107 protein-coding genes, 1 rRNA gene and 1 pseudogene (1 of these 109 running past the window's edge) are annotated in these 109,406 nt (G+C 69.3%); 54 read left to right on the plus strand and 55 right to left on the minus strand.

The window, feature by feature from the left end:
* Positions 1-63, minus strand: a 16S ribosomal RNA gene (locus AC1RRS_RS03700); the annotation flags it as partial.
* A 1,006-nt stretch (positions 64-1,069) separates the two neighbouring features.
* Here AC1RRS_RS03700 and AC1RRS_RS03705 point away from each other — a divergent pair.
* Both AC1RRS_RS03705 and AC1RRS_RS03710 read left to right on the plus strand, forming a co-directional pair.
* A complete protein-coding gene (locus AC1RRS_RS03705; RefSeq protein WP_492854005.1) occupies positions 1,070-1,492 on the plus strand; it encodes an Hsp20 family protein in 423 nt (140 codons plus the stop codon).
* An 80-nt stretch (positions 1,493-1,572) separates the two neighbouring features.
* Entirely contained in the window at positions 1,573-1,839 is a 267-nt protein-coding gene (locus AC1RRS_RS03710; protein ID WP_110122192.1) for a DUF1150 family protein, read from the plus strand.
* Positions 1,840-1,925: 86 nt separating this feature from the next.
* Here AC1RRS_RS03710 and AC1RRS_RS03715 read toward each other — a convergent pair whose 3' ends face one another.
* Positions 1,926-2,717, minus strand: coding sequence for a SapC family protein (locus AC1RRS_RS03715; RefSeq protein WP_487291191.1), 792 nt, complete (start codon positions 2,715-2,717; stop codon positions 1,926-1,928).
* A gap of 168 nt (positions 2,718-2,885) precedes the next feature.
* Positions 2,886-4,961: a TonB-dependent receptor gene (locus AC1RRS_RS03720; RefSeq protein WP_492854006.1), complete on the minus strand. Its 2,076-nt coding sequence runs from the start codon at positions 4,959-4,961 to the stop codon at positions 2,886-2,888.
* Between the two features lie 142 nt (positions 4,962-5,103).
* Here AC1RRS_RS03720 and AC1RRS_RS03725 point away from each other — a divergent pair, with 142 nt between their 5' ends.
* From AC1RRS_RS03725 to AC1RRS_RS03735, 3 genes are all read left to right on the plus strand, one after another.
* Positions 5,104-5,937, plus strand: a complete 834-nt coding sequence (locus tag AC1RRS_RS03725; protein ID WP_492854007.1) for an acid phosphatase — start codon at positions 5,104-5,106, stop codon at positions 5,935-5,937.
* Positions 5,938-6,034: 97 nt separating this feature from the next.
* Positions 6,035-6,484 (plus strand): hypothetical protein, encoded by a 450-nt coding sequence (locus AC1RRS_RS03730; RefSeq protein WP_492854008.1) that lies wholly within the window; start codon positions 6,035-6,037, stop codon positions 6,482-6,484.
* A 5-nt stretch (positions 6,485-6,489) separates the two neighbouring features.
* Complete coding sequence (locus AC1RRS_RS03735) at positions 6,490-6,885, plus strand: hypothetical protein (RefSeq protein ID WP_492854009.1); 396 nt, start codon at positions 6,490-6,492, stop codon at positions 6,883-6,885.
* Here AC1RRS_RS03735 and AC1RRS_RS03740 read toward each other — a convergent pair.
* Positions 6,882-7,547, minus strand: coding sequence for a DUF6624 domain-containing protein (locus AC1RRS_RS03740; protein ID WP_492854010.1), 666 nt, complete (start codon positions 7,545-7,547; stop codon positions 6,882-6,884). The genes AC1RRS_RS03735 and AC1RRS_RS03740 overlap by 4 nt on opposite strands.
* Positions 7,548-7,652: 105 nt before the next feature.
* Here AC1RRS_RS03740 and AC1RRS_RS03745 point away from each other — a divergent pair, with 105 nt between their 5' ends.
* Positions 7,653-8,192 carry a hypothetical protein gene (locus AC1RRS_RS03745; RefSeq protein ID WP_492854011.1) on the plus strand — a complete coding sequence of 180 codons (540 nt, stop codon included), beginning with the start codon at positions 7,653-7,655 and terminating at the stop codon, positions 8,190-8,192.
* 60 nt (positions 8,193-8,252) lie between these two features.
* Here the strand turns inward: AC1RRS_RS03745 and AC1RRS_RS03750 are convergent, their stop codons facing one another.
* The 3 genes from AC1RRS_RS03750 to AC1RRS_RS03760 form a co-directional block, all read right to left on the minus strand.
* Positions 8,253-9,479 carry an argininosuccinate synthase gene (locus AC1RRS_RS03750; protein ID WP_492854012.1) on the minus strand — a complete coding sequence of 409 codons (1,227 nt, stop codon included), beginning with the start codon at positions 9,477-9,479 and terminating at the stop codon, positions 8,253-8,255.
* A gap of 275 nt (positions 9,480-9,754) precedes the next feature.
* The gene (locus AC1RRS_RS03755) at positions 9,755-10,117 is read right to left on the minus strand and encodes a hypothetical protein (protein WP_492854013.1); all 363 of its coding nucleotides are present in this window, start codon (positions 10,115-10,117) and stop codon (positions 9,755-9,757) included.
* Between the two features lie 30 nt (positions 10,118-10,147).
* On the minus strand, positions 10,148-12,142 hold the full coding sequence (locus AC1RRS_RS03760) for a potassium transporter Kup (protein ID WP_110122201.1): 1,995 nt from the start codon (positions 12,140-12,142) through the stop codon (positions 10,148-10,150).
* Between the two features lie 175 nt (positions 12,143-12,317).
* Here AC1RRS_RS03760 and AC1RRS_RS03765 point away from each other — a divergent pair, with 175 nt between their 5' ends.
* The 3 genes from AC1RRS_RS03765 to AC1RRS_RS03775 all read left to right on the plus strand — a co-directional run bounded on the left by AC1RRS_RS03765 (position 12,318) and on the right by AC1RRS_RS03775 (position 14,490).
* Positions 12,318-12,767 carry an Rrf2 family transcriptional regulator gene (locus AC1RRS_RS03765; RefSeq protein WP_110133029.1) on the plus strand — a complete coding sequence of 150 codons (450 nt, stop codon included), beginning with the start codon at positions 12,318-12,320 and terminating at the stop codon, positions 12,765-12,767.
* Positions 12,768-12,925: 158 nt separating this feature from the next.
* Positions 12,926-13,534 (plus strand): flavodoxin family protein, encoded by a 609-nt coding sequence (locus tag AC1RRS_RS03770; RefSeq protein WP_492854014.1) that lies wholly within the window; start codon positions 12,926-12,928, stop codon positions 13,532-13,534.
* Positions 13,535-13,689: 155 nt separating this feature from the next.
* Entirely contained in the window at positions 13,690-14,490 is an 801-nt protein-coding gene (locus tag AC1RRS_RS03775) for an SDR family NAD(P)-dependent oxidoreductase (protein ID WP_492854015.1), read from the plus strand.
* Between the two features lie 200 nt (positions 14,491-14,690).
* Here AC1RRS_RS03775 and AC1RRS_RS03780 read toward each other — a convergent pair whose 3' ends face one another.
* Entirely contained in the window at positions 14,691-15,389 is a 699-nt protein-coding gene (locus tag AC1RRS_RS03780; RefSeq protein WP_492854016.1) for a MarC family protein, read from the minus strand.
* A gap of 87 nt (positions 15,390-15,476) precedes the next feature.
* Here AC1RRS_RS03780 and pyrF point away from each other — a divergent pair, with 87 nt between their 5' ends.
* Positions 15,477-16,166: an orotidine-5'-phosphate decarboxylase gene (gene pyrF, locus AC1RRS_RS03785; protein ID WP_492854017.1), complete on the plus strand. Its 690-nt coding sequence runs from the start codon at positions 15,477-15,479 to the stop codon at positions 16,164-16,166.
* A 173-nt stretch (positions 16,167-16,339) separates the two neighbouring features.
* Here pyrF and ald read toward each other — a convergent pair whose 3' ends face one another.
* Positions 16,340-17,452 (minus strand): alanine dehydrogenase, encoded by a 1,113-nt coding sequence (ald, locus tag AC1RRS_RS03790; protein ID WP_110133028.1) that lies wholly within the window; start codon positions 17,450-17,452, stop codon positions 16,340-16,342.
* A gap of 120 nt (positions 17,453-17,572) precedes the next feature.
* On the opposite strand from ald, the gene AC1RRS_RS03795 reads away from it, so the two are divergent.
* The 4 genes from AC1RRS_RS03795 (at position 17,573) to pbpC (ending at position 26,364) form a co-directional block, all read left to right on the plus strand.
* Entirely contained in the window at positions 17,573-18,046 is a 474-nt protein-coding gene (locus tag AC1RRS_RS03795) for an Lrp/AsnC family transcriptional regulator (protein WP_110122207.1), read from the plus strand.
* Positions 18,047-18,127: 81 nt separating this feature from the next.
* Entirely contained in the window at positions 18,128-18,997 is an 870-nt protein-coding gene (locus AC1RRS_RS03800) for a carbonic anhydrase (protein WP_492854018.1), read from the plus strand.
* Positions 18,998-19,160: 163 nt separating this feature from the next.
* The gene (locus tag AC1RRS_RS03805) at positions 19,161-24,188 is read left to right on the plus strand and encodes an alpha-2-macroglobulin family protein (RefSeq protein ID WP_492854019.1); all 5,028 of its coding nucleotides are present in this window, start codon (positions 19,161-19,163) and stop codon (positions 24,186-24,188) included.
* Positions 24,189-24,312: 124 nt separating this feature from the next.
* The gene (pbpC, locus tag AC1RRS_RS03810) at positions 24,313-26,364 is read left to right on the plus strand and encodes a penicillin-binding protein 1C (protein ID WP_492854450.1); all 2,052 of its coding nucleotides are present in this window, start codon (positions 24,313-24,315) and stop codon (positions 26,362-26,364) included.
* Here the strand turns inward: pbpC and AC1RRS_RS03815 are convergent.
* The 4 genes from AC1RRS_RS03815 to AC1RRS_RS03830 all read right to left on the minus strand — a co-directional run bounded on the left by AC1RRS_RS03815 (position 26,361) and on the right by AC1RRS_RS03830 (position 29,154).
* Positions 26,361-26,987 carry a DedA family protein gene (locus AC1RRS_RS03815; RefSeq protein WP_492854020.1) on the minus strand — a complete coding sequence of 209 codons (627 nt, stop codon included), beginning with the start codon at positions 26,985-26,987 and terminating at the stop codon, positions 26,361-26,363. The two genes, pbpC and AC1RRS_RS03815, sit on opposite strands and share 4 nt — an antisense overlap.
* 203 nt (positions 26,988-27,190) lie before the next feature.
* A complete protein-coding gene (locus tag AC1RRS_RS03820; protein WP_487291222.1) occupies positions 27,191-27,820 on the minus strand; it encodes a carbonic anhydrase in 630 nt (209 codons plus the stop codon).
* Entirely contained in the window at positions 27,813-28,457 is a 645-nt protein-coding gene (gene maiA / locus AC1RRS_RS03825; RefSeq protein ID WP_492854021.1) for a maleylacetoacetate isomerase, read from the minus strand. Before maiA ends, AC1RRS_RS03820 begins: the two co-directional genes overlap by 8 nt.
* 16 nt (positions 28,458-28,473) lie before the next feature.
* A complete protein-coding gene (locus AC1RRS_RS03830; protein ID WP_492854022.1) occupies positions 28,474-29,154 on the minus strand; it encodes a fumarylacetoacetate hydrolase family protein in 681 nt (226 codons plus the stop codon).
* 176 nt (positions 29,155-29,330) lie between these two features.
* Here AC1RRS_RS03830 and AC1RRS_RS03835 point away from each other — a divergent pair, with 176 nt between their 5' ends.
* A complete protein-coding gene (locus AC1RRS_RS03835; RefSeq protein ID WP_492854023.1) occupies positions 29,331-30,209 on the plus strand; it encodes an ABC transporter ATP-binding protein in 879 nt (292 codons plus the stop codon).
* 13 nt (positions 30,210-30,222) lie between these two features.
* Positions 30,223-33,822 carry an ABC transporter permease/M1 family aminopeptidase gene (locus AC1RRS_RS03840; protein ID WP_492854024.1) on the plus strand — a complete coding sequence of 1,200 codons (3,600 nt, stop codon included), beginning with the start codon at positions 30,223-30,225 and terminating at the stop codon, positions 33,820-33,822.
* Between the two features lie 66 nt (positions 33,823-33,888).
* Here AC1RRS_RS03840 and AC1RRS_RS03845 read toward each other — a convergent pair whose 3' ends face one another.
* Positions 33,889-34,482 carry a DUF4142 domain-containing protein gene (locus tag AC1RRS_RS03845; protein ID WP_110120004.1) on the minus strand — a complete coding sequence of 198 codons (594 nt, stop codon included), beginning with the start codon at positions 34,480-34,482 and terminating at the stop codon, positions 33,889-33,891.
* Between the two features lie 116 nt (positions 34,483-34,598).
* On the opposite strand from AC1RRS_RS03845, the gene AC1RRS_RS03850 reads away from it, so the two are divergent.
* A complete protein-coding gene (locus AC1RRS_RS03850; RefSeq protein WP_492854025.1) occupies positions 34,599-35,795 on the plus strand; it encodes a CaiB/BaiF CoA transferase family protein in 1,197 nt (398 codons plus the stop codon).
* A 58-nt stretch (positions 35,796-35,853) separates the two neighbouring features.
* Here the strand turns inward: AC1RRS_RS03850 and AC1RRS_RS03855 are convergent, their stop codons facing one another.
* Complete coding sequence (locus AC1RRS_RS03855) at positions 35,854-36,906, minus strand: aldo/keto reductase (protein WP_492854026.1); 1,053 nt, start codon at positions 36,904-36,906, stop codon at positions 35,854-35,856.
* A gap of 150 nt (positions 36,907-37,056) precedes the next feature.
* Here AC1RRS_RS03855 and AC1RRS_RS03860 point away from each other — a divergent pair, with 150 nt between their 5' ends.
* Positions 37,057-37,803 (plus strand): Bax inhibitor-1/YccA family protein, encoded by a 747-nt coding sequence (locus AC1RRS_RS03860; RefSeq protein ID WP_487291233.1) that lies wholly within the window; start codon positions 37,057-37,059, stop codon positions 37,801-37,803.
* A 93-nt stretch (positions 37,804-37,896) separates the two neighbouring features.
* Here the strand turns inward: AC1RRS_RS03860 and AC1RRS_RS03865 are convergent, their stop codons facing one another.
* The gene (locus AC1RRS_RS03865) at positions 37,897-38,226 is read right to left on the minus strand and encodes a DUF2794 domain-containing protein (protein ID WP_492854027.1); all 330 of its coding nucleotides are present in this window, start codon (positions 38,224-38,226) and stop codon (positions 37,897-37,899) included.
* 746 nt (positions 38,227-38,972) lie between these two features.
* Between AC1RRS_RS03865 and AC1RRS_RS03870 the strand changes: the two genes are divergently transcribed.
* On the plus strand, positions 38,973-39,635 hold the full coding sequence (locus AC1RRS_RS03870; protein ID WP_492854028.1) for a hypothetical protein: 663 nt from the start codon (positions 38,973-38,975) through the stop codon (positions 39,633-39,635).
* Between the two features lie 6 nt (positions 39,636-39,641).
* Here AC1RRS_RS03870 and AC1RRS_RS03875 read toward each other — a convergent pair whose 3' ends face one another.
* Complete coding sequence (locus AC1RRS_RS03875) at positions 39,642-40,349, minus strand: DUF1223 domain-containing protein (protein ID WP_110119998.1); 708 nt, start codon at positions 40,347-40,349, stop codon at positions 39,642-39,644.
* A gap of 181 nt (positions 40,350-40,530) precedes the next feature.
* On the minus strand, positions 40,531-43,218 hold the full coding sequence (gene acnA / locus AC1RRS_RS03880; RefSeq protein ID WP_492854029.1) for an aconitate hydratase AcnA: 2,688 nt from the start codon (positions 43,216-43,218) through the stop codon (positions 40,531-40,533).
* Positions 43,219-43,399: 181 nt separating this feature from the next.
* Here acnA and ccmA point away from each other — a divergent pair, with 181 nt between their 5' ends.
* From ccmA to AC1RRS_RS03895, 3 genes are all read left to right on the plus strand, one after another.
* Positions 43,400-44,017: a heme ABC exporter ATP-binding protein CcmA gene (gene ccmA, locus AC1RRS_RS03885; RefSeq protein WP_492854030.1), complete on the plus strand. Its 618-nt coding sequence runs from the start codon at positions 43,400-43,402 to the stop codon at positions 44,015-44,017.
* Entirely contained in the window at positions 44,014-44,679 is a 666-nt protein-coding gene (gene ccmB, locus AC1RRS_RS03890) for a heme exporter protein CcmB (RefSeq protein ID WP_492854031.1), read from the plus strand. Before ccmA ends, ccmB begins: the two co-directional genes overlap by 4 nt.
* Positions 44,680-44,777: 98 nt before the next feature.
* Entirely contained in the window at positions 44,778-46,085 is a 1,308-nt protein-coding gene (locus AC1RRS_RS03895) for a ComEC/Rec2 family competence protein (protein ID WP_492854032.1), read from the plus strand.
* A 6-nt stretch (positions 46,086-46,091) separates the two neighbouring features.
* On the opposite strand, the gene AC1RRS_RS03900 is transcribed toward AC1RRS_RS03895, so the two are convergent.
* Complete coding sequence (locus tag AC1RRS_RS03900; protein WP_492854033.1) at positions 46,092-46,634, minus strand: surface-adhesin E family protein; 543 nt, start codon at positions 46,632-46,634, stop codon at positions 46,092-46,094.
* 107 nt (positions 46,635-46,741) lie between these two features.
* Here AC1RRS_RS03900 and AC1RRS_RS03905 point away from each other — a divergent pair, with 107 nt between their 5' ends.
* Both AC1RRS_RS03905 and AC1RRS_RS03910 read left to right on the plus strand, forming a co-directional pair.
* The gene (locus tag AC1RRS_RS03905; RefSeq protein WP_492854034.1) at positions 46,742-47,233 is read left to right on the plus strand and encodes a hypothetical protein; all 492 of its coding nucleotides are present in this window, start codon (positions 46,742-46,744) and stop codon (positions 47,231-47,233) included.
* A gap of 13 nt (positions 47,234-47,246) precedes the next feature.
* Complete coding sequence (locus tag AC1RRS_RS03910; protein WP_492854035.1) at positions 47,247-47,699, plus strand: putative signal transducing protein; 453 nt, start codon at positions 47,247-47,249, stop codon at positions 47,697-47,699.
* Here AC1RRS_RS03910 and AC1RRS_RS03915 read toward each other — a convergent pair.
* Entirely contained in the window at positions 47,696-48,589 is an 894-nt protein-coding gene (locus tag AC1RRS_RS03915; protein ID WP_492854036.1) for a DMT family transporter, read from the minus strand. The two genes, AC1RRS_RS03910 and AC1RRS_RS03915, sit on opposite strands and share 4 nt — an antisense overlap.
* Before the next feature lie 277 nt (positions 48,590-48,866).
* Between AC1RRS_RS03915 and AC1RRS_RS03920 the strand changes: the two genes are divergently transcribed.
* The 5 genes from AC1RRS_RS03920 (at position 48,867) to AC1RRS_RS03940 (ending at position 51,366) form a co-directional block, all read left to right on the plus strand.
* Positions 48,867-49,514, plus strand: a complete 648-nt coding sequence (locus tag AC1RRS_RS03920) for a Spy/CpxP family protein refolding chaperone (RefSeq protein ID WP_492854037.1) — start codon at positions 48,867-48,869, stop codon at positions 49,512-49,514.
* 49 nt (positions 49,515-49,563) lie between these two features.
* Positions 49,564-50,310, plus strand: coding sequence for a heme ABC transporter permease CcmC (gene ccmC / locus AC1RRS_RS03925; protein WP_492854038.1), 747 nt, complete (start codon positions 49,564-49,566; stop codon positions 50,308-50,310).
* A gap of 4 nt (positions 50,311-50,314) precedes the next feature.
* Positions 50,315-50,494, plus strand: coding sequence for a heme exporter protein CcmD (ccmD, locus tag AC1RRS_RS03930; RefSeq protein ID WP_492854039.1), 180 nt, complete (start codon positions 50,315-50,317; stop codon positions 50,492-50,494).
* Positions 50,491-51,003, plus strand: a complete 513-nt coding sequence (locus AC1RRS_RS03935; RefSeq protein WP_492854040.1) for a DsbE family thiol:disulfide interchange protein — start codon at positions 50,491-50,493, stop codon at positions 51,001-51,003. The genes ccmD and AC1RRS_RS03935 overlap by 4 nt, the downstream gene beginning before the upstream one ends.
* A 78-nt stretch (positions 51,004-51,081) precedes the next feature.
* Complete coding sequence (locus AC1RRS_RS03940) at positions 51,082-51,366, plus strand: hypothetical protein (RefSeq protein WP_110121154.1); 285 nt, start codon at positions 51,082-51,084, stop codon at positions 51,364-51,366.
* 138 nt (positions 51,367-51,504) lie between these two features.
* On the opposite strand, the gene AC1RRS_RS03945 is transcribed toward AC1RRS_RS03940, so the two are convergent.
* The 3 genes from AC1RRS_RS03945 to ftsY form a co-directional block, all read right to left on the minus strand.
* Positions 51,505-52,074, minus strand: coding sequence for a MarR family winged helix-turn-helix transcriptional regulator (locus AC1RRS_RS03945; protein ID WP_487291260.1), 570 nt, complete (start codon positions 52,072-52,074; stop codon positions 51,505-51,507).
* Positions 52,075-52,167: 93 nt separating this feature from the next.
* Complete coding sequence (locus tag AC1RRS_RS03950; protein ID WP_492854041.1) at positions 52,168-52,800, minus strand: inner membrane-spanning protein YciB; 633 nt, start codon at positions 52,798-52,800, stop codon at positions 52,168-52,170.
* A 4-nt stretch (positions 52,801-52,804) separates the two neighbouring features.
* Positions 52,805-53,746: a signal recognition particle-docking protein FtsY gene (ftsY, locus tag AC1RRS_RS03955; RefSeq protein ID WP_492854042.1), complete on the minus strand. Its 942-nt coding sequence runs from the start codon at positions 53,744-53,746 to the stop codon at positions 52,805-52,807.
* 115 nt (positions 53,747-53,861) lie between these two features.
* Between ftsY and AC1RRS_RS03960 the strand changes: the two genes are divergently transcribed.
* Entirely contained in the window at positions 53,862-54,488 is a 627-nt protein-coding gene (locus tag AC1RRS_RS03960; RefSeq protein ID WP_492854043.1) for a trimeric intracellular cation channel family protein, read from the plus strand.
* Here the strand turns inward: AC1RRS_RS03960 and AC1RRS_RS03965 are convergent.
* Positions 54,463-54,615, minus strand: a pseudogene (locus tag AC1RRS_RS03965) (hypothetical protein); the annotation flags it as partial. The gene AC1RRS_RS03960 and the pseudogene AC1RRS_RS03965 overlap by 26 nt on opposite strands.
* 29 nt (positions 54,616-54,644) lie before the next feature.
* A complete protein-coding gene (locus tag AC1RRS_RS03970; protein ID WP_492854044.1) occupies positions 54,645-55,079 on the minus strand; it encodes a GFA family protein in 435 nt (144 codons plus the stop codon).
* A gap of 178 nt (positions 55,080-55,257) precedes the next feature.
* Here AC1RRS_RS03970 and AC1RRS_RS03975 point away from each other — a divergent pair, with 178 nt between their 5' ends.
* Positions 55,258-55,659, plus strand: a complete 402-nt coding sequence (locus AC1RRS_RS03975) for a thermonuclease family protein (RefSeq protein WP_492854045.1) — start codon at positions 55,258-55,260, stop codon at positions 55,657-55,659.
* A 2-nt stretch (positions 55,660-55,661) separates the two neighbouring features.
* Here the strand turns inward: AC1RRS_RS03975 and AC1RRS_RS03980 are convergent, their stop codons facing one another.
* From AC1RRS_RS03980 to dapF, 4 genes are all read right to left on the minus strand, one after another.
* The gene (locus AC1RRS_RS03980) at positions 55,662-56,543 is read right to left on the minus strand and encodes an endonuclease/exonuclease/phosphatase family protein (RefSeq protein ID WP_492854046.1); all 882 of its coding nucleotides are present in this window, start codon (positions 56,541-56,543) and stop codon (positions 55,662-55,664) included.
* Between the two features lie 98 nt (positions 56,544-56,641).
* Positions 56,642-57,973: a tRNA (N(6)-L-threonylcarbamoyladenosine(37)-C(2))-methylthiotransferase MtaB gene (gene mtaB / locus AC1RRS_RS03985; RefSeq protein ID WP_492854047.1), complete on the minus strand. Its 1,332-nt coding sequence runs from the start codon at positions 57,971-57,973 to the stop codon at positions 56,642-56,644.
* Positions 57,970-58,800, minus strand: coding sequence for an SDR family NAD(P)-dependent oxidoreductase (locus AC1RRS_RS03990; RefSeq protein ID WP_492854048.1), 831 nt, complete (start codon positions 58,798-58,800; stop codon positions 57,970-57,972). Before AC1RRS_RS03990 ends, mtaB begins: the two co-directional genes overlap by 4 nt.
* Positions 58,797-59,651 (minus strand): diaminopimelate epimerase, encoded by an 855-nt coding sequence (gene dapF, locus AC1RRS_RS03995; RefSeq protein ID WP_492854049.1) that lies wholly within the window; start codon positions 59,649-59,651, stop codon positions 58,797-58,799. The genes AC1RRS_RS03990 and dapF overlap by 4 nt, the downstream gene beginning before the upstream one ends.
* Before the next feature lie 161 nt (positions 59,652-59,812).
* On the opposite strand from dapF, the gene AC1RRS_RS04000 reads away from it, so the two are divergent.
* The 5 genes from AC1RRS_RS04000 (at position 59,813) to AC1RRS_RS04020 (ending at position 67,081) form a co-directional block, all read left to right on the plus strand.
* On the plus strand, positions 59,813-60,622 hold the full coding sequence (locus AC1RRS_RS04000) for a hypothetical protein (RefSeq protein WP_492854050.1): 810 nt from the start codon (positions 59,813-59,815) through the stop codon (positions 60,620-60,622).
* A 13-nt stretch (positions 60,623-60,635) separates the two neighbouring features.
* Positions 60,636-61,418 (plus strand): potassium channel family protein, encoded by a 783-nt coding sequence (locus AC1RRS_RS04005; RefSeq protein ID WP_492854051.1) that lies wholly within the window; start codon positions 60,636-60,638, stop codon positions 61,416-61,418.
* Positions 61,419-61,585: 167 nt separating this feature from the next.
* The gene (locus AC1RRS_RS04010; RefSeq protein WP_492854052.1) at positions 61,586-63,757 is read left to right on the plus strand and encodes a prolyl oligopeptidase family serine peptidase; all 2,172 of its coding nucleotides are present in this window, start codon (positions 61,586-61,588) and stop codon (positions 63,755-63,757) included.
* Entirely contained in the window at positions 63,758-65,902 is a 2,145-nt protein-coding gene (locus AC1RRS_RS04015; RefSeq protein ID WP_492854053.1) for a prolyl oligopeptidase family serine peptidase, read from the plus strand.
* Positions 65,903-65,995: 93 nt separating this feature from the next.
* Positions 65,996-67,081 carry a GNAT family N-acetyltransferase gene (locus AC1RRS_RS04020; RefSeq protein ID WP_492854054.1) on the plus strand — a complete coding sequence of 362 codons (1,086 nt, stop codon included), beginning with the start codon at positions 65,996-65,998 and terminating at the stop codon, positions 67,079-67,081.
* Between the two features lie 189 nt (positions 67,082-67,270).
* Here AC1RRS_RS04020 and AC1RRS_RS04025 read toward each other — a convergent pair whose 3' ends face one another.
* A complete protein-coding gene (locus AC1RRS_RS04025) occupies positions 67,271-67,804 on the minus strand; it encodes an SRPBCC family protein (RefSeq protein WP_492854055.1) in 534 nt (177 codons plus the stop codon).
* Positions 67,805-67,871: 67 nt separating this feature from the next.
* Positions 67,872-68,723 (minus strand): glutamate racemase, encoded by an 852-nt coding sequence (locus AC1RRS_RS04030; protein ID WP_110121170.1) that lies wholly within the window; start codon positions 68,721-68,723, stop codon positions 67,872-67,874.
* A gap of 156 nt (positions 68,724-68,879) precedes the next feature.
* Between AC1RRS_RS04030 and AC1RRS_RS04035 the strand changes: the two genes are divergently transcribed.
* Complete coding sequence (locus tag AC1RRS_RS04035) at positions 68,880-71,006, plus strand: M3 family metallopeptidase (RefSeq protein ID WP_492854056.1); 2,127 nt, start codon at positions 68,880-68,882, stop codon at positions 71,004-71,006.
* 233 nt (positions 71,007-71,239) lie between these two features.
* On the opposite strand, the gene AC1RRS_RS04040 is transcribed toward AC1RRS_RS04035, so the two are convergent.
* Positions 71,240-73,036 carry a methyl-accepting chemotaxis protein gene (locus tag AC1RRS_RS04040; protein WP_487291290.1) on the minus strand — a complete coding sequence of 599 codons (1,797 nt, stop codon included), beginning with the start codon at positions 73,034-73,036 and terminating at the stop codon, positions 71,240-71,242.
* Between the two features lie 383 nt (positions 73,037-73,419).
* On the opposite strand from AC1RRS_RS04040, the gene AC1RRS_RS04045 reads away from it, so the two are divergent.
* Positions 73,420-73,530: a hypothetical protein gene (locus AC1RRS_RS04045; RefSeq protein ID WP_233245315.1), complete on the plus strand. Its 111-nt coding sequence runs from the start codon at positions 73,420-73,422 to the stop codon at positions 73,528-73,530.
* A 36-nt stretch (positions 73,531-73,566) separates the two neighbouring features.
* Here AC1RRS_RS04045 and dut read toward each other — a convergent pair whose 3' ends face one another.
* Positions 73,567-74,028, minus strand: coding sequence for a dUTP diphosphatase (gene dut, locus AC1RRS_RS04050; RefSeq protein WP_487291294.1), 462 nt, complete (start codon positions 74,026-74,028; stop codon positions 73,567-73,569).
* A complete protein-coding gene (gene coaBC, locus AC1RRS_RS04055) occupies positions 74,025-75,236 on the minus strand; it encodes a bifunctional phosphopantothenoylcysteine decarboxylase/phosphopantothenate--cysteine ligase CoaBC (protein WP_492854451.1) in 1,212 nt (403 codons plus the stop codon). The genes dut and coaBC overlap by 4 nt, the downstream gene beginning before the upstream one ends.
* A 174-nt stretch (positions 75,237-75,410) precedes the next feature.
* Here coaBC and AC1RRS_RS04060 point away from each other — a divergent pair, with 174 nt between their 5' ends.
* The 3 genes from AC1RRS_RS04060 to AC1RRS_RS04070 all read left to right on the plus strand — a co-directional run bounded on the left by AC1RRS_RS04060 (position 75,411) and on the right by AC1RRS_RS04070 (position 77,569).
* Positions 75,411-75,995, plus strand: a complete 585-nt coding sequence (locus AC1RRS_RS04060) for a hypothetical protein (RefSeq protein ID WP_492854057.1) — start codon at positions 75,411-75,413, stop codon at positions 75,993-75,995.
* Positions 75,996-76,031: 36 nt separating this feature from the next.
* Positions 76,032-76,376, plus strand: a complete 345-nt coding sequence (locus AC1RRS_RS04065) for a DUF5076 domain-containing protein (protein WP_492854058.1) — start codon at positions 76,032-76,034, stop codon at positions 76,374-76,376.
* A 164-nt stretch (positions 76,377-76,540) separates the two neighbouring features.
* A complete protein-coding gene (locus AC1RRS_RS04070; protein ID WP_492854059.1) occupies positions 76,541-77,569 on the plus strand; it encodes a proline iminopeptidase-family hydrolase in 1,029 nt (342 codons plus the stop codon).
* A gap of 141 nt (positions 77,570-77,710) precedes the next feature.
* Here AC1RRS_RS04070 and AC1RRS_RS04075 read toward each other — a convergent pair whose 3' ends face one another.
* Together AC1RRS_RS04075 and AC1RRS_RS04080 are read right to left on the minus strand one after the other, a co-directional pair.
* Positions 77,711-78,811, minus strand: a complete 1,101-nt coding sequence (locus tag AC1RRS_RS04075; protein ID WP_492854060.1) for a hypothetical protein — start codon at positions 78,809-78,811, stop codon at positions 77,711-77,713.
* Between the two features lie 11 nt (positions 78,812-78,822).
* Positions 78,823-79,701, minus strand: a complete 879-nt coding sequence (locus AC1RRS_RS04080; RefSeq protein ID WP_492854061.1) for an HpcH/HpaI aldolase/citrate lyase family protein — start codon at positions 79,699-79,701, stop codon at positions 78,823-78,825.
* A 146-nt stretch (positions 79,702-79,847) separates the two neighbouring features.
* Between AC1RRS_RS04080 and AC1RRS_RS04085 the strand changes: the two genes are divergently transcribed.
* Positions 79,848-80,243, plus strand: a complete 396-nt coding sequence (locus AC1RRS_RS04085; protein ID WP_487291304.1) for a DUF2237 family protein — start codon at positions 79,848-79,850, stop codon at positions 80,241-80,243.
* Between the two features lie 34 nt (positions 80,244-80,277).
* Positions 80,278-81,651, plus strand: a complete 1,374-nt coding sequence (locus AC1RRS_RS04090) for a sensor histidine kinase (protein ID WP_492854062.1) — start codon at positions 80,278-80,280, stop codon at positions 81,649-81,651.
* A 12-nt stretch (positions 81,652-81,663) separates the two neighbouring features.
* On the opposite strand, the gene AC1RRS_RS04095 is transcribed toward AC1RRS_RS04090, so the two are convergent.
* Entirely contained in the window at positions 81,664-82,647 is a 984-nt protein-coding gene (locus tag AC1RRS_RS04095) for an aldo/keto reductase (RefSeq protein WP_492854063.1), read from the minus strand.
* Between the two features lie 72 nt (positions 82,648-82,719).
* On the opposite strand from AC1RRS_RS04095, the gene AC1RRS_RS04100 reads away from it, so the two are divergent.
* A complete protein-coding gene (locus tag AC1RRS_RS04100) occupies positions 82,720-83,169 on the plus strand; it encodes a MerR family transcriptional regulator (RefSeq protein WP_492854064.1) in 450 nt (149 codons plus the stop codon).
* Here the strand turns inward: AC1RRS_RS04100 and AC1RRS_RS04105 are convergent.
* The 5 genes from AC1RRS_RS04105 to thpR form a co-directional block, all read right to left on the minus strand.
* Positions 83,103-84,137 (minus strand): NAD-dependent epimerase/dehydratase family protein, encoded by a 1,035-nt coding sequence (locus AC1RRS_RS04105; protein WP_492854065.1) that lies wholly within the window; start codon positions 84,135-84,137, stop codon positions 83,103-83,105. The genes AC1RRS_RS04100 and AC1RRS_RS04105 overlap by 67 nt on opposite strands.
* A 28-nt stretch (positions 84,138-84,165) precedes the next feature.
* Positions 84,166-84,744, minus strand: a complete 579-nt coding sequence (locus tag AC1RRS_RS04110) for a TetR family transcriptional regulator (RefSeq protein WP_492854066.1) — start codon at positions 84,742-84,744, stop codon at positions 84,166-84,168.
* Between the two features lie 94 nt (positions 84,745-84,838).
* Positions 84,839-86,233, minus strand: a complete 1,395-nt coding sequence (locus tag AC1RRS_RS04115) for an FAD-containing oxidoreductase (protein WP_492854067.1) — start codon at positions 86,231-86,233, stop codon at positions 84,839-84,841.
* Positions 86,233-86,697 (minus strand): DUF4126 family protein, encoded by a 465-nt coding sequence (locus AC1RRS_RS04120; RefSeq protein ID WP_492854068.1) that lies wholly within the window; start codon positions 86,695-86,697, stop codon positions 86,233-86,235. The genes AC1RRS_RS04115 and AC1RRS_RS04120 overlap by 1 nt, the downstream gene beginning before the upstream one ends.
* A 273-nt stretch (positions 86,698-86,970) precedes the next feature.
* Positions 86,971-87,510, minus strand: coding sequence for an RNA 2',3'-cyclic phosphodiesterase (gene thpR, locus AC1RRS_RS04125; RefSeq protein ID WP_487291318.1), 540 nt, complete (start codon positions 87,508-87,510; stop codon positions 86,971-86,973).
* 127 nt (positions 87,511-87,637) lie between these two features.
* Here thpR and AC1RRS_RS04130 point away from each other — a divergent pair, with 127 nt between their 5' ends.
* Genes AC1RRS_RS04130 through AC1RRS_RS04140 form a run of 3 tightly spaced genes read left to right on the plus strand, consistent with a single transcriptional unit; the run spans position 87,638 to position 90,153 of the window.
* Positions 87,638-88,432, plus strand: coding sequence for an alpha/beta hydrolase (locus AC1RRS_RS04130; RefSeq protein WP_492854069.1), 795 nt, complete (start codon positions 87,638-87,640; stop codon positions 88,430-88,432).
* 51 nt (positions 88,433-88,483) lie between these two features.
* On the plus strand, positions 88,484-88,990 hold the full coding sequence (locus AC1RRS_RS04135) for a MarR family winged helix-turn-helix transcriptional regulator (RefSeq protein ID WP_492854070.1): 507 nt from the start codon (positions 88,484-88,486) through the stop codon (positions 88,988-88,990).
* Between the two features lie 50 nt (positions 88,991-89,040).
* Positions 89,041-90,153 carry a dipeptidase gene (locus tag AC1RRS_RS04140; protein WP_492854071.1) on the plus strand — a complete coding sequence of 371 codons (1,113 nt, stop codon included), beginning with the start codon at positions 89,041-89,043 and terminating at the stop codon, positions 90,151-90,153.
* A gap of 5 nt (positions 90,154-90,158) precedes the next feature.
* Here the strand turns inward: AC1RRS_RS04140 and rimM are convergent, their stop codons facing one another.
* The 3 genes from rimM to ffh form a co-directional block, all read right to left on the minus strand.
* Positions 90,159-90,731: a ribosome maturation factor RimM gene (gene rimM, locus AC1RRS_RS04145; RefSeq protein ID WP_492854072.1), complete on the minus strand. Its 573-nt coding sequence runs from the start codon at positions 90,729-90,731 to the stop codon at positions 90,159-90,161.
* Positions 90,732-90,899: 168 nt separating this feature from the next.
* Positions 90,900-91,415: a 30S ribosomal protein S16 gene (gene rpsP, locus AC1RRS_RS04150; RefSeq protein ID WP_110121190.1), complete on the minus strand. Its 516-nt coding sequence runs from the start codon at positions 91,413-91,415 to the stop codon at positions 90,900-90,902.
* A 24-nt stretch (positions 91,416-91,439) separates the two neighbouring features.
* The gene (gene ffh / locus AC1RRS_RS04155) at positions 91,440-92,963 is read right to left on the minus strand and encodes a signal recognition particle protein (protein ID WP_110121191.1); all 1,524 of its coding nucleotides are present in this window, start codon (positions 92,961-92,963) and stop codon (positions 91,440-91,442) included.
* A 372-nt stretch (positions 92,964-93,335) separates the two neighbouring features.
* Here ffh and AC1RRS_RS04160 point away from each other — a divergent pair, with 372 nt between their 5' ends.
* Positions 93,336-94,133 (plus strand): MipA/OmpV family protein, encoded by a 798-nt coding sequence (locus AC1RRS_RS04160; protein WP_492854073.1) that lies wholly within the window; start codon positions 93,336-93,338, stop codon positions 94,131-94,133.
* Positions 94,134-94,291: 158 nt separating this feature from the next.
* Here the strand turns inward: AC1RRS_RS04160 and AC1RRS_RS04165 are convergent, their stop codons facing one another.
* Positions 94,292-94,684 (minus strand): VOC family protein, encoded by a 393-nt coding sequence (locus AC1RRS_RS04165; RefSeq protein ID WP_492854074.1) that lies wholly within the window; start codon positions 94,682-94,684, stop codon positions 94,292-94,294.
* Between the two features lie 23 nt (positions 94,685-94,707).
* A complete protein-coding gene (locus tag AC1RRS_RS04170) occupies positions 94,708-95,697 on the minus strand; it encodes a TraB/GumN family protein (RefSeq protein WP_492854075.1) in 990 nt (329 codons plus the stop codon).
* 142 nt (positions 95,698-95,839) lie between these two features.
* Here AC1RRS_RS04170 and AC1RRS_RS04175 point away from each other — a divergent pair, with 142 nt between their 5' ends.
* The 4 genes from AC1RRS_RS04175 to AC1RRS_RS04190 all read left to right on the plus strand — a co-directional run bounded on the left by AC1RRS_RS04175 (position 95,840) and on the right by AC1RRS_RS04190 (position 101,287).
* A complete protein-coding gene (locus AC1RRS_RS04175) occupies positions 95,840-97,651 on the plus strand; it encodes a DUF885 domain-containing protein (protein ID WP_492854076.1) in 1,812 nt (603 codons plus the stop codon).
* Between the two features lie 307 nt (positions 97,652-97,958).
* The gene (locus AC1RRS_RS04180; RefSeq protein WP_492854077.1) at positions 97,959-99,074 is read left to right on the plus strand and encodes an HlyD family secretion protein; all 1,116 of its coding nucleotides are present in this window, start codon (positions 97,959-97,961) and stop codon (positions 99,072-99,074) included.
* A gap of 12 nt (positions 99,075-99,086) precedes the next feature.
* On the plus strand, positions 99,087-100,679 hold the full coding sequence (locus AC1RRS_RS04185; protein ID WP_492854078.1) for a DHA2 family efflux MFS transporter permease subunit: 1,593 nt from the start codon (positions 99,087-99,089) through the stop codon (positions 100,677-100,679).
* Positions 100,679-101,287 carry a TetR/AcrR family transcriptional regulator gene (locus AC1RRS_RS04190; RefSeq protein ID WP_487291338.1) on the plus strand — a complete coding sequence of 203 codons (609 nt, stop codon included), beginning with the start codon at positions 100,679-100,681 and terminating at the stop codon, positions 101,285-101,287. Before AC1RRS_RS04185 ends, AC1RRS_RS04190 begins: the two co-directional genes overlap by 1 nt.
* On the opposite strand, the gene AC1RRS_RS04195 is transcribed toward AC1RRS_RS04190, so the two are convergent.
* From AC1RRS_RS04195 to AC1RRS_RS04230, 8 genes are all read right to left on the minus strand, one after another.
* On the minus strand, positions 101,288-101,605 hold the full coding sequence (locus AC1RRS_RS04195; protein WP_492854079.1) for a type II toxin-antitoxin system RelE/ParE family toxin: 318 nt from the start codon (positions 101,603-101,605) through the stop codon (positions 101,288-101,290).
* Positions 101,602-101,835, minus strand: coding sequence for a ribbon-helix-helix domain-containing protein (locus AC1RRS_RS04200; RefSeq protein WP_492854080.1), 234 nt, complete (start codon positions 101,833-101,835; stop codon positions 101,602-101,604). The genes AC1RRS_RS04195 and AC1RRS_RS04200 overlap by 4 nt, the downstream gene beginning before the upstream one ends.
* A gap of 86 nt (positions 101,836-101,921) precedes the next feature.
* Entirely contained in the window at positions 101,922-102,737 is an 816-nt protein-coding gene (locus AC1RRS_RS04205) for an enoyl-ACP reductase FabI (RefSeq protein ID WP_492854081.1), read from the minus strand.
* Between the two features lie 65 nt (positions 102,738-102,802).
* Positions 102,803-103,726 carry a phytanoyl-CoA dioxygenase family protein gene (locus AC1RRS_RS04210; RefSeq protein ID WP_492854082.1) on the minus strand — a complete coding sequence of 308 codons (924 nt, stop codon included), beginning with the start codon at positions 103,724-103,726 and terminating at the stop codon, positions 102,803-102,805.
* Positions 103,727-103,754: 28 nt separating this feature from the next.
* Positions 103,755-104,633: a hypothetical protein gene (locus AC1RRS_RS04215; protein WP_492854083.1), complete on the minus strand. Its 879-nt coding sequence runs from the start codon at positions 104,631-104,633 to the stop codon at positions 103,755-103,757.
* Between the two features lie 76 nt (positions 104,634-104,709).
* Complete coding sequence (gene fabB / locus AC1RRS_RS04220; RefSeq protein WP_492854084.1) at positions 104,710-105,924, minus strand: beta-ketoacyl-ACP synthase I; 1,215 nt, start codon at positions 105,922-105,924, stop codon at positions 104,710-104,712.
* 68 nt (positions 105,925-105,992) lie between these two features.
* Positions 105,993-106,508, minus strand: a complete 516-nt coding sequence (fabA, locus tag AC1RRS_RS04225) for a 3-hydroxyacyl-[acyl-carrier-protein] dehydratase FabA (RefSeq protein ID WP_110119995.1) — start codon at positions 106,506-106,508, stop codon at positions 105,993-105,995.
* A 107-nt stretch (positions 106,509-106,615) separates the two neighbouring features.
* Positions 106,616-107,161 (minus strand): SH3 domain-containing protein, encoded by a 546-nt coding sequence (locus tag AC1RRS_RS04230; protein WP_487291346.1) that lies wholly within the window; start codon positions 107,159-107,161, stop codon positions 106,616-106,618.
* Positions 107,162-107,233: 72 nt separating this feature from the next.
* On the opposite strand from AC1RRS_RS04230, the gene AC1RRS_RS04235 reads away from it, so the two are divergent.
* Both AC1RRS_RS04235 and AC1RRS_RS04240 read left to right on the plus strand, forming a co-directional pair.
* Positions 107,234-108,220 carry a 2-hydroxyacid dehydrogenase gene (locus AC1RRS_RS04235; protein ID WP_487291348.1) on the plus strand — a complete coding sequence of 329 codons (987 nt, stop codon included), beginning with the start codon at positions 107,234-107,236 and terminating at the stop codon, positions 108,218-108,220.
* 83 nt (positions 108,221-108,303) lie between these two features.
* Positions 108,304-109,406, plus strand: partial view of an alpha/beta hydrolase family protein gene (locus AC1RRS_RS04240; RefSeq protein WP_492854085.1) — the 5' portion only. It continues 904 nt past the right edge of the window; 1,103 of the gene's 2,007 nt are visible here — the first part of the coding sequence; its start codon is at positions 108,304-108,306; the stop codon falls past the right edge of the window.

A 109,406-nucleotide genomic window follows, 5' to 3' on the forward strand; every position in this document is an offset into this window, starting at 1 on the left:
GACTTGCATGTGTTAGGCCTGCCGCCAGCGTTCGCTCTGAGCCAGGATCAAACTCTCAGGTTGAGTTGACATTGACTCCAGCTATTTGACCGAGGGGAAAACCTCAGTCGCGTATCTGGTTTGCATAGTTTCTTGACGAGTTCCCATCACACAATGACCAGCTCCTAAGAACCAGCCACCGTATAAATGGTGTCTTCAAGAGACCGCATTCGTCAGCGTCTATTGCGTCACCCCTAAGGGTGACCGCCAGAGCGCCGCCGCCTGCGTTTCTCTTTCCAAATCAACAATGTCAAAGACCCGAACACACCTTCCGGTGAGCCCATCGTTTAGCGCCCGATGTCGGCGGAGGCGGCTATCTATCCAACCTCGAATTCCGTGTCAAATCGTTTTTTTCAAAACTTTCTGACCCAGTGCCGAGCCAGGGAAGAACCCCGGACCGGCGAGTTGGCAGCTTCTAAAGAAACCACCAAACCCTGTCAAGCAATTCTTTCCAAGAAAGTCTTGCCCGACTTCTTCGCTTCAACTTCCGAATTCTTGCGAACTCTTCCATCTCCGCGACTGGGTGGGCGCTTCTAGTGAAGCAATCCTGCCCAGTCAACCAACTCTTTTCATCATCTTCCGAAGAACCGAAGCTCCCCAGAAAGCAACAAAAGCGCTCCCTCCCGAAGACCAAAAGGTCGTCGGCAATCCAGCTGCCCGAGTCGATTGAGGCCGCGGAACTTAGCGATGAGATCCGACCGAAGCAAGGGCCTTTCGGCCTCGTTTCGAGCGTCTTCGTCAGCGCCGTTCCGAGCGAGGGGCGCATATAGGCGCGTGACGAAAGGATGACAAGCGCGAATCCGCACGCCCCTTCCAGGACCCGCGCAAGACCTGGGGATGACGCCACGCGGGGCCGCGCCGGGCGGTCTTCACGCCCCCTCTATAGAGAGCCCAATGGAGAGCCAGGCCGGCCCCGCGACTTGAACCGCCGCCGCCCCATCGCCACTTCCTGGAGACGTTGCGGAATCGGGGCGCCGCTCCAGGGCCCCGGAACTCCGCGAACGAAGTCGCTTGAAGCGAAGGACTTCGCATGACCCGGACGATCCTGTTCGACAGCCCCTTTCTCCTGGGCTTCGAACACACCCGAGATTTGATCGAGCGCGCCGCCAAGGCCGCCGGCGAGAGCTATCCGCCCTATAATGTCGAGCAGACCGACGACGGGGTGCGCATCACCCTGGCCGTGGCCGGTTTCTCGCCCGACCAGTTGCAGGTCACCGTCGAGGGCGGCCAGCTGGTCGTCGCCGGCCGTCGCGACGGCGACGGCAAGGGCGAGATCGACCGCGCCTACCTGCACCGGGGAATCGCCGCCCGCGGCTTCCTGCGCACCTTCGTGCTGGCGGAAGGCATGGAGGTCTCGGCCGCCACCCTCGAGCACGGCCTGCTGCACGTCGACGTCGCCCGCCCGCCGCCCGAACGGCTGGTCAAGAAAATCCCCATCCGCTCGCAGGGCTGAGGCCCTTCGCAATCGCCCTTCCGAAGCTCGGCTGAACCGCGGGGCCTTCGGGGCGTTCCACTATCGAAGGAGGTGGTCACATGACGCCCAATTCGCACACGCCGTTCTTCTCGACCGAGGCCTTCGCCGCGCTGGGCGCGCCGGACCTCGTCTATGTGCGCCCGATCAAGGCGGCCGAAATCCTCGCCGACGCCCCCGAGGGCGTCGAGGACTTCGATCTGGCCCCCGACCAGACGCTCTATGCGGTGTGCCGGGCCGACGGGGCCCGCCTGGCGGTGCTGACCGACCGCGACGCGGCCGTGGCGGCCGCCCTGGCCCACGAACTGGCGCCGGTCTCGGTGCACTAGACCTTCAGACCGGAAGACGGCCCAAACGAAAAGGGCGGCGGATCCTGCGATCCGCCGCCCTTCTTCTTTTTATGCGACTACCGACCTCAGTTGAGGTTGGCGGCCGGCGCCTGCTGCTGGCGGAACATGGTGATGGCGATCAGGCGATCCCAACCGACCAGCGACACCAGGTGCGCGTAGATCTGGGCCAGGGCGCCCGTCGACTGCAGTTCCTTCAGCTTCTCGATCGGCAGAGCGTTCAGCTTGTCTTCCGAGACGCCGTAGTACTCGGCCACGACCTGCGGCTCGGCCGGCTGGCCGTCGGCGCCTTGCGGGGTGAAGGTGGCCTTCTTCAGTTCGAAGAGGTCGTTGTCCTTCAGCAGCTGCACGAACGAGTCGGTGCGGCGGCGCTCGACTTCGAAGTCGTCGCAGAACTTGATGCAGTTCTGGGTGTATTCGGTCGGCTCGCCCTTGGCGTCGAACAGCGGGGTCTCGCCGCCTTCGGCCAGCAGGTTCGAACCGCGGTCGATGCAGACGATCATCCGGCCCTGGGCGTCGTCATTGGCCAGCACGAACGGATAGCGGCGGACATAGGCCGGGATGTAGACGCCGACTTCGGTCGAGCCGTCGGCGTGGATGAACAGGTTCTCGCCCTGGTTCAGGCCCATCACGGCCAGCGGAACGCGCTCGTCGCCGGCGAAGATGATCGGATAGGACAGGCCCGCGGGGCCGAATTCCGTGACCGTCAGCGGCACGGCGGTGCCGGCGGCGGCGAAGCCGTAGGGCTTGTCCCGGTGGACCAGGCCCAGCGCGCCATGCTGCTCGCGGTTCAGCGGCTCGGGCGTCGAGTAGAAGAGAACGTTGCCGGTGATGCCGCCGGCGGACTGGGTCGTTTCCATAAGAAGCTCTACAGAAGGGCTAAGAAGAACGGACGCTCTATCGCTTAGGCGGCCTTTGGTGGTCAGCGCTTCTAGCCGATCTGCGATATCCCGGCAATCGACACCTCCGGAGAGGGAATCTCCGTCCCGACCCTCGCCTGGCGAGCGAAGGCCGGGACCCAGGCCGGCCTAGAACTTCCAGGCGATCCCGGTACGGATCGAACGGCCCGGCGACGGGGCGATGTCCTTCAGGAACGAGGCGTGCTCGCGCACCTCCTCGTCGGTCAGGTTGCGGCCTTCGAGGAACAGGCGCAGCGGCTCGTCGGCGAAGGGCTTCACCGTCACCTTCAGGTTCACCACCGTATAGGCGTCGGTCGGCAGCTCGTAGGTCGCCACGCGGTCCTGTTCGGCGACATGGCGCACTTCCAGCTCGCTCTCGACGCGCGAGACGGTCCAGATCGCCCGGCCGGTCACCGACCACGGCGGGATGCGGGCCGGCGCGCCCAGGTCGGTGGAGCCGCGCACATAGTCGGCCACGCCTTCCAGGCGCACGGCCTGTTCGCCCGAGCGCCAGGCGTTCCAGCCCACCTCCAGCTCAGCGCCGTGGAACTTGGCGCCGGTCTGGTAGTACTGGAACACCGGCAGGTTATCTTCCTCGGCGCCGGTCGGGGCTTCCTCGATGAAGTTGTCGTACCAGGCGCCCCACAGGTGGCCCTCGACGCGCAGGCGCGCGCCGGTCCAGCGATAGGTGCCCTCCAGCGAGGTGACCTTCTCGGAATCGAGGCTGTCGTCGCCCTTCTCGTAGCCGCCGGTGCCCGGGTGCGGGCCGTCGGCGAACAATTCGAACTCGGTGGGCGCGCGGCCGTTGCGCGACAGGGTCAGGGCGTAGAACTGGTGCTCGGCCGGCTTGTAGAACACGCCCAGCGAGGCCGAGACGTTGTCGAAGTCGCGCTTCTGCGTCGCCGTCTCCAGCGAGCGGGTGTCGAAGCGCAGGCCCGCGTCCACGCCCCAGTCGCCGCGATCGAGGCGCTGCAGGGTGAAGACGCCGTATTCCTTGATGTCGACGCTGGGCACGAAGGCCTCGTCGCCGATCGCCTCGAAGCTGCGGCTCAGGGCCTGGAAGCCGATCGCGCCCTGGTGGCCGTCATGCTCGCGATGGACCAGCTCGACGCGGCCCTCGGTGCCGTCCGACAGGAAGCGGGTGCCGACCTCGCCGTCCTCGACGCTGACCTCGGCGTGCTCGTAGTCCGCATGCCCGATGGAGACGCGCACCTTCTCGAACCACGGATTGTCGAGCTCCTGCTCGCCGCGCAGGTCGTAGCGGGTCTGCTGCAGGTGGATCGAGACCGGGCCTTCGGCGTCCGGGTCGATGGGGGCCAGGATCTGCTCGTAGGGCACGCCGTAGGTGGTGTCGGTGCGCTTCACCGACAGGCCGAAGAAGCCGCGGTCGTGCACGTAGGAGACGCCGGCGCCATAGGCGTCCATCTCGACGTCGGTGTTGCGGACGGTCTTTTCCGGATCGACGGTCAGGCCGTCGCGGGCGGCCAGGCGCGAGGAGACCGGCGAGGTCGGCACCGAATAGTCGTCGCTGCGGCGACGGTCGGCGTCGACGGCGAAGACCAGCGGGCCGGCGTTGAACTTGGCCGCGCCGCTGACGCCCCAGCCGTCATCGACGGACGAGGCCGAGGCGGCGATGCGGCCTTCGACGCCGTTCTCGGCGCGGCTGGCGGGCACGCGGTCGTCGATCATGTTGACCACGCCGCCGATGCCCGAGCCGCCATAGGCCAGGGTGGACGGGCCGCGCAGCACCTCGATGCGCGAGGCTTCGGCCGGATCGGAGGCCACGGCGTGGTCGGGCGACAGCGACGAGGCGTCGACCTGGCCGACGCCGTTCTGCAGCACCATCACCCGCGGACCGGCCAGGCCCCGGATCACCGGACGCGAGGCGCCGGGGCCGTAGAAGGTGGAGCGCAGGCCCGGCAGGCCGTTCAGCACGTCGCCGAGACCGGCCGGCGGGGCGGTGTCGAGCTTGTCGCGGGTCAGCACGTTGACGCTGCTGATCACGGTGTCGAGCGAGACGGCGTAGGGGGCAGCGGTGACGACGACCTGCGAGACGGCGGTGTCGGTCGGGTCGGCGGCGGGATCGGCCGGGGCGGCGGCCGCATCGGCGGCCCACACGGGAGCGGCGCCCATGGTCGCGGCGGCGAGCGCGAGGAGGCTGGCGGCCGCGAAAGCGTTGCGGCGGAGCGGAAGGCGGCGGGTCATGAACGACGGATCCTGGAACTGGCCGGAGGAGCGGCTCGCTTTCTGTTATGAAATAACATATCTCGCCGTCAATCCGCTTTCGCTTGACGCGAGCACGAGGCGGCTTTCTGTGTCTTCACGACCTCAGTTCGGGCTTTCCATGATGCGTTTTTCGTCTGCGCTCCCCTTTTCGGCCGCAATCTCGGTCGCCGGCCTGCTCGCCGGCTGCGCCCAGCTGACAGGCGACGCCTCGCCGAAAAGCCCCGCCCAGATCCAGGCAAAGACCTATGCCGAGGCCGGTGGGTCGAGCACCTGGACCAAGCCGCCGAAGGGCTACCTCACCCTGGCCGAACCGTTCGACGCGCCGGGGATCGTCGGCCCGCCGCCGACGCCGGACTCGCCGCGCGGCAAGGCCGACCGCGCCGCCTATGACGACACCCGCAAGCTGGCGGGCACGCCGGCCTGGGACAAGGCGGTGGCCGACGCCGACCTGTCGGGCGCCAACGGCTTCAAGAGCTTCTCCTGCGCCGCGCGGGTGACGATCAATCCGCAGAAGACCCCGACCCTGGCCAATCTGCTGCTGCGCATGACCGACGACGCCGGGACCATCTATCGCCCGGCCAAGCAGGCCTTCTCGCGGCCTCGCCCGCCGGTGGGCAACACCAAGCCGATCTGCGTGCCGCGCGAGAGCTGGATCCAGACCGAGGGCTCCTATCCGTCCGGCCACGCCCTGGTCGGCTGGTCGTGGGGTCTGGTGCTGGCCGAGCTCGTGCCCGACCGCGCCGCCCAGATCACCGCCCGCGGCCGCGAGTTCGGCGACAGCCGGGTGATCTGCGGCGTCCACTTCCCCAGCGACCTGGAGGCCGGCCGCCTGCTGGGCGGGGTGATGGTGGCGCGGCTGCACGCCGACCCGGCCTTCGAGGCCGACCTGGAGAAGGCCAGGGCCGAGATCGCCGCCTCCAAGGCCGAGGGCCCGCCCGCCGGCTGCGGCGGCTGACAAATCGTCCCAAGGACGCGCGACAGACCGATACAACTTTGAGCTTGAGCCCCCTTCGGCGGGGCGCCACCCTGGCGCCCTTTCGGGGGAGGGCTGAATGTTCCAGACCATGCGACGCGGCGCGGCCTGCGCCTTGTCGGTCATTGCCTTGAGCGGTTGCGCCATATTCGCGCCGCCCGACGATCCCGTCCTCGATGCCAAGATCACCACCGCCTACGAGGGCGTGGCCAAGCTGGCGGCCGAGGGCGAGATGGGCCTCTACGCCGACAAGGCCACCTATGCCGGCGCGATCGCGACCTATGCCGACATCCAGGCCGCCCTGGCCGTCGCCGCCGTGCGCGCGGGCAGCCAGCCCTACGCCGCCCGCCCCGCCCAGAAGGCCATCGCCGCGGAAGTGTCGCTGATCCAGGGCTGCAGCGCCCAGGTCAGGGGCCTGGCCCAACTGCACCAGATGGCCGGGATCATCCCCAACACCGGCGCGACCACCGCCATGATGGTCAGCTGCGACCAGGCGGCCAAGGCCGTCACCGCCATGAAGCCGAGGTAGCCCCGATGTCGATCGACTTTTCCACCCTGCAGGTCGACAACGCCGACGAACTGGCGACCGTGCTGGAACAGCAGCTGGGCGCCACGGCCACCGACTGGTGGAACGCCAACAAGAGCGTCGTGCCCGGCTATCTGCGCAGCCTGGCCGAGGCCGCGATCCAGACCCGCACCGCCCTGGCCAACCACCAGATCACACCGGAAGCCGCCGACCTGATCCTTCACAACCAGGAACTGGCCTTCAACCAGACCCTGCAGTTCACCAAGTTCATGACCCTGGTGCTGAGCCAGACCCTGCTGAACACGGTGTTCCAGGTGGTCGGCTGGGTGATCTACAACAGGACCGGCATCAACCTGGCCCCGAACCTGGTGCAGCCGGCGGGCGGGACGACGGCGGCGAGCTAGCCCTTCGGCGGGTCGCAGCGGCCGTACATCTCGTCCAGGCCCTTCAGGTATTCGGCCATCGGCTGCAGGCCCAGGGCCGCGCGCCGCTGCTCGAGGCCGGCCGGGTCCTCGACATCGGCCGGCATCCCATAGCGGCCGTCGACGCAGCGCGCCCGCTGGGTGGCGTAGCGCTGCGGCCGGCCCTCCTGATCGGCGATGCGGTCGTAGAGATTGGCGTAGCCGGACGGCGCGCGGCCGGTCGGAACCAGCACCTCCATCTTGGCCAGGGCTTCCTTCTGGAAGGCCAGGTCGGGCGAGTGGTTGACGATGTGGAAGGCGCCGTCGGCGGCGCGCTGGCCGACCTCCTCGGGCGTGAACCAGCCGCGCCCGGCCAGCAGCACCTTCAGCCGCTCGGTGTGCCTGCGGTCGATCGGCGCGTAATATTCGGCCCAGACCGCGTCCAGCGCCTGGCGATCCTCGGGCGAGGCGGTCTTGCGCACGGCCAGGAAGGTGACGCGCGTCGCCTGGTCGACCGCGCCCATGCCGCCCAGTTCCTCGATCAGCGCCTCCCTGGCCGTCAGCGCCTGGGCCTCGACCCGCGCCTTGGCCACGGCCGGAGATTCCGCCGCCCCGGCCGACCCGGCGGCCAGCATCACGATCGCGATCAGTCCCGCGCGGATCATGCCGCCTCCCCTCTTCCAACCCGGACCGTGAAGGTGGAGAGACCTCGCGGCGCAATCATGGCGACGCTTGTCGCGTCGGCGCGCCTTCCTGCCTAGGATCCCCTGATGAGTGCCGCCGCTTCGCCCCACGCCGACTGGATCGGTGCGCTGTCCCCACTGATCGGCCGCCGGCTCGACGCGCTGATCTGGATGCCCATGATCTCGGACACTCCACAGTTGGTCGCCGAGTTCGAAGGCCCGGCCTTCAGCTTCACCGGCAGCGTGTTCCTGAGTTTCGAGGGCGCGTCGCTGATCCTGTCCTGGCGGCAGGTCGGCTACGAGATGGTGCTCGGCCATGGACCGAAGGCCAGTTGGGGCGCCCACACGCTCGACCGGGTGCGGATCGCGATGAACGGCGCCTGGACGCAGGTCGAAGGCTCGGCCCTGAAGCAGGTGGAACTGTTCACCGGGCCGACGATGGCCGATCCCGAAGGCGAGGTCATGGCCCTGCGCCTGGCCCTGGAGAACCAAACTAGGCGCCCCCACGTCTGGATCGGCGTCGGCGGTCCCGCCGGCGTGTTCAGCATGGACGACCTGTGGGTGGCGGTGGATGTCGACCCGCCCAACCGGAGCGACCTGACCCTGTTGGCGACCGTCCCCGCCTAGGCAAAGAAAAAGCCCCGCCGTTTCCGGCGGGGCTCGATCCTATCGAAGCTTCGAAAAGCCTCAGCCGCGCTGGTCGCGCTTGGCCAGCACGCGCAGGCGCAGGGCGTTGAGCTTGATGAAGCCGCCGGCGTCGCGGTGATCGTAGGCGACCTTGCCCTCTTCGAAGGTGACGAGGTCCTGGTCGTACAGGCTGTAGGCGCTCTCGCGGCCGATGACCGTGACGTTGCCCTTGTAGAGCTTCACGCGGACGCGGCCGGTGACCTTCTCCTGACTGTAGTCGATGGCCGCCTGCAGCATCTGGCGTTCCGGCGTGAACCAGAAGCCGTTGTACACCAGCTCGGCGTACTTCGGCATCAGCTCGTCCTTCAGGTGCATGGCGCCGCGATCCAGCGTGATGCTCTCGATGCCGCGGTGGGCGGCCAGCAGGATGGTGCCGCCCGGGGTCTCGTAGACGCCGCGCGACTTCATGCCGACGAAGCGGTTCTCGACCAGGTCCAGACGGCCGACGCCGTTGTCGCGGCCCAGCTCGTTCAGCTTGGTCAGCAGGGTCGCCGGGCTCATGGCCACGCCGTCGATGGCGACGGGGTCGCCCTTCTCGAAGTCGATCGTGATCACCGTCGGGGCGTCCGGCGCGTCCTCAGGCGAAATCGTGCGCATGTGGACGAACTCGGGGGCCTCGACCGCCGGGTCTTCCAGGACCTTACCTTCCGACGAGGAGTGCAGCAGGTTGGCGTCGACGCTGAACGGCGCCTCGCCGCGCTTGTCCTTGGCGATCTGGATCTGGTGCTTTTCGGCGAACTCCAGCAGCGCTTCGCGCGACTTGAAGTCCCACTCGCGCCAGGGGGCGATCACGTGGATGTCGGGCTCCAGGCCGTAGTAGCCGAGCTCGAAGCGGACCTGGTCGTTGCCCTTGCCGGTGGCGCCGTGGCTGACGGCGTCGGCGCCGACCTGACGGGCGATCTCGATCTGGCGCTTGGCGATCAGCGGGCGGGCGATCGAGGTGCCGAGCAGGTACTGGCCTTCATAGACCGTGTTGGCGCGGAACATCGGGAACACGAAATCGCGCACGAACTCCTCGCGCACGTCCTCGATGAAGATGTTCTCGGGCTTCACGCCGGCGGCCAGGGCCTTGGCGCGGGCGGGCTCGATCTCTTCACCTTGGCCGAGGTCGGCGGTGAAGGTCACGACCTCGGCGCCGTACTCGGTCTGAAGCCACTTGAGGATGATCGAGGTGTCGAGACCGCCCGAATAGGCGAGCACGACCTTCTTCACGGGCTTGTCGGCCATGAGCGGGGTCCTTGTCGAAGGCGAAAACACAAAGTCGCGGGGCGTTTAGCGCGCTTTTGCGACGAGGGAAACAACGTGGTCCCGATGAAGGCTCGGAGGCCCCTTTTACATCCCGTCATTCCCGCCCTTGTGGCGGGAACCCCTCTGTCAGCCGCAAGGGCCGGTGGGGCGGATCGCCGGATCCGCTTGCGCCTCACCTGCGAGCGGAACCAGGGTTTCCCGCCACAAGGGCGGGAATGACGGGAGATCATTTCAGGCGGTGGCGCCTGGAGATCTCAAAGCCGGATCTTGCCCTCTTCGGCCAGCTGGTTCAGAGCCCGGCGCACCTGGGTCAGGTGGATCACCGCCAGGATCGCCGCCAGAGTGGCGCGCAGGCCCAGCATGGTCAGCCGCAGGGTCAGATCCTCGGCCTCGCGGCTCTCGACCAGCAGGTAGAGGCTGATGGCGAAGGCCCCGGCCGGCAGCAGCACCAGGGCCGGGCCGCGCGGCAGACGCAGCAGGGTGGCGCCCTTGGGCGACCAGGCCACCGGGGTCGGCTCTCCCTTGGGGATCTTGCTCCAGGCCATGCGCGACGCCCCGGCCATGATCGACAGGGCCAGGATCCACAACACGTCGCCGATGACGCCGAGAATATCCATCTAGAAGGTCAGCCTCACGCGGTCGCTTGCCTATACGGTCACTTGGGCGCCGAGCTCGACGACGCGGCCCGGCGGGATCTTGAAGAAGTCGGTCGGATTGGCCGCGTTCTTCATCAGGAAGATGTACAGCCGATCCTGCCACAGGGGCATGCCCGAATTGGCCGACGGGACGATCGAGCGGCGGCCGAGGAAGAAGCTGGTCGCCATGATGTCGAACTTCAGCCCCTGCTGCTTGCGCAGCAGCGCCAGCGCCTTGGGCACGTTCGGGCTTTCCATGAAGCCGTAGTAGATCTCGACCTTCTTGAAGTCCTCGTTGACCTTGAAGGTCTTGATCCGCTCCTCCTCGGGCACGCGCGGCGTCTCGGCCGTGCGCACGGTCAGCACCACGTTGCGCTCGTGCAGCACCTTGTTGTGCTTGAGGTTGTGCATCAGGGCGACCGGGGTCATGTCCGGGTCGGAGGTCAGGAAGATCGCCGTGCCGGGGGCCCGGTGCGGGGCCCGGGCGCGCAGGATCTCCATCAGGTCGGCGAGCGGCACGGAATCCCGGCGGGTCTTCTCGCTGAGGATCTGGCTGCCGCGCACCCAGGTGGCCATGATCGTGAACAGGGCCGCCCCGATCAGCACCGGCAGCCAGCCGCCGGTGAAGAAGCGCAGGGCGTTGGCGCTGAGGAAGACCAGATCCAGCGTCATGAACGGGATCAGGAAGGCCAGGGCCGCCGGCAGCTGCCACTTCCACAGCTGGCGCATGACGATGAAGGCCATGGCGGTCGTGACGACCATCGTGCCGGTCACCGCCAGGCCGTAGGCGTGGGCCATGGCCGACGAGGTCTTGAAGGTGAACATCACCGCCAGCACGCCCAGCAGCAGCATGGTGTTGAGCTGCGGCACGAAGATCTGGCCCGACTGGGTCTCCGAGGTGCGGCGCACGTCCATGCGCGGCAAGAGGCCCAGCTGGATCGCCTGCTGGGTCAGCGAGAAGGCGCCGGTGATCACCGCCTGGCTGGCGATGACCGTGGCCGCACCGGCCAGGATGACCAGCGGCAGGCGCAGGAAGTCGGGCGCCATCTCGAAGAACCAGTTCAGCTCCTGGAACGGCACGCCGGCACGCTCGGCCGCGACCAGGGTGTTCAGCGCCAGGGCGCCCTGGCCCAGATAGTTCAGCGCCAGGCAGGGCAGCACGTAGAACAGCCAGGCGGCCTGGATCGGCCAGCGGCCGAAGTGGCCCATGTCGGCGGTCAGGGCCTCGGCCCCGGTGACGGTCAGGAACACCGCGCCCAGCACGATGAAGCCGGCCATGCCGTGGTGCTGCAGGAAGTGGACGGCGTAATAGGGGTTGATGGCCCGGAACACGCCGGGGTGGTCGAACAGGTGGTAGACGCCCAGGGCCGCCATCACCGCGAACCAGACGGCGCAGACCGGGCCGAACAGCTGGCCGACCTTGGCCGTGCCGCGGCTCTGGATGAAGAACAGGCCCAGCAGCATCACCGTGGCGATCAGCAGCACCGCCTCGGTGCTGATGCCGTGCTCGAGCGCCGGGATGGTCCGCAGGCCCTCGACCGCCGACAGCACCGACATCGCCGGGGTGATCACCGCGTCGCCGTAGAACAGCGCCGCCCCGATCACACCCAGGCCGAACACCAGGGCGGTGCGCCGGCCCATGGCCCGCTGGGCCAGGGCCATCAGCGACAGCACCCCGCCCTCGCCCTTGTTGTCGGCGCGCATGATGAACAGCACGTACTTGATCGTGACGACCAGGATCAGCGCCCACAGGGCCAGCGACACAATCCCCAGGATCTCGGCCCGGGTCACGCCGTCGGCGGCGGTGACGTGCAGCGCCTCCTTGAAGGCGTAGAGCGGGCTGGTGCCGATGTCGCCGAACACGACCCCGACGGAGCCCAAGGCGAGCGCGAACACGCCATGGCCCTTTGGACCGTGACCATTGGCGGAGCCGCCTTGTTGGGGAATGTCGCACGCCGCGACGGAGGCGTTCTCAGAGGTCGAAACGCCGGAGGCTTCGGAAGCCATTCAATCCCTCCGGGGCCGCGCCCTCGAAAATCTCGCGCGAAGCCCCATATCGATCAAGCGGGGCGCGATACACCCAATCCGATCCGGGTTCAATCGCGACCTTGGCCGCGCGCCTTTACGGTTTTTGTTTCAACGCACGCGTTCCCCCCTTACGTTCCGGACTTAGCAGAAGATCATGTCCGACAGTCAGAAGTTCCCCGTCGCCGCTCACGCCCTGGCCTATCTGGCGCACAAGGAGGCTTTCAGCCCCGACCGCGCCGTGGCCAGCGCCGAACTCGCGGCCTCCGTCCCCACCAATCCGGTGGTGGTGCGGCGCGTCACCGCCATGCTCGGCAAGGCGGGACTGATCGGCGCGCGCGCCGGCGCCAACGGCGGCGCCTGGCTGCTGAAGCCGGCGACGGACATCACCCTCGACACCGTGCTGCGGGCCGTCCACGGCTGCGCCAACCTCGGCACAGCACCCCCAGGCGTGAAGGGCTGCCCCGTCGGCGCGCGGATTCCCGACGCCGTCCGCGCGGCCCTGATCGCCGCTGACGCCGCCGCCGCCGAGCGCCTGTCGCGCATCTCGGTGGCCGACCTGCTGGCCGACCCGGCCGAGCGCGAGGCCGTGCTGCAGAGCGCCTGAAGGCGGCCTGCCTAAAGACGCCCTGAAAGCGGCTCGTAGAAAAACTGCACCCGAAATTGTTGCGATTACCCCTGGCGCCGATCGAGGGCGTTATTACGTAATCGCTACCGATACAGTTCCTGTTCGGAAAACATCATTCTCCTCAGGGGACATCCGCCATGACCACCAAGGTCGCCATCGTCTATCACTCGGGCTACGGCCACACCGCCGTCCTCGCCGACAAGGTCGCCCAGGGCGTCCGCGACGCCGGCCAGACCCCGGTCCTGCTCGCCATCGAAAGCGCGAGCCAGGACTTCAAGCCGATCCTCGACGCCGTGACCGAGTCCGACGCCGTGGTGTTCGGCGCGCCGACCTACATGGGCGACGTCTCGGGCGTGTTCAAAGTCTTCGCCGACGCCTCCTCGGCCGCCTTCTTCACCGGCGCTTGGAAGGACAAGCTGGCCGCGGGCTTCACCAACTCGCACAGCTTCTCGGGCGACAAGGCCCACGCCTTGAACAGCCTGGCGATCCTGGCCGCCCAGCACGGCATGAACTGGATCAACCTCGGCATCGCCCCGCCGAACGTCACCGCCGCCGAGCGTGGTCCGGAAACCATCAACCGCGTCGGCTCGTTCGTCGGCCTGGCCGCCCAGTCGGACAACGTCTCGCCCGAGCTCTCGCCGCCTGCCGGCGACCGCGAGACCGCCCGCCTGCTCGGCGTGCGCGTGGCCGAAGCCGCCGTCCGCTGGACCCGCGGCGCCCAGCCGGCGCTGGAAGAAGCCGCCTAAGCGATACCGGGCGCGCCGCCCTCCCCTCAGAGGCGCGCCCTTCGCGGAGGAACGATCGATCCCGCCCCCCACGATCGTTCCTCCGCCCCCGCTTGAACCGGCGGGTCCGGCGTGCTCGACTCCGGCGACGCTTCGTTCGCAGGACCTTTCACGACATGGCCCGCCGCCTCGCCCTGATCACCGGCGCCTCCGCCGGCATCGGGGCCGCCTTCGCCCGCATCTACGCCAGCCACGGCTACGACGTGGCCCTGACCGCCCGCCGGCTCGACCGGCTGGAGGCCCTGGCCGCCGAGATCCGCATGCGCTTCGGGGTCGAGGCCTACGCGATTCCCGCCGACCTGGCCGATCCGGCCGGCGTCGATACGGTCCTGGCCGGGATCGCCGCCGAGGGCCGCGAGATCGACGCCCTGGTCAATAACGCCGGCTATGGCCTGCCCGGCGCCTACGACAAGACCACCTGGGCCGACCAGTCGACCTTCCTGCAGGTGATGCTGACCTCGGTCTGCGCCCTGACCCACAAGGTGCTGCCGGGCATGGTCGAGCGCCGCTTCGGCCGCATCGTCAACGTCGCCTCGCTGGCGGGCCTGGCCCCCGGCTCGGCCGGCCACACCCTCTATGCGGCGACGAAAAGCTTCCTGGTGAAGTTCTCCCAGAGCCTGCACCTGGAGAACCTGGCGACCGGCGTGCACGTCAGCGCCCTGTGCCCCGGCTTCACGCTTTCGGAATTCCACGACGTCAACGGCACCCGCGCCCAGGTCAGCCAGAGCCTGCCGGCCTGGATGTGGCTGGGCGCCGACGAGGTCGCCGCCGCCGGCTACGAGGCCGCCGAGGCCAACCGCCCCGTCTGCGTCACCGGCGCGCCCAACAAGGCCATCGCCGTGCTGGCCAAGCTGATCCCGGACGAATGGGCCCTGGCGCTTATCGCCAGCCAGGGCGGGAAGTTCCGGAAGGTCTAACCCCTCTCCCCTTGCGGGAGAGGGTGGCCTCCGAAGGAGGTCGGGTGAGGGGTCTCTCAGAACTCAACGCTGCGTGCGATCGTCAGGCCGGGCGGAGCGTCTCGTATTTGAGAGACCCCTCATCCGTCGGCGGAGTTTATCCTCGGGCCGGCCCTTGGCCGGACCGGGGGCCGACACCTTCTCCCGCAAGGGGAGAAGGATCATTTGTCGGCCGCGTACGGCGCCTTCGCGTCCGCCCGGATCAGCCCCCGCGTCGCATCCCCGACCCCGATCAGCACGAACTGCACCGCCAGGGCGCAGAGGATCAGGCCCAGCACGCGCACGACGATGCTCATGCCGATGCGGCCCAGCACCTTGCTGATCACCGGCGCGGCCCAGAAGGTGGCGACCAGCACCACTGACACCGCCGCGATCACGCCGACGCCCAGGGCCATGCCGGCCAGCCCCAGGTGCTTGGCCTCGCTGGCGTAGATGATCACGGTCGAGATCGCGCCCGGACCGATCAGCAGCGGCATGGCGAAGGGCACGATCAGCCGCTCGAACCGCTTCTTGGCGTAGACCCGGGCCGACACCACCTCGGTCTCGCCCTCGGCGGCGTCGGCGAACATGGTGGTGAAGTCGTCGCGCACCATGTCCAGGCCCAGGATGAACAGGATGATGCCGCCGGCGATGCGGAAGGCCGGCATCGAGATGCCGAAGAACTCGAGCAGGGAAACGCCGGTGAAGTAGAAGAACACCAGGAAGGCCAGGACGAAGAGGCCGATATAGACGGCCACCATCCGCCGGCCCGCCGAGGCCGCGCCGAGGGTGGCGGCGGCGAACAGCGGCACGTTGCCGATCGGGTCGATCAGGGCGAACAGGGCGACGAAGAAGTTGACGGCGAGTTCGGCCTGGCTCATTCGACGTCCTCAACCTTCATGCCTGTGCGGGAAACGTCGCTCTCTCTAGAGCGATGCGGGCTCGCGCGCCAACACCGGAGCTCCACAATGACCGCCGATCCGCGCCTGATCGTCCCGCTCGACCTGCCCACGGTCGCCGACGCCCGCGGCATGGTCGACCAGCTCGGCGACGCGGTGTCGTTCTACAAGATCGGCCTGGAGCTGCTGGCCACCGACGGCATGAGCTTCGCCGGCGACCTCAAGAAGGCCGGCAAGCAGGTGTTCCTGGACTGGAAGCTGCACGACATCGGCGCGACGGTGGAGCGCTCGGCCCGGGTGCTGGCCGGGGCCGGCTGCGACCTGCTGACCGTCCACGCCGAGCCGCAGGTGATGCGCGCCGCCGTGAAGGCCAAGGCCGGCTCGGACCTGAAGATCCTGGCCGTCACCGTGCTGACCAGCCTGAACGACGCCGATCTGATCGAGATGGGTTACGCCTTCAGCGCCCGCGCCCTGGTCGAGCGGCGCATCCGCCAGGCCGTGGAGTGCGGCGTCGACGGCATCGTCTCCTCGCCCCATGAAGCCGCCCTGGCCCGCGAGATCGGCGGTCCGGACTTCCTGGTGGTGACGCCGGGCGTGCGCCCCTTCTGGTCGGCCAAGAACGACCAGGCCCGCGCCGCCACCCCCGCCGACGCCATCGCCGCCGGCGCCAGCCACCTGGTCTGCGGCCGCCCGATCACGGCGGCCAACGACCCGCGCGAAGCGGCGCTGAAGGTGATCGCGGAGATGGCGGGGATTTAGCCCGCGCTATCCCCTATCTCCCGTCATTCCCGCCCTTGTGGCGGGAACCCCTCCGTCAGCCGCAGGTGAAAGTGTGGCGGCGTGCCAAGCACGCCGCTTGCGCCGTCCGTGCGAGCGGAACCAGGGTTTCCCGCCACAAGGGCGGGAATGACGGGAGTTTATAGGGCCGGGCGCTACGCCCAAGCCCCGTAAGGATCCACCGACTCCTTGCCCAGCGCCTGGGCGACGGCCGGGTGGGTCAGCTTGCCGCCCAGGACGTTGAGGCCCCGCGCCAGGTGGACGTTGGTCTTCAGCGCGTCCAGGCCCTTGTCGGCCAGGGCCAGGCCGAACGGCAGCGTCGCGTTGCCCAGGGCTTCCGACGAGGTGCGGGGAGCCGCGCCCGGCATGTTGGCCACGCAGTAGTGGACGACGCCGTCGACCGTGTAGGTCGGCTCGGCGTGGGTGGTGGGGTGGCTGGTCTCGAAGCAGCCGCCCTGGTCGATCGAGACGTCGACCAGCACCGAGCCCGGCTTCATCTTGGCCAGGTGCTCGCGACGCACCAGCTTCGGCGCCGCCGCGCCGGCGGTCAGCACCGCGCCGATGATGACGTCGGCCTTGAGGATTTCTTCCTCCACCGCGGCGAAGGTCGAATAGCGGGTCAGGATCCGGCCCTGATAGAGGTCGTCCAGCTCGCGCATGCGCGGGATCGAGCGTTCCAGCACCACCACCTCGGCGCCCAGGCCGGCGGCCATGCGGGCGGCGTTGGAGCCGACCACGCCGCCGCCCAGCACCACCACGCGGGCCGGCGGCACGCCGGGCACGCCGCTCAGCAGCAGGCCCATGCCGCCATTGTGCTTGAGCAGGGTCTCGGCCGCCGAGAACACGGCGATGCGACCGGCCACTTCCGACATCGGGGCCAAGAGCGGCAGGCCGCCCTTCGCATCCGTCACGGTCTCGTAGGCGATGGCCGCGCAGCCGCTCTTCAGCAGGCCCTCGGTCTGGGCCGGATCCGGCGCCAGGTGCAGGTAGGTGAAGAGGATGTGGCGATCGGTCAGGCGCTCCCACTCGATCTTCTGGGGCTCCTTGACCTTCACGATCATCTCGGCGCCCGCGAACACCGCGTCGGCGTCGGGGGCGATGGTCGCCCCGGCCTTCACATAGGCGTCGTCGGCATAGCCGGCGCCCAGGCCAGCGCCCTGCTGCACCAGCACCTGGTGGCCATGGGCGACATATTCACGGACGGCGGTGGGGGTCAGGCCGACCCGGTGCTCGCCCGGTTTGATCTCGGAGGGGACGCCAACGCGCATGATGTTTCCTCGGTTTATGGCTTTAACGCTGGTGTACGCCTCTCCGTTCGCAGGTTTCTTGGTTCTTTCGTTCGTGGGATAACGGTGTATGCAGGAATCCTGCGTGAAAGGGCCGGTTCGTTGAAGAAATCCCCGGTGACGCTCGACGTCTTCGACCGAAAGATCCTCCGCCTGCTCCAACGCGAGGGTCGCGCCAGTTATGTCGACATGGCCAGGGCGGCCAACCTGTCGGAATCGGCCTGTCTGCGGCGGGTGCGGGCGCTGGAGGATTCCGGGGTCATCGGCCGCTACGCCGCGGTGATCGACGAGCGGGCCGTGGGCCTGCCGCTCAGCGTCTTCGTCACCGTCACCCTGTCGTCCCAGGCCGAGGCCGCCCTGACCGCCTTCGAGAAGGCGGTGGCGAGCGTGCGCGAGGTGGCCGAGTGCTACCTGATGACCGGCGGCTCGGACTATCTGCTGCGGCTGGTGGTGGCCGACGTCGACGACCTGGAGCGGGTGCACAGCCAGGAACTCACCCGGATCCCCGGCGTGGTTCGGGTCAGCTCGTCGATCGCCATGCGCACCGTGGTCAAACGCGTCGAATTGCCGCTTTGAGGCGAGCGCCAGCGTTGCCGGGGGATTAACCCTCCTTCGCCTAGGGTCGTGCCCGACATTCACTGGCTTCGGGGGAAGACCATGTTTTCACGACGCACCCTGTTGGGCGCGCTGGGCGTTGGCTTGGCCGCGCCCGCCATCGCCTACGCCGAAGGCCTGCACGCGCCCGAGCTGCCGGCGGTGACGCCTGCCGCGCGCAAGGCCCGCCGCGTCACCAAGGCGCTGGCCACCCAACCGGCCGACAAGGCCGCGCTGGACAAGGCCGTCGCCAGCGTGCCGCCGATGGAAGGCGAGGAAGGCCACGCCGCGCCGGGCGCGACCCAGGTCTCCGGCGTCAAGGTCGAGCCGCCCGCGCCGGCGGTCAGCCCGGACGAAGCCCTGGGCCGCCTCAAGCACGGCAACGCCATCTTCGCCCGCGGCGGCGCCAGCCTGGTGCTGCCCTCGGCCGCCCGCATCTCGGAAATGGCCGGCGGCCAGAAGCCGTTCGCCGTCGTCGTCGGCTGCAGCGACAGCCGCACCGCGCCCGAACTGATCTTCGACTGCAATCTGGGCGAACTGTTCATCGTCCGGGTGGCCGGCTCGACCGTCGGCCCCGAGGGCCTGGGCTCGATCCTCTACGCCGTCGAGCACCTGGGCGCGCCGCTGGTCGTCGTGCTGGGCCATACCAAGTGCGGCGCCGTCGGCGCGGCCGTGGACGTCGCCACCAAGCACGCCCACCTGCACGGGGCCTTGCAGGACATGGTCCTGCCGATCCTGCCGGCGGTGTTCGACGCCGACGCCGAGCATCCCGCGGACCTGCAGGACGCCGCCATCCGCCGCAACGTCCGCAACACCGCCGCCCGCCTGAAGGTCTGCGACGGCACGCTCGCCGAGCGCGTCGCCCAGGGCCGGCTGAAGATCGTCTCGGCCTGCTACGACCTGGCCACGGCCCAGGTGAAGTTCGACGTCTAGACCCGTTCGAAGGACCAGTTGGAAACCTCACCTCGAGCCTGTCGAAGGGCGAGGTTTCCGTTTCCGTGGACGGTACCCCATCACCGTCACATCAGCGCCGTTGACCCCCGCTCGCGCTTAGGTTCAAGTCCCCCAAATCACTTCGCTTTGGGAGAGACGACGGATGTCGACGGACGAGACGCCGCAGGGCAGCGGCACGGCCAAGTCCTCCGTCTGGACCCGTCTGAAACCCCACCTGCTGACCCCGGCCGCGGCCGTGGCGGCGGTCGCCCTGGTCCTCGGCTTCGGCGGCGGCTTCGTGGCCGCCAAGACCGCCGATCTCGGCTGGTTCGGCGGTGGCGGCGGCAAGGCCGCGGCCAGCGGCGGCGCTGTGAAGGGCGAGGCCTGGTCGCTGTTCGGCAAGCCGCGCGACGCGGGCGCCCGCCGGCGCGGCGTTCCCAAGCCCGAAGGCTTCGCCGTCTGGCGCACCCGCATCGACAGCTCCGGCGGCGATCCGCTGGCCTGCATCCAGATGAGCCGGGACCTCGACCCGTCCAAGACCTATGCCGACTTCGTCATGGTCTCGCCCGACCTCGGCCGCACCCCGGCCGTGCGGGTCAAGGGCGACGAGCTGTGCGTCGGCGGGATCGGCTTCACCGACCACCGCGTCACCCTGCTGAAGGGCCTGCCCGCCAAGGGCGGCGACACCCTGGGCGCCAACGCCGACGTCGACTTCACCTTCGGGGAGAAGCCGCCTTACGTCGGCTTCGCCGGCGACGGGGTGATCCTGCCGCGCGAGGAGTCCGACGGCGTCGCCATCGAGACCATGAACGTCTCCAAGCTGGCCGTGGAGGTCTGGCGCGTGTCGGACCGCAACCTGGTCCGCAAGTCGATCAGCGCGCCTGATCCCACCGGCGAGGGCGACTGGAACAGCGACTACGGCGACGACAGCCCCAATGACGACGGCCGCCGCATCTGGAAGGGCGAGGTCAATGTCGACGGCGCCGCCGGCCAGAAGGCGACCACCGTCTTCCCGCTGGGCGCGGTGCTGAAGGAGATGAAGGCCGGCGCCTATGTCATCAAGGCCCGCGACGCCTCGGGCGGCCGCGACCCCGACGGCGAGGGCGACACCCCACCGGCCCAGGCCCGGCGCTGGATCGTGTTCACCGACATGGCCCTGATCGCCTATGACGGCTCCGAGGCTCTGGACGTCGTGGTCCGCTCGCTGAAGACCGCCAAGACCGTGTCGGGCGTGCGCGTGGCCCTGGTCGCCCGCGACGGCGAGCCCCTGGCCGAGGTCAAGAGCGACGCCGACGGCCGCGTGCGCTTCGCCCGCCCGCTGCTGGAAGGCGAAGGCGCCGAGCGCGCCAAGATGGTCATGGCCTACGGTCCGCAAGGCGACCTGTCGGTGCTCGACCTCGACCGCTCGCCGGTGGACCTGTCCAAGCAGGGCGTCGGCGGCCGCACCGAGAGCGAGGGCGGCCGCGAGGCCAAGACCGACATCGACGGCTGGCTCTATGCCGACCGCGGCATCTATCGTCCCGGCGAGACCGTGCACCTGACGGCCATGGTCCGCGACCGCCTGGCCAAGGCGGTGAACGACCGCAAGGGCTACATCCTGGTCAAGCGCCCCTCGGGCGTGGAGTACAAGCGCTGGTGGTTCGGCCAGGCCAACGCCGGCGCCGTGCCGATCGACATCGCCCTGCCCCGCAGCGCCCCACGCGGCCGCTGGACCGCCGAGCTGCACATCGAGGGCATCGAGGCCTCGTCGGGTTCGCTGAGCTTCAGCGTCGAGGACTTCGCGCCTCAGCGTCTGGCGGTCACCGCCACCGGCCAGGAGAGCGCCCCGGTCCGCATCGGCGAGACCCGCCAGATCAACGTCTCGGCCCGCTTCCTCTACGGCGCGCCGGGCTCGGGCCTGCAGACGCAGGGCGAGGCCCGCCTGCGCCGCGACACCGATCCCTTCCCGCAATACAAGGGCTTCGAATGGGGCGACGCCCAGGAGCCGTTCGACGAAAAGCTGATCGAGCTGGGCAACACCGTCACCGACGGCGAGGGCCGGGCGGTGCTGAACCTGGCGACGTCCGACGTCGGCGAGACCGGCCAGCCGCTGGTCGCGGCGGTCACGGCCTCGGTGTTCGAGCCCGGCGGCCGGCCGGTGCGCGAGGGCCTCGAGATCAAGGTCCGCGGCAAGCCGGTCTACTACGGGGTCAAGATCGAGCAGGGCGAGGCCAAGAACGGCGACCCGCCCGTCAGCCTTGAGATCATCGCCGTCGACGCCGCCGGCAAGCGGATCTCGACCACCGCCAACTACACCCTGATCAGCGAGAACTGGAACTACGACTGGTTCCAGCAGGACGGCCGCTGGCAGTGGCGGCGCACCAGCCGCGACGCCGTGGTCATGAAGGGCGCGCTGAACCTCTCGGCCGGCCAGTCGGCGCGCGTGAACCGCCGCCTCGGCTGGGGCGACTACCGCCTGGTGGTCGAGGGCGCGGACGGCAGCAAGACCATCACCCGCTTCTCGTCGGGCTGGGGCTCGCCGGCCAAGGACGCCGAGGCGCCTGACTATGTCCGCGTGTCGGCCGGGACCAAGGCCTATGCGCAAGGCGACACCGTCGAGATCACCCTCAAGGCGCCCTATGCCGGCCAGGCCCAGGTGGCCGTGGCCACCGATCGCCTGATCGACTTCAAGACCGTGTCGGTCGGCGAGAACGGCGCGACCGTGAAGCTGAAGACCAGCGCCGCCTGGGGCGGCGGGGCCTATGTGATGGTCACCGTCATCCAGCCGCGCGACCCGGTCGCCTCGCCCAAGCCCAAGCGGGCCCTGGGCCTCGTCTACGTGCCGCTGGAGCCGAAGGGCCGCAAGCTGGTGGTCGACATCGGCACGCCGGCCAAGATCGACTCCAAGGCGCCGGTCGAGATCCCACTGAAGGTGCAGGGCCTGGGCTTTGGCCAGAAGGCCCGGGTCACCGTCGCGGCGGTAGATGAAGGCGTGCTGCGCCTGACCCGCCAGGAAAGCCCCGATCCGGTGAAGTGGTACTTCGGCAAGCGGGCCCTGACGCTCGACTACCGTGACGACTACGGCCGCCTGCTCGACCCCAACATGGGCGCGCCGGCCAACGTCAACTTCGGCGGCGACGAGCTGGGCGGCGAAGGCCTGACGGTCACCCCGATCAAGACCGTGGCCCTGTGGTCGGGCGTGGTCGAGACGGGTCTCGACGGCAAGGCGGTGATCAAGCTGCCGCCGGCCGACTTCAACGGCGAGCTGCGGATCATGGCCGTGGCCTGGACCGACGAGGCCGTCGGCTCGGGCTCCAAGGCCATGACCGTGCGCCAGCCGGTGGTCGCCGACCTCAACCTGCCCCGCTTCCTGTCGCCCGGCGACAAGCCGACCGCGACGCTGGAACTGCACAATGTCGAGGGCAAGCCCGGCGCCTACACCGCCGAGGCCAGCGCCTCGGGCGGGCTGAAGGTCGCCTTCAAAAAGGTCATCACCCTGATCCTGGGCCAGCGCGTCGCCGAAAAGATCCCCTTCCTGGCGCCCGACGTCACCGGCATCGGCAAGATCGGCTTCAAGGTCAGCGGCCCCGGCTTCTCGACCGCCAAGGACTATCCGATCCAGACCCGCCTGGGCTGGGGCGACGTGGTGCGCACCACCACCGAGCTGCAGGCCCCGGGAACCAGCTACACCCCCAACTACCAGCTGCTCTCGGGCCTGGCGGCCGGGGACGTGACGCTGCAGGTCAGCTACTCGCCGTTCAAGGGCTTCGACCCGTCGGCGATCGCGGTCGCTCTGCAACGCTACCCCTACGGCTGCACCGAGCAGCTGGTCTCGACCGCCTATCCGCTGCTCTACGCCCAGAGCGTCTCCAGCGATCCGAAGCTGAAGCGCACCCCGGCCGCCCTCGCGGGCGCGGTGGGCCGTCTGCTCGATCGCCAGACCCTCGACGGGGCCTTCGGCCTGTGGCGGGTGGGCGACGGCGAGGCCGACGCGTGGCTGGGCGCCTACGCCACCGACTTCCTGCTGGAGGCCAAGGCGCAGGGCGTGGCCGTGCCCGACGAGGCCCTGGACAAGGCCCTGAACGCCATGCGCCAGATCAGCCGTCCCGACGGCTGGAGCTCGGTCTCCTACCGGCTGGAATATCCGGCCTGGTGGGGCCGCAGCCCCGAGGACAGCAAGAAGGCCACCGAGCGCATGCGCCGCCGGGCCAGCGCCTACGCCCTCTACGTCCTGGCAAAGGCCGGGCGCGGGGACCTGGCCCGCCTGCGCTGGTGGCACGACGTGCAGATGAAGGACGAGGACCAGCCGCTGGCCAAAGCCCAGGTGGCCGCAGGCCTCGCCCTGATGGGCGACCACGCCCGGGCCCGCTCGGCCATGCGCCAGGCGGTGAACTCGCTGAACTGGCGCGACGAGTACGACTGGTACCAAAGCCCGCTGCGCGACGTGGCCGCGGTCACGGCCCTGGCGGTCCAGGCCGGCCAGACCGACGTCGCCGCCCGCCTGCAAGGCCGCTTGGAGAACGTGGTCAAGGATCCCGACGCCCTGAACACCCAGGAACAGGCCCAGCTGCTGTTCGCCGCCCACCAGCTGATGAAGGCCGCCGGCCCGATCAGCATCGACGCCCAAGGCGTGATCGGCCTGCCCCCCGCGGGCGGGGCGCCGCGCTGGGCGGTGGGCAAGCTGGCCGACGCCCGCTTCACCAACAAGGGCAAGGGCGCCCTGTGGCGGACGGTCAGCGTGCGCGGCACGCCGATCGTGGCTCCGGTGGCCTCCAGCAATGGCCTGACGGTGAGCAAGCGCCTGTTCACGATGAGCGGCGGCGCGGTCGATCCCTTCGCCATCCGCCAGGGCGAACGGGTGATCGTGCTGATCCAGGGCCGGTCGCTGCAGGCCCGTTCGACCGCCCTGGTGGTCGACGACGCCCTGCCGGCCGGCTTCGAGATCGAGGCCCCGCTGGGCGCCGACGACGCCCAGAACGGACCGTTCAAGTTCCTCGGCGAGCTTTCCAGCCCCGACGCCCAGGAAAGCCGCGACGACCGCTACATCGCCGCGCTGGACCTGGAGGGCAACAAGCCCTTCGCCATGGCCTACATCGCGCGGGCCGTGACGCCGGGCGAGTTCTTCCTGCCCGGGGCCGTGGCCAAGGACATGTACCGCCCGAGCATCTCCGCCCGCTCGGACGCCGGCCGCACGACGATCGCGGGGCAGTGATGTTCAGCGTTCTCCCTTCCCCCTTGATGGGGGAAGGGTCGGGGATGGGGGTGACAGCGCTTGAAGGTGAAGCGCCGTGACTGCCGCCAGCTCCGAAGTCACCCCCACCCCTGACCCCTCCCCCATCCGCCGACGGGAGGGGAAATTGGTGCGAATCCTGAGCGGCTTCCTCGCCGCCCAGGTGGTGCTGTTCACCCTCAGCGCCGCCTTCCCGCCGGACATGGGCCGCGCCAAGCGTTCCTCGCCCGTCGTGCTGGGCGAGCGCGGGGCGTGGCTGCGCGCCCTGCCGGTGGAGGACGGCCGCTGGCGGGTGCGGACCGATCTGGAACGCACCGACCCGACCTTCCTCAAGCGCCTGGTCGCGGTCGAGGACGCCCGCTTCCGCTGGCACCTGGGCGTCGATCCCATCGCCCTGGTCCGCGCCACGGGCTCGGCGCTCATCCATGGCCGGATCAGCAGCGGCGCCTCGACCCTGTCGATGCAGACCGCGCGCCTGCTGGAGCCTCGCCCCCGCAATCTCGGCTCAAAGCTGATCGAAATGGTCCGCGCCGTGCAGCTGGAAAGCCGGCTGAGCAAGGACGAAATCCTGGCGCTCTACCTGACGCTCGCCCCCTACGGCGGCAATCTGGAGGGGGTGCGCGGCGCCAGCCTTTCCTATTTCGGCCACGAGCCGTCCAGCCTGACCGACGGCGAGCAGGCGCTGCTGATCGCCCTGCCCCAGGCGCCCGAAGGCCGCCGCCCCGACCGCCGGCCCGAAGCCGCGCGCGAAGCCCGCCGGGCGGTGCTGGACAAGATGGTCCGCGCCCGCGTCCTGACCGACATCGCCGCCGTCGAGGCCGAGGGCGAGCCGATCCCCCGCCGCAGCGTCTTCCCGGCCATGGCCTGGCACCTGGCGGGCCAACTGGCGGCCGCCGCGCCGGCCAGTCAGCCCAGCATCGCCAGCACCATCGACCCCGACCTCCAGGCGCGGCTGGAGCCGATGGCCGCCGCCGTCGCCGCCAGCCAGGGACCCGAGGCCACGTCCGCCATCATCGTCGTGCGCATCAGGGACCGGGCGGTGCGCGCCCTGGTCGGCTCGGCCGGCCGCGACCGGCCCGGCGGCTGGGTGGACATGACCCGCGCCGCCCGCTCCCCCGGCTCGGCCCTGAAGCCCTTCGTCTACGCCTTCGCGTTCGATGACGGCGCCCTGGCCCCCGACACCCAGATCGACGACGCCCAGACCCGCTTCGCCGACTACCAGCCCGAGAACTTCGACCGCGTCTTCCACGGCAAGGTCACGGCGCGCGAGGCCCTGGCCTATTCGCTGAACGTGCCGGCGGTCGCCACCCTGGAGAAGATCGGCCCCGAGGCCTTCGCAGCCCGGCTCGAAGCGGGCGGGGTCAAGCTGCTGCGGCCCAAGGCCGAGGTGAAGGCGGCGGGCCTGGCCCTGGCCCTAGGCGGGGCCGGCATCACCCTGCGCGACCTCGTCACCCTCTACGCCGCCCTCGGCGACGGCGGGGTGGCCAAGCCGCTGGCCTATACGGTGGACGAAGCCAAGGCCCGCGAGCGCTCGGGCGGAACCCGCATCGCCCGGCCCGAGGCCGTGAACCAGGTGCTCGACATCCTGCGCGAGGCCCCAGGCCCGCGCGGCCGCGCGCCGTCGGCCCTGACCCGGGGCGGACCGGCCATGGCCTTCAAGACCGGCACCTCCTACGGCTTCCGCGACGCGGTGGCGGCGGGGGTCGTGGGCGGCTACGCCATCCTCGTCTGGACCGGCCGCGCCGACGGCGGCGCGCGCGGCGGGCTGACGGGACGTGACGCCGCCCTGCCCCTGCTGTTCGACGTCGCCGATCTGGTCGGCGCGCCGCCCACCGCCCCGCGCCCGATCGCGCCGAAATCCGCGCCGGGGGCCTTGCAACGTCTCCAGACCGTGGCCGACGAGGGTCCGCGCCTGATCTTTCCGCCGGACGGGGCGACGGTGCAGGTCGAGGGGCTGGGCAAGGCCTCGCGCGGCCTCGTCCTGGCGGCCGGCGGCGAGAACCTGTCGTGGTACGTGAACGGCGCGCCGCTCTCGGAAGACACGGTCAGCGGCAAGCCGGTGTGGCGTCCGCCGGCGGCAGGCTTCTATCGTCTGCGGGTGGTCGACGCCCAGGGCCGGGCGGCCAGCGCCCGGGTGCGCATCAAGGCGCCGGGCTAGGCTTTCGCCGGCTGGGCCTTGAACGGCGCGGCGCGAACGACGGCGACGGTGGCGACCAGCAGCAAAGCGCCCACGGCCAGGGCCGTCAGCCACTGGGGATCGGGCTTCCAGTAGCCGAGATTGCGGGCGGCGAGATAGCCGGGCGCCAGGACCGACACCACCCACAGCGGCGCGGTGACGGTGTTGGCGGCATGGAAGGTCCAGTCGCGCATGCGGGTCATGCCCGCGGCCATCGGCACGAACGGCCGCAGCGGTCCCAGATAGCGGGCGACCAGCAGGGCCAGCACGCCGTAGCGGCGGGTGTAGAGGCGGGCGCGGGCCACGGTGCGGCGGTGCCTGGCCACGGCCGGATGGCGCACGGCCCTGGCGCCGATCTTCTGGCCGATCAGGTAGGAGATGGCGTCGCCGGCGGCCGCGCCGACGCTGCACCAGATGATGACTTCCACGGGATGCAGCGAGCCGGTGGCGATCAGCGCCCCGGCCGTCAGCATCACCGCCATGATCGGGATCAGCACCCCGACCAGCATCAGGGCTTCGAGCAGAGTGACGAGCGCCAGGATCGCGCACACCAGAAGGCGGTGCTCGACGACCATCTCGTGCAGGGTCTGGAGGAAGGCGTCCATGCGCTCACCGTGCCGCAACAAGGTGACGAACAGGTAAGGGCGAACGCGGTTTTTGTAAGGTGCGGCGATACGGCGCGGCTGAATGCTCCCCTTCTGGGGGAGCTGTCGCGGAGCGACTGAGGGGGTCTGCTCGGTATCGGCCAGCGCTACCCCCTCCGGCCCTTCGGGCCACCTCCCCCAGAGGGGGAGGATCTGAAGATCCCCTACTCCGGCTTCCCCGCCAGAACGCGCTCGTAGTCCTCGAGGCTGGCGATGCCGACGTTGAGGTCGGTGACCAGACCGTTGGACAGCGAATAGACCCAGCCGTGCACGGCCAGGCTCTGGCCGCGCGCCCAGGCGTCCTGCACGAAGACGTCCGAGGCGACGTTGCGCACCTGGCGGATGACGTTCAGCTCGCACAGGCGGTTGAGGCGGTCGCGCTCCTCGGGGATCGCTTCCAGTTCGTGCTTGTGCTCGGCGTGGACCTCGCGGATCGGGTGCAGCCAGTGATCGACCAGGCCCCGGCGTTTGCCGTCGATGGCCGCCGCCACGCCGCCGCAGCCGTAGTGGCCGACGACCATCACGTGCTTGACCTTCAGCACATCGACCGCGAACTGCAGCACGGACAGATAGTTGGCGTCCTGCGGCGGGGCGAGGTTGGCGACGTTGCGGTGGACGAACAGTTCGCCCGGATCCAGGCCGACGATCTCGTTGGCCGGCACGCGGCTGTCGCTGCAGCCGATCCACAGGTACTCCGGGCTCTGCTGGTTCTCCAGGCGCTTGAAGAACTCGGGATCGACCTGGGTCTTGCCCTTGGACCAGTTGGCGTTGTTGGTTTTCAGATCTTCAAGCATCGGCGGCGTCCGGCTGGAGGCTGGGGTGAGCAGCGGCGAAGGCGGGATGGTCGGCGGCGCGGTCGGCGGCCGCGACGATCCGCGGGAAAGGTGAAAGGTCGATCTTGAACCGGCGCGCGCCGTAGACCTGCGGCACGAGGCAGATGTCGGCCAGGGTCGGCGTATCGCCGTAGGCATAGTCTCCGCCGTGGGCGGCGACGGCGGCCTCCAGGGCGGTGAAGCCCTCGTTCAGCCAGCGGGCCATCCAGGCGGTGCGGGCGGCCTCGTCCTGGCCGCGCGCGGCCAGTTCGCCGGTGACCCGCACGTTGTTCAGCGGATGGATGTCGCAGGCGATGGTCTGGGCCATGGCCCGCACCCGCGCCCGGCCCAATGGATCGGCCGGCAGCAGCGGCGGCTCAGGGTGCGTCTCGTCCAGCCATTCGAGGATGGCCAGGCTCTGGGTCAGCACCACGCCGTCCCCGAGCGCCAGGGCCGGGGTCAGCCCCTGCGGATTGAGGTCGAGATACGGCCCCTGCCGTTGCTCGCCCTTCAGCAGGTTCACCGGGCTCTGGTCATAGGCCAGGCCCTTGAGATTGAGGCCGATGCGCACGCGATAAGGCGCGGCCGCCCGCCAGTAGCCGAACAGCGTCAGGGTCACGGCTCGCGCCCTCCCGTCAGACCAGGGTGAAGGCCAGGGCGCCGACGCCGTCGACCTCGCCGACGATCCTGTCGCCCTTGACCACCGCGGCCACGCCCTCGGGCGTGCCGGTGAAGATCAGGTCCCCGGCCGCCAGGGTCCACAGCTTGCTGGCCTCGGCGATGATCTCGGGGATGTTCCAGATCATGTCGGCGATCAGGCCGGTCTGGCGCTGCACGCCGTTGACCGTCAGCCAGATGGCGCCGTCCAGCGTGACGTCCGCGACAGGGCGGATGGCCGAGATCGGGGCGGAAAGGTCGAAGGCCTTGCCCGCTTCCCACGGCTGGCCCTTGGCCTTGGCCGCGCCCTGCAGGTCGCGACGGGTCAGGTCCACGCCCACGGCGTAGCCGAACACGTGGTCCAGGGCGTCATCGACGGCGATGTCGGCGCCGCCCGACTTCAGGGCGACGACCAGTTCGATCTCGTGGTGCAGGTCGGCGGTGCGCGGCGGATAGGGCACGTCTTCCAGCAGCGGTGCGACGGCGTCGGCCGGCTTGGCGAAGAAGAACGGCGGATCGCGCTCGTCGCCGCCCATCTCGGCGCGGTGGGCGGCGTAGTTTCGGCCCACGCACAGGATGCGGCGGACCGGGAAGACCGCATCGGTCCCTTCCACCGGAACCGAAGCTTGGACGGGCGGGGGAAAGGCGAAGGTCGTCATGGCCGCCTGCTTAGACCCAAACGCTCGCGACCGGAACCCCGGCCGAAAACGGCGCGACGAACGCCGTTCGTCGGGAACCCGACAGCCTAAACGTTCTTTCACTTGCCCATGGTTGCGCCGTCGGGTCATGACGAAGTGGGGACTGTGGCGTTAACACTAGGGGGCGGCGAGCGACGATGCTGATCATCGAAAATCTGACGCATGTGTACGGCAACGGCGTGCGGGCCCTCGACGAGGTCAGCCTGACCATTCCGCGCGGCATGTACGGCCTGCTCGGCCCCAACGGCGCCGGCAAGTCGACCCTGATGCGCACCGTCGCCACCCTGCAGGCCCCGACCTCGGGCCACATCCGCTTCGGCGACATCGATGTGCTGAAGGACCCCGAGGCCCTGCGCCGCGTGCTCGGCTACCTGCCGCAGGACTTCGGCGTCTATCCCCGCGTCAGCGCCTACGACATGCTCGACCACATGGCCGTGCTGAAGGGCGTCGCCGGCCGCAAGGAGCGCAAGGACACCGTCGAGAGCCTGCTGGCCCAGGTCAATCTCTGGAACGTCCGCAACAAGGCCATCGCCGGCTTCTCGGGCGGCATGCGCCAGCGCTTCGGCATCGCCCAGGCCCTGATCGGCGACCCGCGCCTGATTATCGTCGACGAGCCCACCGCCGGCCTCGATCCGGAAGAGCGCAACCGCTTCCTCAACCTTCTGGCCGAGATCGGCGAGAACGTGGTGGTGATCCTCTCGACCCACATCGTCGAGGACGTCTCCGACCTCTGCCCGGCCATGGCCATCATCTGCGACGGCCGCATCGTGCGCGAAGGCGCCCCGGGCGACCTGATCCGCCAGCTGGACGGCCGGATCTGGAAGAAGACCATCGACAAGGCCGAACTCGAAGACGCCAAGGCGGCCCACCAGGTGATCTCGACCCGGCTGCTGGGCGGCCGCACCGTCATCCACGTCCTCGCCGACCAGGATCCGGGACAGGGCTTCGCGCCCGTGCCCGGCGGGCTCGAGGACGTCTATTTCTCGACCCTCGCCACGACCCGCTGCGCGGCGTAGGGGGCGCGAGATCATGTTCGGCAAGATCGCGGGCTTCGAGTTCCGCTACCAGCTGCGCTCCCCGGTGTTCTGGGTGGTGGCGGTCATCTTCTTCCTGCTGACCTTCGGCTCGGTGACCATCGAGCAGATCTCGATCGGCGGCGGCGGCTCGATCCACAAGAACGCGCCCTTCGCCATCGCCCAGACCAACCTGATCCTGTCGATCTTCTACATGTTCGTGACGACGGCCTTCGTGGCCAACGTCATCGTCCGCGACGACGAAACGGGCTACGGCCCGATCCTGCGCACCACCCGCATCGGCAAGTTCGACTATCTCTACGGCCGTTTCGCCGGCGCCTTCCTGGCGGCCGCCTTGTCGTTCCTGGCCGTGCCCCTGGCCATCTTCATCGGCTCGCTGATGCCGTGGATCGACGCGGAGAAGCTGGGCCCCAACCTGCTCGACGCCTACGTCTTCTCATACTTCGTCCTGGCCCTGCCGGCCCTGCTGCTGACCTCGGCGATGTTCTTCGCCCTGGCCACCGTCACCCGCTCGATGATGTGGACCTATCTGGGCGTGGTCGGCGTCATGGTGGTGTGGATCATCGCCAACATCGCCCTCGACAAGCCCGAGTTCGAGCACGGCGCGGCGCTGTGGGATCCGCTGGGGGCCAGCGCCTTCAGCCTGGCGACCAAGTACTGGACGGCCAGTGAGCGCAATAGCCTGATCCCGCATCTGTCCGGTCCGCTGCTGTTCAACCGGATCTATGTCCTGGTCCTGTCGGCGGGGTTCCTGGCGATCGCCTACGGCCTCTTCCGGTTCCAGTCGGCCGAGCTTTCGGGACAGCGCAAGGCCCCGCGCTCCAACGGCCTGCCGCCGCCGATCGAGGTCGTGCCGGTCATCAAGCCCCTGGCCAAGCCGCGCCACGACCGGACCGCCGCCTTGGCCCAGTTCCTCGCCCGCACCCGCTTCGACATGGTGCAGGTGTTCAAGAGCCCGGCCTATTTCGTGCTGTTGGCCCTGGGCCTGTCGAACGCCTCCGGCGCCCTGTGGTTCGCCACCGAGGCGGCCGGCTACGGCGGCGTGATCCACCCGGTCACCCGTATCCTGCTGCGGCCGCTGATGGGCTCGTTCAGCCTGATCCCGATGATCATCGCCATCTACTACGCCGGCGAACTGGTCTGGCGCGAGCGCGAGCGGCGCACCCACGAGATCATCGACTCGACCCCCGTCGGCGACTGGGCCTTCGTCGCCCCGAAGCTGGCGGCCATCTCGCTGGTGCTGCTCTCGACCCTGCTGGTCAGCGTGGTCGCGGCGATCTTCAGCCAGCTGAGCCACGGCTACGACCGCCTGGAACTGGGCAAGTACCTGCTGTGGTACGTGCTGCCGCAGAGCGTCGACTGGATCCTGCTGGCGGTGCTGTCGGTGTTCCTGCAGGTGCTGAGCCCGCACAAGTTCGTCGGCTGGGGCCTGATGGTGATCTACATCGTCGCCACCCTGACCTTCAGCAACCTCGGCTTCCAGCACAACCTCTACAACTACGGCGGCGTCCCCGACGCGCCGTTCTCCGACATGAACGGCCTGGGCAAGTTCTGGATCGGCGCCTGGTGGTTCCGCGCCTACTGGAGCGCCTTCGCCGTCCTGCTGGCCCTGTTGTCCTACGCCCTGTGGCGACGTGGAACCGAGGGGCGGCTTCTTCCCCGCCTGCGCCGCCTTCCCTATCGCCTGCGCGGCGCCAACGGCGTCGTCTTCGGCGTCTTTCTGACGGCCTTCGCAGGCCTGGGCGGCTTCATCTTCGTCAACACCAACGTCTGGAACGAGTACCGCACCAATCTCGACGACGAGCGCTGGACGGCCGATTTCGAAAAGGCGCTGCTGCGCTACGAAAACACGCCCCAGCCCAAGATCATCGGCATGAAGCTGGACGTCGACCTGTGGCCTCATGAACCCAAGGCCGTGACCCGCGGCGCCTATGTCTTCCAGAACAAGACCGGCCAGCCGATCAAGGAGATCCACCTCCGCTTCGACCGCGACCTCGTGGTGCGCGGCCTGTCGATCGAGGGGGCGCGGCCCAAGCAGACCTTCGACCGCTTCAACTACCGCATCTTCGCCTTCGACACGCCGATGGCCCCCGGCGAGACGCGTCGGATGAGCTTCATCACCGAGCGCAGCCAGAAGGGCTTCAAGAACAACGGCGACGAGACCCGGGTCGTCGACAACGGGACTTTCCTGAACAATTTCGAGATCGCTCCGATCCTGGGGATGTCGCGCGAGGGCCTGCTGCAGGACCGCGCCAAGCGCCGCAAGTACGGCCTGCCGCCCGAGTTGCGGATGGCCAAGCTGGGCGACGCAGCGAGCCGGCAGTTCAACTACCTGCGCCACGACGCCGACTTCGTGGCCTCCGACATCACCGTCACCACCGACGCCGACCAGACGCCGATCGCGCCGGGGACCCTGGTGTCGGAACGGACCTGGACGTCCGGAAGCGACAACCGCCGCACGGCGCGCTTCGTCGCCGACGCCCCGATCCTGCCGTTCCTGTCGATCCAGTCGGCCCGCTACGCCGTCTCCCGCGAGGCCTACAAGGGCGTCGACCTGGCGGTCTATTACGACCCGCAGCACGCCTGGAACATCGAGCGCATGCGCTCAGCGATGAAGGCCTCGCTCGACTACTACCAGCCGGCATTCGGTCCCTATCAGTTCCGCCAGCTGCGCTTCCTGGAGTTCCCGGCCTATCAGAGCTTCGCCCAGGCCTATGCCGGCACGATCCCGTGGTCGGAGGCGATGTTCTTCATCGCCGACTACCGCGATCCGGAGAAAATCGACATGGTCACCTATGTCGGCGCCCACGAGATCGGCCACCAGTGGTGGGCCCACCAGGTGCTGGGGGCCGACCAGCAGGGCTCGACCATGCTGTCGGAGACCTTCGCCCAGTACTCGGCCCTGATGGTCATGAAGCGGATGTACGGCGAGGCCCAGATCCGCAAGTTCCTGAAGTTCGAGCTCAACGGCTACCTGCGCGCGCGCGGCGGCGACGTGCTCGAGGAACAGCCGCTGGCCCGGGTCGAGAACCAGCAGTACGTCCACTACCGCAAGGGCTCGCTGGTCATGTACCGGCTGCAGCACGAGGTCGGCGAGGAGACGGTCAACCGCGCCCTGCGCCAACTGATCGCGGAGTATGGTTTCAAGGGCGCGCCCTATCCGACCACGCTCGACTTCCTGCGCATCCTCCGCGCCGAGGTCCCGGCCGACAAGCAGGCCCTGATCACCGACCTGTTCGAGAAGATCACGCTCTACGACCTGAAGACCAAGAGCGCGTCGGTGAAGAAGCGCGCCGACGGCCGCTATGACGTCAAGCTCGTGGTCGAGGCCCGCAAGATGTACGCCGACGGCCGCGGCAAGGAGACCAACGCGCCCCTGAACGAGGTGCTGGACGTCGGCCTGTTCACCGCCGAGCCGGGCAAGAAGGACTTCGCGCAGAAGAACGTCGTCGCCTTCGAACGCCGCCCGATCCGCACCGGAACCCAGACTTTGACCTTTGTCACCAAGGTCGCGCCGCGCTGGGCGGGCGTGGATCCCTACAACCTGGTGATCGACCGCAACGGCGACGACAACGTCATCAAGACGGCGAACTGAGGCGGACAAAGAAAATCCCCCGGCCTTTCGACCGGGGGATCTTCGTTCCGAACTTGAGCTCGAACCCTACTTCAGGCCGTTCTTCAGGCCCTCGGCGTGGTTCAGGTGCTCCTGCACCTTCGGCGCGGTCTCGGCGGCGAAGGTCTTGATGGCGGCGACGTCGCCGTCCTGGGCGTAGCGCTGCAGCAGGTTCAGAGCCGCCTGGTGGGCGTCGACCTGGTCGTCGGCATAGGTCTTGTCGAAGTCCTTGGCGTCGGCCTTGTTCAGGTCGTCCAGCTTGTCCTGCAGGTCCGACGGCAGGGCGGTCGGCAGGGTGATGCTGACGCCCGAAGCGGCGATGGCGGCCTTCAGGCCCGCGCTGGTGGCGGTGTGGGCGTCGATCATGTCCTGGGCGAACTTCTTGACCTCGACGTTGGTCGAGCGCTTCAGCGCGACCTTGGCGGCCTCGATCTCGAACTGGTCGCTGGAGGCGGCCTTGGCGGCGAAGTCCGGCGCCTTGGCCTCGTCCGACGGGGTCGGAACGGTGGCGGCGGGGTTGGCGTCCGGGGTGGCGGCCTGTTCGGCCGGGGTGGCTGCGCCCTTGGTCTCTTCCTTCTGGCCGCAGGCGGCGAGGCTGAGGGCGGCGAAGGCTGCGCCGACGATGAGGAGCTTGCGGGTCATGGCTTTCTTTCCCTGCGCGTTTTTCTGGGCAAGAAGGGTCGGCGTCGCGCGTCGCCGTGTGGCAGGAAAAAGGTTCACGGCCGCGTGATGGTTCCGTGATCGGGGAGAGGAACAAAATGACCCAAGGGCCGTTGGCGGGCGTCCGCGTGATCGAGATGGGCCAGCTGATCGCCGGTCCGTTCTGCGGCCAGGTGCTGGGCGACTTCGGCGCCGAGGTGATCAAGCTGGAAGACCCGAAGGCCGGCGACCCGATGCGCCAGTGGGGACGCTCCAAGCCACAGGGCCTGTCGCCCTGGTGGCCGGTGATCGGCCGCAACAAGAAGTCGGTCACGGTCGACCTGCGCACCGACGAGGGCCGCGACATCGCCCGCGCCCTGATCGCCAAGGCCGACGTGGTGGTCGAGAATTTCCGCCCCGGCACGCTGGAGAAGTGGGGCATGGGCTTCGACGCCCTCGCCGCGACCAATCCGGGCCTGGTCATGGCCCGCGTCTCCGGCTTCGGCCAGACGGGCCCCTACGCCAAGCGGGCCGGCTACGCCCTGGTCGGCGAGGCCATGGGCGGCCTTCGCCACATCACCGGCGAGCCCGACCGCAATCCGGCCCGGGCCGGCATCTCGATCGGCGACAGCCTGTCGGGCCTCAACGCGGCCCTGGGCGTGATGATGGCCCTGCACGCCCGCCAGCGCACCGGCAAGGGCCAGGTGGTCGACGTGGCGATCTATGAAAGCGTGCTGACGGTGATGGAAAACCTGGTCACCGAATACGACCTCACCGGCTACATCCGCGAACGCTCGGGCGCCGTGCTGCCCGGCATCGCCCCGTCCAACGTCTATCCGACCCGGTCCGGCGAACTCGTCTTGATCGGCGCCAATCAGGACACCCTGTTCAAGCGGCTGTGCGACCTGATGAACCGCCCCGACCTGGCCGAGGATCCCCGCTATCGCGACCACGCCGCACGCGGCGTCAACCAGGCCGAACTCGACGCCCGCATCGCCGCCTGGACCCTGGACCAGGACATCGACGACCTGCTGCCGAAGCTGGAGGCGGCGGGCCTGGCCTGCGGCCGCATCTATCGCGCGCCCGAGATGCTGGCCGACCCGCAGTTCCAGGCCCGCGACTCGATCGTCTCGGCGCCTCACCCAGTGTTCGGCCAGGTGAAGATGCAGAACGCCTTCCCCCGCCTCACCGACACCCCCGGCGGCGTCCGCTGGACCGGTCCGACTCTGGGCGAGCATACGGAAAGCGTGCTGGCCGAGGTGGCGGGGCTGGCGGCCGAGAAGGTGGCCGAGCTGAAGACGCGAGGGGTGGTTTAGGAACCTTCCCGGAAGGGGCCGAAGCTCTCCCCCGTAAAACCCCCGCCCGCCTTTCAGATCATGGGCAAGGGTTCGGATGCACCGCGTGGATGGCGTTGACGGCCGTCTCCAGCTCCTCCGTCCACTCCACGTCGAAGGCGTCGATATCGGTCTTCAGCTGCGCCATGCTCGTCGCGCCGATGATGGTGGCGGTGACGAACGGGCGGGCGTCGACGAACTTCAGGGCCAGCTGGGCCGGATCCAGGCCATGCTGGGCGGCGAGGTCGACATAGGCGCGGAAGGCCTCGAGCGCGCCCGGCCCCTCATAGCGATGCATGCGGTTGTAGAGCGCCTTGCGCGAGCCTTCCGGCAGCTTGCCGTCCAGGTACTTGCCGGTCAGTTGGCCCTGGGCCAGCGGCGAATAGGCCAGCAGGCCCACCTGCTCGCGCATGGCGATCTCGGCCAGGCCATATTCGAAGACGCGGTTGGCCAGGTGATAGGCGTTCTGGATCGAGGCGATGCGGGGAAGGCCCCGGGCTTCGCTCTCGGCCAGGAACTTCATCACGCCCCACGGGAACTCGTTGGAGACGCCCAGGGCCCGGATCGTCCCCTTCTTCACGTGGGCGTCCAACGCCTCGAGGATGTCGCCGAAGCGCTGGTAGTCGTCGTCGTAGTCCTTGTAGGTCTGGCCGCCGAACACCCGCACGGCGCGGTCGGGCCAGTGCAGCTGGTAGAGGTCGAGATAGTCGGTCTGCAGGCGCTTCAGTGAGCCCTCGACGGCCTCGTCGATCTGGGCCTTGGTCTGGCGGGTGGTGGCGCCGTCGGCGCGCATCCACGACAGGCCGCCGAAGGCCGAACCGCGGCCGGCGACCTTGGAGGCCAGCACGATCTCATCGCGCTTGCCGGTCTTCTTCAGCCACGAGCCGATGTAGCGCTCGGTATGGCCCTGCGTCTCCGGGCTGGGCGGGCTGGCGTACATCTCGGCCGTGTCCCAGAAGGTCACCCCGCGCCCCAGGGCGTAGTCCATCTGGGCGTGGGCTTCCTCTTCGGTGTTCTGCGAGCCCCAGGTCATGGTGCCCAGGCAGCAGCGCGAAACCTGGATGCCCGTACGGCCGAGTTCGACGTAATCCATGAAGTCCCCTAGATGACCCAATAGCCTGGCTTTTCGCCTATTTAGGCGCTAGCGGCCTCAACCCAAGGCTGGAGCCTTGCGCGCGGGCGCTTTCGACACGATATTTCACACGTGTCCCCCTTGGGACGGAAACATAAAGGGCTTCCTTCGATGAACGACTTCAACCGCGATTATGCGCGCTCGATCCCGACGGATCGCGCGGACATGTCGGTTGACGCCGGACTGCGCAGCTTCATGCTCGGCGTCTACAACAAGGTTGCGCTGGGCCTGCTGCTGTCGGCCGCCCTGGCCTGGACGACCAGCTCGTTCCCGCCGGTTCGCGACCTGCTGTTCCAGGTCAACGGCAACCGCGTCAGCTACACCATGCTGGGGATCGCGATCTCGTTCGCGCCCCTGGGCATCCTGCTGTTCTCGAGCTTCGTGATGAAGTCGATCACGCCGCGCACCGCCGGCGTGATCTACTGGACCATCGTGACGCTGATCGGCGCCTCGCTCGGCACCGTGGTGCTGATGTACACCGGCAGCAGCGTGGCCTCGACCTTCCTGATCACGGCCACCGCCTTCGGCGCGCTGAGCCTCGTGGGCTACACCACCAAGAAGGACCTGTCGGGCTTCGGCAGCTTCCTGATCATCGGTCTGGTGGGCCTGATCCTGGCCTCGATCGTGTCGATCTTCTTCCCGTCGGGCCCGCTGGTCTTCGCGATCAACGCCATCGGCGTGCTGATCTTCGCCGGCCTGATCGCCTACGACACGCAGAACCTGAAGATGACCTACTACCAGGTCGGCGGCGACGCGGCCGCCAAGTCGGTGGCCACCAACTACGGCGCGCTGAACCTGTACCTGGACTTCATCAACCTGTTCCGCTTCCTGCTCTACTTCCTGGGCGACCGCCGCTAAGCGGACGCTCCGGCCAAGGTCCGGACCAGACGAACGAAGCCCCGGCGGATCGCTCCGCCGGGGCTTTTTCGTGGGCGATCGCCTGGGAAGGCCCTAGTCCACCACCTTGAACCTGCCCTTGTCGAACAGCCGCAGCACCTGGGCCAGCTCGTGCCCGCGCTTGAGCACCATCCCGCCCTGGCCGCGCACCAGCCACTGGCCCTGCTTGCGGGCCAGGTCGGGCCATTTCTCGACGCGGTAGAGCGGCGCCTCGGCGGCGTGGCGGAAGATCGAGAAGGCCGCGTGGTCGATCGCGCCGCCCATGCCGTAGTCGCGCCATTCGCCGGCCGCGACCATGCGGCCGTACAGCCGCAGCAGCTGGTCTATCTCGCGCCGCTCGAAGAACACGACGCCGCCGACGGGGGAGGGAGCATCAAGGGCCATCGGCGAATCCTAACCCCAAATCAGCCGTTCAAGCGAGCGCGTTGGGCGAAAGTGTGAGCGGTTTCGCCCGCCAAACGCGCTCCAAGTTTTTGATTTTCGAGCCTGTTTATCGGGTTCGGATGTCCATCCGACCCCGACAGGCTCGAGCGTCGCAAATCCGCAACATCGTTCGACGAAGCGACAAGCCAAGCTGGACCAGGCCACGAAATGACCTTGTTTTGGTCCTGCGCCCGCCTGCTTGGGGGTCGAAAAAGTCAGTGTCGGCTGATCGGACACCCCACGGTCCTGGATCCTGAACAGCCCCCCCAGCCCCCCTCGATCGCGGGCCGGTCGGCCGACAGATCTACAAGAGAACCCCTCTCTTTCTTGCAGAGCCCGTGCGGATCCCCCCTCCCGCGCGGGCTTTCGCATGTCTGGGCCACGCCTGGCGCCAGGACTGCAACGAAGGCCACAGAGGCGCCTCAACCGGTCGCGAAACGACCGTGATCGCGCCCTTCCCCGGCCTCTGACCAGGATCAGATTGTCATGGTCGGTCGATCGGAACGCCAAACGGTCCGGGATCCTGAACAGCCCCTCCAGCCCTCCGGGCCACGAGGCGCCCCGCTCGGCCGACGCGTATTTCTATCCCCTCCCCCTAAAGACCCCGCTTCGCCGATCATCCCCTAAGGCGAGGCGGGGTTTCTTTTGCGCGCTCCGATTGACACGCGTAATCACCCGTGGCGACATGTCCCTCCGGAGGGACCGCCATGTTTAGGGGCGTGGGTTTCGTCATGTCGGGCGTCATGGGCGTTCTGGCCCTGATGCTGCTGATCGCCGCCGCGCCGGATCCCGTCCGCGTCGCCGGCTATTTCCCAGCCGAGTTTCGCGAGCCCTCGGAATGGTGCCCGCTGTTCAGGCGCCTGCCGGTGATCGACGACGTCGAGGCCGAATGGTATCCGCGCATCCTGATGGCTGCGGACGAACCCTCGCTCTACGCCTTCTCGCGCCGGCCGCACGACCTGGGCGTCCGCGCCTACCGGGTGATCTTCATCCCCACCTTCCAGAAGCCGATGATCGTGCGCCTGAACTTCTGGCCCGGCGGCGAGACCGTGCTGACCGCCACGCGCCTGTCCGGCGCCGGCGGCTACGATCCGGGCTTGCCGGAGGAAAATGCTGGCGGGGTCGTCCACAAGGTGCTGACCAAGGACGAGGAGCGTCGCTTCGAGAGGCTGCTGGCGGCGGCCTCGAACCTCAAGCAGCGCCCCATCGACTGCACCATGGGCCTGGACGGGTGGCAATGGATCCTGGAATCGGCCGACGGCGGGACCTATCGCTACGTGAACCGCTGGTCGCCCGAGCGCGGACCAGAGCAGGCCCTGGGCGTGTTCATGCTGAGCCTGGCCGGCTGGACGCCCCAGGCCGGCTCCTGAGGGGCCTCAGCGGCTCTTGCCGCCCGGCGGCAGCACGCCCAGCACCCGGCCGCCCTTGACGCCCTGGACGATGATCGCCGTCTGCAGTTCGTCGTCATGGCCCTGCGGCAGGCGGTACATCCGCGAACGGCCCGACCAGGTCCCCAGCTTGACCAGTTCGCGCACCACGTTGCGGTGGACGATGGTCTGACCGCGGTTGTCGCCGCGCTTGACGGCGATCTCCTGCTTGCGCGGATCAAAGCGCACCAGCCAGACCTCGGCGCCGCCGCGCGGCACGACGCCCGAGCCGATGGCCACGCGGCCGGTCCCGACGAACTCCATGTCCGGCGCCGGCGGCAGGCGGGTGGTCTCGATCAGCTTGTCGACGGTCTCGGCCTTGGCGCCGGAGGCCTGCACCTTGCCGGCCACCACCACCTGGGGCGTGGGCACGTCCCTAAGGGCAAAGGCCTTGGCGTAGACGCGCTGGCGCTCGACGAAGGCCGGCTTGGCGAAGGTGTCCTTCCAGCCGAGATAGTCCCAGTAATCGACCGAATAGGTCAGGGCCAGGACGTCCTCGCGCTCGGCGAGCTCGGCGGCGGCCTGGTTGGCCTTGCCGCACGACGAACAGCCCTGGGCTGTGAACAGCTCGACCAGCACGGGAGACTTGGCCGCGGCCGGGGCGGCGACGAGGCTCGTCAGGGCGAGGGAGACAACAGAGATCAAGGCCGTACGCATGTGCGGCGCACTTAAGCCAAGAAACCGCTGCGTCGCCGCTCACGAGGCCGTGAAATGACCGCTTCGGGGCCGCTAAATCCACACGACAACGATGTCGGCGGCCTGATGGGCGATGGACAAAGCAAAACGGCCGGTCCCAGGGGGACCGGCCGTCTCGTTATTCAGCGTCTGAAGAGGCTGCTCAGTCGGCCTTGGCCAGGTTGCGCAGCACGTAGTTCAGGACGCCGCCGTTCTTGAAGTACTCGAGTTCGGTCGGCGTATCGATGCGGCAGCGCACCGGGAAGCGCGCGATGCGGCCGTCGGTCGGGCGGTAGAGCTCGACGATCAGCTGCTTGCGCGGCGCCAGGTCCTGCAGGCCGCGGATCGAGACCAGCTCTTCGCCGGTCAGTTCCAGCTTCTGCCAGCCGTCGGCGATGAACTGCAGCGGCAGCACGCCCATGCCGACCAGGTTCGAGCGGTGGATGCGCTCGAAGCTTTCGGTGATCACCGCGCGGACGCCCAGGAGCTTGGTGCCCTTGGCGGCCCAGTCACGCGACGAGCCGGTGCCGTATTCCTTGCCGGCGAACACGACGGCCGGACGGCCTTCGGCCTGGTACTTCATGGCCGCGTCGTAGATCGGCATCACTTCGCCCGAGGGGAAGTGCTTGGTCACGCCGCCTTCGATCTCCGGGGTGATCTTGTTGCGGATGCGGATGTTGGCGAAGGTGCCGCGCATCATGACTTCGTGGTTGCCGCGGCGGGCGCCGTAGCCGTTGAAGTCGATCGGCTCGACGCCGTTGTTGACCAGGTACTGGCCAGCCGGGCTGGACGTCTTGATCGAACCGGCCGGGCTGATGTGGTCGGTGGTGATCGAGTCGCCGAACACGGCCAGGACGCGGGCTTCCACGATGTCGGTGACCGGGGTCGGGGTCATCGACATGTTCGGGAAGTAGGGCGGGTTCTGGACGTAGGTGGAGTCACCTTCCCAGGCGTAGGTCTGGCCGCCGGTGACCTTGATGCCTTGCCAGTTCTTGTCGCCCTTGAAGACGTCGCCGTAGCGGGTGGCGAACATCTTCTCGTTGATCGACTTGCGCTGCAGGGCGGCGATGTCTTCGTTCGAGGGCCAGATGTCCTTCAGGAAGACGTCGTTGCCCTTCTTGTCCTTGCCGATCGGCTGGGTGTTGAGGTCGATCTTCAGCGAGCCGGCCAGGGCGTAGGCCACCACCAGCGGCGGCGAGGCCAGGTAGTTGGCGCGCACGTCCGGGTTCACGCGGCCTTCGAAGTTACGGTTGCCCGAGAGCACCGAGCAGGCGACCAGATCGTTGTCGTTGATCGTCTTGCTGATGTTTTCCGGCAGCGGGCCCGAGTTGCCGATGCAGGTGGTGCAGCCGTAGCCCACGAGGTTGAAGCCCAGGGCGTCGAGGTGCTTGGTCAGGCCGGCCTTGGCCAGGTAGTCGGTGACGACCTGCGAGCCGGGGGCCAGCGAGGTCTTCACCCACGGCTTGGCCTTCAGGCCCTTGGCGACCGCGTTCTTGGCCAGCAGGCCGGCGGCGATCAGGACCGAGGGGTTGGAGGTGTTGGTGCACGAGGTGATGGCGGCGATCACCACGTCGCCGTGGCCGACGTCGAAGTCCTCGCCTTCCACCGGAGCGCGGAACTCGGGGGCTTCGGCCTTGCCGAACTCACCGGCCAGCGACTCGGCGAACTTCGAGGCGGCGTCCGACAGCAGCACGCGGTCCTGCGGGCGCTTGGGGCCGGCCAGCGACGGCAGGACGCTCGACAGGTCGAGTTCCAGGGCGTCGGTGAAGGTCGGCTCGGCGACGCCGGGCTCCCACCACAGGCCTTGCTCCTTGGCGTAGGCTTCCACCAGGGCGACGCGGTCGGCTTCGCGGCCGGTGCCCTTCAGGAAGGCGATGGTCGCGGCCGAGATCGGGAAGAAGCCGCAGGTGGCGCCGTATTCCGGAGCCATGTTGGCGATGGTCGCCTGGTCTTCCAGGGTCAGGTTGGCCAGGGCGTCACCGTAGAATTCGACGAACTTGCCGACCACGCCCTTCTTGCGCAGCATCTGGGTGACGGTGAGCACCAGGTCGGTGGCCGTCGCGCCTTCCGGCAGAGCGCCGGTCAGCTTGAAGCCGATGACTTCCGGGATCAGCATCGGGATCGGCTGGCCGAGCATGGCGGCTTCAGCTTCGATGCCGCCGACGCCCCAGCCCAGAACCGACAGGCCGTTGACCATGGTGGTGTGGCTGTCGGTGCCGACGACGGTGTCGGGGTAGGCGACTTCAGCGCCGTCGACGATGGCCGTCCAGACAGTCTGGGCGAGGTATTCCAGGTTCACCTGGTGGCAGATGCCGGTGCCGGGCGGGACAACGCGGAAGTTGTTGAAGGCCGACGAGCCCCAGCGCAGGAAGCGGTAACGCTCGATGTTGCGCTCGTATTCGCGCTTCACGTTGGCGTCGTAGGCCTTGGAGTCGCCGAAGTTGTCGACCATCACCGAGTGGTCGATGACCAGGTCGACGGGGTTCAGCGGGTTGATCTTGGCCGGGTCGGCGCCCAGGGCGACCATGGCGTCGCGCATCGCGGCCAGATCGACGACGGCGGGCACGCCCGTGAAGTCCTGCATCAGCACGCGGGCCGGGCGGAAGCTGATCTCGTGCTCGACCGAGCCCTTGTTTTCCAGCCAGTTGGCGACGGCCTTCAGGTCGGCTTCGTTGACCGAGACGCCGTCTTCGTAGCGCAGCAGGTTTTCCAGCAGCACCTTCATCGAGACGGGCAGCGAGCCCGTGCCGGCCAGACCGGCTTCCTCGGCGGCGCGAAGGCTGTAATAGACGTAGGTCTTACCGCCGACGACGAGTTCGCGGCGGGTTTTGAGGCTGTCCACTGACGCCATTTGGAAGGATCCCTTCTCTGTTCACGGCCGCCGGAAAACCACTCCCGGGATCGCGCGATCGAGGGGGACCCACAGCGTCCATCCTCGCGCCGCGTACGCCCCATCCAAAGCGGAGGGTGACGGCCGAGCGCTTCTTAGCGCCGGTTACCCACAACGTCCATGCACGGCGCATGGACTTGCGATGATGAGAGCCGTTCGCATAAAGGGTTTGAGCCTCGCGCGGGGCGAGCGGACCCTGTTTTCGGGGCTCGATCTGGCGCTCGAAAGCGGCCAGGCGGGCGCCCTTCTGGGCCGTAACGGCGCGGGCAAGACCAGCCTGCTGCGGGCGGTCGCCGGCCTGCTGCGGCCCCAGGCCGGAACCATCACCTTCGAGGGCGCCGACGGCGCCGTGCTGGAGGCGGAAACCGCCCGCGCCGAAGGCCTGCACCTGGCCGGCCACCACGACGGCCTGAAGACCACCCGCACCGCCTGGGAGGAACTACTGTTCCAGGCCCAGTGGACCGGCGGAACCGAGGCCTCGGCCCGCGCCGCCGTCGAACGCCTCGACCTGTCGCGCCTGCTCGACCTGGAGGTCCGCCGGCTGTCGGCGGGCCAGCGCCGCCGCGTCTCCCTGGCCCGCCTGCTGGCCAGCCCTCGCCCGCTGTGGCTGCTCGACGAGCCGATGGCCCCGCTGGACGCCGGCCACCGCGCCCTGTTCGGCGAGATCCTGGCCGAGCACCTGGCCGGCGGCGGCATGCTGCTGGCCGCCGTCCACGATCCGCTGCCCATAGCCGCTCGAAGCGTGGAGATCGGCGGATGAAGGCCTTCGCCATCCTCCTGCGCCGCGAGCTGGCCCTGGCCTGGGGCCGGGGCGGCGGGCCGCTGCTGGCCCTGGCCTTCTACGCCTGCGTCGTCACTCTGCTGCCGCTCGCCGCCGGCCGCGCGCCCGAGCGCCTGGCGGCCCTGGCCCCCGGCATCGCCTGGCTGGCCCTGGCCCTGGCGGCCCTGCTTTCCCTGGAGCGCCTGTTCGAGCGCGACTTCGAGGACGGCGCGCTGGACCTGCTGGCGCTGGGCCCCGCCCCGCTCGAGGCGGTCGCCGTGGCGAAATGCCTGGCCCACTGGCTAGCGGCCGGCGCGCCCCTGGCCCTGGCCGCGCCCATCGCCGCCGTGATCCTCGGCGCCTCGCCCTCGATCGCGCCGCTGCTGTTCGTCTGCGCACTGGCCGGAGGCCTGGCCTTCTCGTTCCTCGGCGGGCTGGGCGCCAGCCTGGCCCTGGGCAGCCGTCGCGGCGGCCTGCTGGTGGCGGTGATCGTGCTGCCGCTCTACGCCCCGCCGGTGATCTTCGGGGCCGGCGCGCTCGACAGCCTGGCCGGCGGCCTGCCGTGGACGGGCGGCCTGCTGTTCCTGCTGGCCTACAGCGCCGCGGCCGTGGCGCTGAGTCCCCTGGCCATGGCGGCGGCGTGCAGGAACGCGCTGGACTGAGACCTGGCGAAGGGGTTCCCCCGCAGGTCGTTTTCAACCATCCTGCTCTCGCCTGAGGCGATCGCCGCCGCGACCGCTCGCAACCTGGCCCAGACGCGATGTTCGAGAACGCCTTCCTCCGCCCCCGCCTCGAGGAACAGCCGCGGGAAGACAAAAGGCGCCTCTACGCGCGTATCGATCATTTCGAACCGGACGCCGCCGTGCTCGAGGCGGTCGATGCGGCCTTCTTCGACACCCTCCCGGCAATCGCCGGCATCGATGCCTGGTCGGAGTTCTCGGCCAGGGCGCCGATCTTCGTTCTTCACGATCGCGACCACCGTCCGATACCGCCGCTTGAAGGCGGGCTCGACGACTGGCCCGACCCCACGCCGTCCCAATGGTACGAAATCTCGATCAGGCCCGGCGGCGAGTCCCTGTTGTTTTTCAATCTCTTTCGCGAGCCCCAGGCGACCACGGTCGAAGAGGTCAAGAACGTCGATCCTGGGATCTCGCGCAAACTCGAAGAGATCCTTGATCTGGAGCCCCTGCAGCGCCAGCCCCACGAAATCCAGGACGTGCTCGACGCGGTGACCGGCACGATCGACTGGATCGGCGTCTACGACATAGGCCAGGGCAACGCGAACGGCCTGTGCGACAGCGGCGAGACGCCCTTGGCCTATTTCGATCTCGGCGGCGGCGTGAACACCAACCTCGCCACCTTTCCCGCGGCGCTCACCGACTTCTGCTATCAGGCCTCGCCGCCCGTGGTGCTGTCGCACTGGGACTGGGACCACTGGTCGTCGGGCGCCAAGTTCCCGGGCGCACAGGCCCTGAACTGGATCGCCCCGGCCCAGAGCCTGGGTATGGTGCACAGCACATTCGCCGCGGGCCTGCATCGAGCCGGCAGGCTGTTCATATGGCCCAACACGCTGGCCACCCTGTCGAGCGGCCAGATGACGATCCACAAGTGCACCAGCATGGGGGCGAATCGAAACCATACGGGCCTGGCCATGGAGGTACGCGGTCCAGCGGGCCAACCCCCGATCCTGCTGACTGGCGACGCGCGCTATACCGCCATTCCCGGCGCGGTCGGCACGACCTTCACCTCGGTCGTCACCCCGCACCATGGCGCCAACATGTCGAGCCACGCGACGCCCGCCGGAACCGGTCAACCGGGCGCGCGGGCCGCCTATTCGTTCGGCTTGAACAATTCCCATCAGCATCCGAACGCGGTCGCCTTCAGCGATCACCACGTGGCGGGATGGCCGCACCACGCGCACGGCGCCGCGGTTCCGGTTGACCGCGACACCACCAACCGGTCGATTGGCGGCCTTGGCCATCTGGGCCTGGGATGGAGCGCGACGCCGTCGCTGCCGGGCCACCGCTGCCCGTCCGCCCAGTGCGCGGTCGAGCTTCGGCACACCTGAGCGGCCTCACGGCGTCAAACACGCCGCCTCGACCACCGTGGCGTCCAGCGTGCCGGCGGCCGGGGCCTGCCAGTCCTGCTCGAAACGGTAGGAGTCCTCGGTCCCTTCGAGATTGTTCTTCGGGTAGCGGAAGGCGGCGGCGTTGCGGAAGCGGCCGGCCGTGCAATCCACCTCGACCAGCACCTTCTCGGAGCGGAAGGCCGGGGCGTCCGGCGCCTCGACCTCGGTGCGCGGCAGGCGAAACTCGTGGCGGACCCAGACCTGGCCCTTCGGCTTGCGCCCGTCATTGCCCTTGGCGGTCTTGGCGAACATCAGCACCGCCCCCTCCTCGGCGGCGGCGAAATAGGGCCAGCCGTCGGCCCGCACCCGCTCGGCCCAGGGCGGCATGGCCTTGGCCTTCTCCTGGGCGGTGACGGTGACGCCGTCGATGTCGGCGGCGGCCTTCGCATCGGCCAGAGGCGCGATGGGCGGCGTGACGGGCGACGCCGGAGCCTGGACCGCCAGCAGCAGGCCGGCCGCGCCAACGGCGATGAGAAAATGAGCGTCCACCGTGCGGCCTCCCGTCGGGCGCACGTGCGGCGCCCTTTTCTTCTTCCATGGTCACGGTAACATGGGTCGACGAACGATCAACCGGCCGGCAGGGGAGGCCGTACCGAATGACCAGGATCCGAACGGCCGGCAAGGCGCTGTCGCTGCTGGCCGCTCTTGCCGCGGTTAGCGCCGCCCAGGCGGCGCCGACCCGCAAGGAAAGCTGGGGCAAGCCCGGCGTCAGCTATCTGAAGTACCGCACCGACGCGGCCGAGTGCCTGCACTATGTCGAGGCCCTGGCGCCGGTGAAGCTGGCCTTGGTGGACCTGACCTTCGGCATGGACGTTCCGGTCGATCCGGATCTCGGCGCCTTCGAACCCTCCGCCACCGGCGCGGCGCAATCGGCCTACGCCTATGCCGAGGCCTACCGGCTGCGGATGAACCGCAACTGGCGCAACGTCCGCGACCAGGCGACCCCGGCCCTGGAGAAGTGCCTGGCCGACCGCGGCTACAGCCGGTTCAAGCTCAGCGAGGCCGAGCAGAAGGACCTGAAGGACTTGCGCGTCGGCACGCCAGCGCGTCACCTCTATCTCTGGCGGCTCGGCTCGGAGCCGCGCTGAGGAGGGCAGGCCCATGAGCCTGACCGAGATCGCCCGCTTCGCCGACCTGGCCGAGGCCCAGATCGCCGCCTCGCGCCTGCGGGCCGAAGGCGTGCCGGTGCTGCTGCAGAACGAGCACTGGGGCGCCAGCGACTATCTGATGACCATCGCCATGGGCGGCTTTCGCCTGTGGGCGCCCGACAGCGACGCCGACGAGGCCCGGCGGCTGATCGAGGACCTGCGCGGCGGCGCGATCCCGCCAGAATTGGACCCCGAGCCTGAAACCAAATCCGACGTGCTGGCCCATGGCGCCTCGGCCGGCAAGGCGGGCGCGGCCCTGCTGCTGGCGGCGACCTTCGGTCCGGCGGCCGGCCTGTTGCTGGACGGCAAGCGCCGCAACGCCTGGCTGGGCGGCGTGGCGATCAGCGTCGCCGGGCTATGCCTGCTGGTCGGACTGGCGGTCTGGGCCCCGACGCTGTTCGGCTAGGGCGCCGGGGCCGGAACCGCCTGCAGGCCGTCCGGCTCGGCATGCCGCTCGCCCAACACCGTGACGAAGCTGCCGGCGATGATCATCAGGCCGCCGACGCCCAAGGCCAGGGTCAGGTGGTCGCCGAACAGCAGCACGCCGATCGAGGCGCCCATCAGCGGCTCGATATTGATGAACACCCCGGCGCTGGCGCTGCCGACGCGGGCCGAGCCGAACTGCCAGGCGGCCGTCGCCAGCAGGGTCGACAGCACGCCCAGGCCCAGCACGCCGATCCAGGCGGTCGGCGAAAGATCCAGCTTCGGCGGTCCGTGCATAAAGAACGCGATCGGCAGCACGGTGAAGGCGGCGATGATCACCGTGGCGGCCGGCACGGCCATCGGCGAAGCGGGTTTGGGCGCGCGCTTCAGCACCACCAGCCAGGCCAGGAAGATGAACAGCGAACCCAGCGACAGAGCCACGCCCAGCGGCGAGCCGGCCCCGTCGGGCTTGCCGGCGATCAGCGCCGCGCCGAGGGTCGCGGCCCCGACGCCCATCCACGAGGCGCGGCTGACCTTCTCGCCCATGACCTTGGCGCAGATCGCGATCAGGGCCGGCATGGCCCCGACCAGCAGGGCAGCCAGGGTGACGCTGACATGGGCCAGCCCCTCGAACTGCACCATGAAGGCCACGCCGTAGAGCGCGCCCGACAGCAGCATCACCGGCGAGCGGAACAGGGCCCGGGCCTCCTTCGTCCGCAGGGCGAAGGGCGCGGCGACCACGGCGGCGACGGCGAAGCGCAGCAGCACCATGTGGGCGGCGTCGGTCTCGCGCAGGATCAGCTTGCCCAGCGGGAAGCCGAGGCCCCACAGCAGGCCGGCGAGGATCAGGGCGAGGAAGGCGAGGCGTTTCATCGGGGACCTCATGCCGCATTCGGATGGACGGGGATATGGGCCTTGCCCGTGACAGGACCTGTCAGCAGGCCCGCGCCGAACATGAAATTATCGAAATGAGTCAAGGCGCGGCGCGCAGGCCACACACCCAAGTGCTTGATTTGTCAGCGCTTCGTATCACCGCCCGGAGCAACGCTTCATTCGTGTAACATTGTTCACATCTTCAGACATTTTCGCGCCACAACGGGCTTCAACCTAGGCCGCAGTTCGTATCCCGCCCCTGTCCAAGGAGATCGCCATGCGCCCCGCCCTCAAGTCCCTCGCGCTCGCCGCCGGCGCCGCGCTCACGGCCGGCGTCGTCGCCGCCGCGGCCCAGACCGTCGCCCCGCCTGCTCCGCCGCAGCCGCCCGCCCCGCCGGAAGCTCCGGAACCGCCCCCGCCGCCGCCCGGCGTCGATCACCTGACCTTCCGCGGCCCGCCGCCGATGGCCATCCGCGCCCATCGCGATCCGGAAGCCCGCGCCAAGCACCTGCGCGACGTGCTGCAGCTGACCGACCGCCAGGAAGGCGCGCTGAAGGCCTACATCGCCGCCACCGGCCCCAAGGACCGTCCCGAGCCCAAGCCGGTGCGCGACGATGGTCCCCGTCCGGAAGGTCCTGGCGCCGATGCCGACAAGGCTCCGCCGACCACGCTGGAGCGCCTCGACCGCCAGGCCGAGCAGCTGGCCAAGGTCACCGCCGAGTTCAAGGCCCGCGCCGACGCCACGCGGGCCTTCTACAACGCCCTATCGCCCAGCCAGAAGAAGGCCTTCGACATCCTCGGTCCCGAGGTCGGCGGCGGTCCCGGCGTCACCGTGCGCCGCATCGAGACCCGTGGTCCGGGTGGTCCTGGTTTCGAGCGCCGCAGCGAGCGTCGCGTGATCATCGAGCGCAAGTCGGGCTCGTAAACAACCGAGACGATTGCGGGCGTCCTTCAGCCGATCTAAGTCAAGGTCGATGGGCGCCCGCAACAACAAGAACCCGTTCGACTTCCTGGCCAACCCCGAGCGGTTCATGGCCTTCTCGCGCTGGGCCGCGCCCATGTTCGGCGCGATCGCCGGCGTGTTGGCCGTCGTCGGCCTGATCCTGACCTTCACGGTCCCCGAGGACTACCAGCAGGGCGACACCGTGCGGATGATGTTCATCCACGTGCCGGCCGCCATCCTCGCCAGCTTCGTCTATCTGTGCCTGGGGATCGCCAGCTTCCTGGCCCTGGTGTTCCGCCACGCCCTGGCCGACGCCGCCGCCCAGGCCTGCGCCCCGCTGGGCGCGGCCTTCACCGTGCTAGCCCTGGCCACCGGCTCGCTGTGGGGCAAGCCGATGTGGGGCACCTGGTGGGTGTGGGACGCCCGCCTGACCTCGGTGCTGGTGCTGCTGCTGTTCTATCTCGGCTATCTGGCCCTGCGCGGCGCGCTCGACGACGAGCAGAAGGCCGCCCGGGCCGCGGCCATCCTGGCCCTGGTCGGCGTCATCAACCTGCCGATCGTCAAGTTCTCGGTCGAGTGGTGGAACAGCCTGCACCAGGGCTCCTCGACCCTGTTCGCTAAGAGCGAGGACCGCCTGCCGGCGATCTACGCCTGGCCGATGCTGGTCATGTGCCTGGCCTATCTGTCGGCCTTCGGGTCGCTGTGGCTGGTGCGGATCCGCGCCCTGGTCTGGCGGCGCAAGGCCCGGGCCCTGGCCCTCAAGGCGGCGGAGGCTTAGGCGCGTGCACTTCGATTTCGACGCCGGCAAGTACGCCGTCTATGTCTGGCCCGCCTTCGCCCTGTCGGCGGCGGTGTTCGTCTGGATGATCGCCGACAGCCTGGCGAGCGCCCGCCGCTGGCGCGCCGAGGCCGAACGCCGTCAGGCGGATGCCAAGGGTCAGTCCCAGGATCCCTCCAAGTGAAGCGCTGGCTGGCCTTCGCGCCGCTGATCGTGCTGGCCGCCCTGGCCGTGCTGTTCGCCGGCTACGCCCTCAAGCGCAACCCTCAGGTCAGCCCCGACGCCCTGGTCGGCAAGCCGGTTCCGGCCCTGGCCCTGCCCGATCTCGACAGCGGCACGCCGGCGCCGATCCGCCAGGCCGGCGACGGGCCGATGCTGATCAACTTCTTCGCCTCCTGGTGCGCTCCCTGCGAGGTGGAGCACCCGCAGCTGATGACCCTGAAGGCGCGCGGCGTGCGCATCGTCGGCGTGGCCTACAAGGACGCCCCGGCCAACACCGAGGCCTTCATCGGCCGCTTGGGCGACCCGTTCGCCGCCCGGCTGGTCGATCGCGACGGCCGCGCGGGGGTCGAGTTCGGCGTCACCGGCGTGCCCGAGACCTTCATCGTCGACGCGAAAGGCACGGTGATAGCCAAGCACACCGGTCCGCTCACCCCCGCCGACCTCGACGCCCTGGTCGCCAAACTGCGGTAAACGGCCGCGCGCCGCCGACCTTAGAACCGCGTTAACCACGCTCGCGCACCATGCATTAACCATGCTAGCTTGCGCGTCATGAGCACTGTTCGCCCCACCGGCTTGCCCGCTGTTCCCGCCCGACCCTCGTCCGGCGGCGTGACACCGGCTGGCCAGTCGCGCGCGGCGGCGTTCTTCCAGGCGGCGGTCACCGAGGCGACCGGGACGACCACTACGCGTCCGACCCAGTCGGCGATGAGCGTGCAGCTTCAGACCCAGACCCAGCCGCAAGCCCAGCGCACGGCTCCAAAGACCTTCACCGCCCCGACCGAGCAGCCGCAGAAGATGCTGCGCCCGGGGTCGCTGCTGAACATCGTGGTCTGATTTCCTTCTCCCCTCGCGGGAGAATGTGTCGGCGAAGCCGACGGATGAGGGGTCGAAAGGCCTCTCCGAATTTCTGAGAGACCCCTCACCCGACCTCCTTCGGAGGCCACCCTCTCCCGCAAGGGGAGAGGGAACAGGTCAGGCCGCCTTCTTGGCGTCCTTGTCCTTCTTGGCCTTCTTTTCCTTCTTCGGCTTGTCCGCCTTCTCGGCCTTGGGCTTCTTGGCCTTCGGCTCGGGCGCAGGCGCGTGCAGGTCGACGGCGGCCATTTCGGCCAGCAGGTCGAGGAAGCCGTCGCGCTTGCTGGCCTTCAGCAGCGAAAGGATCCGGGCGTCGGCCGCGCCGACCTTCGGCAGGCTCTCTTCCAGCACCAGGCGACCGGCGTCGGTGAGGCGTACGGAGTTGGCGCGGGCATCCTGCTCCGAGCGCTGACGTTCCAGATGGCCCTTGGCGATCATCCGGGCGACCATGTCGGCCAGGGTCGAGCGGTCGATGCCGGTGGCGCGGACGAGACCCGTCTGGGTGACGCCTTCGTGCTCGGCCACGGCGGCCAGTACGGCGAACTGGCGCTGGGTGATTCCGCCGGCGCCGGTCTCTTCCACATAGATGTCGAGCGCCGTCTGCAGCACCCGATGCAGCAGGTGACTGGGCGAGCGGTCGAGAACCCCGACCTCGCGCGCGGCGGTCTTGTCGCTCTTGTGCTTGGCCATGTCGTCCGCCCCGTTTCCGTTGACGGACGTCCAGCTAGCACGGTTACGCGTCGGTTTGACGACAGATGGTCCGTGGGCGGCGGATTGCGCGCCCTAGAACCCGGCGTCCGGCGGTTCGGGGGTCTTCTGGTCGTCCGGCTTGGCCATGTGCTTCATGATGAAGGGCGTCTGGGTCAGCGAGAAGACGATCGCCAGCGGCAGCAAGGCGATGCGGAACTTCACCCAGGTGGGCGTGTCCTGGGTCAGGCGCACCACCTCGTTGGCGATGGCCGCCAGGGCGAAATAGCCGCCGTAGCGCAGGGTCAGGGTCCGCCACGCGGCGTCCGACATGTGCAGCGCCTCGCCCATCAGCGCCTTCAGCGGCGCGCGGCCCATCAGCGCCCCGCCGATCATGAAAGCGGCCAGCAGGCCGTTCACGACGGTGACCTTGATCTTCACGAAGACGTCGCTGTGGAACACCAGGCCCAGCACGCCGAAAAACAGCGCCATCAGGCCCGAGAACAGCGGCAGCAGGGCCACCCGGCGCTCGAGGGCGTAGCCGACGACCAGGGCCAGCGCCGAGGCGGCGACCAGCACCCAGGTGGCGGTCTGGAAGTTCTTGGTGACGAAATAGGTGGCCGCGAAGGCGATCGGCGCGCCGTAGTCGACGGCGGTGCGCACCCAGGCGGTCTTCTTCTTGTTGGCTTCGGCCTGGGCTTCTTGGGGGGCGGAGTTCTGTTCGGTCACGCGCTCAGTCCTCCAGCCCGACCAGCGAGCGCGAGAAGGCGCGGGCGTCGAAGGGCTGCAGGTCGTCCACTCCCTCGCCGACGCCGATCAGCTTGATCGGGCTGTCCGAGGCGCGGGCCACGGGCACCAGCACGCCGCCGCGGGCGGTGCCGTCCAGCTTGGTCATGACGATGCCCGAGACGCCGACGCTGTTGCCGAACACCTTTTCCTGGGCCAGGGCGTTGCGGCCGACGGTGGCGTCGAGCACCAGCAGGGTCTCGTGCGGGAAGTCGGGATCGACCTTCTTGACCACCCGGATGACCTTCAGCAGCTCGTCCATCAGGCCCTGCTTGTTCTGCAGGCGGCCGGCGGTGTCGATCAGCACCACGTCATAGCCTTCCAGCTTAGCGCGCTCGACGGCCTCGTAGGCCAGGGCGGCGGCGTCGCTGCCGGTGGGCCTGGACATGAAGTCGGCGCCGGCCCGGTCGGCCCACACCTTCAGCTGCTCGACGGCGGCGGCGCGGAAGGTGTCGCCGGCGGCGATCAGGACGCGGGCGCCCTTCTCGGTCAGGTCGGCGGCGATCTTGCCCAGGGTGGTGGTCTTGCCCGAGCCGTTGACGCCGATGAACAGCACCACATAGGGGCGCGGACCGCCCAGCGGGTCGAAGCGGCCCTCGCGGTCGGCCAGCTCGGCGGCGATCAGCTCGGCCAGGGCTTCCTTGATCTCGTGGTCGGTCGAGGCCTTGCCGAAACGGGCCTTGCCGAAGGCGTCGGCGATGCGGGCGGCGATCAGCGGGCCGAGGTCCGCCTCGATCAGCATCTCCTCGAGCGCGTCCAGCTGCTCCTGGTCCAGCGGCTTCTTGGTGAAGGCGCCGGTGACCTGTTCGGTCATCTGCTGGGAAGACCGGGTCAGGCCGGCCGTAAGGCGCTGGAACCAGCCTTGTTTCTGCGAGGGCTTTTCGCTCATCCGCGCTCCTGTAGCGACCCCTGGGGAAAAGTGAAGACGCGATTTACGATTCGAGGTTAGCGGCGCGGGCGACCGCAAGGTTGCGCTTGGAGCCGGCTCATGGCGTCTAGGGCCGATGGATCCCTTGGCCGCCGCCCTTTTCTGGCTCGACTACGCCGCCGCCGCCGTGTTCGGCGCGACCGGCGCCCTGGCCGCCGCGCGGCGTAAACACGACATCGTCACCTTCGGTTTCTTCGCCGCCATCACCGGCGTGGGCGGCGGCACGCTGCGCGACCTCCTGATCGGCGCGCCGGTGTTCTGGATCCAGCGGCCCGGCTACATCCTGGCGTGCCTGGCCGCCGCCCTGGTGGTCTGGCTGCTGGGACAGCGCGGCTGGCGCTTCCGGGCCCTGCTGTGGCTCGACGCCCTGGGCATGGCCGCCTACGCAGTGGTCGGCACCGCCAAGGCGCTGAGCCTGGGCGTGCACCCCTTCACCGCCGTGATCATGGGCGTGCTGACCACCGCCTTCGGCGGCGTGGTGCGCGACGTGCTGGCCGAGGAGCCCAACCTGCTGCTGCGCCGCGAGATCTACATCACCGCCGCCCTGCTGGGCGCGGCGGTGTTCGCGGTGCTGCAATGGCTGCACGTGCCGTTCTGGCCGGCCGGGATCGCGGGGTTCGCGGCGGCCTTCGGCCTGCGGGCCTGCGCGATCAAGCTGGGCTGGAGCCTGCCGGGGTTCATGGGCGGGGAAGAGAAGACTTAAGCTCCTCCCTCGCGAAGCGGGGGAGGTGGCGCGCTGCGGATACGCAGCGTGACGGAGGGGGCGAGGGACAGAGCGCCGAGCCCAGTCTCGCCCCCTCCACCGCTTCGCGGTCCCCCTCCCCCGTTTCGCTTCGCTACTCGGGGGAGGAGAAGGGGATCAGATATCGAAATCCGGATGCTGGCGACTGACCACCGCCACGACCGAGCCTCCGGCGGGCGCACGCACGGGCATCTCGGCCAGGTGCTCCATCCAGGCCGGCCGCGCCTCGACCGCCAGCTGGACCACCGGCGCCACCGCCGACGGATCGTCGAAGGCGAAGACGGCGAGATCGATCTTGTCGGCGCTCCACTCGAAGGTCAGGGGCGAGCCGCAGACGGCGCAGAAGCCGCGCCTGATCGCGTCGGAACTCTGGAAGGTCGAGCGCTCGCCGCGCGTCCAGGTCAGGTTGGCGACCTCGACCGTCACCAGCGCCCCGAACGGCCCGCTGAAGGCCTTCTGGCACATCCGGCAATGGCAGAGGGAGGCCCGGCCGGGCTCGCCCTCCACCCGGAACCGCACCGCGCCGCACTGGCAGCCGCCGCTCAAAGCCAAGATCCCCTCCACATCCCTTCCACAGACGCGGCCGCACCAGAGGCGAGATCAGGCGTGACAGCAAGGGCCGACGCGGTGTCCAACGAATGCAGTAATGCGTTCGAGTTAGTAAATCGTGAGAAAATACAACCGCTTCGTTAGAGCGTACCGATTCCTCCCGTGCAAGACGGAGGGGTCGATGATCGGTTGGCGTGCAATCCTGGCGGCGGCGGCGCTGGCCCTGCCCTCCCTCGCCCTGGCGGATCCCTGCGAAGCCCCGCTGCCCGCCCCGAACACCCGCTTCGAAGGCCCCGTGCGCTATGTCGGCGACGGCGACAGCCTGTGCGTCGGCCCGACCAGCGATCCCTCGACCTGGATCGAGGTGCGGCTCGCGGACTTCTACGCCCCCGAACTGCACGATGCGGGCGGCCGGCAGGCCAAGAGCCGGCTGGAGGACGTGGTCTGGCGCCAGTACCTGTCGTGCCGGGCGCTGAAGCACTCCTACGACCGGGTGGTGGCCCGCTGCACGATCGGCGGCGCCGCGGTGGGCGACCTCCTGCGGGCCCGCGGCGGCGTCGAAGGCGGCCGGGGCCGGCGGTAGGCCTACCCCTTCGGCGCCAGCCGGAACGTCACGCGATAGCCGTCGTGGTCGGACAGCACCGGCTCGCTGGCGCCGTCGAAGGTGGCCTCGACCCTGACCGGCGCGACCTGCACCCGCGTCCCGTCGAGGAAGCCGATCAGATCCTGGGTGTCGAGCCAGGGGGCGTCGCCGTCGTACGAAATCTGGGTGTCGCAGGCGCCCGGCAGGGCGTGGCACCAGCGGCTGACCACCTCGAACGGATAGTCGGCCATCACGTAGTCGAAGCGGTCGGGGGCGTGCATGACGTTGAAGTCGCCGCCGACGATCAGCGGCGCGCCCGGCGTGCGGTCCTCGCGCATGAACATCTTCAGTTCGTCGGCCTGCAGGTGGTGGGCCATGCGGTTGCGCGAGCGGGGCACGCGCGAGGCGCCCTTGGAATTGAGGTGAGTGTTGGCGATCTCGACCGGCGTCGGCAGGCCCGGCACGTTCAGCGTCACCAGCATCACGCCCTTGTTGGCCAGGCAGTCCAGACCCGCGCAGTAGTGATAGGCGTGGGACTTCACGTCCTCGATCGGGAAGTTGCTCAGCACCCACAGGCCGCTGGATCCCCACTTGCCCAGGCCCTCGCCCTTGCGGCGATAGGCGACGCGGCGATAGTCGGGCTTCTGGCCCTTGGGCCACAGGCTGGCGTCGCGCTGGCCCTTCTTGGGACCGCGAGCCACGTAGGGGTAGCCGGAGCGGTCGATCAGGTCGCCGATCTCCTTGCGGAAGCCCTCCTGGATCAGGATGACGTCGGGCTCGGTCCCGGCGGCCCGCATCTTGGCCAGCTCGTCGCCGATCTTCTTCAGCGCCTCGCCGCGCCCGGCCTTCACCGGCCAGGGCAGGCCGGCGACGTTGTAGCTCATGACGCTGAGCTTCACCCCGTCGTCGGCCCTCGCCCAAGAAGGAGAGGCCACCATGGGAAGCGTCAGGAGCGCGGCCAGGGCGGCCGCGAGGACGCGCCTCAAGCCGCCCGCTCGGCGATGACCCGGGTCCCGTCGTGGCCGGTGACGCGGAAATCGACGATCTGACCGGCCGGCGCCTCGCCGGTGAAGGCGATCTCGGTGAAGTCCTCGGCCCGGGCCAGGCCGTCGCGTTCGACCAGGCCCGCCAGGGTGCGGCCGACCTGGACCTGGAGGTGACGCTCCAGGCCGCGCTGGCCGGCTTCGCGCAGGCGCCTGGCGCGGTCCTTGATCACCGGCCCCTTCACCGGCGGCATCCGCGCGGCTGGCGTGCCGGGGCGGGCGCTGTAGGGGAAGACGTGCAGGAAGGCCAGACCCGCCTCCTCGACGAGGCGGACGGTGTTGGCGAAGGCCTCTTCGCTCTCGGTCGGGAAGCCGGCGATCAGGTCGGCGCCGAAGGCCACGTCCGGCCGCACGGCGCGCACGCTGGCGACCAGGTTCAGGGCGTCGGTGCGATTGTGCCGGCGCTTCATCCGCTTGAGGATCAAATCATCGCCGGCCTGCAGGGAAAGGTGCAGGTACGGCATCAGCCTGGGCTCTTCGGCGAACAGCTTCAGCAGGTCCGGATCGATCTCGGCGGCGTCGATCGAGGAGAGACGCAGGCGCGGCAGGTCGGGGACCATGCGCAGGATCCGGCCGACCAGTTGGCCCAGGGTCGGTTGGCCAGGCAGGTCGGAGCCCCACGAGGTCACGTCGACGCCGGTCAGCACCACTTCGCGATAGCCTTCGGCGGCCAGCTTGCGCACCTGCTCCACGACTTCACCGGCCGGGGCCGAGCGCGAGTTACCCCGGCCATAGGGGATGATGCAGAAGGTGCAGCGGTGATCGCAGCCGTTCTGGACCTCGACATAGGCCCGGGCGCGGTCCTTGAGGCCGTCGATCAGGTGACCGGCCGTCTCCTTGACCGACATGATGTCGTTGACCCGCACGCGGGCCGTGGTCTCCATCAGCGCGCCGGGGGCGGCCTTTTCGGCGTTGCCCAGCACCAGGTCCACTTCCGGCATGGCGGCGAAGGCGGCCGGATCGATCTGGGCGGCGCAGCCGGTGACGATGATCCGGGCGTCCGGGCGGGCGCGGCGAGCCTTGCGGATCGCCTGGCGGGCCTGTCGCACGGCCTCGTTGGTCACCGCGCAGGTGTTGAACACCACCGCGTCCGACAAGCCGTCGGCGGCGGCGCGGGCGCGCATGGCCTCGCTCTCATAGGCGTTCAGGCGGCAACCGAAGGTGACGACGTCGACGCCGTTCGGGCCCGAGGCGACGACCGCCGGTCCGCCCTCCTCGCCGACTTCAGGCTTGGGCGCCGGCGTGGCCTTGATGACGGTGTAGACGGTCACGGCTGCGCGACGAACGCCGCGAAGGCGTCCTTCCAGTCGTCGTGCCAGCGCGACAGGGCCGGGCGGTTCTCGATGATGTCGCCCATGGCCCAGGCCATGCGCTTTTCGTCCACGGCGCGCGACACGTCGTTGTCCGGGCACAGGATGTAGAAGTCGCCGGCGGCGATGCGGGCCAGCATGAAGTGGACGACCTGCTCGGAGGTCCAGGCCGCGTCGGGCTTGCCGCCCGGGCCGCGCTTGGTCATGCCGGTGAAGGTGTAGCCAGGGATCAGCAGGTGCGCGGTCACCTGGCAGTCGACGATCTCGCGCAGGGTGTGGGCGAGGCCCTCGGTCAGGGCCTTCACCGCCGACTTGGAGACGTTGTAGGCCGTGTCGCCCGGCGGCTGGGTGATGCCCTGCTTGGAGCCGGTGTTGATGATCAGGCCCGGGCGGCCGCTCTCGGCCATCTCTTCGCCGAACACCTGGACGCCGTTGATCACGCCCCACAGGTTGACGTCGAGGATGCGCTTCCAGGCGTCGTCGCCCGAGAAGGCGTCGCCGCCGCCGCCCACGCCGGCGTTGTTCATCAGCACGTCGACGGCGCCAAAGCGTTCCAGCACGACGTCGCGCAGGGCCTCGACGGCGGCGCGGTCGGCGACGTCGGTCGGCACGGCCAGGGCGCCGATGGCTTCGGCTTCCTGCTTCAGCTTGCGGCCGGTGACGTCGGCCATGACCACGTTGAGGCCCAGCTCGACGAAGGCCTTGGCGGCGGCCAGGCCGATGCCGTCGGCCGCGCCGGTGACGAGCGCCGTCTTGCCGGGCGCGAGGGCGGGGTGCAGCTCGCTCATGCGCCGGCCAGTTCAGGCAGCTTGCCGGTGAACTCCAGGGCCACCGGGCCGGTCATGATCACGTGGCCGTCGGCCTCGCGCCATTCGATGACCAGCGGGCCGCTCTCGAACTCGACAGTGGCGACCCGATCGGTCAGACCCCGGCGCACGGCCGCGACCTGGGCGGCGCAGGCGCCGGTGCCGCAGGCGGCGGTCAGGCCAGCCCCCCGCTCCCAGACCTTCAGCTTGATGTGATCGCGCGAAACGACGTGGGCGAAGCCGACATTGACGCCTTCGGGGAACAGCGGGTGATGCTCGACCAGGCTGCCGGTCTTCTCGGCGAACTCGTCGCTCACGGGCGCGTCGACGAAGAACACCACGTGCGGATTGCCCATCGAGACGCAGACCGGGGTGTGCACCCACGGGGCGTCGATCGGGCCGACCTGCAGTTCGACGCGGGCGGTGTCCATCTCTTCCGACAGCGGGATCTGCTCCCAGCCCAGGCGCGGCGGCCCCATGTCGACCGTGACGCGCTTGTCGCCGGCCATGACGCCCGACAGGCGCCCGGCGACGGTGTCGAAGGCCACGTCGTTCTTGCCGCCCGACTGCATCAGCAGCCAAGCCACGCAGCGGGTGCCGTTGCCGCAGGCGCCGGCCGGCTCGCCGTCGGCGTTCCAGAAGCGCACATAGGCCGAGGCGCCCTCGGCCTTCGGCGGATCGATGGCCACCACCTGGTCGCAGCCGATCCCGCCCTGGCCGCGTTTGGCGATCTGGCGGATCTCCTCGGCGGAGGGTTCGAACGGCTGGGTGAGGGTCTCGATGACGACGAAGTCGTTGCCGAGCCCGTTCATCTTCAGGAAGGTGCGGCTCATGGCCGGGCTATATAGTCGAAAACTCCGGCCAACGGCAGGGGATGCGGCGATTGGCTTGGCCAGGATCGCGACCCGAGCCTCGACAGCTTGCCTTTCGTCGCGCGCACTGGTTGATCGATACCGGGATTGCGCCCGTGTCGTGGGCGCCGGGGGACCAGACGATGCCGATCGACGCCAGCCACTTCACCATGGTCGGGTTTCCGCTCGACCTGCGCGACACCGCCGCCCTGAACCGGCAGGCCGAGGGCTTCCTGGCCAACTGCGCCCTGGCGACGCTGAAGGCCAAGGATTCGGTCTGTCTGGTGCGCGATCCGTCGGGGGCCGAGCTTCGCATCGGCCTGCGCAAGCGCCGGTTCGGCGGCGACCAGGAGCTGATCACCCTCAACCCCGCCTTCGCCGGCGAAAGCCAGGTCGAGGTCGAGATCGTCGGCGACGCCTCGGATCCGGAGTGGAAGCCGTTCGAGGTGACGCTGACGGCCCGCTTCAAGGGCGAGGAAACGCCGATCGTGTTCGACCTGGCCGATCCGGGCGAAGCGCTGCGGCTGAAACCGGGAACCAAGGTTCCGGTGCGGCTCTCGGCCTTCGTGTTCGAGCCGGAGGTCTATGCCGACGAAGCGGCCTACTACGCCGCCCAGAAGCAGGCCAACGCCGAAGCCGGCAAGCCGGACGGGATCACCTTCGCCTCCAACTACTTCATTCCCTCGGGCATGTTCACGCCCGACGGCGAGGACGGCGACCTGAAGACGGCCAAGCGGCCGACCGCACAGGCCCTGTTCGCCAGCACGGTGCTGAAGGCAGAACGGCGACGCAACCAGGCCGGCGGCGACGAGTTCGTCTGGGCGCTGGTGCGAACCTATGGCGACGCGACGATGGACGTTCTGATCGATCCGCGCAGCATCAAGGCCGTGCCCGCGCCGGGTTCGATCCTCAGCGGATCGTTCTGGATCAGCGGCCGGATCGCTACGCCCTGAGATGGGAGGACCGATGAGCCACGCCGAAGACCTTCGCCTGCGCGCCCGGCTGCGGGCGCTCTATCATGGCGCGTCACCGGCGGCGGTGCGGTTCCGCTATGCGGTGATCCTGATCGACCTGGCGATCATCGCCTTCTTCATCGCCGCGCCGCTGATGCACCGGCACGGGGTGACCTTCTACCTGATCGACTATGGGGTGGCGGCGTTCCTGGCGGTGGATCTCGTGGCGCGGGCCATCGCCCACGGCGACATCCGGAGCTGGCTGAAGAAGCCGATCACCTGGATCGACCTCTTGGTGCTGGCCACCCTGCTGTTCCCGGCCTGGCTGTTCAATTTCGGCTTCCTGCGGGTCCTGCGCCTGTGGACCCTGGTGCGCAGCGAGTTCTTCTGGCGCACGGTGGCGCGCCGCTACGACGACACCCGCATCGAGGATGTCACCAAGGCCGCCTCGTCGCTGCTGACCTTCGTCTTCGTCGTGACGGGCTTCGTCTATACGAGCTTCGCGGGCCGGCACGAGGGCGTGGCCGGCTATGTGGACGCCCTCTATTTCACCGTCACCAGCCTGACGACGACTGGGTATGGCGACGTCACCCTGCCCGGCGTGTGGGGCAAGCTGCTGTCGATGGCGGTGATGCTGGGCGGGGTGTCGCTGTTCATCGGCCTGATCCAGTCGATCCTGCGGCCGCACAAGGTGACCCATCCCTGCCCCGACTGCGGCCTGCGCAAGCACGATCCGGACGCCGTGCACTGCAAGGCCTGCGGACGGATGCTGTGCATTCCTGACGACGGGGCGTGAGGCTCACCTGATCCGTAAAATCCCCGCGAAAGCGGGGACCCAGGTGTTTTATCGTCGAGCGCCGTGGGTTTCAGAAAACGCCTAGGCCCCCGCTTTCGCGGGGGTTTTACGGAGGAGAGAACGGTCCACCCCGTCCGGGGTCAAAAATGGCCTAGCCAGCGCCGGGAATGGCATTAACGTCCCGCGCCATGCTGACGCTCCGCTCCGTTTCACCCGCCGTCCTCGCCCTTGCTCTCCTCGCCGCCGGCCCCGTCCGCGCCCAGGAGGATCCCCACCTGGCCCTGGAAGGCGTCGAGACCCCCTCGTCGCTCGACTGGGTGAAGGGCGAGAACGCCAAGACCCTGCCCGTCCTGACCGGCGACAAGCGCTACCAGGGCCTGCACGATGCAGCGCTGAAGGTGCTGGCCGCCAAGGACCGCATCGCCGCGCCCAGCTTCGTCGGGACCACGGTGTTCAACTTCTGGCAGGACGCCGACCACGTGCGCGGCGTCTGGCGCCGCACCAGCCTGGAAAGCTACCGCTCGGCCGATCCCAAGTGGGAGACGGTCATCGACCTGGACGCCCTGGCCAAGGCCGAGGGCAAGAACTGGATCTGGAAGGGCGCCGACTGCCGGCCCAAGACCCATGACCGGTGCCTGGTGAACCTGTCGAACGGCGGCAAGGACGCCGTCGAGGTGCGCGAGTTCGACCTGACCACCAAGAGCTTCGTCAAGGACGGCTTCCTGCTGCCAGAGAGCAAGCAGTCCGTCGACTGGCTGGACGCCGACACCCTGATCCTGACCCGCGACTGGGGCGCGGGCACGACCACCGACAGCGGCTACGGCATGGTGGTGAAGACGCTGAAGCGCGGCCAGGCGCTGAGCGAGGCCGTCGAGGTGTTCCGCGGCGAGAAGGCCGACGTCAGCGCCCGTCCGCACGTGCTGCGCGACGCGGTCGGCAACCGGGTGGTGCTGATCGAGCGGGCCACCGACTTCTTCCACACCAAGACCTTCCTGCTCGACGACGCCGGCAAGACGGTTCCGTTGTCGATCCCCGAACGCTCGTCGATCCGCGGCCTGATCGGCGGCAGCCTGGTGTTGACGATCGAGGAACCCTGGAGCTTCAAGCCCTATGCCGCCGCCAAGGAACAGACCTTCCCGGCCGGGGCGCTGCTGTCGGTCGCGCCCGACTCCCTGATCCCCAAGACGCTTCCGGCAGGCGAGATCGTCGTCAGCACCGGCTGCGATCCCTGCAAGGTTTTCGTCCCGGGGCCGCGCCAGTCGATCGACCAGGTGGCCGTGACCGACCACCGCGTCGTGGCGGTGATCTACGACAATGTGCGCGGCGGGCTGACCAGCTTCGCGTCGCAAGGCGAATGGGGCTGGAAAGGCGAGGCCCTGCCGGTGATCGACAACGCCGCCGTCTCGATCGTCGCGACGGCCGACAGCGGCGACCAGCTGTTCTACTCGGTCGAGGGCTTCGTCACCCCGACCCAGCTGAAGCTGGCCGACGCGACCACCGCCAAGGCCGACACCGTCAAGACCCTGCCGGCCCGCTTCGACGCCTCCAAGCTCAAGGTCGAGCAGAAGGAAGCCACCTCGAAGGACGGCACGAAGATCCCCTACTTCCTGGTCAGCCAGAAGGGCGCGAAGCTCGACGGCTCGGCCCCCACCCTGCTGCATGCCTACGGCGGCTTCCAGCTGTCGAAGCTGCCGGTCTACGACCCGCTGGTCGGCAAGCTGTGGCTCGAGCGCGGCGGCAGCTACGCGGTGGCCAATATCCGCGGCGGCGGCGAGTTCGGTCCGGCCTGGCATGAGGCGGCCCTGAAGGCCAACCGCCAGCGGGCCTACGAGGACTACTTCGCCGTGGCCGAGGACCTGATCTCGACCAAGGTCAGCAGCCCGCGTCACCTGGGCGCCTATGGCCGCTCGAACGGCGGCCTGCTGATGGGCGTGGCCCTGACCCAGCGGCCCGATCTGTGGAACGCCGTGGTGGTGGAAAGCCCGCTGCTGGACATGATCCGCTACACCCAGCTGCCGGCCGGGGCGTCGTGGATCGGCGAGTATGGCGACCCGGCCATCCCAGCCGAGCGCGCGTGGATCGAGAAGTACAGCCCGTACCAGAACCTGAAGCCGGGCGTGAAATACCCCCTGGCCTACATCACCACCTCGACCAAGGACGACCGGGTGCACCCCGGCCACGCCCGCAAGTTCGCGGCCAGGCTCGGCGATCTGGGCCAGCCCTACCTCTACTATGAGAACACCGACGGGGGTCACGCCAACGGCGCCGACCCGGCGGCCAACGCCAAGCGCTGGGCGCTGCACTACACCTACCTGTCGCGCCAGCTGATGGATCACTAAATGCGTAGCCTTGTCCTGGCCCTCCTTGCCGCATCGAGCCTGATGACCGTTTCCGCCCACGCCGCCCCTGCGCCCGCCGACACCGCCGCCCGCACCCCGCTCACCGAGCTGGGCAAGGACGATCCCTACATCTGGATGGAGGAGATCGAGGGGACGAAGGCGCTCGACTGGGCCAAGGCCCAGAACGACCGCACCCTGCCGATCCTGCAGGGTGACCCGCGCTACCAGGGCCTGCACGACTCCGCCCTGGCGATCGTCAACGCCAAGGACCGCATCCCGGGCGTGGCCTTCATCGACGACCACGACCTGCGGAACTACTGGCAGGACGCCGACCACGTGCGCGGCGTCTGGCGCACCACCACCCTGGAGAGCTACCGCACCGCGCAGCCGGCCTGGGAGACCATCCTCGACCTCGACGCCCTGGCCAAGGCGGAAGGCAAGAACTGGGTCTGGAAGGGCGCCAGCTGCCTGGCCCCGGAAAGCCGGTATTGCCTGGTCCAGCTGTCGAACGGCGGCAAGGACGCCGTGGTCGTGCGCGAGTACGACGTCAAGACCAAGACCTTCGTCGCCGGCGGCTTCGAGCTGCCCGAGGGCAAGCACCGGTTCGACTGGATCGACAAGGACACCCTGATCGTCGCCACCGACTGGACCCCGGGCGAGGTGACGACGTCCGGCTATCCCTATGTGGTCAAGCTGGTCAAACGCGGTCAGCCCCTGTCGGCCGCCAAGGAAATCTACCGCGGGACCAAGGACGACGGCGGCTACGGCGTGTCGCCCTACGCCCTGCGCGACCATGACGGCGTGGTGCAGGCGGTGTTCGTCAACCGGCCGCTCGACACCTTCAACGCCGAGACCCACATGGTGGTCGGCGACAGGACGGTGAAGCTGCCCTTCCCGCTGAAGTCGTCGATCCAGGCCCTGGTCAAGGGTCAGCTGGTGTTCAGCGTCGAGCAGGACTGGGCCGAGCAGGGCCTGAAGACCGGCGACCTGGCCGCCTTCGACCTCGCCGCCTTCAAGGCCGCGCCGGAAACGGCCAAGGCGACGCTGATCCTGCACCCGACCGCCCGCGAGGCGATCGAGGGCGTCAGCGCCACCCGCGACCGGCTGGTGGTGGCCCTGTTCCAGAACGTCACCGGCGGCGCCCATGTCTATGACTTCAAGGGCGGCGCCTGGACCCGGACCAAGCTGGACCTGCCGACCAATTCGACGGTCGGACTGGGGTCGGCCTCCGACAAGGACGACCGTATCTTCGTCAGCGTGACCGGCTACCTGACGCCCACCACCTACTGGCTGGCCGACGCGGCCACCGGCAAGCTGGACAAGGTGAAAGCCGCGCCCGCCAAGTTCGACGCCTCGACCCACGTGGTCGAGCAGTTCGAGGCGACCAGCAAGGACGGCACGAAGATCCCGTACTTCCTGGTCCGACCCAAGAGCCTCAAGTACGACGGCTCGACCCCGACCCTGCTCTACGCCTACGGCGGCTTCCAGGCCTCGATGACGCCCGGCTATTCCGGCGTGACCGGCAAGCTCTGGCTGGAGCGCGGCGGCGCCTATGTGGTCGCCAACATCCGCGGCGGCGGCGAGTTCGGGCCGAGCTGGCACGAGCAGGGCCTGAAGGCCAACCGCCAGCGGGTCTATGACGACTTCTTCGCCGTCTCCGAGGACCTGATCTCGCGCAAGATCACCTCGCCGCGCCGGCTGGGGATCATGGGCGGGTCGAACGGCGGCCTGCTGATGGGCGTGGCCCTGACCCAGCGTCCCGAGCTCTACAACGCCGTTGTCATCCAGGTGCCGCTGTTCGACATGGTCCGCTACAGCCAGATCGGCGCGGGCTCGTCGTGGATCGGCGAGTACGGCGACCCGCAGATTCCCTCGGAGCTGGCGGTGATCGAGAAGTACTCGCCCTACCAGAACCTCAAGGCCGGCCAGAAGTACCCCGAGGTGTTCATCGAGACCTCGACCAAGGACGACCGCGTCCACCCGGCCCACGCCCGCAAGGCGGCGGCCAGGCTCGAGGCCCTGGGCTATCCGGTGCTGTACTACGAGAACGTCGACGGCGGCCACGCGGCCAGCGCCAACCTGGCCGAGACCGCCCGCCGGGTGGCCCTCGAATACACGTATCTGACCCGCAAACTGATGGACTGACGCCGCAACGTCCGTAAACCGGACCGCAATCTCTGGGCGCTATCACGGTACCTGGCCTTCTGGAGGTCCGTGATCAGCGCTCGGGGGGCGCCCGTGAAGATCGACGTCATCCAGGCTCTGCAGCTTTCGCCCGAGGACAGCGCGCGCTGGACCTCGCTCCAGGCGTTGCAGCCGCGCCTCGACTCTCCGTTCCTGTCGCCGCAATGGGCCAAGGCCGTCGCCACCGCCCAGGGCGAACAGGGCGATCGCGTGAAGGTCGCCGTGATGCGCGGCGACGACGGCCAGGCCCTGGCCTACCTGCCGGTGCGGGTGAAGGCGGGCGTGGCCATGCCGGCCGGCGCGCCCATGTGCGACTATCAGGCCCTGGTCTCCGAACACGACATCGCCGTCGATCCGCGCCGCCTGCTGGCCGCGCTCAAGGCCCAGCGCCTGGACTTCTGCCACATGCTGGCCGACGACGAGACCCTGGCCCGGCACGGCCGCGGCCAGGCCGACTCCTGGATCGTCGACGTCTCCGCCGGCTACGAGGCCTACGCCGCCGACCGCAAGACGGCCGGCGTCGGCGTGCTCAAGGACATCGACAAGAAGCGCCGCAAGGCCGAGCGCGAGGTGGGCCCCGCCCGCTACGCCGCCATGTCCGAAAACCGCGCCGACTTCGACCAGCTGATCGCCTGGAAGCGCGAGCAGCTGCTGGCCACCGGTCAGACCGACCTCTTCAAGACCGACTGGGTCAACCGCCTGGTCGAGGACATGTTCACCCGGCGGGATCCGGAGTTCGGCGGCGGGCTGTACACCCTGCACCTGGGCGACGAACTGGCCGCCGTGCACCTGCACCTGCGCGGGGCCCATACGATCCACGGCTGGCTGATCGCGCATAACGCCAAGTTCGACCGCTATTCGCCCGGCCTGCTGCTGTTCCAGGACATTCTCAAGGGCATGGACGGCGGCCCCCATACGCGGCTGGACCTGGGCACCGGCGACTACCGCTTCAAGCGCGAGCTCTCCAACGCCCGCCAGACCGTGGTGTTCGGCTTCTACGGCGCGCCCTCGCCGGCCACCTTCGTGCGCTCGGCCGCCTGGGGCGTGCGCCAGGTCGCCGAGGCCCTGCCGCTGGGCCGGATGTCGGCGCTGCCCGGCAAGGCCATGCGCCGCATCGACCTGCTGCGCGGGCTGCACTGAGCCCCTGAAAGGCGCTCCCCTCTACGCCCGTCATTCCCGCCCTTGTGGCGGGAAACCCTCTATCAGCCGCAAGGGCGGATGGGGCGGCGTGCTCAGCACGCCGCTGGCGTCTCACGTGCGAGCGGAACCAGGGGTTCCCGCCACAAGGGCGGGAATGACGGGAGCATAATCGGTGGAAAGACCGCGAGGTCACGGAGCCTTGCCCGTCTCCAGATAGGCCTTCAGGCGGTCCTGCTGCTGGCCGAGCACCTGGTCGACGACCGGGGCGATCTTGTCGAGGCCGCCCTTCAAGTAGCCGCCGGCGTCGTAGCTCCAGGTCAGGGTGGTCTTGCCGTCGGCCTCGGCCAGCGCCCAGACCAGGTGGCCGCTGGCGCCGGAGAACTGCAGCGGACCAAGACCGCCGAACAGGGTCAGCTGCTTGCCCGGCTGGGCGTTGACGACGGTCATGTGCAGCACCGCGCCGCTATTGGGCATCTTCTCGCAGAAGCAGGCCCCCGGCGCCGCGCCCAGCGACAGGTTGGCGGCCGAGCCCGACCAGGTGTGGTCGCTGCTCCACCACTTGGCCGGCTGCACCAGCGCCGCCCAGACCTCGGCGGCGGGCTTGGCGATGACCACGACGCGCTTGGTCTCGAAACCGTTCGGCTGGGCGTCGATCACCTCGGCGCGCGCGGCGCCGGCCGCCAGCAGGGTCAGGACGGCGAAAGCGGGGGCGGCGAGTTTCATGGCGCGTCTCCGGAAACGATGTTCCGGGATCAAGCGCCAGCTGCGCCATTCAGGCAAGAGGAAGCCGTCAGGCCTTCTCGAACACCAGCGGGCCGCCCCAGAAGCTCTGCACCAGGCCGTTCTGCGGACCCGGCTGGCCGGTGGTCAGAAACACCCGGCCGCCGCCCGTTCCCGGGTCGTACTCGGGGTGACGTTCCAGGTAGCGCTCCAGGGAGTCGGCGGTCGAGGCCGGCTGGTGGATCACCGGGGTGCCGGCCGGCAGGGCGGCGCGGAAGATGTCGGCGATGATCTCGTAGTGGGTGCAGCCCAGCACGGCGCGGTCGGGATAGCGGCCGATGCGGGTCTTCAGCGCCAGGACATAGCCTTCGACGGCCTTGGCCAGGTCGACGACGCCGGCGTCGGCCTCGATCATCGGCACCAGGTCCGGACAAGGCTGCGAGAACACCGCCAGGTCCTGTTTGCGCTTGTCGATCTCGATCTCGTAGACGCGGGAATTGGTCGTCCCTTGCGTGGAGAACACCCCCAGCACGTCCAGCTGCTCGACCTTGTCGCCGCGGCGCTCGGCCTCGTGCTCCCAGGGCAGGCCCGTGGCCGCCTCGATGGTCGGCACGATGATGCCCAGGATGTTGATCGGCCGGCCCAGCTGCTTGCGATAGCCCGGCAGCCAGGTCTGCTGCAGACGGCGAAGGGCGATGGCCGACGCGGTGTTGCAGGCCAGGACCACCAGGCTGGCGCCGGCCTCGAACAGGCGCTCGCAGCCGGCCCGCGTCAGGTCGACGATCTCTTCCCCCGGCTTGCCGCCATAGGGGGCGTTGGCCTGGTCGGCCAGGTAGACGAAGTCCGCCTGCGGCAGACGCTGCACGAGGGCGCGGTGGACGCTGAGGCCGCCCACGCCGGAGTCGAAAACGCCGATGGTCATGGCCTGAGCATTAGCCGCGCCGAGGGCCTCCGTCCATGCGTCCGCGCGGGGGAAAAGGGCCGAAAAGGCGTCGGCTTTGAAAAGGTTACGGTCCTGTCATGTGACGGGCGCGTGGGCATGGCCTAGGGTCCGGCCACACTCAACGGAGAGCCATCCGTGCAACGTCGCACCTTCCTGCTTTCGACCGCCGCGGCCGCCGCCGCGAGCGCCGCCGCGCCCGCCCTTTCCTTCGCCGCGGAGATCAATCCCTTGCTCGCTCCCTGGACCGGCCCGTACGGCGGCGTCCCCGCCTTCGACAAGATGAAGGTCGCCGACCTGACCCCGGCCGTCGACACGGCCATGGCCAGGAACCTGGCCGAGATCGACGCCATCGTCGCCAATAAGGAAAAGCCGACCTTCGCCAACACCATCGCGGCGCTGGAAGACACCGGCCGCACCCTGGCCGACGTCGCCTGCTACTACGGCATCTGGGGCTCGAACATGAGCTCGCCCGAGTACCAGGCCATCGAGCCGGCGATCGACGCCAAGTTCTCGGAGATCGGCGACAAGATCACCCAGAACGCCGGGCTCTTCGCCCGTATCGAGGCCGTCTACAACAGCCCCGAGAAGGCCAAGCTGACCGCCGAGCAGCAGCGCCTCGTCTGGATCTACTACACCAACTTCGTGCGCTCGGGCGCCAAGCTGGACCCGGCCGCCAAGGCCCGGGTCGCGGCCATCAACACCGAGCTGTCGGGCCTCTTCACCAAGTTCAGCCAGAACCTGCTGGCCGACGAGGAGACCTATATCGAGCTGACCGAGGCCGACCTGGCCGGCCTGCCCGACGCCATCAAGGGCGCGACGGCCTCCAGCGCCGAGCAGCGCAAGCTCCCGGGCAAGAACATCATCGTCAACACGCGCTCCAGCGTTGACCCCTACCTCACCAACTCGCCGGTGCGCGCCACCCGCGAGAAGGTCTGGAAGGCCTTCGTCAACCGCGGCGACAACGGCGGCGCGACCGACAACAACGCCCTGATCTCCAAGATCCTCAAGCTGCGCGCCGAGCGCGCCAAGCTGCTGGGCTTCGAGACCCACGCCCACTGGCGCCTCGAAAACGCGATGGCCAAGACGCCCGACAAGGCCATGGCCCTGATGGAAGCCGTCTGGACCCCCGCCATCGAGCAGGTCGCCAAGGACGTCGCCGACATGCAGGCCATCGTCGACGCCGAGGGCGGCGGCTTCAAGATCGAGCCCTGGGACTACCGCTTCTACGCCGAGAAGGTCCGCAAGGCGAAGTACGACCTCGATATGAACGAGGTGAAGCCGTACATGCAGCTGGAGAAGCTGCGCGAAGGCATGTTCTGGGCCGCCGGCCAGGTCTACGGCTTCGAGTTCAAGAAGGTGTCGGGCCTGCCCGTCTACCAGGACGACATGACCGTCTACGAGGTGCTGCGCGGCGGCAAGCACGTGGGCCTGTGGTACTTCGACCCCTATGCCCGCCAGGGCAAGCGCTCGGGCGCCTGGATGAACGCCTACCGCAACCAGGAGCGCTTCAAGAAGCCGATCTCGACGATCGTCTCCAACAACTCCAACTTCATCGAAGGCAAGCCCGGCGAGCCGGTGCTGATCTCGTGGGACGACGCCAACACCCTGTTCCACGAGTTCGGCCACGCCATCCACGGCCTCAACAGCGACGTCACCTACCCGACCGTCTCGGGCACCAACGTCGCCCGCGACTATGTCGAGTTCCCCAGCCAGCTGAACGAGCACTGGCTCTCGACGCCCGAAGTGCTGAACAAGTTCTGCGTCCACTACAAGACCGGCGCGCCGATCCCGCAGGCCCTGGTGGACAAGATCAAGAAGGCCTCGACCTTCAACCAGGGCTTCGACACCACCGAGTACCTGGCCAGCGCCCTGATCGACATGAAGCTGCACCTTGCGGGCGGCGTCGATATCGATCCGGACAAGTTCGAGCGCGAGGAACTGGCCAAGCTGAACATGCCCAAGGAGATCGTCATGCGGCACCGCACGCCGCAGTTCGGTCACGTGTTCTCGGGCGACGGCTACTCGGCCGGCTACTACAGCTACCTGTGGGCCGACACCCTGACCGCCGACGTCGCCGAGGCCTTCCAGGAGGCGCCTGGCGGCTTCTACGACAAGCCCACCGGCCAGCGCCTGATCAAGACGATCATGTCGCGCGGCAACTCGGTCGACCCGGCCGAGCAGTTCCGCGCCTTCCGCGGCCGCGACGTCAAGATCGGCGCCCTGATGCGCGACCGCGGCTTCCCGGTTCCCCCGGGGGCGTGATCGCCTGACTTGAGCTGACCTGAAACAAGAACGCCCCGCCCGGTCATCCAGGCGGGGCGTTTTCTTTTCCCTCTCCCCTTGCGGGAGAGGGTGGCCTCCGAAGGAGGTCGGGTGAGGGGTCGAAAGCCCTGTCCGCTGCTTTCAGCCTGCCCGCCAGATGCGGTCTTTCAGATCTGAGAGACCCCTCATCCGTCGGCCTTCGGCCGCCACCTTCTCCCGCAAGGGGAGAAGGACTAAGCCGCCCGCTTCGCCGCGCTTGCGCCGCCGCCGATCTTGAACCGGCCGACCAGCCGCGCCAGTTCGGCCGCCTCGTTGGACAGCGAGTGGCTGGCCGCCGTCGACTGCTCGACCATGGCGGCGTTCTGCTGGGTGGCCTGGTCCATCTGGTTCACGGCGACGTTCACCTGGGCCAGGCCCGTGGCCTGCTCCTGGGCGCCGGCGGCGATCTCGGCCACCGTGTGGTTGATCTCCAGAACCCCGGCGGTGATGCGGCGCAGGGCCTCGCCGGTCTGGCCGACCAGAGCCACGCCCTCGTCCACCTGCTGGCCGGAAGCGCCGATCAGGCCCTTGATCTCCTTGGCGGCCTCGGCCGAGCGCTGGGCCAGGGCGCGAACCTCGGAGGCCACGACCGCGAAGCCCTTGCCGGCGTCACCCGCCCGGGCGGCTTCCACGCCGGCGTTGAGGGCCAGGAGGTTGGTCTGGAAGGCGATCTCGTCGATCACCCCGATGATGTTGCCGATCTCGCGCGAGGAGGCCTCGATCTGGGTCATGGCGGCGACGGCGCGCTCGACCACGGCCCCGCCGGCCTCGGCGTCCTTGCGGGCGGCGTCGACCGAGCGGCGGGCCGTGCCCGCGCCTTCGGCCGCGCGACGGACGGTGGCGGTGATCTCGTCCAGCGCCGCGGCGGTCTCTTCCAGGCTGGCGGCCTGCTGCTCGGTGCGGCGCGACAGGTCGTCGGCCGCGTGACTGATCTCGCCCGAGCCGGCGCGGATGCCGCCGACCGCGCCGGTGATCACGCTCATGGTCTCCTGCAGCCGCTGCATGGCCGCGTTGAAGTCGTCCTGCAGCTTGCGATAGGCGGGCGGGAAGGCGTGGTCGAGGCGGGCGGTCAGGTCGCCCTGCGCCAGGCGCTCCAGGCCCTCGCCGACCTGGGCGACGACGCCGGCCTGCTCGCGGGCCGACGCGGCGCGCTCGGCCTCGTTGGCCCCGCGCTCGGCCTCGGCCCGGCGGCGCTGCTCGACGGCCTCGCCCTCGACCCGCAGCTTCTCGATCGCGGCGTCCTTGAAGGTCAGCACGGCCTGGGCCATCGCCCCGATCTCGTCCTTGCGGCCCAGGGCCGGCACGGCCACGGCGTTGTCGCCGTCGGCCAGGCGGCGCATGGCCGAGGTCATGGCGTCGACCGGGGCGGCGATGCTGCGGGCCAGCAGCCAGCCCATCAGCACGGCGATGCCGACGGCGGCGGCCCCGCCCAGGGCCAGAGCCAGGCCGGCGCCCGCGAAGGCGCGCTTCTGTTCCTCGATGCGCTGGGCCAGCTGGGCCTGCTCGGCCTCGTCTATGGTCTTCAGCGCCTTGCGCACATTGGTCAGGCGGCCGCTCTTGCCGATGCCGACCCGGGACGCCTCCAGCTTGGCGGGGTCCTTGGCGTCGGCGATCTGGGCCAGGGTCTCGGCGCGGAACACGCTCACCGCCTGGGTCAGGGTGTCGAGATTGGCCTTCTCGGCGTCGTCCTCGGCGCCGGCGGTCAGGGCCTGGAAGGCCTCGTCGTACTTGCCCTGGTAGCTCTGGTACTTCTCGACGAACGACGGATCCAGGCTGGCCACGAAGCCGCGCGCGGCGTTCTGCTGCTCGACGAGATCCGCGCCGGCCTTCTCGACCAGCGCCAGATAGTCGTAGCTGTGGGCGTTGAGGGCGGTGACCCGCTGGATCGACGCCAGGCCGCTCCAGGCCAGGGCCCCGGCGCCGGCCACGGCCGCCACCAGTACGGCGAAGGCCAGGAGCAGCTTGTGCGCCACCTTGAGGTTGCTGAGCATCACGAGACTTCCCAGGAGAGTGTTGGGAGGAGTTTCGCCGATGCGGATTAATGGATATTATTCATGAACACACGAAGCGCACATCGAACGACGTTCTTGATTGTTCCGTGCAATCAAATCATTCTGCCGCAAGGATAGACCATAGGGTGCGGCGTGTGGTCGCAGGCTTTGACTCCAGAGGTCGAAGCGGGTGATATTGATCCGTGTTCTGAGTATTTTCGAATACAGTGGAGCGGGGCTCTCCACTTTGGAGCATTCGACGATTTTGCATCTTTGACGCGAATCGTGAGATAAAGCCGACGTACGGCCGCAACCGGGGGACGGGGCCGCGCGTATTCGAACAAGGCCGAGCTTCGGCCGAACGCGCCAAGGACGCGCCCCCGATGAACGCTCCCCCGCCTCTTCCCCTGGTCCGCCCGATGCTGTGGCTGGCCGCCGCCGCCTTCGCGACGGGTTTCGGCGGCTACCTGCTGGTGGGCCTTAGCGCGCGGTAATCCCCTCTCTCAAAGAGAGAGGGGTCACAGCTTGCCTTAGCGCCCGCCGGTCGAGCCGAAGCCGCCGGCGCCGCGGTCGGTGTCGTCGAGGCTGGCGACCAGGCTCCAGGCCGCCTGCACCACCGGCGCGATGACCAGCTGGGCGATGCGGTCGCCGCGGCGGATCACGAAGTCCTCGGCGCCCAGATTGGCCAGGATCACCTTCACTTCACCGCGATAGTCGCTGTCGATCGTGCCCGGCGAGTTCAGGCAGGTGATGCCAGCCTTGGCCGCCAGGCCCGAGCGCGGCCGCACCTGGGCCTCGAAACCGGCCGGCACGGCGAAGGCCAGGCCCGTCGGAACCATGAACCGGGCGCCCGGCTTCAGGGTCAGGGGCGCGTCCTCCTCGACGGCGGCGCGCAGGTCCATGCCGGCGGCGCCGACCGTCTCGTAGGCGGGCAGCGGCAGGCCATGGGCGTGGGCGAGCTGGACGACGGGAATGTGGGGCGTGGTGGTCATAGAGCTTCCGCGATGCGTTGGGCGATGGAGCGGGCGACGTCGTCCTTGGACGCGCGTTCCCAGCGTTCGGTGTGGTCCTTGGCGATCAGCAGGACGGCGTTCTCCGTCCCGCCCATGACGCCCGGTTCGGTCACGTCGTTGGCGATGATCCAGTCGCAGCCCTTGCGCGCCAGCTTGGCGCGGGCATGGGCCTCGACGTCGTCGGTCTCGGCCGCGAAGCCGACCACCAGTTTCGGCCGGTTCGGGCCGGAGGCGGCCAGGGTCGCCAGGATGTCGGGGTTCTCGACGAAGGTCAGGGCCGGCGGGCCGCCCTTGTCCTTCTTCAGCTTGGAGCCGAACACCTCGTCGACCCGCCAGTCGGCGACGGCGGCGACGAACACCCCCACGTCGGCCGGCAGGGCGGCCTGGGACGCGGCCAGCATCTCGCGGGCGGTCTCGACATCGACGCGCTCGACGCCCGGCGGGGTCGGCAGCGACACCGGCCCGCTGACCAGGGTGACCTTCGCGCCGAGCTTGGCCAGCGCGCCGGCGATGGCGTAGCCCTGGCGACCGCTGGAGCGGTTGGTGATGCCGCGCACCGGGTCGATCGGCTCGAACGTCGGACCGGCCGTGACCAGGGCGTGCTTGCCGGCCAGCGGCCAGGCCTCGAAGATCTCCTCGGCCGGCGTGTTCAACATTTTAACTATGGCGGCGAAGATTTCCGGCGGCTCGGCCAGGCGGCCGGGGCCGAACTCGCCGCAGGCCATGGCCCCCTCGTCGGGCCCGACGAAGCTCACGCCGTCGGCCTTCAGGGTCGCCACGTTGCGCTGCGTGGCCGGGTGCAGCCACATGCGCACGTTCATGGCCGGCGCCATCAGCACCGGCTTGTCGGTGGCGAGCAGGGTGGTGGAGGCCAGATCCCCGGCCAGGCCGTTGGCGGCCTTGGCGATCAGGTCGGCGGTGGCGGGGGCCACCACCACCAGGTCGGCCGAGCGCGACAGCTGGATGTGGCCCATCTCGGCCTCGTCGGTCAGCGAGAACAGATCGTCATAGACCTTGTCCTCGGAGAGCGCGGCCAGCGACAGCGGGGTGACGAACTCCGCCCCAGCCTTGGTCAGGATCGGCCGCACGCCAATGCCCGCCTTGCGCAGCAGGCGGGTCAGCTCCAGCGCCTTGTAGGCCGCCACGCCGCCGCCGACGATCAGGAGCACGCGCTTGCCGCCCGGGATGTCGCTCACCTTGAAGGCCTCTCGTCCGCCGGTTCCCCTCCGCGCATAGAGCGCCTCGCGCCCGCAGGCAATCGCGCTGGAAGACCGCGCGCGGAAGATGCACGAGGGGACTCGACTCGCGTACCCTTTTCGTTCACCAATCGTTAAGATTGCAAAATCGGGGAGCGAGCGAGCATGACGGGAGCGTTGCGTTTCGGACTTCTGGCCCTTTCGGCCGCCTTGCTGGCGGGCTGTGACGGCGGGGCGTCGGCGGTGAAGGCCGCCAAGGGCGGCCAGGTCGCCTCCAGCGAGGGAACCAGCAGTAGCGGGGGCGGCGCTCCGGCGGCCGCCGGCGAGGTCGCCGACGCCTCCGGCGCGGCAAGGCAGGCGGCTGACCCGCGCGATGCGCCGGTGCAGCTGATCGCCGGCCGGCCGATGTGGGCCGCCAACAGGACGCGCACCGCCGAGGAGAACGCCCAGCGCGGCTTCGAGCGGTTCGGCGAAGCGTTCGGCGCCAGCACCGTCGACGACTATGTGAAGAAGACCCACGCCTTCGTCGCCAAGCCGCCGGCCGGCAGCCAGACGCTCAAGCGCGCCAATGGCGACACCCTGATCTACGACCCGGCCGGCAACGTCTTCGCCGTGGTCACCCGGGCCGGGGCGCCGCGCACCATGTTCAAGCCCGACGACGGGGCCGACTACTGGCGCAAGCAGAAGGAAGGCCAGGCCCGCCGCACAGCGGCATCCGACCGGCGGGGCAGCGAAGGCGGCAACGGCTGAACGCCGGCGCCCGCAACGAAATGGGGGAGACGAACCATGAGGGAGCAACCGGTTCCGGACGCGGCCCTGCGCGACGGGGGCGCCACCGAGATGGCGCGAGTCTGGGTGGCCGAGCACGGCCTGCACTGCAGCCTGCGGATCGGGGTCTATGACGACACCCCGATCGACGAGGCGCGGGCCTGGGGGATGATGCTGGCCGACCTGCTGCGCCATGTCGGCCGAGGCCTGTCGGCCTATTACCAGCGCGAGGCCGGCGAGGTGGTCGAGGCGGTTCTCGAAGCCATGCGCGACGAGCTGGCCGCCCCCACGACGCCGATCGAGGGCGGCCTGGCCGACGCGCCGGAGACGACGCCCAGGGGGCCGGCGCCCCGGTCGCACTGAGCCGCCAGGCTTGGATGTCGAGACGAGGGGGATGTGTCCCGGCAAGGCGTGCGCTAGGTCACAGCCATGGACGAGGCGCGGCGGCTAAGGGGCCTGGATCCTGCCGGACCAAGGCCTGCGCCGCCGGGGGCGCGCACGCCGGACATAGACGAGGGGGAAGGACAATGATCGATCGGCGGGCGTTGCTGGGCCTCCTGGCGACCACGGGCGCGGCCACGGCGCTCGATCGGGCGGTCGCGCGGGGCCTTGCGCCGGAGGAACGGCAGGGGGGACGGCCGGCGACCTTCGCGCCGCCCGACCGCGCCCTGAAGGTCGAGGTTCCCGGCGGCCGCGTCTATGTCCGGATCAACGGGAGGCTGGATGGCCCGCTGGCGCCGGTGGTCTTCGTGCACGGCGGACCGGGCGGGACGCACGCGGGCTTCCTCGACGCCCTGGCCCTGGCCGACGAGCGGGCGGTGATCCTCTACGATCAGCTGGATTCCGGCCTGTCGGACCATCCGATGAACCCGGCCAACTGGACCGTGCCGCGCTTCGTCGACGAACTGGAGGCCGTGCGCACGGGCCTGGGGGTTTCGCGCTGGCACGTCGTCGGCCACAGCTGGGGCGGGACGGTCGCCCTGGAATACGGCGCGCGGCGGCTGCCGGCCCAGGCGGGGCTGTGCCTGGCCAGCCCCCTGGTCTCGACCCGCAGCTGGATCGCCGACGCCGAGACCCTGCGCGGCGACCTGCCCGCGCCGGTGCGCGACCAGCTGGTGCTGTGCGAGACGGCGCCCCCGGCTCCGCCGCCGCCCAAACAGGCCTGCGCGGCGGCCACCGACGCCTTCTACGCCGCCTTCCTGACCCGTGAGCGGCCCTCGCCGGCCCACCGCGCCTATCGCCCGCCCGGCGATCGCGGCTTCAACGAGACCCTCTATCGCGCCATGTGGGGTCCGACCGAGTTCTCGGCGACGGGAACGCTGAAGACCTATGACGGCGAGCCGCTGCTCAACCGGCTGGACGGCAGGCGCACCCTGTTCATGGTCGGCCAGTACGACGAGGCCCGGCCGGTCACCGCCGAACGCTTCGCCCGCCGCGTCGCCGGATCCGAACTGGCCGTCGTCCCCGGCGCCGGCCACGCCACCTTCACCGACCGCCCGGAAGAGACCGTTACAGTGCTGCGCCAATGGCTGAGGCGGCAGGACAGGCTGGGCTGAGGGCCGGGCCGGCCTGAAAGATCCTCCCCCTGAAGGGGAAGGTCTCGGCGAAGCCGACGGAGGGGGATGTGACTCCCCTCCGGCCCTACGGGCCACCTCCCCCTTCAGGGGGAGGGTCTATAGCGACAACTTCGCCGTCTCCTACCGCCGCTTCTTGCCCTTCGCGGCGGTCGTCTTCTTCTTGCTCGCGCCCTTGGCGGACTTGCCCTTCACCGCCTTGCCCTTGGCGGCCTTGCCCGAGCGCAGGGCCGAAGCCTTGCCGCCCTTCTTCGCCGCGGCGGCGCACTTGGCCTTGGCGGCCTTCAGGGCCTTGCCCTTCTTGCCCTTGGTGACGCAGGGCGCGGCCTTGGCCGGCGCGGCGGCGACGGTGCGGGCGGCGGGAGCGACGCGGGGCGGCCAGATCACCGGTCCGCGCGCGGCGCTGGCGTAGCCGGCCGGCAGGATCGGCATGCCGGTGCGCTCGACGCTGACGGCGACCGGGGCCGCGCCATCCTCGGCCAGGCGACCGCTCCAGCCGCCGTCGGAACCGCCGCTCAGCGACAGGGTCGAGCCGATCCCGGCCCTGGCCATGAACCGCACGGCCGCGCCGCCGTCATAGGTGCGCTCGACGCTGTCGATCAGCCCGGTGGAGCCGACCGCGCCCTTGCGGCGCAGGTCTCGCCAGGCGCCCTCGACCGGACCGTAACCGCCGGCCGGGTCGACGATCTGCAGGGCGTAGAGGGCGGTTCCGTCGGCGCCCCGGATCATCCAGCCGCCGTCGAGCGGACCCTGCAAGCCTTGCGCGGCGGCGATCGAGCCCTTCACCCGCAGCTCATAGGCCTGCTCGACGCTCATCGCCCCGCCGGCCGCGGCCGGAGCGGCGGGCTCGGGGGCCGGGATCGGCAGGATGGTCGCCTTGTGGCGCGGGGCGGGCGCGGCGGCCGGGGCCTCGTCCTCCTCATCGGTGGTCTGGGGGCCGCTGGCGGCGATCAGGTCGGCCAGCGGATCGGCGGCGGCCGGCGAGGCCACGGGCGGGGCCCCAGGCTGAGCGACCGGGGGCGCGGCGACCACCGGGATCGCCGGCGCGGGAACCGGGGCCTGGGCGGCCACGGGCGCCGGGGCCGTCGTCACCACCGCGTCAGGCGCGGAAGCGGCCGGAACAGCGGCGGGGGCCGAGGCCTGGGCCAGGGCGACGACCGGGATCGACAGCAGGGCGACCAGCGAGACCGACAGGGAAACGGACGGCAAGACGAGGCGACGCATGGATTTCCCTATCAGCCCGCCGTCTTCGCGGCGATGGCCTCGGACACGGCCACCAGGCGCTGGGCCTGAACCAGATGCAGGCGCTCGGCCATCTTGCCCTCGACCCGCAGCGCGCCCTTGCCGGCGTTGTCCGGGTCGGCGAAGGCGGCGATCACTGCCCGGCTCCAGGCGATCTCGTCGGTCGAAGGCGAGAACACGCGGTTGCAGATTTCCAGGTGCTTGGGGTGGATCAGGGTCTTGCCGTCGAAGCCGAAGTCCACCGCCTGGCCGCAGACGGCCTCCAGGGCTTGGAGGTCCTCGATGTCGTTGTGCACCCCGTCGAGGATGGACAGGCCGTGCCCCCGCGCGGCCGCCACCGACAGCGACAGGATCGGCAGGAAGGCCTCACGGCCCGGCGTCTGCCGCGCCCGCATCTCCTTGGCCAGGTCATTGACCCCCATCACCCAGGCCGACAGGCGCGTGGTCTTGGCGGCCCCTGCGATCTCCCACAGGTGGAAGGCGGCCTTGGCGGTCTCGATCATCGTCCAGAGTTTGGTGTGGATCGGGGCGGCGTGCAGCGCCGCGTCATAGGCGTGGACGTCGGCGGCGTCATTGACCTTGGGCACGAGCACCGCGTCGGGGCCGGCCTCGGCGGCGGCCTTCAGGTCGTCGGCGCCCCAGGGGGTGTCCAGGCCGTTGGTGCGGATGACGATCTCGCGCGGGCCAAAGCCCCCGGCCTTGACCGCGGCCACGGCGGCTTCGCGGGCGGCGAGCTTCATCTCCGGCGCGACGGCGTCCTCCAGGTCGAGGATGATCACGTCGGCGTCCAGCGTGCGCGCCTTCTCCACGGCCTTGGCGTTGGAGGCGGGCATGTAGAGGGCGCTGCGGCGTGGCCGGGCGATGTCGGTCATGAGGCTCTCGAGGCGCGGGATCGCGAAACCTGTAAAGCACCTGCCGCGCGGGCCGAAAAGCGGAGATATCGCGGCGGGCGAAGCGCCCGCTACCGTCTCGGGGGAAGCCATGGCGGGAAAGCGGCAAACGGGGTTAAGCTCGCCACATGACGACGCGCCCCACGCCCACGCGATATGACGAGACGGCCCGCAACGTCCTGGGCGGCGAACTGGTCCCCTGCTCGCTGGATCCGGTGACCGGCTTCTACCGCAACGGCTGCTGCGAGACCGGCCCGCACGACCTGGGCCTGCACACCGTCTGCGCGGTGATGACCGAGGAATTCCTGGCCTTCTCCAAGGCGTCCGGCAACGACCTGTCGACCCCGCGTCCCGAATTCGCCTTCCGCGGCCTGCGGCCCGGCGACCGCTGGTGCCTGTGCGCCGGTCGCTGGCGCGAGGCGCTGGACGCCGGCATGGCCCCCCAGGTCATTCTGGAGGCCACCCACGAGGAGACCCTGGCGATCGTCTCGCTGGGCGTGCTGAAGGACCATGCGTCGGCTTAAGGCCGACGCGCCTGGCAGCCGGACGGGAGCCCCGATGGTCGATTACGAGCGCAGGCTGCTGATGCTGGTCGGGCTGATCGCCCTGGCCTTCCTGCCGCTGCTGGCCGCGTCCCTGGTGTTCCTGTCGCAGGTTTCGACCGCGCAGGACCGGCTGGACGCCCTCTACGCCCGCACGGTGATCCTCGCCCACGAACTGCGCGGCGAGAAGATGCGGCAGAATTCGCTGGTGCCGGTGATCGTGCTGACCGGCGACGCCGCGCCGCTGGGCGAGCTGAAGCGTTCGAACGAGCAGTTCGACAGCCTGCTGGGCCAGCTGCGCGGCCTGGCGCGCGACACGGGCGCCCACACCACCCTCGATACGGTGGCCGCCCTGCAGCGCCGGCTGCTGACCATGCAGGACACGGGCCTGGCCAAGCGGCTGGGCGGCGCCTCGCCGGCCGAGGCCAACGCCTATTTCCAGCGCAACGCCGTGCCCCTGTCGGCGGAGCTCAACGCGGCCATCGACCGCTTCGCCGACCAGGCGACCGCTGGCTACCAGGCCGAGCGGGCCCACAGCCAGCGCGTGGTGCGGGGCGTGTTCTGGGTGCTGGCCGTCGCCTCGGTCTGCGCCTTCGCCTTCTGCGCTTTCCTGGGCCGGCTGCTGCTGCGCCTGGTCGAGCAGAAGCGCGCCTACGACCAGGCCGCCGCCCGCCTGGCAGAGCGCGAAAAGTCCATCTCCCTGGCCCGCAAGGAAGCCGTCGAGATCGTCGCCCACGACCTCAACAACCCGATCACCACCATCCTGTTCGCCAGCGAGAACCTGCTGGCCGAGCCCGAGCTCGACCACCAGCCGCGCATGAAGGGGGCGATCGAGAACATCCGCATGGCCACCGAGACCATGCGTCGGCTGATCCGCAACATCCTCGACCATTCCAAGATCGAGGCCGGGGGCCTGGTGCTGTCGAAGGAGACGGTCGACCTGCGCCGGCTGCTGGCCGACGTCGCCGGCCAGTTCGAGGCCTCGGCCGCCCGCAAGGGCGTGGCCTTCTCCTACGCGCCGCACGGCGACCTGGACGCGGCCGACGCGTTCCTCGAAGCCGACGGCGCCCGCCTGGAGCAGGTGGTGGCCAACCTGCTGTCCAACGCCATCAAGTTCACCGCCCCCGGCGGCCAGGTGTCGCTGACCAGCGAGATCTCCGACGCCGCCGTGGTGGTCGAGGTGCGCGACACCGGCTGGGGCATGACCGAAGAACAGGCCGCCCGGATCTTCGACCGCAACTGGCAGACCGACGCGGCCGCCGCCCACGGCAACGGCCTGGGCCTGACCATCAGCAAGGCGATCGTCGAGGCCCACGGCGGCCGCCTGGGCGTAGACAGCCGCCCCGGCGAGGGCTCGGCGTTCCGCGTCACCCTGCCGCTGGCGGCCTGAGGCGGCGAGGCGTCAGACCCGCACGCCCCTGACCTTCGCGGCCAGGGTTTCCAGCCTGTCCATGTCAGCCTCCGACAGCGTCAGCGTCGCCGCCGCGACGTTCTCCTCCAGGCGCGACCGCCGGCGCGTGCCGGGGATCGGAACCATGGCCACGCCCAGCGCGCGGGCGCGGGCGTAGAGCCAGGCCAGGGCCGTCTGAGCCGCCGTGATCCCGTGCGCGGCGGCGATCGCCTCGACCTCGGCGACCAGCCGGTCGTTGCCGTCCAGGTTCTCGGCCGCAAAGCGCGGGAAGTTCAAGCGCGCATCGTCCTTGGGCAGCGCGCGGGCGAAGTCGCGACTGGTCAGCAGACCCCGACCCAGCGGCGCGAAGGGCACGATGGTCACGCCCAGGTCGGCGGCCAGCGGCGCGATCTCGTCCTCGATGTCGCGGCTGAACAGCGACCATTCCGATTGCAGGGCGGCGATCGGATGGATCGCATGAGCCTCGCGCAGTTCGTCAGGCTCGACCTCGCACAGGCCCAGCTGACGCACCTTGCCCGCGCTCACAAGCTCGGCCATCGCGCCGACGGACTCGGCCAGCGGCACGGCCTTGTCGCGGCGGTGCATGTAGTAGAGGTCGATGGTCTCGACCCCGAGCCGTTGCAGCGACCGCTCCACGGCCGCGCGGATGTGTTCGGGGCGGTTGCTGAGGCTCCAGTCGTCGGGCGTCTGCGGCGTGCGGACATAGCCGAACTTGGTGGCGACCAGGGCCGCGCCCCGGTTCCGGCGCAGGAAATCCGCCAGGAAGGCCTCGTTGGCGCCCAGCCCGTACATGTCGGCGGTGTCGAACAGGGTCACGCCCAGGTCCAGGGCGCGGTCCAGCGTGGCGCGGGCCTCGGCCTCGTCGGTCGCGCCGTAGAACTCGCTCATGCCCATGCAGCCCAGCCCCTGGGCGCCGATGGAAGCGCCGCCGCGCCCGAGTTCGACCTGGGGAAGGGCGCGCGAAAGGTTCGTCATGGAAAGGCTCCGAATGGGTGACGAACAGCTCTATAAGTGTGGACCATGGTCCATGGTCAAGGAGCCGTCGGCATGCTGATCTCGGAGTTCGCCCGCGTCGCCGGCCTGCCCGTCGACACCGTCCGGTTCTATGTCGGCAAGGGACTGCTGCGGCCCGAACGGGGCGGCAAGGGCGGCGGCAATCCGTATCAGGTCTTCACCCGCGACGACGTCACCACCGCCCGCATGATCCGCCTGCAGCAGTCCCTGGGCTATTCGCTGCGGGAGATCGCGGCGCTGAACGAGGAGTACCGGGCGGGCGGCGGCGGGGACGAGCGCACGGCGCAGGTGCTGCGCCTGCAGATCGAGCGCCTGCTGCAACGCCGGGCCGAACTCGACGCCGGCCTCGACTTTCTGCAAGGCAAGCTCGACTGGCTGGCGGCGGGACGCCCCGGCGACGTCCCGCGCCTGGAGGACTATCTCTGCCGCGCCGAGGCCGCCAGTTCCGAGAGCCCTTCGGCCAGGGAGACGACCGGCGCATAGCCGAGCTCGCGGCGGGCCTTGCCGATGTCGAGCGTCACCTCCACGGCCGAGGCGGCGAAGCCTTGCAGGGTCAGCGGCACGGGCTTTGCGCCCCGCGAGACCAGGCCGATCAGGTCGCCCACGGCCGCGACGGCGCGCACCACGCCGCGCGGAACGACCTTGTCCGGCGCCGCCACGCCTTGCGTCTCCAACAGCGCCGAGACGAAGGTCCGGAACGCCATCGGCTCGCCGTCCGACAGGAAATAGACCTCGCCGCCGCGGCCGACCCGCAGCGCCAGGTCGATCCCGTGGCAGAGGTTGTCGATGTGGGTGGTCGAGGTCCGATAGCCGCCGCCATCGATCCAGGCCAGTTGGCCCGAACGGGCCGCCTCGACCAGCGTCGGCAGGGCCGTCGTGTCGTCGCGCCCCCAGACGAAGCGCGGCCGCACGACCACCACCGCGAAAGTCTCGTCGTTCATGGAGAGGGCGATCTTCTCGGCGGCGATCTTGCTGCGGGAATAGGAGCCGGCAGGCCGGGCCGGATAGGACCTCGTCTCATCGACGTTCCTCAGCGGCCGCCCGTCGCTCAGCACCGACTCCGTGCTCAGGTGCACGACGCGGCGCACGCCCGCGGCCCGGGCGGCGCGCAGGACGGTCCGGGTCCCTTCGGCGTTGGTGCGCATCTGCGCCGCGCCGCCATGGCCGTGGTCGGTGTCGGCGGCCGCGTGGACCAGGGCGTCGCAGCCGGCCATGGCCTGGCCGATCCCCGGATCGAGGATGTCGCCGACCACGGCGATCGCGCCCAGGGCCCGCAGGCGCTCGGCGGCTTCGGGGCTGCGCGCCAGGGCGACCACCTCGACGCCGTCGTTCAGGAAACGGCGCACCAGATTGCGGCCGACATAGCCGGCCGCGCCGGTCACAAAGAGGCGTCGCGGGCAGGCGTGCGCGCTCGTCGCCGCGCCAAGCGCGGCGGAGGGAGGGTTGGTCATGGTCTTGAAGTCCGGTTTGGGGGAGGGATCAGTCGCCCGTCGGCGGCGGGCCGTCCTGCGGCGTCGCCGAGGACAGCCATTCGATCTCGCGAACGATCCTGTCGCGCTCGGCCGGCGGGAAGTGGTGGAAGTCTAGGAACTCGAGGAACTTCAGGCCCTCGAGGGCGAGATAGGCCAGCAGAGCCCCGCGCGGCGCCGCCGAGGTGTCGAGCACCCGGGCGACCACGCCGGCCTGGTTGGCCTGCATCTTCCGGCGAAGGTCGGCGTCCAGCACCAGGGCGGCGCTGAGGTTCAGGGCGACGGCGCGGAAGTCCTCGGGCGGGGCATGGGCGCCGCCGCGGATCCGCCCGCGGATGACGGGGCTGTCCTGACCCGCCAGTTCGGCTTCCAGCGCCGCGTGGCGGGCGTTGTCGGCCGCGAACGAGCGATCGACCACCGCCTCAATCAGGGCCTGCTTGGTCTTGAAGTCGTAGATCACCGTCGCCTTGCCGACCCCGGCCTCCTTGGCCACGGCGTCCAGCGTCAGGTTGGCCGCGCCGTCCCGCGCGACGACGCGCTCGGCGGCGTCGAGAATGACCTGCTGGTCGATGACGCGTTTGCGTCCCATCTTGACTCCGATTCATAACCGACCAGATGGTTATAAATCGAGGGCAAGCGATCCGTAAAGACCGGGACGCGGATTCGCGGCGTTCTGTCGCCCCTCAGGCCAGCGGCTTCAGCTCGCCCAGCACCGTGGGGATCAGCTCCGACACCGTCGGATGGATCGGCACGGTGCGCTGGAGCACCGTGTAGGGGGCCTTGGCGTACATGACGTCGAGAATGCCATGGATGGCCTCGTCGCCGGAGACGCCGAGGATAGACGCGCCGAGGATCTGCCTGGTCTCGGCGTCGACCAGCACCTTCATGAAGCCCTGGGTCTCGCCCTTCTCGATGGCGCGGCCGACGCGGGTCATGGGTCGGGTTCCGACCAGGGCGGGGCGACCGCTGCTGCGGACCTCGGCCTCGGTCATCCCCACCCGGCCCAGCGGAGGGTCGGTATAGAGGGCGTAGGCGGTCAGGCGGTCGGTGACCTTGCGCGGGTCCCCATGGGCTTCTGGGTCCAGCAGATTGGCGGCGATGATCTCGAAGTCGTTGTAGGCCGTGTGGGTGAAGGCGCCCCGGCCGTTGCAGTCGCCCATGGCCCAGATCGACGGGACATTGGTGCGCAGGGCGTCGTCCACCTGGATGTAGCCGCGCTTGTCCAGCGTCACGCCGGCCGCGTCGAGGCCCAGGTCGTCGGTATTGGGCTTGCGGCCGACGGCCAGCAGCACGTGGGAGCCCACCACCGCCGGCGCGCCTTCGCGGCAGGACACGTGGACACGGACGCCTTCCTCACAGGGCGAAAAGCTGATGCATTCGGAATTGAGCCGGAAGGCGACGCCCTCGGCCTCGAGGATCTCCCGCACCGTGTCGGAGATCTCCGGGTCTTCGCGGCCGATCAGGCGCGGCCCCATCTCGACCACGGTCACCGCCGCGCCGAAGCGCCGGTACATCTGGGCGAACTCCAGGCCGATATAGCTGCCGCCGACGATCACCAGATGCTCGGGCAGCACGTCGAGCTGCATCATGCCGGTGTTGGTCAGATAGGAGACGTCATTCACCCCCGGCATGTCGGGCACGTTGGCGCGGCCGCCGACATTGAGGAAGATCTTCGGCGCCTCCAGCACCGCCTCGCCGACCTGCACGGTGGTGGGCGAGGTCAGGCGGGCGTGGCCTTCGAAGACGGTGAGGCCGTCCATGCCTTTCAGCCACTTTTCCACGCCGCCGCGGGCGTTGTGGACGACGGTCTGCTGGCGGGCCTTGACCGCCTTCATGTCGATCTCGACGGGGCCCTGCAGCACGACGCCGTAGTCGGCGGCGCGGCGGGCCAGGTGCGCGGCGTAGGCGCTGGCCACCAGGGTCTTGGTCGGCATGCAGCCGGTGTTGACGCAGGTGCCGCCGAACAGCTTGCGCTCGACCAGGGCCACCTTCCAGCCGGCGGCGGTCAGGCGGCCGGCCAGGGACGGCCCCGCCTGCCCTGCGCCGATGATGATCGCGTCGAACACCTGCGCGGCCATCACGACACCGCCGAGACGATCAGCCAGGCGCCGCCCAGGGCGACCACGTCCTCGATCAGGGCCGCCGGCGTGTCGCGCTTGAAGGCCTTGGCCAGGCGGGCACGGCCCTCGGCCCCGCCCAGAGTGCCGATCACCGCCCCGACCACGCCGAGGATGGCCCCGACGATCCACGAGCCGCCGGCGAAACCGATGGCGGCGCCCGAGAAGCCGCCGCTGACGATGCGAGCCCCGAACTGCGGCGGAACCTTGCGGCTGGGCGTGAAGGGCAACTGGTCAGTGACCAGCTCGACCGCCGCCAGGGCGGTGAAGATCCAGACGGCGATGTTGTTTCCCAGCCAAGCCAGCGGCGTCCCCGCCAGCGGGATCCAGCCCAGATGCGCGGCCCAGGCGACGGCGGCCGGAGCGGTCATGGCCCGCAGGCCGGCGATCACGCCGATCAGCAGGGCGAGGACGTAGAGGGTCATGCGAGAACTCCCGAGCGTCGCCGCGATCAGGCGCGCCTTGGGAGCAAACCGCAAGCGGAGCGTGCAGGCTTGGACGTTTCGGCTTTGGCGGAAGGCTGTGCTTCGATCCCTGCCTATCCCATTTATCCCGTCATTCCCGCCCTTGTGGCGGGAACCCCTCTGTCAGCCGCAAGGGCCGGTGGGGCGGATCGCCGGCGATCCGCTTGCGCTTCACCTGCAAGCGGAAGCAGGGTTTCCCGCCACAAGGGCGGGAATGACGGGAGGTATTGAGAACTACCCCTCCAGTCCGTACTCCCGCTCCAGCCGGTAGACCGAGCCTTCCCGGGTCTGCCAGCTGGAATAGAGGCCGAAGCGGTCGACCCGGAAGGCCGGCGAGTGCAGCAGGTTGTTGCGCTGGATCCAGGCGGCGACCTCGGGAACCGTGGCGCGCTTCAGATAGGCCAGGGTGACGTGCGGCAGGTAGGTGCGGGTCTCGGGCTTGAGGCCGACATGGCGGGCGGCGCTTTCGTTGGCCTTCTGCAGGCGGCGCAGCAGGGGCTGCTCCTCCACCCCCGCCCAGACGGCGTGCATGTCGGGACCCTCGCCGAAATGGCCGGCGCCCTTCAGCTCCAGGTCGAAGGCCGGGGCCTGGATCTCCGCCAAAGCCTCGTCGAGGTCGGCCGCGTCGGGCTCGGCCACGTCGCCGATGAAGCGCAGGGTGATGTGGAAGGCGTCCAGCGGCCGCCAGCGGGCGCCCTCGATACCGGACTGGCGGTCTTGCAGGGGCGCGCCGATCTCGGGCGGCACGGCGATCGCGGTGAACAGACGGATCATGCCGCCAGCTTAGACGCCCGGCGGCCGAGACGTCCATGCAGGTCCGCCCGGACTTCCGCCGGGGAACACAAACCGATAAGGGCGGGCGGCGGCTTCCTCCCCGGCCGCGACAGTCGAGGACGTTTCCATGCCGCGCTCGCCGGAGATCATCGCGCTCAGCGCCGGGTCGCCCAACCTCGTCAAAGGTCAGTGGCCCGACCGCGTGATCGACACCGTCTCGCGCGCCGAACTGCACGCCTTCAAGGTCGAGGCGCCCAAGGCCCGGGTGCTGGTCTGCGCCGGCGGCGGCTATCTGCGGCTGATGCTCGACCGCGAGGGGGTCGAGGTCGCCCTGTGGCTCAACGATCTGGGCTACGACGCCTACGTCCTGGCCCACCGCCTGCCCGGCGCGGTCGATCCCGCGACCGGCGAGCCCCACCCCGCCGACATCGCCCTGACCGACGCCCTGTCGGCGTTGGAGACGATCCCGCGCGACCTGCCGCTGTTCGTCATTGGCCTGTCGTCGGGCGGACACCTGGCCGGAACCATCGCCTGCCAGCCGGGCGTCGATGCGGCCGGCGTGCTGATCGCCTACGCCCCGATCAACGCCAACCACAAGGACTACAAGGCCCCGGCCGGCAAACCCGACTATCCGCCGGTGGAGAAGCAGGCCTTCTACGACGCCTGGCCGATCGGCATCGCCGCGCAGCCGCACGGCGTGCCGGCCTGCCCGGTGTTCCTGGCCTACGCCCTGCTCGACGAGGCGGTGCCGGTCGAACACGCGCTGAACTTCATCAGGACCGCCCGCGACCTGAAGCTCGATCTGGACGCCCACGTCTTCGGAACCGCCCCGCACGGCTTCGCCTTGCGCGAACTCGACGGTCCGCAGGGCGCCTGGCCGGGCCTTGCGGCCGACTGGATGGTCCGCAAGGCAGGGGGCTAGCGCCGGAAGCCGCCGCTGGCCGATGGTGGCGCGCTTGGATAAGGATTGGTGATGTCCGACGATCCTGACTACAGCCGCGGCTTCGGCGGCGCGGCCCTGGCCGCGCGACTGCGGCGGGCGTCCGAGCGCCTCGACCGGGACGGCGCCCGGGTCTACGCGGCCCACGGCGTGCGCTTCGAGCAGCGCTGGTACGGCGTGATGCGCCAGCTGATCGAGCATGGCCGACCGATGGCCGTGGGCGAGATCGCCGCCATCCTGCACATCACCCACGCCTCGGTCAGCGAGACCAGCCGGTCGATGGAGAAGGCCGGGGTCGTCGCCTCGGTCGCCGCGCCCGACGACGGCCGCCGGCGCCTGCTGGACCTGACCGACGAGGGCAGGACCCTGGCGGCGCGGCTGACCCCGCTGTGGGACGCCTTCAACGCCGCCGCGCGCGAACTCGACACCGAGGCTGGCGAGGTCACCCGCCTGCTCGACCGCCTCGACGACGCCTTGCAGGACCGGTCGATGTTCGACCGGATCATGGCCCGGATGACGGCGCGCGAGCCTACCGATTGACAGATATGTAGGCACCTACATAAATGGCCGCCGAACGGAGATCGCTGGTCATGACCCCCACCCGACGCGCCCTGCTGGGCGCCCTGCCCGCCCTGGCCTGCCTGCCGCGGCCCGCCTTCGCCGCGGCCCCGAAGACGCTCTCCGCCGCCGACCTCTATCGCGACGCCGTCGTGATCAACGGCAACCTGCTCCTGCCCTTCGACGACGAAAAGCCGCTGGACAAGGAGACCCGCGACCAGATCAAGGCCTCGGGCCTGACGGCGGCCAAGATGACGATCGGCGGTTCGGGCGGCGAGACCCACGCCGAGGTCGTCGAAAGCATCGCCGGCTTCGACAAGGCCATCGCCCTGAACCCCGACCTCTACATGAAGGTCGCCGGCCCGGCCGACTTCGCCCGCGCCAAGGCCTCGGGCCGGCTGGGCGTAATCTATTCGTTCGAGGCGGCCGAGATGCTGGAGGGGGATCTGGCCGCCATCGATCAGTTCCGCGACCTCGGAGTGCTGATCATGGGCCTCAGCTACAACCGCACCACCCCGTTCGCCTCGGGCACGATGTCGAAGGAGTCCACGGGCCTCACCGCCCTGGGCCGCCAGGCGGTGGCGCGGATGAACGCCAAGGGCGTGACCATCGACGTCAGCCACAGCGACGAAAAGTCTAGCCTGGCCGCCATCGAAGCCTCCGACCGGCCCGTGCTGATCACCCACGCCGGCTGCAGCGCCGTGCACGCCCATCCGCGCAACAAGTCCGACGACCTGATGCGCGAACTGGCCGACCGCGACGGGGTGATCGGGATCTACGAGCTGAGCTACCTGACGACCGCGCCGGCCCAGCCGTCGCTGGAGGTCTATCTGGCCCACCTGACCCACGCCCTGAAGGTGTGCGGCGAAGACCATGTCGGCATCGGCAGCGACGCCCTGCTATGGCCCTTCGACACCTCGCCCGAGAGCATGGCGGAGTGGAACAAGAGCCTGGAGGATCGCAAGGCCGCCGGCGTCGCCGCCCCGGGCGAAGGACCGCCGCCGTTCGTCACCGAACTGAACCGGCCCGACCGCTGCGCGATCATCGCCGACGCCCTCTCGAAGCGGGGCTACAAGGCGCGGGTGGTGGAAAAGGTGCTGGGCGGCAATTTCCAGCGGGTCTTCAACGAGACCTGGACCGGCTGAGGACCTCAGTCCTCGAAAGCGTCTTCCGCCGGGTCTTCTTCCGAAGGGCCTTCGGGTTCGCCCACCAGGTTCGGCGGATCGATCAGCACGACGCGTTCGGCCAGCTTCACTTCCGGCGCTGCGGCGCGGGTGAAGGGCAGGTACCAGGTCTGGCCGCCGAGCGGAGGCGTGATCTCGAGCAGGTCGCCAGCCCCGAAGTCCTGGACGCTCTTGATCTTGCCCAGGTCCTCGCCGGTGGCGACGTGGCGCACGGCCAGGCCGATCAGGTCGGTGAGGTAGAACTCGTCCTCGTCCGGCTCGGGCAGAGCCGAGCGGGGGACGAACAGCTTGAGGCCGCGCAGGGCGTCGGCGGCTTCCTTGGTGGTGATTTCAGCGCAGCGGCAGATCAGGCCGTCCTTGACCGGACGAGCCGAGCCGATGCTCAGGGCGGTCGAACCGTCCTGGCGCAGAAGCCGCTTGAAGCCCTTCAGGGCCATCGGCTCCTCGGTATAGGTCGAGATCCGCACCTCGCCGCGCACGCCGAAGCCGCCGGCCACGCGGCCGACCAGGATCAACGGGTCATCGGGAGAGATGGGCATCGACGGGAGACTTTCCGGGATAGAGCGCGCCAGGGTTAAGTGTGCGCGGTTAACCCGCCCGGGCGCGCTCTAGAAGAACGAAAGCCTGCCAATTGGCAGGCTCAGGCCGGTCGTAGGGGTAGAGAAGAGAATGGCGCCGCCCTCACGAGGAGAGCGGCGCCGTATCCCTTAGCCTTCCGAAGCTTCTTCAGCCGGGGCCTCGGCGGCCGGGGCTTCTTCAGCAGCCGGAGCCTCTTCGGCCGGAGCCGGAGCAGCGGCGGCTTCGGCGGCCGCGGCGGCGGCGGCTTCAGCGGCGGCGGCGGCGGCGGCCTTGGCGTCTTCCTTGGCCTGGGCTTCGGCGGCGGCGCGCTCTTCTTCGCGCTGGGCGCGCTCGGCGGTGCGTTCCTTGGCCTTCTTGCCCGGCTCGCCCTTGTTCGGGTTGTTGCCGGCGGTCCAGGTCGACAGGCCTTGGGCGGCCAGGAAGCGCGCGACGCGGTCGGTCGGCTGGGCGCCCTTCTTGAGCCACTCCTGGATCGACTCGACCTTCAGGGTCACGCGAGCCGGGTCGTCCTTCTTGAGGAGCGGGTTGTAGGTGCCGACCTTCTCGATGAAGCGGCCATCGCGCGGCGAGTGGCTGTCGGCGATGACGATCGAGTAGTACGGACGCTTCTTGGCGCCGCCACGGGCGAGACGGATCTTCAGCATTGCATTAGTCCTTGGATTTGAAGTCTATTTTTTCTTGAACGGATTGAAGCCGGGCGGCAGGCCGCCCAGGCCGGAGAGCGGGTTGGCCCCGCCCCCGAGGCCCGGCAGACCGGGCAGCCCCGAAAGGCCTTGGCCTCCCGTCGCGTTGGGATCGGCCGCGGGCGCCTTGCCGCCGCCGAGGGATTTCAAACGGGCCATGTCGCCGCCGCCGAGCATGCCGGCCATGCGGGCCAGGCCCTTGCCGCCGTCCTTGCTCATCGACTTGAACATGTCGGCCATCTGCCGGTGCTGCTTGAGCAGGCGATTGACCTCGGCCACGTCGACGCCGGCGCCGGCCGCGATGCGGCGCTTGCGCGAGGCGGCCAGCACGTCGGGCTTCTTGCGCTCCAGCTTGGTCATCGAGCTGATGATCGCCTGCTGGCGGCGGAAGATGCTGTCGTCGATGCCGCTGTCGGCGATCTGCTTCTTGACCTTCTGGACGCCCGGCAGGAGGCCCATGATGCCTTCCATGCCGCCCATCTTCTGCATCTGCGAAAGCTGGGCCGACAGGTCGTTGAGGTCGAACTGGCCCTTGGCCAGTTTCTTGGCCATGCGCTCGGCTTCGGCCGCGTCGAGGTCGGCGGCGGCCTTCTCGACCAGCGCGACGACGTCGCCCTGGCCCAGGATCCGGCCGGCGACGCGACGGGCGTCGAACACGTCGAGCTGGTCGATCTTCTCGCCGGCGCCGAGGAACTTGATCGGCAGGCCGGTGACGTGGCGCATCGACAGCGCCGCGCCGCCTCGGCCGTCGCCGTCGGCGCGGGTCAGGATCAGGCCGGTCAGCGGCAGGCGCTCGTGGAACGCCTTGGCCGTGCGCACGGCGTCCTGGCCGGTCAGGCTGTCGGCGACCAGCAGGGTCTCGGACGGATTGGCGATGCGGGCGATTTCCGCCGCTTCGCTCATCATCGCCTCGTCCAGCGTGGTGCGGCCGGCGGTGTCGAGGATCAGGACGTCGTAGCCGCTGAGGCGGGCGGCCGTCATGGCGCGCTTGGCGATGTCGACGGCGCTCTGGCCGGCGACGATCGGCAGGCTTTCGACGCCGACCTGCTGGGCCAGGGTCGCCAGCTGCTCCATGGCCGCCGGGCGGCGGGTGTCGAGCGAGGCGACCAGAACCTTCTTGCGCTCGGTCTTGGAGAGACGCAGCGCCAGCTTGCCGGTGGTGGTGGTCTTGCCCGAGCCTTGCAGGCCGGCCATCAGGATGATGGTGGGCGGGTTCAGCGCCAGGTTCAGGCCGGTGGGGACTTCCCCGCCCAGCATGTCGACCAGGCCGTCATAGACGATCTTGACCACCTGGTCGGCCGGCTTGACCGAACGGATGACGGCTTCGCCGCCGGCGCTTTCCTTGGCCTTGGCGATGAAGTCCTTGACCACCGGCAGGGCGACGTCGGCTTCCAGCAGGGCGACGCGGACTTCGCGCAGGGCCTCGTCGATGTCCTTTTCGGACAGCACGCCACGACCGCCGAGGCGGTCGAAGACCCCTGAAAGTCGCTCTGTAAGCCCGTCGAACATGTCGAACCCGCGTTAGAAACAAAGGCTCCAAACGCCATCAGCCCCCGTGGACGATAACGTCGACGGGGGTCCTCGCCGTCCTCGTCCGCATGGGATCCCGGGCTACCGGGGCGGGGTCGTGACGGTGGAGGCGCTGCTGATAAAGCGCCGGAAGTGGGCGCTTATGCCGGGCGGCTGTGGAAAATGCAAGGATTTCGAGTCGCTTGCGGGGCTGCGGCCGGGAAGACACGGTGCGGCCGGAACCGCTCCGACAAGGAATGCCGAGCCTTTGCCTTTCCGCCTGCGGAGGATTATGGGCTTCATCGAACGCGTTCGACGGGATGCGGTCAGGGATTGGGGTCCCGTTTCTTCTGGTTTGATCGCAAGGACTCCATGTCGACCAAGCGCCTGACCGCCGTGATGGCGGTCGCCCTCGCCCTGCCCGCCAGCGCCCTGGCTCAAGCCCTGCCCTACAAGGACATCGAAGCGCCCTCGACCTGGGAGGTCGATGTCGGCGGCGGTCCCGTCTACGGCTTCAGCCCGGGCGGCAAGGACCCGCACAAGACCAACTTCACCCTCTGGGGCAGCGCCACCTGGAAGGACAAGGTCTACGCCAACGGCCTCGACGGCCTGGGCTACAACGTCGTCAAGCAGGACGACTTCCGCGCCGGCGTGCAACTGCGCCCGCGCTGGGGCGGTCCGGACGACACCTCGAGCGGCATCGAGAGCCCCGACACCGGCGCGGACCTGGCGCTCTACGCCTACAAGCGCACCTGGAAGGACTGGGTGGTTGGCGGCCGCATCGGCCGCGACGTCACTGGCGTCTCCGACGGCTGGGACTTCTGGGGCTCGGTGTCGCGCCAGGACGTCACGCCCGTGGGCCTGCTGCAGTCGATGGTCTACGCCCGCGGCGGCGACAAGAACACCAATCGCACCTTCTACGGCGTGTCGGCCAAGGACGTGGCGGCCGTGCCGACCCTCGCCCAGTACGACCCCAAGGCCGGGCTGAACCAGGTGGGCGTCGCCTTCCTGATGATGACCCCGATCGGCGACAAGTATGCGGTCGGGACCTTCGCCAACTACGAGCGCATCCTGGGCGAGGCCGCCGACAGCCCGCTGACCGAGCGCTATGGCCAGCAGGACGAATACCGCGGCGGCCTGATCGTCGTGCGGCGCTTCATCGGGCGGTAGGTTCGGCTTTTCTTCCGTAAAACCCCCGCGAAAGCGGGGGCCCAGGTGTTTTATCGTCTAGCGCCACGCGTTTCAGAAAAAGCCTGGGTCCCCGCTTTCGCGGGGATTCTACGGGTTTTGGTAGCGTCCCAGCCGCACTGCGAGATGACCGTCGCCCCCTACCCCCGCAGTTCCACCCCGTTGCCCTCGGGGTCGGCGAGGTAGATCGACACTGCCTCGCCGGTCGAGCCGTAGCGCAGGCCCTCGGCGCCGACCGCGACGCCGCGGGCCTCCAGATAGGCCCGCATCTCGCCTGCGTCGAAGCCTTCCACCCGCAGGCAGAAGTGATCGAGGTTGCGACCTTCGACGCCCGGAGCCGCACCGCCCATCAGGCCTAGACGTCCGGCGACGTCGACCAGGTCGATCAGCTGGGCGCCGGCCCGCAGCTGGGTCAGGCCGACCGCGTCCTGGCGGTTCTCCACCGTGCAGCCGAGCACATCCACATAGAAGCGCTCCATCGCCTTGGGGTCCCTGACCCGCAGGACGAGGTGGTCGAGGCCGATCAGGCGCATGGCGGGGGTCTCCTGGTTCGGCCCTAGTTCGGCGAGGTCACCGTCGCGCCCTGGGCCTTCAGACGATCCAGCACGCCATTGCTCGGCAGCAGAAAGGCCAGGTCGACCACCGCCACCGTGACGCCGGGACGGCTGAGGGCCTCCGACAGCGCCTTGGCCGACTGGCCGATCTGATCGTCGAGCAGGCCCGCCCCGCCCGGCGCGCGCAGCAGGCAGCGCTGGGCGGCGCTGGACGAGTAGCGGGCGCGAACGGCGGCGATGTCGCCGTCGGCCCAGTCGCGGCCCAGGGTGTTCCAGCGCGGGGCCTCGTAGTCGATCTCGTTGAGGGCGTCGCGCAGACAGGCGAGGTTGGCCTCGTCCGACAGCTTGCCGGCGCTGGAAAGCACCGGACCCAGGCGATACTGGCTCATCGCCTTGACCTTGACGCCCTTGGCCTTGGCCATGCGTTCGATGGTGCTGACCGGCTTGGCCTCCGAAAGACCGGCGGCCTGGCGGAAGTCGGACAGCAGGATGAAGCCCGCCACGGCCGGCTTCCAGTCCTTGTAGGGCACGGCCGTGCGCCTGGCCTGGGTGCGGGCCTTGACGAAGCGGTCCTTCAGATCAGGCGGCAGGCGGTCTTCCAGCTTCTTGCCGAAGCCCTGGCGCACCCCGCCCCCGCCGGTCAGCACGAACTTGGTGATCTGCATCGGCCCCACCGAAGCCTCGGGCGGGACGAGCACCAGGCTGGCCTGGTCGAGGGCGCGGTTGAGGCGCGGACTTTCCCACTTCAGCTGGTGCGGCAGCGGCGCGGCCGAACCGAGCACGTAGAGCTTGGCGCCGTTCTTCTCGACCAGCCACAGGGCCGGCCCCGGCGGCCGGGCCACGACCAGCAGTTCCTCGACCACCGCGCTGCCGGGATCGGCCGGTTGCAGCTCGACGGTTGGAGACGGCGGCGGTGTCTGGGCCAGGGCCGGAACCGAAACGGCGAAGGCGAGCGCGGCGACGGCGGCGATCCGGGCGGTCTTGGCGGCCATGCGTCGTTCTCCTGGGTAGGCACGCAGACATAATGCGCGTCGGCGGATGGCGAAACGGGGGCCTGAAGGGGGTCTGTCTTGCGCGGGACGGCCGACGCATGGCTGTCTGCCTGCGCTGTTCGGCGATCCTGGAGGGGGAAACATGCGCGGATTGATGAGCGCGGCCTGCGTGGCCGCCGTCCTGGTCGGAACGGTCGCTTCGCCGACCCTGGCCCAGACGCCTGCCGCGGCCGCCGCTCCTTCTCCCGCCACGCCTTCTTCTGCCACCCAGGCCCTGAAGACCCTGATCGACGAGCACTGGGCCTGGTGGCTGAAGGGTTCGCCGCTACAGGCCACGCTGCTCGGCGTCCGCACCTACGACGACCAGCTGGACGATCCTTCCCTGGCCTTCGCCGACCGCCGCGCCGCCGAGGCCGCCGCCTTCCTCAAGCGCCTCGACGCCATCTCGGATGCGGGCCTGTCGCCGGCCGACCGGGTCAACAAGGCGATCCTGCACCGGATGCTGAGCGAGCAGGTCGAGGGCAATGGGTTCGGCCAGCGCACCATGCTGTTCTCCAGCATCGGCAGCTGGCACCAGTATTTCGCCGCCCTGCCCGACATGCTGCCGTTCTTCACCAAGGCCGACTACGACAGCTACCTGACTCGGCTCGACCTCTATCCGGCCTACAACAAGGCCTCGATCGAGACGGTCCGGGCGGGCCTGAACAAGGGCTACGTCCAGCCGTGCGAGCCGATGAAGGCCTTCGGCGCGACGATCACCGCCTCCATCGCCAGGGACCCGGAGGCCTCGACCTTCTACAAGCCGTTCAAGGCCAAGAAGCCCTCGACCATCAGCGACGCCGACTGGGCGGCCATGCAAGCCCGGGCCAAGGCGGCGATCACGGCCAAGGTCAATCCCGCCTACCAGGCCCTGTCGGACTTCTACGAGAAGGACTACGCGCCCAAGTGCCGGACCAGCATCGGCGCCTCGGCCCTGCCCCAAGGCGCCGCCTGGTACGCCTACCAGGTGCGGGTGATGACCACGACGACCAAGACGCCCGAGGAGATCCATCAGCTGGGCCTTTCGGAAGTGGCCCGCATCCGCGCCGAGATGGACGAGGTGGCCAAGAAGAGCGGCATCGCGCCCGACCGCAAGGCCTTCATCGAGAAGCTGCGCACGGACCCGAAATACTACGCCAAGACCCCGGGCGAGCTGATGCGCGAGGCGACGTTCCTGGCCAAGACCATCGACGGCTGGATGCCCAAGCTGTTCGGAACCCTGCCCCGCCTGCCCTACACCGTGCGCGAGATCCCGGCCGAGATCGCCGAGGGCAACACCACCGCCTATTACAGCGCCGGCTTCGCCAGCACCGGCGCGCCGGGGGTCTATTTCGTCAACACCACGCACCTGGACCAGCGGCCGCTCTACGAGATGCCGGCCCTGACGGTGCACGAGGCCGTGCCCGGCCATCACCACCAGATCTCGCTGCAGCAGGAGCTGGACCTGCCGGAGTTCCGCAAGAACGCGGCCTTCTTCACCGGCTTCGTCGAAGGCTGGGGCCTCTATTCCGAGCGGTTGGGCATCGAGATGGGCCTCTACGACACCCCCGAGAAGGACATGGGCCGCCTCTCCTACGAGATGTGGCGCGCCTGCCGGCTGGTGGTCGACACCGGCATTCATTCCAAGGGCTGGACCCGCGACCAGGCCATCGCCTTCATGCTCGACAATACGGCCCTGACCCGCACCAACATCGAGGCCGAGGTCGACCGCTACATCACCTGGCCCGGCCAGGCCCTGGCCTACAAGCTGGGCGAGCTGAAGATCCGCGAACTGCGGGCGCGAGCGGAGACGGCGTTGGGCCCGAAGTTCGACATTCGCGGCTTCCACGACGCGGTGCTCAAGAACGGCGCCGTGCCGCTGGACGTGCTGGAGACGCAGGTGGACGCGTGGATCGCGGAGAAGAAGGCGGGCTGACCCGGCAAAGCCTGGCAGGACCCTCCCCGTAAAATCCCCGCGAAAGCGGGGACCCAGGCTTTTTCTGCAACCCGCCGCGCTCGACGATAAAACACCTGGGTCCCCGCTTTCGCGGGGATTTTACGGAGGGTGGAGCGGCTGAACGGCGCCTGTCCTCGCCCCGCTCGCAAGTAACCATGCGGCGCCGCACAATGACGCGCTGGAAGTCGCTTGATTTTTGGACGAAGTCGTCCATTTATCCCGCGACGCGTCCGCCAGGCGAATAATCGCCCCGTCCGGACGCCCTCCTTTCTTGCAGGATCAGGCCATGGCCGAGGCGAAGAAGAAGAAGCTGGTTCCGCTGCTGGTCGCCGGCGTCGCCGGCGCGGCCATCCTGGTCGGCGGCGTGTTCTGGTACATCGACAAGCAGCGCTTCGAGAGCACCGACAACGCCTTCGTCCAGGCCGACACGGTCTCGGTCAGCCCGCAGGTCACCGGCTATGTCGCGCAGGTTCTGGTCGCCGACAACCAGCGGGTCGAGGCCGGCCAGGTGCTGGCCAAGATCGATCCCTCGACCTTCCAGGCCAAGCTGGACCAGGCGATCGCCAACGCCGCGGCCCTCGACGCCGCCATCAAGAGCGTCGACGACAAGGCCATCCTCGAACAGGCCCTGATCCAGCAGCGCCAGGCCGGCGTGAGCAGCGCCCAGGCCGACGCCGGCCGGGCCCGCGCCGATTTCGAGCGCTACGACGCCCTGGCCAAGCAGGGCTGGGTGTCGCAGCAGAAGGTCCAGACCGAACGCGCCGGCGCCAAGCAGTCGGACGCCGCCGTCGCCAGCGCCCAGGCCGCCCTCGAGGCCGAGCGCCGCACCGCCGGCGCGCTGGGCTCGGCCCGCGCCCAAAGCATCGCCCAGGCCGCCGCGGCCCACGCCGCCGTCGACCAGGCCCGCCTCGACCTGGAACGCACCGTGATCCGCGCCCCCGCCGCCGGCGTGGTCGGCGCCCGCAGCGTGCGTCCGGGCCAATTGGTGCAGCCGGGCACGTCGCTGATGTCGGTCGTGCCGCTGGGCCAGAGCTTCATCGTCGCCAATTTCAAGGAAACCCAGGTTTCGCGCCTGCGCATCGGCCAGCCGGTCGAGATCAAGGCCGACGCCTTCGGCAAGCAGAAGATCGTCGGCAAGGTCGACAGCTTCGCCCCGGCCACGGGTCAGGAGTTCGCCCTGATCCCGGTCGAGAACGCCGTCGGCAACTTCACCAAGATCACCCAGCGCCTGCCGGTGAAGATCGTCGTCGACCGCAGCAAGCTGGGCGCGGCCCTGCGCCCCGGCCTGTCGGTCGAGGTCAAGGTCGATGTTCGCGACCGTTCGGGCGCCTCGTTCGCCGACGCCGCCCAGGGACCGCAGGTCGCCCGCCAGGACGCCCCGCACCCGGCTCAAAGCCGCTAAGGCCGCGCCGTCGTGACCGACGCCGCCCTCCCCGCCTCCGCCAAGCCGGCCGCAAAACCGGCGGGCGAGGTCGACTGGACCAAGCTGTTCCTCGGCTTCGGGGCCATGGTCATCGGCCAGTTCATGGCCATCCTCGACATCCAGATCGTGGCCGCCTCGCTGCCGCAGATCCAGGCCGGCGTCGGGGCCAGCACCGACCAGGTCAGCTGGATCCAGACCGCCTATCTGATCCCCGAGGTCGTGATGATCCCGCTGTCGGGATATCTGTCGCGGCTGTGGGGCACCCAGCGCCTCTACATGGCCTCGTGCCTGGGCTTCATCGTCATGAGCGTGGCCACCGGCCTCAGCTCGTCGATCGACATGATGATCCTGACGCGGGCCCTGCAGGGCTTCATCGGCGGGGCGATGATCCCGACGGTGTTCGCCGTGGCCTTCACCGCCTTCCCGCCCGAGCGCCGGATCACCGCCAGCGTCATCATGGGCCTGATCGTCACCCTGGCCCCGACCGTCGGCCCCACCCTGGGCGGCCACCTGACCGAGTGGCTGAGCTGGCGCTGGCTCTTCTTCATCAACGTCCCGCCCGGGATCCTGGTGCTGTTCGCGGTCGCCAAGTGGGGCGACTTCGACAAGGGCGATCCGAGCCTGGCCAAGGGCTTCGACTGGACGGGCCTGGCGGTCATGGCCGCCTTCCTGATGAGCATGCAGTACGTGCTGGAGGAAGGCGCCAAGGAGAACTGGTTCGACGACGACCTGATCCTGGGCCTGACCGTCGTGGCGGTGACCACCGGCGTGGTCTTCATCTGGCGGCAGCTGACCTACAAGAACCCGATCGTCGAGCTTAGGGCCTTCGCCAACCGCAACTTCAGCATCGGCGTGCTGATGACCGCGATCTCGGGCGCCAGCCTGTTCGGCGGCACCTTCCTGTTGCCGCAGTTCCTGAGCCGCGTGCGGGGCTATTCGGCCTCGGAAGTGGGCACGACCATGGTCATTTCGGGCCTGTCGATGTTCGCCACAGGCCCGGTCGCCGGCCGCATCGTGCGCAAGATGGATCCGCGCATCCCCATGTGCATCGGCTTCCTGCTAGCGGGCTGGGGCATGTACATGGCCCACGGCGTGACCAAAAATTGGGGTTTCTGGGAATTCGCCGGGGTCCAGGCTTGTCGCGGCGTCGGGGTCATGATCGCGATGATCGCCACCCAGCAGATCACGATGAGCACCCTGCCCCAGCACATGGTCAAGAACGCCTCCGGCCTCGTGAACCTGGCGCGCAACACCGGCGGCGCCATCGGCCTGGCCTTGCTGGCCACCAGCATCACCCAGCAGACCGCCCTCTACTTCAACGACATGTCGTCGAAGGTGATGGCCGGCGGCGAGACCTCGACCATGATGGCGGGCCTGGCCGCGCGGATGCAGCAGCTGGGCGTCACCGATCCGGACGGCGCGGCGCGCAAGGCGATCGGCCAGATGCTCACCCAGCAGTCAACCGTGCTGGCCTTCGGCGACAGCTTCACCCTGCTGGCCTACGGTTGCTTCGCCGCCGCCGTGGTCAGCCTGCTGGCGGCCCCGCCCAAGGTGCTGCCGCCTCCGCCTTCGGACGCCCACTGATGCCCAGGATCGCCGGCCAGATCGACGTCGCCAAGACCGAAGCCATCCTCGACGCCGCCGTCGAGGTGATCGGCCAGCGCGGCCTTTCCGCCCCGATGGAGGAGATCGCCCGCCGCGCGGGGGTCTCCAAGCAGACGGTCTACAACCACTACGGCTCCAAGGCCGAGCTGGTGAAGGCGCTGATGGCCCGCCGGGTGGCCCGCATCACCGCGCCGCTGCACGAGCCGGGCGCGGTCGATAATCCGCAAGAGGCCCTGGAGGCCTTCGCCCGTTCGATGCTGGAGACGGTGATCACCACCAACGGCTATTCGGTGCTGCGGGTGATCATCCAGGGCGCGGGCGAGATGCCCGACGTCGCCAACGAGGTGTTCGAGGCCGGCCCCCGCCAGGCCCGCCGCCAGCTGGCGGTGTTCCTGGAGACCGAGACCAGGCTCGGCCGCCTGGCCGTCGACGACCCCGAACAGGCCGCCGAGTTCTTCGCCGGCATGGTCCTGGGCCACAGCCAGCTGCGCGCCCTGCTCCGCCTGCCGTCCGACCGCACCCCGGCCCAGTTCGACGCCCAGGCGGCGGCGGCGGCGGCGCGGTTCATGCGAGCGTACGCGCCTTAGCTATCGCCGCATCCAGGCGGGTATGTCCTGTCTGGTGTGAAACACGCGCCAGATCTCGATTTGATCGGACTGCTCGACGTAAAGCACCAGGTACGGATAGCGCCTGAGCGGCCACGTCCGAAGACCGGGCCACTTCAGTTCGTGGGCGTAGCGTGGCGATCCGGCCGCCGGACGAGCGGCAATGGCTCGGTAGGCGTTCTGCAGGGCATCAACGAGACCGACGGCGGCGGACGATCCCGCTTCCCGCAAATACCATTCGAACGTCGCGTTGATATCGGCTCTGGCCTTGACGGTGGGGACGACCGGTTTGGCGGTCACTGGCCTCTTATGGCCCTGGCGCGCAGTTCGTCGAAGTAAGCGTCATCGGCGGGGGGACCGAGAGGCGATTGAGCGCCTTCAAGCACCTTTGCTCTGAAGGTCTCGCGATCCTGCTCGCGCCGGATCAGTTCGCGCACATAGTCGGCCTCGCCCTCGTAGCCTTGAGCGGCGGTCTGCTCCTCGACAAAGGCCTGGAGCGTCTCGGGTAGAGCGATGTTCAGCGTGCTCATGCGCCTACGCTAACACTGTCGCCCCCCACGAAAAAGCCCGGCGGATCACTCCACCGGGCCCGTTCGTCAGCGAGAACCGAAGGGGATCAGCCCTCGGCTTCGTCGGGCATGCCCATCATGTGGAAGCCGGCGTCGACATGGACGACTTCGCCCGTGGTCGAACGGCCAAGGTCCGAGACCAGCCACAGGGCGGCGCCGGCGACGCCTTCCATCGAGGTGTCTTCCTTCATGGCGCTGAAGGCGCGGCCCTGGGCGATCATGCCGCGGCCGCCGGCGATGCCTGCGAGAGCAAGCGTGCGCATGGCGCCGGCCGAAATGGCGTTGCAGCGGATGCCCTTGGGACCGAGGTCCCGGGCGATGTAGCGGGTCGCCGCTTCCAGGGCGGCCTTGGCCACGCCCATGGTGTTGTAGTTCGGGATGGTCCGCTCCGACCCCAGATAGGTCATGGTGATCAGCGAGCCGCCGTTCGGCATGATCTTGGCGGCGCGCTTGGCCACGTCGACGAAGCTGAAGGCCGAGATGTTCATCGCCGTGAGGAAGCCCTCGCGGGTGGTGTTGTCGACGAACGAGCCCTTCAGCTCGTCCTTGTTGGCGAAGGCCACCGAGTGCACCACGAAGTCGATCGTGCCGAACTTCTCCTCGACGGCGGCGAAGGCCGCGTCCATCGAGGCGTCGTCGGTGACGTCGGCCGGGATCAGGGTGTTGACGCCGATGCTCTCGGCCAGCGGGCGCACGCGGCGCTCCAGCGCTTCGCCCTGATAGGTGAAGGCCATTTCGGCGCCCTGGGCGGCCAGTTGGCTGGCGATGCCCCAGGCGATGGAGTTGTGATTGGCCACGCCCATGACGAGGCCTTTCTTGCCCGCCATCAGCTCGCCCTTGGGGAATGCGTAGTCGTCGGCCATCGGTCGGCTCCTTGATCTTTGGCCGCTGGTTAGCAGTCCCGTCGCGACGACGGAACCCCGGCGCCCTAGAAACGCGGCGTGTGGCGGGTCAGCCGGTAGACGATCGCGGCCGCCAGCTGCTTGGCCGGAACCGCCACCCGGCGGCCCGCGCGGCGCGGCCAGCGCCAGCCGCCGGTGGCGATGTCGGCGGGCAGGCGGCGCGCCTGGCGGTCCTTCGTCGACAGCATCGGCGTGTAGTAGATGCAGTCCTCGAAATAGTAGTGCAGCACCAGCGAGCGCCGCGTGGAGGCCGGGTCGAGCATCTTCGAGCCCCCATGGGCGAGATTGGCCGCCCACACCGCGATCTGGCCCTTCTTGAGCATGGCCAGGCTCGGCTTCAGCCCGGCCTCGTCGAGCTGCCGCCGGATCGCCGGGGCGTAGAGGTCGTTGTAGTTGGCCGCCGTCGTCGCGCCGTCCTCGGCGCCGGCTTCCGCCATGGTCAGCACCGGCAGGCGGTGGCTGCCGGGGTAGTAGACGAGGGGACCCGCCTCGGGCCGCACATCCTCGAGCGCCAGCCAGACGCCGCACATGAAGCCGCCGGGCTCTGCATGGAAATGCAGGGTGTCGGCGTGGACGTCCTGCTGGCTGCCGCGGTGGAAATTCAGGCTCTGGAACGGGAACGGCTCGCGACCATAGGCCAGGGCCAGGCGCGCCAGGATCTCCGGATGGGTGGCGACACGCCGGATGGCCGCCGACCGCCGCCAGGCGTCGTGCACCCGCGTCGCGCCGCTCTCGAAATGGTGGGCGGTCTCGGCGTCGATGCGGTCGCAGAGGTCCAGCAGGTCGTCGCCGAGGTCGATGATCGCCAGGCCGTCGCGGGCCAGGTCGCGGGCGAAGGCCTTGTGCGCCTCGGGCGCGTCGGTAAGGGCCAGACGAGCCTCGAGATCCCCGGCGTCGATCCAGGGAGCGGAAACCGCCTGCGCCGCCGCGCCCGCAACACGAGATGACATTTCGTAACGCCCCGAACCGTGGCGATACTCAATCGACGATCGACCAGATCCGGTCAAGCATCGCATCGCGCGAAGCGCGGAAGTCGAGATGATGGTCGCGGCTGGCGACCGGACCGAGCAGGGCGGGATCGACCAGCCCGTCCGCACCCAGGAACGGCGTCACATCGTCGACGAACGTCAGGCCCTCGGCCTCGACAGCCTGGCGCAGGCGCTGGCCGACGCGGCGATGCAGCGCGGTGCGTCGCGCCAGGTCGGGGATCTCCAGCCCGACCAGCGCCGCCGCCAGTTCCTGGCCGGCCGGACCATGCTGGTCGACGATGTGGCCGTTGACGTAGCCGGCGCGCCAGGCGGCGTCGGACAGGGTAGGCGGGAACAGCGACATCACCCGCACGCGGGACCGTTGGCCGACCGGAACCGCATCGACCAGGAACGCGACGTAGCGGGCGATCGTCTCGTCCGCGAAGGCGTCGAACTCGGCGTCGTCGAAGGCCAGGGCGCCGGCCGCCAGCCGCTTGAAGGGGTGCACGAACTCGATGTCGACCTGGCCGAACTTGGCGAGGATCGGCAGACCGTCGATCGCCAGCAGGCGGGCGAGGGCGGCGCGGACGCGAGGGCCCGCGCCGGACCGGCCGCCATCGCCCGCGAGGCCGCGAGCCGAGGCGCCGGTCTCCAGGCTCCAGATCGGCAGCAGCCAGCGACCATCGCGCAGGCCGCGCCGGCAGAGCAGGCGGCCGTGGCTGTCGCCGACCAAACCGTAGGGCAGGGCGCCGGCCGCGATCAGGGCCGGCAGGCGGGCTTCGAGGCGCGAGGCGGGATCGGCGGCGGCCCGGCAGATCTCGGCCCAGGCCCCGTCGAGCGGGCGGAAGGCCGGCAGGGGCGAGGCGCCTGCCGACCGGACCACGGCCACGCCGGGTCCATCCGCCATGGACCACAGGCGGCGGGCGCCGCCGCGAACCTTGTCGATCGCGGCGGCCCGGATCAGGTCAGTCGACCTGGCCGAAGATCAGCGTGCCGTTGGTGCCGCCGAAGCCGAAGCTGTTGGACATCACCGCGTCGAGCGGCTTGTCAGAGCGTTGGCGCAGGATCGGCAGGTCGGCGAACTCGGGGTCGAGGTTCTCGATGTTGGCGCTCTCGGCCGCGAAGCCGTTCTTGAGCATCAGGATCGAGTAGATCGCTTCTTGGGCGCCGGCCGCGCCGAGGCTGTGGCCGGTCAGCGACTTGGTCGACGAGATCAGCGGCGCCTTGTCGCCGAACACCTCGCGCACCGCGCCCATCTCCTTGCTGTCGCCGACCGGCGTCGAGGTGCCGTGCGGGTTCAGATAGTCGATGGTGCGGCCGCCGGTCTCGGCGATCGCCAGCTTCATGCAGCGGGCCGCGCCTTCGCCCGACGGAGCGACCATGTCGTAGCCGTCGGAATTGGCGGCGTAGCCGATCAGCTCGCCATAGATCTTGGCCCCGCGCGCCTTGGCGTGCTCGTATTCCTCGAGCACGACGATCCCGGCGCCGCCGGCGATCACGAAGCCGTCGCGGTCCTTGTCGTAGGCGCGGCTGGCCACGGCCGGGCGGTCGTTGAAGTTGCTGCTCATGGCGCCCATGGCGTCGAACAGGTTCGACAGGGTCCAGTCCAGCTCCTCGCAGCCGCCAGCGAAGACGATGTCCTGCTTGCCCAGCTGGATCTGCTCGGCGCCCGCGCCGATGCAGTGGGCGCTGGTCGCGCAGGCCGAGCTGATCGAATAGTTGATCCCGCGGATCTTGAACCAGGTCGACAGCACCGCCGACGGACCCGAGCTCATGGCCTTGGGCACCGCGAACGGACCGATCCGCTTGGGACCGCGTTCCTTGGTCGTGGCCGCGGCCTCGACGATGACGCGGGTGGACGGGCCGCCCGAACCGACGATCAGGCCGGTGCGCTCGTTGGAAATCTCGGACTCTTCGAGACCGGAATCCGCGATCGCCTGCTCCATGGCGATATGGGCGTAGGCCGTGCCGGGCGCGAGGAAGCGCGCGGCCCGGCGATCGACCAGGCCTTCCCATTCGATCTGAGGCGCGGCGTGCACCTGGCAGCGGAAGCCGAGCTCGGCGTATTCCGGTGCGGCGACCACGCCCGACTTGGCTTCGCGCAGCGAAGCCAGCACCTCGTTGGCGTTGTTGCCGATGGACGAGACGACGCCCAGTCCCGTGACGACGACGCGACGCATATCAGTACCTCTTTCTCCCCGATCCGCCGGAGCCGGCTCCTTGCAGAACGGCCGGCTAGCCGGTTGGATCAACCCGCCATCTGTTCGGCCGTGAACAGGCCGACCTTGAGGTCCTTGGTTTCGTAGATGACCTTGCCGTCGGCTTCCAGAACGCCGTCGGCGATGCCCATGACCAACTTGCGCATGATCACACGCTTCAGGTCGATCTTGTAGACCACCTTCTTGATGTCCGGCGTGACCTGGCCCGTGAACTTCACCTCGCCGACGCCCAGGGCGCGGCCGCGGCCGGGGGCCCCGGACCAGCCGAGGAAGAAGCCGACCAGCTGCCACAGGGCGTCCAGGCCCAGGCAGCCGGGCATCACCGGGTCGCCGATGAAGTGGCAGCCGAAGAACCAGAGGTCCGGATTGATGTCGAATTCGGCTTCGATGTAGCCCTTGCCGTGCGCGCCGCCGTCGGCCTCGATGCGGACGATGCGATCGAACATCAGCATCGGCGGCACGGGCAGCTGGGCGTTGCCGGGTCCGAACAATTCGCCCCGGCCGCAGGCCAGGAGCTCTTCGAAGGTGTAGGCGCTCTTTTGCATGGGAACGCCCCTAGCACGGCGGCGGGGCGGGCCTCAATGTTACATTCGGCGACAATTGGTGAGGACCGCCCGTTCAAGTCGCTCTTTTAGGGCGAATATCGTCCGGGTCAGCGCGCTTCTGGACACTGCAGCGCCTCCTTGGCGCCCCAGAACTGGTCCTCCGGCGCCCAGCCTGACGCTCCGTCGGCCTTCAGGCGGCACCAGCCCTTCTCGCACTTGTCGAGCGTGGCGATCGAGCGGCCGCGCAGATAGGCGCTGATCCGCGACTCGGCCTTGGGCGAAGAATGAAGGGGCAGGGGAGCGTCCTGCACGCGCATCGCGGTGCGGCGGCCGTCGGTGGTGCGCTTGTGCACCCAGGCCAGCCCGCCCTCGGGATCGCAGATCCTGCGCCACTCGCGGGTTTCGGCCACCACCTGCACCGGCAGGCCCTTGGCCTTGTAGATCCACAGCAGGCGGTGATCCTCGTCCGGACCCTGGCGGGCGTTGACCTCGCCGTACTTGAGCACGACGTAGCGCGGCACCGGCAGGCCCGACGGGGTCGTGGTCGGCGGCTGGGCGAGCGCGGCGCCCGCCGCCAGCAGGGCGGCGACCGCGATCAGACCGCCCAAGCCGCGAAAACCACCAAGCGAACGATGTTTGCTTTTCACCGGCATGTTGCTTGGCCGCTTCCGGCCCCTTTGCTACAGATTTAGAACGCCCGTCAGGGAAGGCTTTTCAGACCGCCCATGCCCGTTCGCAAGCTCAAAGTCGTCGTCACGCGCAAGCTGCCCGATCCCGTCGAGACGCGGATGTGCGAGCTGTTCGACACAGAACTGAATCTGGCCGACAAGCCCCTGACGCCCGACGAGCTCGTCGACGCCATGGGACGAGCCGACGTGCTGGTGCCCACCATCACCGATCGGATCGACTCGCGCCTTCTGTCGCGATCCGGCGACCGGCTCAAGCTGATCGCCAATTTCGGGGCCGGGGTCGATAATATCGACGTCGCCACGGCCAACGCCCGCGGCATCATCGTCACCAACACCCCCGGCGTCCTGACCGAAGACACGGCCGACCTGACCATGACCCTGATCATGGCCGCCGCGCGCCGCGTGGTCGAGGGGGCCGAGGTGGTGAAGGCCGGCGATTTCCACGGCTGGTCGCCGACCTGGATGCTGGGCCGCCGCCTGTGGGGCAAGCGCCTGGGCATCGTCGGCATGGGCCGCATCGGCCAGGCCGTGGCCCGCCGCGCCAAGGCCTTCGGCATGCAGGTGCACTATCACAACCGCAAGCCCGTCAGTCCGCGCATCGCCGAGGAGCTGGGCTGCACCTACTGGGAAAGCCTCGACCAGATGCTGGCCCGGATGGACATCATCTCGATCAACTGCCCGCACACCCCGGCCACCTACCACCTGCTGTCGGCCCGCCGGCTGAAGCTGCTGCGGCCGCACGCCATCGTCGTCAACACCGCCCGCGGCGAGGTCATCGACGAGGGGGCCCTGGCCAACATGCTGGCGCGCGGCGAGATCGCCGGCGCGGGCCTGGACGTCTACGAGCACGAGCCGGCCATCAATCCCAAACTGCTGAAGCTGCCCAACGTGGTGCTGCTGCCGCACATGGGCTCGGCCACGGTCGAGGGCCGCATCGACATGGGCGAGAAGGTCATCGTCAACGTGAAGACCTTCATGGACGGCCACCGTCCGCCCGACCGCGTCATCCCGGCGATGCTGTAGGCGAGAGCCTTCGGCGGCGGACAACTTGACCTTGTCCAAGGCCAAGCTTTAGCTAGACCCCTGTATCGGGGGTTTCGAGTTCGATGATTTCGCGTCGCGGCGTCGTGGGGGGCGCTCTGGGCGTGCCGGCTATCCTGTCGGCCTGGAGTTCGGTCGCGGCGGAGTCCGCGCCCGTGGATGGGCCGCCGAGCCTGGACGAGCTGCTGAAGCCCTCGCGGGTGCGCAGCGCCGCCCTGTCGCCCAACGGCGAGAAGATCGCCCTGCTGGCGCTGCAGGACATCGACGGCAAGAAGATCGCCACCGTCACCTTCCTGAAGGCGGCCGATCCCGCCGACGGGCCCAAGACCATCCGCATCGGCTCGATCAATGTCGAGCGGATCGCCTGGGCCAATGACGAGCGACTGCTGATCTGGATCAACAACAACAGCGTGGCCTCGTTCACCTCGACCGGCTCGCGGATCGGCGCCTCGTACGGCGGACTGTCGGTGCGCCGGATCCTGGCGATCAATGTCGGCGGCGGCGACGAGGTCGTGCTGTTCGGCAACAAGCGCATCAAGCTGCGCGAGAATTTCGACCTCGGCTATGTCGTCGACATGCTGCGCGACGACCCGCGCCACGTGCTGATGGCGGTGTGGGAAATGACCCGCGACGCCCTGGGCGTCTACAAGGTCGATGTCTACACCGGCGAGGCCGAACTGGTGGAATACGGCGGCGCCACCACCCGCGGCTGGGACGTCCAGGACGGCCGGCCTGTGCTGCGCTACGACTTCAACAATCGCGGCTCGGTGCTGTCGCTGTACGGCCGCCCGCCCGGCGACGACAAGTGGACCTTCATCCGCAAGATTCGCCGCAGCGAGTGGGAGAAGATGGACTTCGAGGTGCTGGGCGCCTCGCCCGAGCCGGGCGTCCTGCTGGTCGCCAACCGCCTGGAGGACGGCGAGGCCCGGATCCTGCGCAAGTTCGACCTGCGGACCTTGAGCTTCGGCGAGACCGTCTCCGAGCGCCTCGGCCGCGACCTGGAAGACGTGCTGGTCGACGAGAAGGGCCGCTTCTTCGGCGCGCGCTACACCGACGACCGCGTCGTCTATCAGTTCGCCGACCCGAAGATGAACGCCCACTACAAGGCGATGAACGGCTTCTTCGGCAACGAGGCCAACGTCTATCTGACCGGCGCCAGCGCCGACGG

This window comes from Caulobacter sp. GW821-FHT12A07 (assembly GCF_058807655.1).

What these genes read in the sequence shown, in the direction of transcription:
- AC1RRS_RS03800 (WP_492854018.1), top strand. Translation starts at nt 18,128, where the DNA reads ATGTTTTCACGACGCACCCTGTTGGGCGCGCTGGGCGTTGGCTTGGCC.
- AC1RRS_RS03910 (WP_492854035.1), top strand. Translation starts at nt 47,247, where the DNA reads ATGAGCCTGACCGAGATCGCCCGCTTCGCCGACCTGGCCGAGGCCCAG.
- AC1RRS_RS04085 (WP_487291304.1), top strand. Translation starts at nt 79,848, where the DNA reads ATGACGACGCGCCCCACGCCCACGCGATATGACGAGACGGCCCGCAAC.
- AC1RRS_RS03745 (WP_492854011.1), top strand. Translation starts at nt 7,653, where the DNA reads ATGAGTGCCGCCGCTTCGCCCCACGCCGACTGGATCGGTGCGCTGTCC.
- AC1RRS_RS03735 (WP_492854009.1), top strand. Translation starts at nt 6,490, where the DNA reads ATGTCGATCGACTTTTCCACCCTGCAGGTCGACAACGCCGACGAACTG.
- AC1RRS_RS04205 (WP_492854081.1), bottom strand. Translation starts at nt 102,737, where the DNA reads ATGGCCGACGACTACGCATTCCCCAAGGGCGAGCTGATGGCGGGCAAG.
- AC1RRS_RS03760 (WP_110122201.1), bottom strand. Translation starts at nt 12,142, where the DNA reads ATGGCTTCCGAAGCCTCCGGCGTTTCGACCTCTGAGAACGCCTCCGTC.
- AC1RRS_RS04090 (WP_492854062.1), top strand. Translation starts at nt 80,278, where the DNA reads ATGGTCGATTACGAGCGCAGGCTGCTGATGCTGGTCGGGCTGATCGCC.
- AC1RRS_RS03775 (WP_492854015.1), top strand. Translation starts at nt 13,690, where the DNA reads ATGGCCCGCCGCCTCGCCCTGATCACCGGCGCCTCCGCCGGCATCGGG.
- AC1RRS_RS04235 (WP_487291348.1), top strand. Translation starts at nt 107,234, where the DNA reads ATGCCCGTTCGCAAGCTCAAAGTCGTCGTCACGCGCAAGCTGCCCGAT.
- AC1RRS_RS04180 (WP_492854077.1), top strand. Translation starts at nt 97,959, where the DNA reads ATGGCCGAGGCGAAGAAGAAGAAGCTGGTTCCGCTGCTGGTCGCCGGC.
- AC1RRS_RS04175 (WP_492854076.1), top strand. Translation starts at nt 95,840, where the DNA reads ATGCGCGGATTGATGAGCGCGGCCTGCGTGGCCGCCGTCCTGGTCGGA.
- ftsY (WP_492854042.1), bottom strand. Translation starts at nt 53,746, where the DNA reads ATGAGCGAAAAGCCCTCGCAGAAACAAGGCTGGTTCCAGCGCCTTACG.
- AC1RRS_RS04040 (WP_487291290.1), bottom strand. Translation starts at nt 73,036, where the DNA reads ATGCTCAGCAACCTCAAGGTGGCGCACAAGCTGCTCCTGGCCTTCGCC.
- AC1RRS_RS03895 (WP_492854032.1), top strand. Translation starts at nt 44,778, where the DNA reads ATGTTCGAGAACGCCTTCCTCCGCCCCCGCCTCGAGGAACAGCCGCGG.
- AC1RRS_RS03870 (WP_492854028.1), top strand. Translation starts at nt 38,973, where the DNA reads ATGTTTAGGGGCGTGGGTTTCGTCATGTCGGGCGTCATGGGCGTTCTG.
- AC1RRS_RS03720 (WP_492854006.1), bottom strand. Translation starts at nt 4,961, where the DNA reads ATGACCCGCCGCCTTCCGCTCCGCCGCAACGCTTTCGCGGCCGCCAGC.
- rimM (WP_492854072.1), bottom strand. Translation starts at nt 90,731, where the DNA reads ATGCCCATCTCTCCCGATGACCCGTTGATCCTGGTCGGCCGCGTGGCC.
- ffh (WP_110121191.1), bottom strand. Translation starts at nt 92,963, where the DNA reads ATGTTCGACGGGCTTACAGAGCGACTTTCAGGGGTCTTCGACCGCCTC.
- AC1RRS_RS04230 (WP_487291346.1), bottom strand. Translation starts at nt 107,161, where the DNA reads ATGCCGGTGAAAAGCAAACATCGTTCGCTTGGTGGTTTTCGCGGCTTG.
- AC1RRS_RS03920 (WP_492854037.1), top strand. Translation starts at nt 48,867, where the DNA reads ATGCGCCCCGCCCTCAAGTCCCTCGCGCTCGCCGCCGGCGCCGCGCTC.
- ccmB (WP_492854031.1), top strand. Translation starts at nt 44,014, where the DNA reads ATGAAGGCCTTCGCCATCCTCCTGCGCCGCGAGCTGGCCCTGGCCTGG.
- AC1RRS_RS04045 (WP_233245315.1), top strand. Translation starts at nt 73,420, where the DNA reads ATGAACGCTCCCCCGCCTCTTCCCCTGGTCCGCCCGATGCTGTGGCTG.
- AC1RRS_RS04070 (WP_492854059.1), top strand. Translation starts at nt 76,541, where the DNA reads ATGATCGATCGGCGGGCGTTGCTGGGCCTCCTGGCGACCACGGGCGCG.
- rpsP (WP_110121190.1), bottom strand. Translation starts at nt 91,415, where the DNA reads ATGCTGAAGATCCGTCTCGCCCGTGGCGGCGCCAAGAAGCGTCCGTAC.
- AC1RRS_RS04160 (WP_492854073.1), top strand. Translation starts at nt 93,336, where the DNA reads ATGTCGACCAAGCGCCTGACCGCCGTGATGGCGGTCGCCCTCGCCCTG.
- AC1RRS_RS03875 (WP_110119998.1), bottom strand. Translation starts at nt 40,349, where the DNA reads ATGCGTACGGCCTTGATCTCTGTTGTCTCCCTCGCCCTGACGAGCCTC.
- AC1RRS_RS03975 (WP_492854045.1), top strand. Translation starts at nt 55,258, where the DNA reads ATGATCGGTTGGCGTGCAATCCTGGCGGCGGCGGCGCTGGCCCTGCCC.
- AC1RRS_RS03725 (WP_492854007.1), top strand. Translation starts at nt 5,104, where the DNA reads ATGCGTTTTTCGTCTGCGCTCCCCTTTTCGGCCGCAATCTCGGTCGCC.
- AC1RRS_RS04095 (WP_492854063.1), bottom strand. Translation starts at nt 82,647, where the DNA reads ATGACGAACCTTTCGCGCGCCCTTCCCCAGGTCGAACTCGGGCGCGGC.
- AC1RRS_RS03855 (WP_492854026.1), bottom strand. Translation starts at nt 36,906, where the DNA reads ATGGATTACGTCGAACTCGGCCGTACGGGCATCCAGGTTTCGCGCTGC.
- AC1RRS_RS03940 (WP_110121154.1), top strand. Translation starts at nt 51,082, where the DNA reads ATGAGCACTGTTCGCCCCACCGGCTTGCCCGCTGTTCCCGCCCGACCC.
- AC1RRS_RS04135 (WP_492854070.1), top strand. Translation starts at nt 88,484, where the DNA reads ATGTCCGACGATCCTGACTACAGCCGCGGCTTCGGCGGCGCGGCCCTG.
- AC1RRS_RS04065 (WP_492854058.1), top strand. Translation starts at nt 76,032, where the DNA reads ATGAGGGAGCAACCGGTTCCGGACGCGGCCCTGCGCGACGGGGGCGCC.
- AC1RRS_RS04120 (WP_492854068.1), bottom strand. Translation starts at nt 86,697, where the DNA reads ATGACCCTCTACGTCCTCGCCCTGCTGATCGGCGTGATCGCCGGCCTG.
- AC1RRS_RS04210 (WP_492854082.1), bottom strand. Translation starts at nt 103,726, where the DNA reads ATGTCATCTCGTGTTGCGGGCGCGGCGGCGCAGGCGGTTTCCGCTCCC.
- AC1RRS_RS04025 (WP_492854055.1), bottom strand. Translation starts at nt 67,804, where the DNA reads ATGAAACTCGCCGCCCCCGCTTTCGCCGTCCTGACCCTGCTGGCGGCC.
- thpR (WP_487291318.1), bottom strand. Translation starts at nt 87,510, where the DNA reads ATGATCCGTCTGTTCACCGCGATCGCCGTGCCGCCCGAGATCGGCGCG.
- AC1RRS_RS03715 (WP_487291191.1), bottom strand. Translation starts at nt 2,717, where the DNA reads ATGGAAACGACCCAGTCCGCCGGCGGCATCACCGGCAACGTTCTCTTC.
- pyrF (WP_492854017.1), top strand. Translation starts at nt 15,477, where the DNA reads ATGACCGCCGATCCGCGCCTGATCGTCCCGCTCGACCTGCCCACGGTC.
- AC1RRS_RS03830 (WP_492854022.1), bottom strand. Translation starts at nt 29,154, where the DNA reads ATGACGACCTTCGCCTTTCCCCCGCCCGTCCAAGCTTCGGTTCCGGTG.
- AC1RRS_RS03820 (WP_487291222.1), bottom strand. Translation starts at nt 27,820, where the DNA reads ATGCTTGAAGATCTGAAAACCAACAACGCCAACTGGTCCAAGGGCAAG.
- AC1RRS_RS03815 (WP_492854020.1), bottom strand. Translation starts at nt 26,987, where the DNA reads ATGGACGCCTTCCTCCAGACCCTGCACGAGATGGTCGTCGAGCACCGC.
- AC1RRS_RS03905 (WP_492854034.1), top strand. Translation starts at nt 46,742, where the DNA reads ATGACCAGGATCCGAACGGCCGGCAAGGCGCTGTCGCTGCTGGCCGCT.
- AC1RRS_RS04115 (WP_492854067.1), bottom strand. Translation starts at nt 86,233, where the DNA reads ATGGCCGCGCAGGTGTTCGACGCGATCATCATCGGCGCAGGGCAGGCG.
- AC1RRS_RS04165 (WP_492854074.1), bottom strand. Translation starts at nt 94,684, where the DNA reads ATGCGCCTGATCGGCCTCGACCACCTCGTCCTGCGGGTCAGGGACCCC.
- AC1RRS_RS04110 (WP_492854066.1), bottom strand. Translation starts at nt 84,744, where the DNA reads ATGGGACGCAAACGCGTCATCGACCAGCAGGTCATTCTCGACGCCGCC.
- AC1RRS_RS03840 (WP_492854024.1), top strand. Translation starts at nt 30,223, where the DNA reads ATGTTCGGCAAGATCGCGGGCTTCGAGTTCCGCTACCAGCTGCGCTCC.
- AC1RRS_RS03755 (WP_492854013.1), bottom strand. Translation starts at nt 10,117, where the DNA reads ATGGATATTCTCGGCGTCATCGGCGACGTGTTGTGGATCCTGGCCCTG.
- AC1RRS_RS03765 (WP_110133029.1), top strand. Translation starts at nt 12,318, where the DNA reads ATGTCCGACAGTCAGAAGTTCCCCGTCGCCGCTCACGCCCTGGCCTAT.
- AC1RRS_RS04105 (WP_492854065.1), bottom strand. Translation starts at nt 84,137, where the DNA reads ATGACCAACCCTCCCTCCGCCGCGCTTGGCGCGGCGACGAGCGCGCAC.
- AC1RRS_RS04015 (WP_492854053.1), top strand. Translation starts at nt 63,758, where the DNA reads ATGCGTAGCCTTGTCCTGGCCCTCCTTGCCGCATCGAGCCTGATGACC.
- AC1RRS_RS03705 (WP_492854005.1), top strand. Translation starts at nt 1,070, where the DNA reads ATGACCCGGACGATCCTGTTCGACAGCCCCTTTCTCCTGGGCTTCGAA.
- AC1RRS_RS03730 (WP_492854008.1), top strand. Translation starts at nt 6,035, where the DNA reads ATGTTCCAGACCATGCGACGCGGCGCGGCCTGCGCCTTGTCGGTCATT.
- dut (WP_487291294.1), bottom strand. Translation starts at nt 74,028, where the DNA reads ATGACCACCACGCCCCACATTCCCGTCGTCCAGCTCGCCCACGCCCAT.
- AC1RRS_RS03805 (WP_492854019.1), top strand. Translation starts at nt 19,161, where the DNA reads ATGTCGACGGACGAGACGCCGCAGGGCAGCGGCACGGCCAAGTCCTCC.
- AC1RRS_RS03850 (WP_492854025.1), top strand. Translation starts at nt 34,599, where the DNA reads ATGACCCAAGGGCCGTTGGCGGGCGTCCGCGTGATCGAGATGGGCCAG.
- AC1RRS_RS04140 (WP_492854071.1), top strand. Translation starts at nt 89,041, where the DNA reads ATGACCCCCACCCGACGCGCCCTGCTGGGCGCCCTGCCCGCCCTGGCC.
- AC1RRS_RS03770 (WP_492854014.1), top strand. Translation starts at nt 12,926, where the DNA reads ATGACCACCAAGGTCGCCATCGTCTATCACTCGGGCTACGGCCACACC.
- AC1RRS_RS03990 (WP_492854048.1), bottom strand. Translation starts at nt 58,800, where the DNA reads ATGAGCGAGCTGCACCCCGCCCTCGCGCCCGGCAAGACGGCGCTCGTC.
- AC1RRS_RS03980 (WP_492854046.1), bottom strand. Translation starts at nt 56,543, where the DNA reads ATGAGCTACAACGTCGCCGGCCTGCCCTGGCCGGTGAAGGCCGGGCGC.
- AC1RRS_RS04060 (WP_492854057.1), top strand. Translation starts at nt 75,411, where the DNA reads ATGACGGGAGCGTTGCGTTTCGGACTTCTGGCCCTTTCGGCCGCCTTG.
- AC1RRS_RS04005 (WP_492854051.1), top strand. Translation starts at nt 60,636, where the DNA reads ATGAGCCACGCCGAAGACCTTCGCCTGCGCGCCCGGCTGCGGGCGCTC.
- fabA (WP_110119995.1), bottom strand. Translation starts at nt 106,508, where the DNA reads ATGCAAAAGAGCGCCTACACCTTCGAAGAGCTCCTGGCCTGCGGCCGG.
- AC1RRS_RS03845 (WP_110120004.1), bottom strand. Translation starts at nt 34,482, where the DNA reads ATGACCCGCAAGCTCCTCATCGTCGGCGCAGCCTTCGCCGCCCTCAGC.
- dapF (WP_492854049.1), bottom strand. Translation starts at nt 59,651, where the DNA reads ATGAGCCGCACCTTCCTGAAGATGAACGGGCTCGGCAACGACTTCGTC.
- AC1RRS_RS03780 (WP_492854016.1), bottom strand. Translation starts at nt 15,389, where the DNA reads ATGAGCCAGGCCGAACTCGCCGTCAACTTCTTCGTCGCCCTGTTCGCC.
- AC1RRS_RS03960 (WP_492854043.1), top strand. Translation starts at nt 53,862, where the DNA reads ATGGATCCCTTGGCCGCCGCCCTTTTCTGGCTCGACTACGCCGCCGCC.
- AC1RRS_RS04190 (WP_487291338.1), top strand. Translation starts at nt 100,679, where the DNA reads ATGCCCAGGATCGCCGGCCAGATCGACGTCGCCAAGACCGAAGCCATC.
- AC1RRS_RS04100 (WP_492854064.1), top strand. Translation starts at nt 82,720, where the DNA reads ATGCTGATCTCGGAGTTCGCCCGCGTCGCCGGCCTGCCCGTCGACACC.
- AC1RRS_RS03750 (WP_492854012.1), bottom strand. Translation starts at nt 9,479, where the DNA reads ATGGCCGACAAGCCCGTGAAGAAGGTCGTGCTCGCCTATTCGGGCGGT.
- AC1RRS_RS04010 (WP_492854052.1), top strand. Translation starts at nt 61,586, where the DNA reads ATGGCATTAACGTCCCGCGCCATGCTGACGCTCCGCTCCGTTTCACCC.
- AC1RRS_RS04170 (WP_492854075.1), bottom strand. Translation starts at nt 95,697, where the DNA reads ATGGCCGCCAAGACCGCCCGGATCGCCGCCGTCGCCGCGCTCGCCTTC.
- AC1RRS_RS03740 (WP_492854010.1), bottom strand. Translation starts at nt 7,547, where the DNA reads ATGATCCGCGCGGGACTGATCGCGATCGTGATGCTGGCCGCCGGGTCG.
- AC1RRS_RS03860 (WP_487291233.1), top strand. Translation starts at nt 37,057, where the DNA reads ATGAACGACTTCAACCGCGATTATGCGCGCTCGATCCCGACGGATCGC.
- AC1RRS_RS03835 (WP_492854023.1), top strand. Translation starts at nt 29,331, where the DNA reads ATGCTGATCATCGAAAATCTGACGCATGTGTACGGCAACGGCGTGCGG.
- AC1RRS_RS04075 (WP_492854060.1), bottom strand. Translation starts at nt 78,811, where the DNA reads ATGCGTCGCCTCGTCTTGCCGTCCGTTTCCCTGTCGGTCTCGCTGGTC.
- ccmA (WP_492854030.1), top strand. Translation starts at nt 43,400, where the DNA reads ATGATGAGAGCCGTTCGCATAAAGGGTTTGAGCCTCGCGCGGGGCGAG.
- AC1RRS_RS04080 (WP_492854061.1), bottom strand. Translation starts at nt 79,701, where the DNA reads ATGACCGACATCGCCCGGCCACGCCGCAGCGCCCTCTACATGCCCGCC.
- acnA (WP_492854029.1), bottom strand. Translation starts at nt 43,218, where the DNA reads ATGGCGTCAGTGGACAGCCTCAAAACCCGCCGCGAACTCGTCGTCGGC.
- AC1RRS_RS04030 (WP_110121170.1), bottom strand. Translation starts at nt 68,723, where the DNA reads ATGACCATCGGCGTTTTCGACTCCGGCGTGGGCGGCCTCAGCGTCCAC.
- ccmC (WP_492854038.1), top strand. Translation starts at nt 49,564, where the DNA reads ATGGGCGCCCGCAACAACAAGAACCCGTTCGACTTCCTGGCCAACCCC.
- AC1RRS_RS03710 (WP_110122192.1), top strand. Translation starts at nt 1,573, where the DNA reads ATGACGCCCAATTCGCACACGCCGTTCTTCTCGACCGAGGCCTTCGCC.
- AC1RRS_RS04000 (WP_492854050.1), top strand. Translation starts at nt 59,813, where the DNA reads ATGCCGATCGACGCCAGCCACTTCACCATGGTCGGGTTTCCGCTCGAC.
- AC1RRS_RS04200 (WP_492854080.1), bottom strand. Translation starts at nt 101,835, where the DNA reads ATGAGCACGCTGAACATCGCTCTACCCGAGACGCTCCAGGCCTTTGTC.
- fabB (WP_492854084.1), bottom strand. Translation starts at nt 105,924, where the DNA reads ATGCGTCGCGTCGTCGTCACGGGACTGGGCGTCGTCTCGTCCATCGGC.
- AC1RRS_RS03865 (WP_492854027.1), bottom strand. Translation starts at nt 38,226, where the DNA reads ATGGCCCTTGATGCTCCCTCCCCCGTCGGCGGCGTCGTGTTCTTCGAG.
- AC1RRS_RS03945 (WP_487291260.1), bottom strand. Translation starts at nt 52,074, where the DNA reads ATGGCCAAGCACAAGAGCGACAAGACCGCCGCGCGCGAGGTCGGGGTT.
- AC1RRS_RS03915 (WP_492854036.1), bottom strand. Translation starts at nt 48,589, where the DNA reads ATGAAACGCCTCGCCTTCCTCGCCCTGATCCTCGCCGGCCTGCTGTGG.
- AC1RRS_RS04130 (WP_492854069.1), top strand. Translation starts at nt 87,638, where the DNA reads ATGCCGCGCTCGCCGGAGATCATCGCGCTCAGCGCCGGGTCGCCCAAC.
- ald (WP_110133028.1), bottom strand. Translation starts at nt 17,452, where the DNA reads ATGCGCGTTGGCGTCCCCTCCGAGATCAAACCGGGCGAGCACCGGGTC.